The 110545-nt window shown below is 67.5% G+C and carries 121 protein-coding genes (2 of these 121 only partly in view); 71 read left to right on the top strand and 50 right to left on the bottom strand.

Annotated features, from left to right (window positions below):
* On the bottom strand, positions 1-3446 hold the 5' portion of the coding sequence (locus F3087_RS01175; RefSeq protein ID WP_150399881.1) for a hypothetical protein. Its footprint begins 553 nt before the window's first position; 3446 of the gene's 3999 nt are visible here — the first part of the coding sequence; it begins with the start codon at positions 3444-3446; its stop codon lies off the left edge, out of view.
* Positions 3447-3627: 181 nt separating this feature from the next.
* Positions 3628-4680: an NAD(P)-dependent alcohol dehydrogenase gene (locus tag F3087_RS01170; RefSeq protein WP_150399880.1), complete on the bottom strand. Its 1053-nt coding sequence runs from the start codon at positions 4678-4680 to the stop codon at positions 3628-3630.
* Between the two features lie 176 nt (positions 4681-4856).
* On the opposite strand from F3087_RS01170, the gene F3087_RS01165 reads away from it, so the two are divergent.
* On the top strand, positions 4857-5945 hold the full coding sequence (locus F3087_RS01165; RefSeq protein WP_150399879.1) for a S1C family serine protease: 1089 nt from the start codon (positions 4857-4859) through the stop codon (positions 5943-5945).
* Here F3087_RS01165 and F3087_RS01160 read toward each other — a convergent pair.
* Together F3087_RS01160 and F3087_RS01155 are read right to left on the bottom strand one after the other, a co-directional pair.
* The gene (locus F3087_RS01160; RefSeq protein WP_150399878.1) at positions 5942-6508 is read right to left on the bottom strand and encodes a vitamin K epoxide reductase family protein; all 567 of its coding nucleotides are present in this window, start codon (positions 6506-6508) and stop codon (positions 5942-5944) included. The genes F3087_RS01165 and F3087_RS01160 overlap by 4 nt on opposite strands.
* Complete coding sequence (locus tag F3087_RS01155; protein WP_150399877.1) at positions 6505-7281, bottom strand: DsbA family protein; 777 nt, start codon at positions 7279-7281, stop codon at positions 6505-6507. The genes F3087_RS01160 and F3087_RS01155 overlap by 4 nt, the downstream gene beginning before the upstream one ends.
* Positions 7282-7473: 192 nt before the next feature.
* Here F3087_RS01155 and F3087_RS01150 point away from each other — a divergent pair, with 192 nt between their 5' ends.
* On the top strand, positions 7474-8334 hold the full coding sequence (locus F3087_RS01150; protein ID WP_150399876.1) for an LLM class flavin-dependent oxidoreductase: 861 nt from the start codon (positions 7474-7476) through the stop codon (positions 8332-8334).
* A gap of 48 nt (positions 8335-8382) precedes the next feature.
* Here the strand turns inward: F3087_RS01150 and F3087_RS01145 are convergent, their stop codons facing one another.
* Genes F3087_RS01145 through F3087_RS01130 form a run of 4 tightly spaced genes read right to left on the bottom strand, consistent with a single transcriptional unit; the run spans position 8383 to position 11045 of the window.
* Positions 8383-9231, bottom strand: coding sequence for a polyphosphate kinase 2 family protein (locus F3087_RS01145; protein ID WP_150399875.1), 849 nt, complete (start codon positions 9229-9231; stop codon positions 8383-8385).
* Between the two features lie 30 nt (positions 9232-9261).
* A complete protein-coding gene (locus F3087_RS01140; protein WP_150399874.1) occupies positions 9262-9990 on the bottom strand; it encodes an ESX secretion-associated protein EspG in 729 nt (242 codons plus the stop codon).
* The gene (locus F3087_RS01135) at positions 9987-10625 is read right to left on the bottom strand and encodes a hypothetical protein (RefSeq protein ID WP_150399873.1); all 639 of its coding nucleotides are present in this window, start codon (positions 10623-10625) and stop codon (positions 9987-9989) included. The genes F3087_RS01140 and F3087_RS01135 overlap by 4 nt, the downstream gene beginning before the upstream one ends.
* A gap of 27 nt (positions 10626-10652) precedes the next feature.
* Positions 10653-11045: a hypothetical protein gene (locus F3087_RS01130; RefSeq protein ID WP_150399872.1), complete on the bottom strand. Its 393-nt coding sequence runs from the start codon at positions 11043-11045 to the stop codon at positions 10653-10655.
* A 169-nt stretch (positions 11046-11214) separates the two neighbouring features.
* Between F3087_RS01130 and F3087_RS01125 the strand changes: the two genes are divergently transcribed.
* The 4 genes from F3087_RS01125 to F3087_RS01110 all read left to right on the top strand — a co-directional run bounded on the left by F3087_RS01125 (position 11215) and on the right by F3087_RS01110 (position 14315).
* Positions 11215-11940 (top strand): GntR family transcriptional regulator, encoded by a 726-nt coding sequence (locus F3087_RS01125; protein ID WP_191093725.1) that lies wholly within the window; start codon positions 11215-11217, stop codon positions 11938-11940.
* Positions 11941-12027: 87 nt separating this feature from the next.
* The gene (locus F3087_RS01120) at positions 12028-12234 is read left to right on the top strand and encodes a hypothetical protein (protein ID WP_150399870.1); all 207 of its coding nucleotides are present in this window, start codon (positions 12028-12030) and stop codon (positions 12232-12234) included.
* Positions 12235-12342: 108 nt separating this feature from the next.
* Positions 12343-13596: a serine hydrolase gene (locus tag F3087_RS01115; RefSeq protein WP_150399869.1), complete on the top strand. Its 1254-nt coding sequence runs from the start codon at positions 12343-12345 to the stop codon at positions 13594-13596.
* A gap of 152 nt (positions 13597-13748) precedes the next feature.
* On the top strand, positions 13749-14315 hold the full coding sequence (locus F3087_RS01110) for a hypothetical protein (RefSeq protein WP_150399868.1): 567 nt from the start codon (positions 13749-13751) through the stop codon (positions 14313-14315).
* Between the two features lie 9 nt (positions 14316-14324).
* Here the strand turns inward: F3087_RS01110 and F3087_RS01105 are convergent, their stop codons facing one another.
* From F3087_RS01105 to F3087_RS01085, 5 genes are all read right to left on the bottom strand, one after another.
* The gene (locus tag F3087_RS01105) at positions 14325-15437 is read right to left on the bottom strand and encodes a serine hydrolase domain-containing protein (protein WP_150399867.1); all 1113 of its coding nucleotides are present in this window, start codon (positions 15435-15437) and stop codon (positions 14325-14327) included.
* A gap of 87 nt (positions 15438-15524) precedes the next feature.
* On the bottom strand, positions 15525-16157 hold the full coding sequence (locus F3087_RS01100; RefSeq protein ID WP_150399866.1) for a class I SAM-dependent methyltransferase: 633 nt from the start codon (positions 16155-16157) through the stop codon (positions 15525-15527).
* Positions 16158-16232: 75 nt separating this feature from the next.
* Entirely contained in the window at positions 16233-17483 is a 1251-nt protein-coding gene (locus F3087_RS01095) for a saccharopine dehydrogenase family protein (protein WP_150399865.1), read from the bottom strand.
* An 18-nt stretch (positions 17484-17501) separates the two neighbouring features.
* Positions 17502-18938, bottom strand: coding sequence for an ABC1 kinase family protein (locus F3087_RS01090; RefSeq protein WP_150399864.1), 1437 nt, complete (start codon positions 18936-18938; stop codon positions 17502-17504).
* Positions 18939-19093: 155 nt separating this feature from the next.
* A complete protein-coding gene (locus tag F3087_RS01085; RefSeq protein ID WP_150399863.1) occupies positions 19094-19777 on the bottom strand; it encodes a TetR/AcrR family transcriptional regulator in 684 nt (227 codons plus the stop codon).
* Positions 19778-19980: 203 nt separating this feature from the next.
* Between F3087_RS01085 and F3087_RS01080 the strand changes: the two genes are divergently transcribed.
* The 5 genes from F3087_RS01080 (at position 19981) to F3087_RS01060 (ending at position 24153) form a co-directional block, all read left to right on the top strand.
* Entirely contained in the window at positions 19981-21318 is a 1338-nt protein-coding gene (locus F3087_RS01080) for a DUF445 domain-containing protein (RefSeq protein ID WP_150399862.1), read from the top strand.
* A gap of 104 nt (positions 21319-21422) precedes the next feature.
* Positions 21423-21926: a helix-turn-helix domain-containing protein gene (locus F3087_RS01075; protein ID WP_223884760.1), complete on the top strand. Its 504-nt coding sequence runs from the start codon at positions 21423-21425 to the stop codon at positions 21924-21926.
* Positions 21923-22591 carry a heparin-binding hemagglutinin gene (locus F3087_RS01070; RefSeq protein ID WP_150399861.1) on the top strand — a complete coding sequence of 223 codons (669 nt, stop codon included), beginning with the start codon at positions 21923-21925 and terminating at the stop codon, positions 22589-22591. The genes F3087_RS01075 and F3087_RS01070 overlap by 4 nt, the downstream gene beginning before the upstream one ends.
* A gap of 115 nt (positions 22592-22706) precedes the next feature.
* Positions 22707-23012, top strand: coding sequence for a DUF2516 family protein (locus F3087_RS01065; protein ID WP_150399860.1), 306 nt, complete (start codon positions 22707-22709; stop codon positions 23010-23012).
* Between the two features lie 103 nt (positions 23013-23115).
* A complete protein-coding gene (locus F3087_RS01060) occupies positions 23116-24153 on the top strand; it encodes an alpha/beta fold hydrolase (protein ID WP_150399859.1) in 1038 nt (345 codons plus the stop codon).
* An 8-nt stretch (positions 24154-24161) separates the two neighbouring features.
* On the opposite strand, the gene purU is transcribed toward F3087_RS01060, so the two are convergent.
* Together purU and F3087_RS01050 are read right to left on the bottom strand one after the other, a co-directional pair.
* A complete protein-coding gene (gene purU / locus F3087_RS01055; RefSeq protein ID WP_150399858.1) occupies positions 24162-25052 on the bottom strand; it encodes a formyltetrahydrofolate deformylase in 891 nt (296 codons plus the stop codon).
* A 69-nt stretch (positions 25053-25121) separates the two neighbouring features.
* Positions 25122-25682, bottom strand: coding sequence for a GNAT family N-acetyltransferase (locus F3087_RS01050; RefSeq protein WP_150399857.1), 561 nt, complete (start codon positions 25680-25682; stop codon positions 25122-25124).
* 159 nt (positions 25683-25841) lie between these two features.
* Here F3087_RS01050 and deoC point away from each other — a divergent pair, with 159 nt between their 5' ends.
* On the top strand, positions 25842-26510 hold the full coding sequence (deoC, locus tag F3087_RS01045; RefSeq protein ID WP_150399856.1) for a deoxyribose-phosphate aldolase: 669 nt from the start codon (positions 25842-25844) through the stop codon (positions 26508-26510).
* Positions 26511-26588: 78 nt separating this feature from the next.
* Here deoC and F3087_RS01040 read toward each other — a convergent pair whose 3' ends face one another.
* Complete coding sequence (locus tag F3087_RS01040) at positions 26589-27320, bottom strand: LmeA family phospholipid-binding protein (RefSeq protein ID WP_150399855.1); 732 nt, start codon at positions 27318-27320, stop codon at positions 26589-26591.
* Positions 27321-27419: 99 nt separating this feature from the next.
* Here F3087_RS01040 and F3087_RS01035 point away from each other — a divergent pair, with 99 nt between their 5' ends.
* The 3 genes from F3087_RS01035 (at position 27420) to F3087_RS01025 (ending at position 31267) form a co-directional block, all read left to right on the top strand.
* The gene (locus F3087_RS01035; RefSeq protein ID WP_150399854.1) at positions 27420-28028 is read left to right on the top strand and encodes a hypothetical protein; all 609 of its coding nucleotides are present in this window, start codon (positions 27420-27422) and stop codon (positions 28026-28028) included.
* A gap of 126 nt (positions 28029-28154) precedes the next feature.
* Positions 28155-29138, top strand: coding sequence for a hypothetical protein (locus tag F3087_RS01030; protein WP_150399853.1), 984 nt, complete (start codon positions 28155-28157; stop codon positions 29136-29138).
* 38 nt (positions 29139-29176) lie between these two features.
* Complete coding sequence (locus F3087_RS01025) at positions 29177-31267, top strand: tetratricopeptide repeat protein (RefSeq protein WP_150399852.1); 2091 nt, start codon at positions 29177-29179, stop codon at positions 31265-31267.
* Positions 31268-31273: 6 nt separating this feature from the next.
* On the opposite strand, the gene F3087_RS01020 is transcribed toward F3087_RS01025, so the two are convergent.
* The 3 genes from F3087_RS01020 to F3087_RS01010 all read right to left on the bottom strand — a co-directional run bounded on the left by F3087_RS01020 (position 31274) and on the right by F3087_RS01010 (position 33163).
* Positions 31274-32074 (bottom strand): class I SAM-dependent methyltransferase, encoded by an 801-nt coding sequence (locus F3087_RS01020; protein ID WP_223884759.1) that lies wholly within the window; start codon positions 32072-32074, stop codon positions 31274-31276.
* On the bottom strand, positions 32044-32565 hold the full coding sequence (locus tag F3087_RS01015) for a DUF2505 domain-containing protein (protein ID WP_150399851.1): 522 nt from the start codon (positions 32563-32565) through the stop codon (positions 32044-32046). Before F3087_RS01015 ends, F3087_RS01020 begins: the two co-directional genes overlap by 31 nt.
* A gap of 112 nt (positions 32566-32677) precedes the next feature.
* Positions 32678-33163 (bottom strand): DUF2505 domain-containing protein, encoded by a 486-nt coding sequence (locus tag F3087_RS01010; RefSeq protein WP_150399850.1) that lies wholly within the window; start codon positions 33161-33163, stop codon positions 32678-32680.
* Between the two features lie 24 nt (positions 33164-33187).
* Between F3087_RS01010 and F3087_RS01005 the strand changes: the two genes are divergently transcribed.
* The 3 genes from F3087_RS01005 to F3087_RS00995 all read left to right on the top strand — a co-directional run bounded on the left by F3087_RS01005 (position 33188) and on the right by F3087_RS00995 (position 36431).
* A complete protein-coding gene (locus F3087_RS01005; protein WP_263407189.1) occupies positions 33188-34282 on the top strand; it encodes a UDP-N-acetylmuramate dehydrogenase in 1095 nt (364 codons plus the stop codon).
* 68 nt (positions 34283-34350) lie between these two features.
* The gene (locus F3087_RS01000) at positions 34351-35583 is read left to right on the top strand and encodes a L,D-transpeptidase (RefSeq protein ID WP_150399848.1); all 1233 of its coding nucleotides are present in this window, start codon (positions 34351-34353) and stop codon (positions 35581-35583) included.
* 47 nt (positions 35584-35630) lie between these two features.
* Positions 35631-36431 carry a patatin-like phospholipase family protein gene (locus F3087_RS00995; RefSeq protein ID WP_150399847.1) on the top strand — a complete coding sequence of 267 codons (801 nt, stop codon included), beginning with the start codon at positions 35631-35633 and terminating at the stop codon, positions 36429-36431.
* On the opposite strand, the gene mscL is transcribed toward F3087_RS00995, so the two are convergent.
* Positions 36432-36887: a large conductance mechanosensitive channel protein MscL gene (gene mscL, locus F3087_RS00990; RefSeq protein ID WP_150400829.1), complete on the bottom strand. Its 456-nt coding sequence runs from the start codon at positions 36885-36887 to the stop codon at positions 36432-36434. It lies immediately after the preceding gene.
* Positions 36888-37022: 135 nt separating this feature from the next.
* Positions 37023-37757 (bottom strand): SDR family NAD(P)-dependent oxidoreductase, encoded by a 735-nt coding sequence (locus F3087_RS00985; RefSeq protein WP_150399846.1) that lies wholly within the window; start codon positions 37755-37757, stop codon positions 37023-37025.
* Between the two features lie 72 nt (positions 37758-37829).
* Here F3087_RS00985 and F3087_RS00980 point away from each other — a divergent pair, with 72 nt between their 5' ends.
* From F3087_RS00980 to F3087_RS00950, 7 genes are all read left to right on the top strand, one after another.
* Positions 37830-38651 (top strand): alpha/beta fold hydrolase, encoded by an 822-nt coding sequence (locus tag F3087_RS00980; RefSeq protein ID WP_150399845.1) that lies wholly within the window; start codon positions 37830-37832, stop codon positions 38649-38651.
* Between the two features lie 139 nt (positions 38652-38790).
* Entirely contained in the window at positions 38791-40203 is a 1413-nt protein-coding gene (mshA, locus tag F3087_RS00975) for a D-inositol-3-phosphate glycosyltransferase (protein ID WP_191093723.1), read from the top strand.
* A gap of 23 nt (positions 40204-40226) precedes the next feature.
* On the top strand, positions 40227-40703 hold the full coding sequence (locus F3087_RS00970) for a type III secretion system chaperone family protein (protein WP_375912489.1): 477 nt from the start codon (positions 40227-40229) through the stop codon (positions 40701-40703).
* A 10-nt stretch (positions 40704-40713) separates the two neighbouring features.
* On the top strand, positions 40714-41619 hold the full coding sequence (locus tag F3087_RS00965; protein ID WP_150399842.1) for an ROK family protein: 906 nt from the start codon (positions 40714-40716) through the stop codon (positions 41617-41619).
* 24 nt (positions 41620-41643) lie between these two features.
* The gene (locus tag F3087_RS00960; protein WP_150399841.1) at positions 41644-42381 is read left to right on the top strand and encodes a phosphoglyceromutase; all 738 of its coding nucleotides are present in this window, start codon (positions 41644-41646) and stop codon (positions 42379-42381) included.
* Positions 42382-42777: 396 nt separating this feature from the next.
* On the top strand, positions 42778-44835 hold the full coding sequence (locus F3087_RS00955; protein WP_150399840.1) for a CocE/NonD family hydrolase: 2058 nt from the start codon (positions 42778-42780) through the stop codon (positions 44833-44835).
* A 204-nt stretch (positions 44836-45039) separates the two neighbouring features.
* Positions 45040-47070, top strand: a complete 2031-nt coding sequence (locus F3087_RS00950) for a CocE/NonD family hydrolase (protein ID WP_150399839.1) — start codon at positions 45040-45042, stop codon at positions 47068-47070.
* 94 nt (positions 47071-47164) lie between these two features.
* Here F3087_RS00950 and F3087_RS00945 read toward each other — a convergent pair whose 3' ends face one another.
* Positions 47165-47821, bottom strand: coding sequence for an NADPH-dependent F420 reductase (locus F3087_RS00945; RefSeq protein ID WP_150399838.1), 657 nt, complete (start codon positions 47819-47821; stop codon positions 47165-47167).
* A 62-nt stretch (positions 47822-47883) separates the two neighbouring features.
* On the opposite strand from F3087_RS00945, the gene F3087_RS00940 reads away from it, so the two are divergent.
* The 3 genes from F3087_RS00940 to F3087_RS00930 all read left to right on the top strand — a co-directional run bounded on the left by F3087_RS00940 (position 47884) and on the right by F3087_RS00930 (position 50393).
* Positions 47884-48318 carry a winged helix-turn-helix transcriptional regulator gene (locus F3087_RS00940; protein WP_223884758.1) on the top strand — a complete coding sequence of 145 codons (435 nt, stop codon included), beginning with the start codon at positions 47884-47886 and terminating at the stop codon, positions 48316-48318.
* A gap of 153 nt (positions 48319-48471) precedes the next feature.
* Positions 48472-49707 (top strand): sensor histidine kinase, encoded by a 1236-nt coding sequence (locus F3087_RS00935; RefSeq protein WP_150399837.1) that lies wholly within the window; start codon positions 48472-48474, stop codon positions 49705-49707.
* Complete coding sequence (locus F3087_RS00930) at positions 49704-50393, top strand: response regulator transcription factor (RefSeq protein WP_069160635.1); 690 nt, start codon at positions 49704-49706, stop codon at positions 50391-50393. The genes F3087_RS00935 and F3087_RS00930 overlap by 4 nt, the downstream gene beginning before the upstream one ends.
* Positions 50394-50528: 135 nt before the next feature.
* Here the strand turns inward: F3087_RS00930 and F3087_RS00925 are convergent, their stop codons facing one another.
* Positions 50529-50861 (bottom strand): hypothetical protein, encoded by a 333-nt coding sequence (locus F3087_RS00925; RefSeq protein WP_223884757.1) that lies wholly within the window; start codon positions 50859-50861, stop codon positions 50529-50531.
* Positions 50862-50940: 79 nt separating this feature from the next.
* Positions 50941-51738, bottom strand: coding sequence for a hypothetical protein (locus tag F3087_RS00920; protein WP_150399836.1), 798 nt, complete (start codon positions 51736-51738; stop codon positions 50941-50943).
* A 143-nt stretch (positions 51739-51881) separates the two neighbouring features.
* Here F3087_RS00920 and F3087_RS00915 point away from each other — a divergent pair, with 143 nt between their 5' ends.
* The 9 genes from F3087_RS00915 to F3087_RS00875 all read left to right on the top strand — a co-directional run bounded on the left by F3087_RS00915 (position 51882) and on the right by F3087_RS00875 (position 60615).
* Entirely contained in the window at positions 51882-52913 is a 1032-nt protein-coding gene (locus F3087_RS00915; RefSeq protein WP_150399835.1) for a Ppx/GppA phosphatase family protein, read from the top strand.
* Positions 52914-52986: 73 nt separating this feature from the next.
* A complete protein-coding gene (locus tag F3087_RS00910) occupies positions 52987-54525 on the top strand; it encodes a hypothetical protein (protein ID WP_150399834.1) in 1539 nt (512 codons plus the stop codon).
* A 14-nt stretch (positions 54526-54539) separates the two neighbouring features.
* Positions 54540-55445: a sugar phosphate isomerase/epimerase family protein gene (locus tag F3087_RS00905; protein ID WP_223884756.1), complete on the top strand. Its 906-nt coding sequence runs from the start codon at positions 54540-54542 to the stop codon at positions 55443-55445.
* A 258-nt stretch (positions 55446-55703) separates the two neighbouring features.
* Positions 55704-56585, top strand: coding sequence for a thioesterase family protein (locus F3087_RS00900; RefSeq protein ID WP_150399833.1), 882 nt, complete (start codon positions 55704-55706; stop codon positions 56583-56585).
* Positions 56586-56607: 22 nt separating this feature from the next.
* Positions 56608-57468 (top strand): pyrroline-5-carboxylate reductase, encoded by an 861-nt coding sequence (gene proC / locus F3087_RS00895; RefSeq protein ID WP_150399832.1) that lies wholly within the window; start codon positions 56608-56610, stop codon positions 57466-57468.
* 194 nt (positions 57469-57662) lie between these two features.
* A complete protein-coding gene (locus F3087_RS00890) occupies positions 57663-57947 on the top strand; it encodes a helix-turn-helix domain-containing protein (RefSeq protein ID WP_375911616.1) in 285 nt (94 codons plus the stop codon).
* 262 nt (positions 57948-58209) lie between these two features.
* A complete protein-coding gene (locus F3087_RS00885) occupies positions 58210-58311 on the top strand; it encodes a 30S ribosomal protein bS22 (protein ID WP_003402602.1) in 102 nt (33 codons plus the stop codon).
* A gap of 247 nt (positions 58312-58558) precedes the next feature.
* Positions 58559-59593 carry an NAD-dependent epimerase/dehydratase family protein gene (locus F3087_RS00880; RefSeq protein WP_150400825.1) on the top strand — a complete coding sequence of 345 codons (1035 nt, stop codon included), beginning with the start codon at positions 58559-58561 and terminating at the stop codon, positions 59591-59593.
* Entirely contained in the window at positions 59590-60615 is a 1026-nt protein-coding gene (locus F3087_RS00875; RefSeq protein ID WP_150399831.1) for a lysophospholipid acyltransferase family protein, read from the top strand. The genes F3087_RS00880 and F3087_RS00875 overlap by 4 nt, the downstream gene beginning before the upstream one ends.
* A 70-nt stretch (positions 60616-60685) precedes the next feature.
* Here F3087_RS00875 and F3087_RS00870 read toward each other — a convergent pair whose 3' ends face one another.
* On the bottom strand, positions 60686-61639 hold the full coding sequence (locus F3087_RS00870) for an HAD family hydrolase (RefSeq protein WP_223884854.1): 954 nt from the start codon (positions 61637-61639) through the stop codon (positions 60686-60688).
* A gap of 186 nt (positions 61640-61825) precedes the next feature.
* Between F3087_RS00870 and F3087_RS00865 the strand changes: the two genes are divergently transcribed.
* From F3087_RS00865 to F3087_RS00840, 6 genes are all read left to right on the top strand, one after another.
* Positions 61826-62086 (top strand): glutaredoxin family protein, encoded by a 261-nt coding sequence (locus F3087_RS00865; RefSeq protein ID WP_150399830.1) that lies wholly within the window; start codon positions 61826-61828, stop codon positions 62084-62086.
* Positions 62087-62337: 251 nt separating this feature from the next.
* Positions 62338-63192: a redox-sensing transcriptional repressor Rex gene (locus F3087_RS00860; RefSeq protein ID WP_150399829.1), complete on the top strand. Its 855-nt coding sequence runs from the start codon at positions 62338-62340 to the stop codon at positions 63190-63192.
* Positions 63189-64628 carry a glutamyl-tRNA reductase gene (locus F3087_RS00855; RefSeq protein ID WP_150399828.1) on the top strand — a complete coding sequence of 480 codons (1440 nt, stop codon included), beginning with the start codon at positions 63189-63191 and terminating at the stop codon, positions 64626-64628. Before F3087_RS00860 ends, F3087_RS00855 begins: the two co-directional genes overlap by 4 nt.
* Positions 64629-64665: 37 nt before the next feature.
* Positions 64666-65745 (top strand): hydroxymethylbilane synthase, encoded by a 1080-nt coding sequence (hemC, locus tag F3087_RS00850; RefSeq protein ID WP_150399827.1) that lies wholly within the window; start codon positions 64666-64668, stop codon positions 65743-65745.
* A complete protein-coding gene (locus F3087_RS00845) occupies positions 65742-67307 on the top strand; it encodes a bifunctional uroporphyrinogen-III C-methyltransferase/uroporphyrinogen-III synthase (RefSeq protein WP_150399826.1) in 1566 nt (521 codons plus the stop codon). Before hemC ends, F3087_RS00845 begins: the two co-directional genes overlap by 4 nt.
* Before the next feature lie 212 nt (positions 67308-67519).
* Complete coding sequence (locus tag F3087_RS00840) at positions 67520-67753, top strand: hypothetical protein (protein ID WP_150399825.1); 234 nt, start codon at positions 67520-67522, stop codon at positions 67751-67753.
* A 61-nt stretch (positions 67754-67814) separates the two neighbouring features.
* Here F3087_RS00840 and F3087_RS00835 read toward each other — a convergent pair whose 3' ends face one another.
* Positions 67815-68087: a hypothetical protein gene (locus F3087_RS00835; protein WP_150399824.1), complete on the bottom strand. Its 273-nt coding sequence runs from the start codon at positions 68085-68087 to the stop codon at positions 67815-67817.
* Positions 68088-68316: 229 nt separating this feature from the next.
* Entirely contained in the window at positions 68317-68688 is a 372-nt protein-coding gene (locus tag F3087_RS00830) for a MerR family transcriptional regulator (RefSeq protein ID WP_150399823.1), read from the bottom strand.
* 107 nt (positions 68689-68795) lie between these two features.
* Between F3087_RS00830 and F3087_RS00825 the strand changes: the two genes are divergently transcribed.
* Positions 68796-69866, top strand: a complete 1071-nt coding sequence (locus tag F3087_RS00825; protein WP_150399822.1) for an alkene reductase — start codon at positions 68796-68798, stop codon at positions 69864-69866.
* A gap of 372 nt (positions 69867-70238) precedes the next feature.
* On the opposite strand, the gene F3087_RS00820 is transcribed toward F3087_RS00825, so the two are convergent.
* On the bottom strand, positions 70239-71321 hold the full coding sequence (locus F3087_RS00820; protein ID WP_191093721.1) for a tetratricopeptide repeat protein: 1083 nt from the start codon (positions 71319-71321) through the stop codon (positions 70239-70241).
* A gap of 10 nt (positions 71322-71331) precedes the next feature.
* The gene (locus F3087_RS00815) at positions 71332-72117 is read right to left on the bottom strand and encodes a hypothetical protein (RefSeq protein WP_150399820.1); all 786 of its coding nucleotides are present in this window, start codon (positions 72115-72117) and stop codon (positions 71332-71334) included.
* 245 nt (positions 72118-72362) lie between these two features.
* Here F3087_RS00815 and hemB point away from each other — a divergent pair, with 245 nt between their 5' ends.
* The 6 genes from hemB to F3087_RS00785 all read left to right on the top strand — a co-directional run bounded on the left by hemB (position 72363) and on the right by F3087_RS00785 (position 75650).
* A complete protein-coding gene (gene hemB, locus F3087_RS00810) occupies positions 72363-73340 on the top strand; it encodes a porphobilinogen synthase (RefSeq protein WP_150399819.1) in 978 nt (325 codons plus the stop codon).
* Positions 73337-73861, top strand: a complete 525-nt coding sequence (locus F3087_RS00805) for a hypothetical protein (protein WP_150399818.1) — start codon at positions 73337-73339, stop codon at positions 73859-73861. The genes hemB and F3087_RS00805 overlap by 4 nt, the downstream gene beginning before the upstream one ends.
* Before the next feature lie 312 nt (positions 73862-74173).
* Positions 74174-74722, top strand: coding sequence for a hypothetical protein (locus F3087_RS00800; protein ID WP_150399817.1), 549 nt, complete (start codon positions 74174-74176; stop codon positions 74720-74722).
* On the top strand, positions 74719-74967 hold the full coding sequence (locus F3087_RS00795) for a hypothetical protein (RefSeq protein WP_150399816.1): 249 nt from the start codon (positions 74719-74721) through the stop codon (positions 74965-74967). Before F3087_RS00800 ends, F3087_RS00795 begins: the two co-directional genes overlap by 4 nt.
* A gap of 44 nt (positions 74968-75011) precedes the next feature.
* A complete protein-coding gene (locus F3087_RS00790; RefSeq protein WP_150399815.1) occupies positions 75012-75251 on the top strand; it encodes a hypothetical protein in 240 nt (79 codons plus the stop codon).
* Positions 75252-75407: 156 nt separating this feature from the next.
* Positions 75408-75650, top strand: coding sequence for a hypothetical protein (locus F3087_RS00785; protein WP_150399814.1), 243 nt, complete (start codon positions 75408-75410; stop codon positions 75648-75650).
* Positions 75651-75657: 7 nt separating this feature from the next.
* Here F3087_RS00785 and F3087_RS00780 read toward each other — a convergent pair whose 3' ends face one another.
* Positions 75658-76029, bottom strand: coding sequence for a hypothetical protein (locus F3087_RS00780; RefSeq protein WP_150399813.1), 372 nt, complete (start codon positions 76027-76029; stop codon positions 75658-75660).
* 176 nt (positions 76030-76205) lie between these two features.
* Here F3087_RS00780 and hemL point away from each other — a divergent pair, with 176 nt between their 5' ends.
* The 7 genes from hemL to ccsB all read left to right on the top strand — a co-directional run bounded on the left by hemL (position 76206) and on the right by ccsB (position 82795).
* Entirely contained in the window at positions 76206-77543 is a 1338-nt protein-coding gene (hemL, locus tag F3087_RS00775; RefSeq protein ID WP_150399812.1) for a glutamate-1-semialdehyde 2,1-aminomutase, read from the top strand.
* Between the two features lie 206 nt (positions 77544-77749).
* Positions 77750-78367, top strand: coding sequence for a histidine phosphatase family protein (locus F3087_RS00770; protein WP_150400823.1), 618 nt, complete (start codon positions 77750-77752; stop codon positions 78365-78367).
* Positions 78364-79005, top strand: coding sequence for a TlpA disulfide reductase family protein (locus F3087_RS00765; RefSeq protein ID WP_150399811.1), 642 nt, complete (start codon positions 78364-78366; stop codon positions 79003-79005). The genes F3087_RS00770 and F3087_RS00765 overlap by 4 nt, the downstream gene beginning before the upstream one ends.
* Entirely contained in the window at positions 79002-79253 is a 252-nt protein-coding gene (locus tag F3087_RS00760) for a hypothetical protein (protein ID WP_150399810.1), read from the top strand. Before F3087_RS00765 ends, F3087_RS00760 begins: the two co-directional genes overlap by 4 nt.
* Before the next feature lie 28 nt (positions 79254-79281).
* Positions 79282-80124 carry a cytochrome c biogenesis CcdA family protein gene (locus F3087_RS00755; RefSeq protein WP_150400822.1) on the top strand — a complete coding sequence of 281 codons (843 nt, stop codon included), beginning with the start codon at positions 79282-79284 and terminating at the stop codon, positions 80122-80124.
* Between the two features lie 62 nt (positions 80125-80186).
* Positions 80187-81827 (top strand): cytochrome c biogenesis protein ResB, encoded by a 1641-nt coding sequence (resB, locus tag F3087_RS00750; RefSeq protein WP_150399809.1) that lies wholly within the window; start codon positions 80187-80189, stop codon positions 81825-81827.
* Positions 81828-81829: 2 nt separating this feature from the next.
* Positions 81830-82795, top strand: coding sequence for a c-type cytochrome biogenesis protein CcsB (gene ccsB, locus F3087_RS00745; RefSeq protein ID WP_150399808.1), 966 nt, complete (start codon positions 81830-81832; stop codon positions 82793-82795).
* Here the strand turns inward: ccsB and F3087_RS00740 are convergent.
* The 5 genes from F3087_RS00740 to F3087_RS00720 form a co-directional block, all read right to left on the bottom strand.
* Positions 82788-84008: a tyrosine-type recombinase/integrase gene (locus F3087_RS00740; protein ID WP_150399807.1), complete on the bottom strand. Its 1221-nt coding sequence runs from the start codon at positions 84006-84008 to the stop codon at positions 82788-82790. The two genes, ccsB and F3087_RS00740, sit on opposite strands and share 8 nt — an antisense overlap.
* Before the next feature lie 2 nt (positions 84009-84010).
* Positions 84011-84211 (bottom strand): helix-turn-helix transcriptional regulator, encoded by a 201-nt coding sequence (locus F3087_RS00735; RefSeq protein WP_150399806.1) that lies wholly within the window; start codon positions 84209-84211, stop codon positions 84011-84013.
* 278 nt (positions 84212-84489) lie between these two features.
* On the bottom strand, positions 84490-85233 hold the full coding sequence (locus F3087_RS00730) for a hypothetical protein (protein WP_150399805.1): 744 nt from the start codon (positions 85231-85233) through the stop codon (positions 84490-84492).
* Positions 85230-85577 carry a hypothetical protein gene (locus tag F3087_RS00725; protein ID WP_150399804.1) on the bottom strand — a complete coding sequence of 116 codons (348 nt, stop codon included), beginning with the start codon at positions 85575-85577 and terminating at the stop codon, positions 85230-85232. Before F3087_RS00725 ends, F3087_RS00730 begins: the two co-directional genes overlap by 4 nt.
* Positions 85574-86647 carry a hypothetical protein gene (locus tag F3087_RS00720; protein WP_150399803.1) on the bottom strand — a complete coding sequence of 358 codons (1074 nt, stop codon included), beginning with the start codon at positions 86645-86647 and terminating at the stop codon, positions 85574-85576. Before F3087_RS00720 ends, F3087_RS00725 begins: the two co-directional genes overlap by 4 nt.
* Before the next feature lie 1196 nt (positions 86648-87843).
* Between F3087_RS00720 and F3087_RS00715 the strand changes: the two genes are divergently transcribed.
* From F3087_RS00715 to F3087_RS00705, 3 genes are all read left to right on the top strand, one after another.
* Complete coding sequence (locus F3087_RS00715) at positions 87844-88686, top strand: sigma-70 family RNA polymerase sigma factor (protein ID WP_223884755.1); 843 nt, start codon at positions 87844-87846, stop codon at positions 88684-88686.
* Positions 88687-88843: 157 nt separating this feature from the next.
* Complete coding sequence (locus F3087_RS00710) at positions 88844-89539, top strand: PP2C family serine/threonine-protein phosphatase (protein ID WP_150399802.1); 696 nt, start codon at positions 88844-88846, stop codon at positions 89537-89539.
* 616 nt (positions 89540-90155) lie between these two features.
* Entirely contained in the window at positions 90156-91157 is a 1002-nt protein-coding gene (locus F3087_RS00705) for a hypothetical protein (RefSeq protein WP_150399801.1), read from the top strand.
* Between the two features lie 231 nt (positions 91158-91388).
* Here F3087_RS00705 and F3087_RS00700 read toward each other — a convergent pair whose 3' ends face one another.
* Together F3087_RS00700 and F3087_RS00695 are read right to left on the bottom strand one after the other, a co-directional pair.
* Positions 91389-92018, bottom strand: a complete 630-nt coding sequence (locus F3087_RS00700; RefSeq protein ID WP_150399800.1) for a hypothetical protein — start codon at positions 92016-92018, stop codon at positions 91389-91391.
* 176 nt (positions 92019-92194) lie between these two features.
* Positions 92195-92863, bottom strand: a complete 669-nt coding sequence (locus F3087_RS00695; protein ID WP_150399799.1) for a hypothetical protein — start codon at positions 92861-92863, stop codon at positions 92195-92197.
* Positions 92864-93242: 379 nt separating this feature from the next.
* On the opposite strand from F3087_RS00695, the gene F3087_RS00690 reads away from it, so the two are divergent.
* From F3087_RS00690 to F3087_RS00680, 3 genes are all read left to right on the top strand, one after another.
* Entirely contained in the window at positions 93243-93491 is a 249-nt protein-coding gene (locus tag F3087_RS00690) for a hypothetical protein (RefSeq protein ID WP_150399798.1), read from the top strand.
* Positions 93492-93881: 390 nt separating this feature from the next.
* On the top strand, positions 93882-94172 hold the full coding sequence (locus F3087_RS00685) for a hypothetical protein (RefSeq protein ID WP_150399797.1): 291 nt from the start codon (positions 93882-93884) through the stop codon (positions 94170-94172).
* A 105-nt stretch (positions 94173-94277) separates the two neighbouring features.
* On the top strand, positions 94278-94511 hold the full coding sequence (locus tag F3087_RS00680) for a hypothetical protein (RefSeq protein WP_150399796.1): 234 nt from the start codon (positions 94278-94280) through the stop codon (positions 94509-94511).
* A 172-nt stretch (positions 94512-94683) separates the two neighbouring features.
* Here F3087_RS00680 and F3087_RS00675 read toward each other — a convergent pair whose 3' ends face one another.
* The 4 genes from F3087_RS00675 to F3087_RS00660 are packed head-to-tail and all read right to left on the bottom strand — an operon-like array spanning position 94684 to position 96695.
* Positions 94684-95055, bottom strand: a complete 372-nt coding sequence (locus F3087_RS00675; RefSeq protein ID WP_150399795.1) for a hypothetical protein — start codon at positions 95053-95055, stop codon at positions 94684-94686.
* Between the two features lie 11 nt (positions 95056-95066).
* On the bottom strand, positions 95067-95540 hold the full coding sequence (locus tag F3087_RS00670; protein ID WP_223884754.1) for a roadblock/LC7 domain-containing protein: 474 nt from the start codon (positions 95538-95540) through the stop codon (positions 95067-95069).
* Positions 95537-96313, bottom strand: coding sequence for a hypothetical protein (locus F3087_RS00665; protein ID WP_150399794.1), 777 nt, complete (start codon positions 96311-96313; stop codon positions 95537-95539). The genes F3087_RS00670 and F3087_RS00665 overlap by 4 nt, the downstream gene beginning before the upstream one ends.
* Positions 96303-96695, bottom strand: a complete 393-nt coding sequence (locus F3087_RS00660; RefSeq protein ID WP_191093720.1) for a hypothetical protein — start codon at positions 96693-96695, stop codon at positions 96303-96305. Before F3087_RS00660 ends, F3087_RS00665 begins: the two co-directional genes overlap by 11 nt.
* A gap of 74 nt (positions 96696-96769) precedes the next feature.
* On the opposite strand from F3087_RS00660, the gene F3087_RS00655 reads away from it, so the two are divergent.
* Both F3087_RS00655 and F3087_RS00650 read left to right on the top strand, forming a co-directional pair.
* Positions 96770-97015 (top strand): hypothetical protein, encoded by a 246-nt coding sequence (locus F3087_RS00655; protein WP_150399793.1) that lies wholly within the window; start codon positions 96770-96772, stop codon positions 97013-97015.
* Between the two features lie 209 nt (positions 97016-97224).
* Complete coding sequence (locus F3087_RS00650; RefSeq protein ID WP_150399792.1) at positions 97225-97437, top strand: hypothetical protein; 213 nt, start codon at positions 97225-97227, stop codon at positions 97435-97437.
* Between the two features lie 29 nt (positions 97438-97466).
* Here the strand turns inward: F3087_RS00650 and F3087_RS00645 are convergent, their stop codons facing one another.
* Both F3087_RS00645 and F3087_RS00640 read right to left on the bottom strand, forming a co-directional pair.
* Positions 97467-97676 carry a hypothetical protein gene (locus F3087_RS00645; protein WP_150399791.1) on the bottom strand — a complete coding sequence of 70 codons (210 nt, stop codon included), beginning with the start codon at positions 97674-97676 and terminating at the stop codon, positions 97467-97469.
* Between the two features lie 118 nt (positions 97677-97794).
* Positions 97795-98004, bottom strand: a complete 210-nt coding sequence (locus F3087_RS00640; RefSeq protein ID WP_040739417.1) for a BldC family transcriptional regulator — start codon at positions 98002-98004, stop codon at positions 97795-97797.
* Positions 98005-98187: 183 nt separating this feature from the next.
* Here F3087_RS00640 and F3087_RS00635 point away from each other — a divergent pair, with 183 nt between their 5' ends.
* The 5 genes from F3087_RS00635 to F3087_RS00615 all read left to right on the top strand — a co-directional run bounded on the left by F3087_RS00635 (position 98188) and on the right by F3087_RS00615 (position 101063).
* A complete protein-coding gene (locus F3087_RS00635; RefSeq protein WP_150399790.1) occupies positions 98188-98541 on the top strand; it encodes a DUF4229 domain-containing protein in 354 nt (117 codons plus the stop codon).
* Positions 98538-99623, top strand: coding sequence for an L-cysteine desulfhydrase Cds1 (locus F3087_RS00630; protein WP_150399789.1), 1086 nt, complete (start codon positions 98538-98540; stop codon positions 99621-99623). The genes F3087_RS00635 and F3087_RS00630 overlap by 4 nt, the downstream gene beginning before the upstream one ends.
* 152 nt (positions 99624-99775) lie before the next feature.
* Positions 99776-99997: a helix-turn-helix domain-containing protein gene (locus F3087_RS00625; RefSeq protein ID WP_150399788.1), complete on the top strand. Its 222-nt coding sequence runs from the start codon at positions 99776-99778 to the stop codon at positions 99995-99997.
* Positions 99997-100593 carry a Clp protease N-terminal domain-containing protein gene (locus tag F3087_RS00620; protein WP_150399787.1) on the top strand — a complete coding sequence of 199 codons (597 nt, stop codon included), beginning with the start codon at positions 99997-99999 and terminating at the stop codon, positions 100591-100593. The genes F3087_RS00625 and F3087_RS00620 overlap by 1 nt, the downstream gene beginning before the upstream one ends.
* An 83-nt stretch (positions 100594-100676) precedes the next feature.
* Positions 100677-101063 carry a phage holin family protein gene (locus F3087_RS00615; protein ID WP_150399786.1) on the top strand — a complete coding sequence of 129 codons (387 nt, stop codon included), beginning with the start codon at positions 100677-100679 and terminating at the stop codon, positions 101061-101063.
* Between the two features lie 14 nt (positions 101064-101077).
* On the opposite strand, the gene F3087_RS00610 is transcribed toward F3087_RS00615, so the two are convergent.
* Both F3087_RS00610 and F3087_RS00605 read right to left on the bottom strand, forming a co-directional pair.
* Positions 101078-101947, bottom strand: a complete 870-nt coding sequence (locus F3087_RS00610; RefSeq protein ID WP_150399785.1) for a 1,4-dihydroxy-2-naphthoate polyprenyltransferase — start codon at positions 101945-101947, stop codon at positions 101078-101080.
* Positions 101948-101983: 36 nt separating this feature from the next.
* Positions 101984-102451 (bottom strand): SRPBCC family protein, encoded by a 468-nt coding sequence (locus F3087_RS00605; protein WP_150399784.1) that lies wholly within the window; start codon positions 102449-102451, stop codon positions 101984-101986.
* Between the two features lie 87 nt (positions 102452-102538).
* On the opposite strand from F3087_RS00605, the gene F3087_RS00600 reads away from it, so the two are divergent.
* On the top strand, positions 102539-105919 hold the full coding sequence (locus tag F3087_RS00600; protein ID WP_150399783.1) for an AfsR/SARP family transcriptional regulator: 3381 nt from the start codon (positions 102539-102541) through the stop codon (positions 105917-105919).
* 71 nt (positions 105920-105990) lie between these two features.
* Here F3087_RS00600 and F3087_RS00595 read toward each other — a convergent pair whose 3' ends face one another.
* From F3087_RS00595 to F3087_RS00575, 5 genes are all read right to left on the bottom strand, one after another.
* Positions 105991-106827, bottom strand: coding sequence for an ABC transporter permease (locus tag F3087_RS00595; RefSeq protein ID WP_150399782.1), 837 nt, complete (start codon positions 106825-106827; stop codon positions 105991-105993).
* Positions 106824-107810, bottom strand: coding sequence for an ATP-binding cassette domain-containing protein (locus F3087_RS00590; RefSeq protein ID WP_150399781.1), 987 nt, complete (start codon positions 107808-107810; stop codon positions 106824-106826). The genes F3087_RS00595 and F3087_RS00590 overlap by 4 nt, the downstream gene beginning before the upstream one ends.
* 67 nt (positions 107811-107877) lie before the next feature.
* Entirely contained in the window at positions 107878-109011 is a 1134-nt protein-coding gene (gene menE / locus F3087_RS00585; protein WP_150400818.1) for an o-succinylbenzoate--CoA ligase, read from the bottom strand.
* 485 nt (positions 109012-109496) lie between these two features.
* Positions 109497-109889 (bottom strand): VOC family protein, encoded by a 393-nt coding sequence (locus F3087_RS00580; protein WP_150399780.1) that lies wholly within the window; start codon positions 109887-109889, stop codon positions 109497-109499.
* A 1-nt stretch (position 109890) separates the two neighbouring features.
* A protein-coding gene (locus F3087_RS00575; RefSeq protein WP_150399779.1) for a 1,4-dihydroxy-2-naphthoyl-CoA synthase crosses the window boundary here: on the bottom strand, positions 109891-110545 show its 3' portion. Its footprint extends 239 nt past the window's final position; the window shows 655 of its 894 coding nt (coding positions 240-894); its start codon lies off the right edge, out of view — the gene reads right to left on this strand; its stop codon occupies positions 109891-109893.

Below are 110545 nucleotides of genomic sequence, written 5' to 3'. Positions count from 1 at the left end.
CGGTCGCGCACCGCCTGCGCGGTCGGTGCGAGCGTGCCGAACGCGGCCAGATAGATCGGGTCGTGGAAGCAGGCGAACGCGGTGTGATTGCCGTTGCCGGTGTTGTAGGACGACTTGGTGAAGGCCGCCTCGCCGGGGCGCTGGATCAGGAACGAGTCGAACGCGTAGGACAGACCCGGATGACCGTATCCGCCAACGGTTTCCGCGCCGCGGAATTGCAGCTTGCCACCCGTCTCGTGCAGGAACTTGGCCATCAGCGTGGCGAACTCGGGCAGCGAGATCCCGGGCACGCCGACCCCGCGATCGGTACCGACGAGGGGCGGGAAGGCGTTCCAGGTCTCGGTGAAGCGGTTGAGCGTGTCGGCGTCCACCGACATCGACAGCGGGCCCCAGCTGCCGCGCCCGGCCAGCGTCGAGGTGAACCAGCCGGCGAAGGTCTTCCCGGTGACATCGAGGAAGTAGTTGTCGATGTCGGTCGCGTTGAAGAACTCGACGGCCGCCGCCTGGCCGAGCTGTGCGTCGGTGGCCGCGGTAATCGGCACGGCGACAGGCGGTTTCCCGGTCGAGGCGTTCACGTAGTTGGGGTCGTAGGCGCCCTGCAGGGCCCTGGCGTACGCCTCCTTCGCGGCCTCGGCGGTGATCAGGTTCTTCGCCTGCGCGTTGCCGAGGACATGTTGCAGGTCTTGCAGATCCTGGGTGGTGGTGGAGGATCGGTCGCTCGGCGAGGTCCGGCCCGACCCGAGCCCGGTGGCCGGTGGTTCCGCCGACCCGCCGCCGCCGGCGCCCGCGCCCGGGCTGCCGTACTTGGCTTGGATCTCGCGTGCCCGGTTCGCGGCCTCGGCGATCGAAATCGTGTTGTCGGACAGCTTCTTCAGCAGATCGGCGACCTCCGCGCGGCCGGACATGTCCCGGAAGATCCCCGGCGTGCCGAGCAGTTGCAGAGCCGCGGCCAAGCCCACCGGATCCGGTGCGGGGCTGGGCGATACGACGTTGACCAGCGACTGCGGGAACGGGGTCGGCGTCGGGTTGGTCGGGACCGGCGTCGGCGTGGTCGGCACGACCGGCGCGATCTCCGGTGCCTGGATGGGGATCGGGTGCTCCTCCCACTTCCAGAAGCGGGTGTTGTCGATCTCCTCCGCGACATTGCAGTGGCCCAGTTTGCCTTCGGCGAAGACGCCGCGGGTCGGCATCGTGATCAGCCGCTCCGTCTGGGCCTGCGGTGGCGGATCCATGACGACGGTCCCGGCGGCCGTCAACGGGTAGGCGACGTGATTGCCGAACACCTCGAGCGGCGTCGGCACGGCGACGTCGGCGAGGGTTTTGCCGTCGGCCCACGGCATCGTCTCGAACGCGACGCTGATGTCCGCGGTGCGGGTGGCGAGCATGACCGCGCGGTTGTAGTAGGCATTGTTGGTGTTCACGTGGTCGATGAGGCGCTGGGCGTTCTGATATTCCTCCGGCGTCAGCGATTTGGCCGGCGACCAGTTCGGCGGCAGATCGGCGGGCCGGGGTCCGGGACGCCGGATGAAGGTGACGGTGTTGGAGGACCCGTTCTGCCGGAAGAACAGATCCACGTCCACGTTGTCCAGCAGCGCGATGGCCCCGCCGGGATGGAAGGCGTTGATCGCCAGGCGATCCGCCCGCCAGTTGTTGTCCTCGTGCAGCACGAACTCGAAGCCGACCAGGTTGCGCCACGGGACCGGCTGATCCGGCTTGGAGATGAAGCTGGCCGTCGCCGTATCGTTCAGCCGCTCAGCGGTATTGACGTTGCGGGTCAGGTCGCCCTTCTCCCATTCGAGCAGCAGCGGGCGGTTGACCACGTTCTGGCCGTCCAGCAGGATCAGGTTCAGCATCACCTGCTGGTCGGTGGTGTCGCCGCCGCCGTCGGAGGGCTTGACGTAGAACTCGAACAGGCCGAATTCCAGATCACCCTCCCAGAACTGGCGAATCGGCTTGTCCAGGCTGCCGGGGTCGACGCCGTGCAGACTCTGGTTCTTGGCCACCTGATCCTGCTTGGCCAGCGCCGCGAAGCCGGGCGCGAGGGCCGGGTCGAGCAGCACCGGTTCCAGCACGGCCCGCCGGCGCAGCAATTCGGCCATATCGAAATTCGCGATCGGCGCCGGATGCTGGACGAGCACCGCCGGACGGCGGCGCACCCACTGCACCGCGAGCCGATAGTGCCGCAGCACTTCGTAATACAGGATGGTCAGCGTGTGCGCGTGGTTGTAGTTGGAGAAGGTGCGGGTCTGGATCGACTCGTGCTCCTCCTGCCTGGCCTGCACCACGACCGTCGAATTGATCTCGCGCTGTGACGAACTCGCCTGGCTGAAGCTGTCGCTGAGCCGCTGCACGTTCTCCGCGGTCAGATCGCGGCTGCCCTCGCTGGTCGCGGTGCTGCCGCCCATGCTCCACGCATCGCCGACCGCCGCGCCGAGACCGACCACCCCGACGTTCGCGCTGCCGCTGCCGCCGCCGGAATGCGCGACGCCGCCCATGAAGTTGGAGCCGTGCTGCATCTCGCGCAGGCCCGCCTGCACGGTCTCGCTGATCGTGCGGTCCCGGTGGGTCTGGTGCAGGACGTCCTCGGTGAGCTTGGTGTGCTCGTCGCGCCGGGTGAGGCTGTCCCAGGACCAGTCGAGGATGGCGAGTTTCACCGATTCGCCGGGCGCGAGCGGGAGGCTGTAGAGGATCTCGCCGAGCGAATGGCCCAGCGCGCTCCAGGTGACCTTGTACTCGTCGATGTAGGCCGCGCGATAGGGCGCCGGGATGGTGATGCCGGGCGGGTCGTCGCTGAGCCGCACGACCTGGCGGGTGGTGAATTCGTGCAGCGACAGGGTTGCCGGATAGAGGTTCTCGCAGCCGTTCTCGCCGACCAGCTGATTGGGGTTGGTGGCGAACGAGGACGGGGACAGCTCCCAGTCGGTGAGGTTCGGATTCTGCATGGTCGCCATGCCGCCCTCGTAGTGCGGCGGGGCGATGCCGGTGGGCGGCAGGACGATTCGGCCGACCACCGCGCCCGCGGTGAACCGGCTCTGGTCGAGCACGTCCACCCATTCGGCGGCGCCGTAGGCGAGGGCGCGGATGGTCATCGTCTGCTCGTCGTCGTGCTCGCCGTCCCCGTCGACGGCCGCCGCCGGGCCGTAGCGGCGCACGTTGACCGTGTTGTCCAGCCGCCGGCTGACCGGCGCGGGCAACCGGGTCAGGTCGAACGACACGTACCCGACGTGGTCGGTCCACAGCACGCCGAGCGGCGCGGCCCATTCGATGTCGGACTCCGACTCGGAGTCCGACATCGAATCGGTTTCCGCGCTTTCGAGCGTGTGCGACCCGCCGCCGCAGCGGGTGACCACCACCTCGGCATAAACCGGATGCCGGGCGATCGGTGCGCCCGATTCCTTATCGATGAGGAAGAGCCCGAGATTTGTGTGCGATCGCACCGTGTCCATGACAGATCCATTTCTTCCGAGTTCATGACTGGAAAATTGTTTGGATCCGGACGGTAGCTGCGGAAATATATCGTCGTCTTGGGTAGGGAACTACCCGAGACCGCAACGTTTTCGGTTTCGGGCGCCTGCGGGTGGTTCGGTGAACGGACCCGATCCGAGTAGTCCTGGGACTACTCGGACATCACATGGTCGATACGTCGATGACGAAGCGGTAGCGCACGTCGCTGGCGACCACGCGGTCGTAGGCGCCGTCGATCTCGTCCGCGGAGATCACCTCGATCTCCGCGCCGATGCCGTGCTGGGCGCAGAAGTTCAGCATCTCCTGGGTCTGGGCGATGCCGCCGATCATCGAGCCGGCCAGCGAGCGCCGGTAGCCGGCGATGGTGAACGGCTTGATCGCCATCGGGTTCTCCGGCAGGCCGAGGATCACCAGGGTGCCGTCGAGGTTCAGCAGCTTCAGGTAGTCGTCGATCGGCAGGTCCGCCGAGACGGTGTTGAGGATGAGGTCGAACTTGCCGCGCAGCTCGCGGAAGGTCTGCCGGTCGCTGGTGGCGTAGTAGTGGCTCGCGCCGAACAGCTTGCCGTCCTCCTGCTTGCTCAGCGAGTGGCTGAGCACGGTGACCTCGGCGCCGAGCGCGGCCGCGATCTTCACCCCGACGTGCCCGAGCCCGCCCATGCCGATGATCGCGACCTTCTTGCCCGGCCCGGCGTTCCAGTGCCGCAGCGGGGAGAACAGGGTGACGCCCGCGCACAGCAGCGGCGCGGCCTGGTCGAGCCCGATGCCCTCCGGGATGCCGACGACGAAGTGCTCGGTGACCACGATCTGGGTCGAGTAGCCGCCCATCGTGTAGCCGTCGGCCTGGACCGCCGGATCGACCTGGGTGTTGTAGGTCATGGTCGCGCCGCGGTTGCAGAACTGCTCCTCGTTGGCCAGGCACGGCCCGCACTTGCCGCAGGAATTCACCATGCAGCCGACGCCGACCCGGTCGCCGACCTGGTACTTGCTCACCTCGGACCCGACCGCGGCGACCAGGCCCGCGATCTCGTGACCGGGCACCACGGGGTATTTGGTGCCGCCCCACTCGTTGCGGGCGGTGTGAATGTCGGAATGGCAGATGCCCGCGTATTTGATATCGATCAGCACATCGCGGGGACCGAGGTCCCTGCGCTCGATCGTCACCTTCTCGAATGCGCCATCGGATGCGGATAGGGCGTACGCGGCAGCAGTTGTCATGCATACATGCCTACCGCCGCATGCGCCTACATGCCAAACGCGACACAAATCGGGCAGGCCTGAAATAGCGACACGCGGGTATATCGCGGAGACCAACGACCGACCGCGCCATTTTCTGATCTACGGTGAAGATCTCCGGCCACAATGGAATTCGCAGGTATCGAGGCGGAGAAACGATGAATGAGCAACGGTTCGGCGGCCGCGCGCTGGCGATGATCGTCGCCGCGCTGCTAGCCGTGGCCGCGTTCCTCGGTTATCGGGGCGAGCTGCCCAGCTGGTCCAGCGGCGCCACCGAGGCCGCCGCGCCGATCCTCGCGCCGCCTCCGCCGCCCCTGGATCCGCTGGCCGTCGCGGCGGTGGTGGACCCGGCACTGGTCGATATCACCGCCTCGACCAGGCCGTTCGGGCTCGGCGCGGCCGGGTCGGGCATCGTGCTCACCGCGGACGGTCAGGTGCTGACCAGCCATCACGTGGTCAAGGGCGCGGACACGGTCACCGTCACCGATGTCGGCAACGGGCGCGAGTACGACGCCGTGGTGCTCGGCTACGACTCCGACGCCGATATCGCGCTGCTCGGGCTGACCGGGGCGGCCGGACTGCCGACCGCGCGGATCGGCAACTCGGCCGACGTCCGGGTGCGCGACGAGGTACTGGCGATCGGCAACGCGGGCGGCGTCGGCGGCACCCCGACCGCGATCCAGGGCGTGCTCACCGATCTGGACAGCACCATCGTCGCGCTGAATTCCGCCGACCTGTCCCGCAAACCGCTCACCGGCATGCTCGAGGTCGCCGCCGCGGTCACCTCCGGGCAGTCCGGCGGCGCGCTCGCCGACCGGGAGGGCACGGTGATCGGGGTGATCGCCGCCGCGTCCGGCGATCCGGCGCGCGCGGTGAGCCGGCCGCCGAACGGCTACGCGGTGCCGATCGATACCGCGATGCGGGTGGTCCGGCAGATCCGCTCCGGCACGCCCACCGACACCGTGCACGTCGGGCCGACCGCGACGCTCGGCGTGCTGAGCACCGACGCGAAACCCAGCGGCGCCCGCATCGACCTGGCGCTCTACGGGCTACCCGCCTACATGGCCGGGCTGACGCACGGCGAGGTGATCGTCGCCGTGGACGGTCGCGAGATCACCTCGGCCCGCACCCTGCACGCGGCGATCAACGTGCACAAGCCCGGCGACTCGATCCAGCTCGACATCCTGGACACCGCCGGCGTCCGGCGCACGGTCGCCCTGGTACTGGCGCTCGGCACGCCGAACTAGACCAGCGACAGCCAGTAGTCCTGGAACCGCAGGAAGATCAGCACCAGCACCACCGCGTAGAACAGCGCGACGATGGTCCAGCGCCACTCCGCGAGGATGCGCAGCGGGCCGCGCGACCCGCCCCAGAGCTGATCGGTGACCACCGCGAGCAGCGGGGTGATGATCGCCCACACCACCATGCAGTACGGGCACAGCGCGTTGATCCGGTACAGGCTCTGGAAGATCAGCCAGCCGATGAACCCGACGCCGAGCAGCAGGCCGAGCCAGAGCCCGCCCCAGATCCATTTCGGCAACCCCACCCCGGCCACCGACAGCACCGCGAGGGTGACCAGCACGGAGAAGCCGACGATGCCGATGATCGGATTCGGGAATCCGAACACCGCGGCCTGCTTGGTCACCATCACCGATCCGCAGGACAGGATCGGATTGATGCTGCACGAGGGGGTGTAACCCGGGTCGGTGAACAGCTTGAACCGTTCGATGGTCAGCACCACCGCGGCCAGCCAGCCGGCCAGCCCGCCCAGCAGGAGGATCCAGGCGGCCCGGGGTGGGGCGGTGATCACTGCGCCGCGGCGGCAGCGATCGCCGGTGCGAGGCCGCCGGGGCCCATCAGCTCCTGGCTCGACTGGATCTGCTTGCCGTTGACGAAGACCGACGGGGTCGACTGGATGCCGCTCTTGAGCACCTCATCGGTGCGGGCCTGGATGTACTTGTCGTACTTCACATCCGTGATGCAGGTGGCCACCGAGTCCGGGTACCCGGCGTCCTTGGCGATCTGGACCAGCTTGTCGTTCGGCAGGCCGGCGCCGCCCTCGGCGGGCTGCTGGGCGAACATCGAGGTCAGCCAGGCCATGTACTTCGACGGATCCGCCTCGGCGACGCAGTACGAGGCGTTCGCCGCGCGGGTCGAGTAGCGGGTGCTGGACGCCTTGTCCAGGAACGCGATCACGTTGTATTCGACCGCGATGGTGCCGTTCTTCACGTTGTCGTCGAGCACCTGGGAGTTGGCCGCCTCGAAGCCCTTGCACGCGGGGCACTGCAGGTCGGCGACGACCCGGACGGTGACCTTCGCGCCGGGCTTGCCGATGCGGATCGCGCCCTTGTCGGTGATCGTGCCGGTGATGCCCGCCGGGTCCGCGTTGGCCGACGCCGCGATGGCCGGGCTCGGCCCGGGGTCGTCCTTGCGTGCCTTCTTCACCGCGACGCCGATACCGATCGCCGCGATGAGCGCGATCAGGACAGCGGCCACGCCCACTTGGATGAAGATCTTGCGGTTGCGGTCGCTGCGATCCGCCGCCAGCAACGGGTTCTTCTTCCCACCCGGGTTCTTGCTCACCGTGCGTTCACCACGCCTTTCGCTCGAGACTGCCGGTACCTGCCGCCATGATGGTAGAGCCGGAAACTCATCCCCGTGTGGTCGGCCACGGCCACATCATCATCGGTGAACCTGAGAGATTCCGAAATATCGGGCGCCGACGCGGCGATGGGTATCCCGCGGTTGTCATACCCGCCGGGTAGGAATTGTCAGATGACAGTCCTCGGTGCGGTATTTCGTCCACAGAATCCACCGGAGCGATTGCGGGCGGTGGCCCGAGTCGCCGAGGAGTCGGGGCTCGAGCAGCTGTGGCTCTGGGAAGACTGCTTCCTGGAGAGCGGAATAGCCAGTGCCGCAGCGGTATTGGGCTGGACCGAGCGGCTGCGCGTCGGCATCGGGCTGCTGCCGGTGCCGCTGCGCAACGTGGCGCTCACCGCGATGGAGGCCGCCACGCTCGACCGGCTGTTCCCCGATCGGGTGCTGCTCGGGGTCGGTCACGGCGTGCAGGACTGGATGGGGCAGGTCGGGGCGCGGGTCGAATCCCCAGTTACGTTGCTCGGTGAGTACCTGGACGCGTTGCGCGCGTTGCTGGCCGGCGAGCGGGTCACCACCTCCGGTCGCTACGTGCACCTCGACGACGTGGCGCTCGACTGGCCGCCGAACGCGGCGCCGAAGATCTACGCCGGTGCGCGGGGGCCGCGTTCGATCCGGCTGTGCGGCTCGCATGCCGATGGGACGCTGCTGGATTCGATCACCGACGCCGAGGGAGTCCGGGCCGCGCGGACGTTGATCGATGAGGGGCGTGCGGCGGCGGGGCGCACCGACCCGCATCCGGTCGTCGCGAGCCTGCTCGCGGTCACCGGTCCGGATGCCGAGGCCCGGCTGGCCGCCGAACGGACGCCGAAGCATGCGCCGGGCGCGGGCGTCGCGGGTGGCGCGCAGGTCGTGGCCGACGCGGTGCATCGGTTGGTCGAAGCCGGCGCGGACACCGTGATCATCCAGCCGACCGCGGACGAGCCGGATCCCGAAGCCTTCATTCGCTTCGTCGCGGAGGAAGTCCGCCCGCTGGTCTGAACGCTTGCGCCGAATCGGTGGCGGCACGCACCGCCACCGATTCGAACCTCAGGCGTCGGCGAGTCGGCGCTTCTGTTCCTCGACATCGAACTTCGCCGGGGGCCATTGGAGGTCGAGGCGTTCGAGCGCGTCGATGAGCAGCTCGGTGATCGCCAGGCGGGAGAACCACTTTCGGTCGGCCGGAATCACGTGCCATGGGGCGTAGTCGGTATCGGTGCGGTCCAGCATGGCCTGATAGGCCTCCTGGTAGGCGGGCCAGTAGGCGCGCTCATCGATGTCGGACGGGTTGAACTTCCAGTACTTGTCCGGTCGTTCGAGGCGCTCCATCAGCCGCTTCTTCTGCTCGTCGAGCGAGACGAACATGGCCACCTTCACCACCGTGGTGCCCTCGTCCACGAGTTCGCGCTCGAACGCGTTGATCTCGTCGTAGCGCGGTTCCCACTCCTTCTTCGGGACCAGGTCGTGCACCCGCACGACCAGCACGTCCTCGTAGTGTGAGCGGTCGAAGACGCCGAGCTGACCGCCGCGCGGCAGCGCCTTGCGGATGCGCCACAGGTAGTGGTGGCGCTTCTCCTCCTCGGTGGGCACGCCGAACGCGTGATGGTCGACGCCCTGCGGATCGACGGAACCGATCACGTGCCGGACGATGCCGCCCTTGCCCGCGGTGTCCATGCCCTGCAACACCAGCAGCACGCTGCGCGAATCACCGGACCGGCCGTTGGCATAGAGCCGCTCCTGCAACGCCGAGAGCACCTCGGTGCGCTCGGCCTGGAGCTCCTGGCCTGCCGCCTTGTCACCCTTGAATCCGGGCGTGCCGTTGGTGTCGAGGTCAGCGATCCGCAATCCATCGGCTTTCAGGGCCTCGGTGGCCGGAACGGACCACTGCTTCTTCGCCATCTCCCACAACTACCACAGCGGAGGCCCGGCTCAGCGGATGTGCGCGAGACCGATCAGCTGGGCCGCGAAGTCCTCGTCGGAGACCGGGGTGAGGATGAGGTCCTGCGACGTGGTCAGCAGATAGCGTCCGTCGCCGGTGAAATCGAGCCAGGTGCGGTGCCGGGTGGGCGGCGACATCGGGTTGTCCGGCTCCACGGTGACGGTGAGGAAGCCGCGTCCGTCGACCGGTTTGCGCAGCGTCTGGCGGAACCGGGCGGCGGCGCGATGCCCGTTGGTGAGGAACTGCTCGTCCCGGTCCGGGCCGAGCACCGCGTCCTGCGGTTCGCGCATGGTGCCGAGCTTGCCCGGCTGGGCCGGGCCGATGATCTGTACCAGGCGCTCGCCGACCTGACGCGCGTGGCACATCAGCACGGTCACCTTGTCCGGGGTGGCGACCAGGATGCCCGCGTGGTTGTGCACCACCGCGGCGAAGGCGAGGATGCGCTCGGTGTCCGCGCCGCTGCCGTTGCGCGGGGGCGTGCTGCGCTCGCCGGAGACGGTGATGGTGGTCGCGTCGGTGCGTCCGCAGAGCATGAGCGCCGCGGCCAGATCCGGGTCGGCCTGGCGGGCGAAGCGCTGCGGCAAACGCAGTGCGGCGTACTCGGATTCGGTGCGCACGGTGGCCGCGGGCACCATGTTGACCGGGTACGGCCTGCGGTCGAGGCTGGTTTCGTTTTCCCAGACGTGTGAGAACTCGTCCGGGGTGAGCACCCATTTCACCGCGCGGCGCCCCCGTCGCCCGCCGGTCGTGGTCCGTCGGGAGGTGGGATGAAGCGGGGCACGTGGTTGCCGGAGGCGGGCATGGTCGGCGCGTAGACGTAGGTCATCGTGTCCCGCACATCGGCCTCGACATCGGCGGCCGCGCTGTCGTGCGCCATCCGCCGCTGGCCGCCGTAGACCGCCTCGGCCGCCGGGTCGTCCAGCGGCCGATACGGCAGCGGCGCCGGGATCGCGCCCCGGATGGTTTGCGCGGCATCGCAATTCAACTCCATCAGGCGCGCGACGGCGCGGCACACGTCGTGCGCCGCGGCGCCGGCCAGGATGAACTCCCTGGTGGCCCGCGAGGCGGCGTCGGCGGCGCGGCCCGACCAGCGGGCGAACTCCCGGTTGGCGGTATCGGAGAAGATCTGGAACGCCTCGGCGAGCGCGTCCGCGTTCGCCTGCCACGCGGCCGAGGCCTGGCCGAGCGCGGCCGGGTCGAGCGCCTCGTGCACGAGGTCCCAGATCTCCTGGTGGCTATAGGAACCGAAGCGCTCGCGGTCCGGGGCGTAGGCGGGATCGGTTGCACCGGTAGATAATCCGGCCAGTTCCCGGCGGATGGTCTCGGCGGCGGCGCGGGCGGCGGAATCTGCCATGGCCGCCTCAGCCTGCTCGGTGCGTGGTCATCGGGCCTCTAGGTGCTCGGCGACCAGATCGATGGCCGCCTTGTTCGCGGCTTCGGCATCGGCGAACATCTTGCCCGCCGCCAGATACGCGGCCTTGAACAGCAGCGCGGTCTCCTGGAAAGCGGCGAGGGTGTCCAGGTATTGCCTGCCCTTGTCGCCGAAGCCGCGGGTAAGTCCTTGTCCGCTCGGCAGATTCGGAAAGCCGGTCACATCGGTGACGAGATGTCCGTTCGCCATGGCGTGGTGTAGGTCCTCGACCAGCTTGTCGCAAGCGGCAGCGAGGTTTTCGGCGACGTCGGGCGCCAACTCGAACGGCTGACCGGTGCCTGCCCCGGTGGCCGCCGCGTAGAGTTGTCTTGCCGTCCCCTGCCCGGTGTCCGGTACCGCCATCTGGGAAACCCCCTCTGTTGGTCCACTCCGTAGCGCCGTACTTGATCGGGCACTCTACCGGGCGGTAACGCCCGCCGGGACCTGCTTGGCCGCGCGGTCCCGCTGTGATGTGGGGCACGATTGTTAGACTCGCCAGTGGCCTGAGGCGGTGTGCGCAGAAAGGCGACCGGTGCCCGAATTCGACGAAGTACTGCCGAAGTACCTACGGATTTCGGGGTACCTGCGCGATCGAATCGAGCGCGGTGAACTCGCGCCCGGCGCCGAGGTTCCGTCCGAGCGCGAACTCGCCGCGCACTGGAAAGTTGCTCGGCCGACCGCGGCAAAAGCGCTGAATACGTTGCGGCAGCAGGGAATTGTGGAATCGCGGCGTGGGTCCGGAACCTATGTGTCCGACGGTCCGGTCGTGCGTGAGCGGGCGCCGCACTATGGCTCGGCCTACGCGGAGGGCGCGACCGAGACGGTGCTCGAGGCCGCGGTCGTCACCGCGCCCGATCATGTCGCCGAAACGCTCGGGGTGCCACGGGGGAGCGCGGTACTCATGCGGAAACGGTTGACCGGCAACGAAACTCGCGCGGGCGAGCTGGCCACGTCCTGGTTCGGCAGCGAACTCGCCGAGCTCGCGCCGCGGCTGCTGCGCGCCGAGCGGCTGGCCGGCGGCACGCTGCGCTACCTCGAATCGGTTACCGCCCTTCGGGTTTCCTACCTCCGCGACCGGGTCGCCGCCCGGCTCGCCACCGCCGACGAGCGCAGGCACCTCGGGCTGGCCCGGCCGGCCGCCGTGCTGGTGTACCAGCTGACGCTGCACGCCGCCGGCGGCGCCGTGATCCAGCTCGACGAGATGGTCCATCCGCCCGCGAAATGGATGTTCCAAAAGGAATATTCCAGCAGGTCATAGGCACTTTTTCCGGATTGACACCCGAGTGTGACGGATGGCATAGTCGCGGATATCGGAAGTGGCATAGGCCAAAGGGTGGGAGGTGCGATGTTCGATCAGTTGACCGTCGGTAGCTGGGTGATCGTCAGTGAGGGCTGCTCGGTCCGGCGTACGCCGATGCAGATGGACCCGCTCCTGACCTACGTCTTCGACAGCGGCGGAAACGAATTCGAACTCGCGCTGGCGCCGGGGATACTACGACGCATGGTGGAACTCAGCGCCGAGCCCCCGCCCGAGGACGACGATCCGGACTGAGTCGCGGAAATCCCGGCCGCCGCGCGCCTTCTCGCTGTCCGCCGGAATGCACGGCGAGAAGGCCTTTCTCTCACCGGGATCTCAGCTGCACGTCGATATGCTGGGCAAATGAGCACACTCCCGGACACGTTGGTGACGGTGGTCGAGGATCTGGACTCGGTGACCACGATCGGCGCCGAGGACGATCCGGCGGCGGCCGGGTTGGCGGCGGGCGCGGTCGACGCGCTGTGGGAGTCGGTGCTGGCGTGGTATCGGCTCGGGACGACCCCGGCCATCCAGGTGTGTGTGCGGCGCAACCGGAAGATCGTGCTGAACCGGGCCATCGGACACGGCTGGGGCAACGCGCCCGGCGACGCCGCGGACGCGACGAAGGTGCCGGCCACGCCGGAGACTCCGTTCTGCGGATTCTCCACGGCGAAAGGGGTTTCCGCGGCGCTCATGTGCATGCTGATCGAACAGGGCGCGTTCGCGTTCGACGATCCGGTGTGCCGCTACATTCCGGAATTCGCGGCCAATGGCAAGGAACGGATCACCATCGGTCACGTGCTCACCCATTCTGCGGGCGTGCCATTCGTGACACCGCCGTACAAAGGGTTCGAATTGGTGGTCGACGAGGAATTGGCGGTGCGCGGTCTGGCCGATTTGGTACCCAGTTGGCCGCCGGGCCGGTTCCGTATTTATCACGCGATGACCAGCGGACTGATTCAACGGCTGCTGGTGCAGCGGGCGACCGGGAAACGGATGCGCGAACACCTCGCCGAACAGGTACTCACGCCACTGGGGTTCCGCTGGAACAACTTCGGGGTCCGGGCCCAGGACGTCGACCGGGTCGTGGCCGGGGTGAAGACCGGGCCCGGACCGTCGCGCATCTCGAAATACCTGGCGCGCAAGGCGCTCGGCGGCGGGCTGGGCGGCGCGGTCTCCGACGCCGCGACCCGGGCCTTCCTCACCGCGGAACTCCCGTCGGGCAATCTCGTCACCACCGCGGCCGAACTGTCCCGCTTCTACGAAATCCTCACCCACGGTGGGGAACTGGACGGCGTGCGGATCATGCGACCCGACACGCTGCGCACCGCGATACAACCGGCGCCGTGGCTGCCGGGCCTGGCCGGGCGGGTCAGCCGCGCCGGCTTCGAATTGGGCGGGCGCCGATCGAAGTTCGGGCGCGACACCCGGTCCCACTTCGGCCGCAGCGGGCTGACCACCCAGTACGGCTGGGCCGACCCGGCCCGCGGCCTGTCCGGTGCGATCCTGACCAGCGGCAAGGCGACCACCGACACGCAGCGGCCGACCCAGCTCGTCGCGCAGATCTCCGCGACCGTCGATCAACTAGGCGACGGCAACAAGCCGTCTTGGCTATGAATATTCGGCGTCGGTAAATTCAAGCCCCGTAAATGAGGGGCACGCACGAACAATATGTACGCAAAATCACTGCGGTGTATCGGATTCGGACATTCTGCCGATACGCCGGTCGGAGCGTGGTGCACGCGCTCCGGTCGAGATGGAGATCGAACATGTCGCAGTCGAACACCCGTGGACACAGAGCGCGGAAGGCAATCCTGCTATCCGCCGCGGCCGGCGCATTGGTACTCGCACCCGCGGCGCTCATCGTGCCCGCCTTTGCCTTCCCCGATACCTCCGCCGCACCCACCGATACCCCCACCGCCGCCCCGGTGACCACCGCACCGCCCGTGACCGTCCCGCCGGCCACCACGGCGCCCCCGGTGACCACGGCACCGCCGGTGACGACGACCCCGCCGGTGACGACCACACCCCCGGTCACCACCACCCCGCCGGTGACCACCCCGCCGATCATCACGCCGCCGGAAACAACCGTGTTCCCGCAACCCAGTGCGCCGGACGACCCCTACAACCACGACGGCTTCGATGACTGGGGCTACGACCGATTCGGTTATGACCGAGCCGGATACGACAAATGGGGCTACGACCGCCAAGGCTATGACCGTCAGGGCTACACCGCCCAAGGCTGCGCCCGCACCGGCGACGACCGCCCCGACGCCGACCACGCAGCCTGCGAACTCCGCCGAGCCCGCCCCGCCACCGGCAGTGCAGGCCGCTGATCCAGCTGTTCAGCCGAGGCAGAGCGCCGCATCGGCGACGGCGCTCATGTCGGCCTGATGCATCACCGTCGTGATCGGGTCCGGGAGTTGGTTCATGCTGATGGTGACCGCGCGGCCGGGGGTGGCGGCGTTGATGACGACGAAGCCGTTCATGGCGCCGCCGTGGCTCCAGATGTCGAGGCCGCAGGCGTTGGTGCGGTGGAAGAGGCCGAGGCCGAAATCGTCGCCGCGTAAGGGGTCACCGGAGGGGACGACGTGTTGCATGTCGGCTAGTTGGGCCGGTGGGAGCAGTTCGCCGGACAGCAGGGCCATGAAGAATCGATTCAGGTCGGCGCCGGTGGACACCATGGCACCGTCGGACAGGCCCCAGCCCGGATCGATGTCGGTGATGTCGATCAGCGTGCCGTCGAATTCGTGGTAGCCGCGCGGGTGCGGTAGCCGAATGATGTTCTCCAGCGGGAACAACGGCCAATAGGTGTCGCGCAGGCCGAGCGGGAGGATGATCCGGCGGGTGACCTCCAGGCCGACCGGCTGACCCGTGACCCGCTGGACCAACTCTCCGGCCAGCAGGAAGTCGGTATTGGAATAGCCGGTACTGGTTCCGGGGGCGAATTCGGCGGGTTGATCGAGACCGAGGCGGATCAATTCCGTTGCCGGACGCGGGCTCCGCAGATCGGCGACGGAGGCGAGATTCAGCCGCGCCAGGTAGTCGGGTATTCCGCTGGTGTGCTGCAACAGATTTCGCACGGTTATCCGGTTCCCGTCGCCGCCCGGGCCGTTGACCACGCCGGGAAGGTAGTGCTCGACCGGGGCATCCAGGTCGATGCGCTGCTCCGCGGCCAGCTGCAAGACGACCGTTGCCACGAAAGTCTTGGTGTTGCTGGCGATCCGGACCTGGGCGTTGTCCGGGAACGCGCCGCCGGTGCCGAGATCACCGACACCGCTGTCGAGTTGGGCGTTCAGCCCGTCCCCGGCGACCACCAGCTGCGCGCCGGGCACGCCGACGCGCTGCACCAACTGATCGAGATAGGTTTGCAGCTGCGCTGTGGGGGACTCGGGTTCGGCGACCGCAGCGCCGGGCGGGACAGAAAACGCCGCTGCGCCGACAAGAACCGCACTCATCAGGAATCGCCGCACCGGTTCTCCATGGTCGTCTGACTGGGCCAGTGGGGTTATCCCTGGCCAGACGAAGATCGTTTCCGATTCCGGTTATTCGGGCCGGGTCGCGCTCACGTACTGCAACAGCCGGTGCACGTCCTGCTCGATATCGACCAGGCCCGCCGCGGCGAACAGATCGGGGAACGTCCGGGTATCGAAGACCCGCAGCCCGCTCCACCCGCCGACCACCCGGCTGACATCGCCGAACGGATTGTCCGCCCGGTAGCTGGTGGTGATGGCGATCCGCCCGCCGGGCGCGAGCACGCGCAGCATTTCGCGGGTCGCGCCGATCGGGTCGGGGATCAGATAGAGCGCGCCGAAACAGCACACCGCGTCGAAGGTGCCGTCCGCGAACGGCAGCACGCGGGCATCGCCGCGCAGATATCCGACGCGCGGGCCCGCGTTGTCCGCGACCGCGCGGGCGAGCATCGGTTCGGAGTAATCGAGGCCGATGGCAAAGCCGTCACCGGTCAACGCGGTACTCAGGTGACGAGTGAAATTGCCCGGCCCGCAAGCGATATCGAGTACCTTCTGCGCGCCGCCGAGTCGCAGCGTGCTGATCGCGTCGCGGCGATCCGACTCCGTCGTGCGCCCGCTGGCCAGATAGAACAGCGCGGGCCGCCACGCCCGCTCGTACACCGCGGCCAGCGCCGGATGGTTCATCGTGCGTCGCGCCAGGTTCATCGGGTACTCCTCGTTCCTCTTGCGCGCGGGCGGTATTCGGTCGTAACCACCGAATACCGCCCGCCGCAACGTCTTTCAGACTCGCGCGACTTCGATGGTCATGCCCGCCGCGCGCAGCCGCTCGGTGAGCGCGTCACCCATCGCCGCGCCGGGGGTGAGGATGCCGGCCAGCTCGGGCTGCTTGCCGGTGTCGAAGGCCAGCGACAGGCCGCTCTCGCCGAGCAGCACCGCGGTCGCCTTGTAGCCGGGATCGCCCTTGCCGGAGAAGGTGGCCACGTACTTGGCGCCCGAGGAGGTGCGGGTGAACGTCTTCATCGCGAACCACCCACTGTCGCGCGCCTTTTCGCTCGGCCCGGTGCCCGGCTTGGGCAGCACCCGATCGAGCAGCTTGCGCCCGGCCGACACCCGCGACAGCAGCGCACCGGCCGCCAGGCCCGCGACGATGCCGCCCGCCATGCCCGCGGCCACCAGCGGTGCGGCCGGCGACTTGCCGGCGCTCATCACCTCGCGGTAGCGGAAGTTCTTGCCGTACACCCAGCCGAGCAGGCCGTTGGTCCGGCGCACGATCTTGGTGTTGTGCGCGGCCATCACGAACGTGCTCACCCAGCCGTCCAGGCTCGGGTCGATGGTGCTGGCCCGGGACAACGCCTGATCCGACTGACGCCCGACGGCCGGGTCCATCGACTTGTCCGGGCTCAGCGAATACGGGTGCGACAGCACCGATCCCTTGCTCGGATCGGCGGCGATCGCCTCCATTATCGCCCGGCCGGAGTCGATGGTGCCGCCGCTGATGCCACCCTTCAGCGACGCGACCAGCGTGGTCTCCTCCAACTCGCCGGTGTTGTCCTCCAGCGAACGCTTGTACAGCTGATACACGCTCAGATCCGACGGAATCGAGTCGTAGCCGGCCGAATTCACGATCTTGGCGCCGGACGCGACCGCCTGCTCGTGGTACCGGTCGATCGCGTCGCGGATGAACAGCGGCTCACCGGTGAGGTCGGCGTAGTGCGTCCCCGCCTGCGCACAGGCGGCGACCAGCGGCAGGCCGTAGCGCAGGTACGGGCCGACCGTGGTGACCACGACCTTGGTCCGCGCGGCGAGCGACGCGAGCGCGGCCTCGTCGGTGGAGTCGGCCACCACGAGCCCCCAGTCGGCGGCGGCCGGGCCGAGCTCGGCGCGGACCTTGGTGAGCTTGTCCAGCGAGCGCCCGGCCAGCGCGATCCGCGCGGACTCCGGCGCGGCGGTGAGCAGGTACTCGGCGGTCAGCTTGCCGACGAAACCCGTTGCACCGAAAAGGACTAGGTCGAACTCGCGATTGTCTGCCATGGTCTTCCGTTTCTGCGGTTACGCTTCGGTGCTCGGTTTGGGGACCTTCTTGGCCCGCACGCGCGGCTTCTTCGGCGCGACGGGCGGATGCTCGGCCAGCCACGCGTGGTGGACCTTGCCGAGCTCGGTGACGGGCGGCTCGCTGTAGAGCCATTCGCGGGAGATCTGATGCCAGTTCGCGGTGCAGCCGAGCTGACCGAGCATGCCGAAGGTGAGGAAGTCGGCGCGGCGGGAGAACAGGTGCTCCGGCGGCAGGTTCTGCTGCTTCATGCCGGTGAATTCGCTGGCCCGCGGGTCGACCGCGAGCAGGAACGCGCCGCTGGCCAGTTCGGGAGTGATGGTCAGATCCTCGTCGATCAGACACCATTCGGACGCGGCCAGCACGTACTCCAGGCACTCCTCGGCGCCGATCTCCTCCGGCGAATCGATCACGCCGCGCTGGATCATCAACTCGCGCAGGTCTTCCGCGCGGTCCTCGGCGGCCGCGCGCAGGCAGGTCAGCTCGAACTGCACGTGGTCCGGATCCATCCGGTTGAACAGCCCGAAGTCGAGGAAGGCGACCTTGCCGTCGTCGGCGAGCAGCACGTTGCCCGGATGCGGGTCGCCGCAGAACTCGTTGAAGGTGAACAGCGAACCGACGTAGAAGCGATAGATGATCTCGCCGATCCGGTCGCGCTCGGCGTCGGGCAGCTGGCGGATCTCCTCGAAACCCTTGCCCGGCACGTACTCACTGACCAGCACCCGGGTGGTGCTCAGCTCGGGCATCGACCGGGGCACCACGATGAACGGATGCCCGGCGTAGAGCTCGGCGATCTGTAGCTGGGTGTTGGCCTCGGCCTGGTAGTCGAGTTCGCTTTCCATGTTGAGCCGCAGCTCGTCCAGCACGGCGGGGGTCACCCAGGGCATCGCCGATTGCAGCACCCGGCGAAACATGGCCAGGTTCTTCAGATCCGCGCGCACCGCGGCGTCGATGCCCGGGTACTGCACCTTGACCGCGACCCGCCGACCGTCGTGCAGCGTGCCCCGGTAGACCTGCCCGATGGAGGCGGCCGCGATCGGCTCGGCCTCGAATTCGGCGAAGATCGCGCCGAGCGGCTGGCCGAAATCGTCCTCGATCACCTGGCGCATCGACTCGAACGACACCGACGGCGCGGCATTGCGCAACACCGCCAGCCGCTTCTGGAATCGCTCCCGGTGCGCCTCCGGCACCAGATCCATGTCCAGCACGGACATCATCTGCCCGAGCTTCATGGCCACGCCCTTCATGGTGCCGAGCACCATCACCACCTGCTCGGTGGTGCGAATCATGGACTCCTCGGCCATCTTCGCGCGGACCGCCTCGGACCGGCCCCGCATCGACAGGCGCGCGCGTTGCGTGCGGATAACCGAGCTGGCCGCCACGGCACCGAGCTTGGTGCCACGAGCAAGCCGGGAGGTCGGTACTTGCTTCGCCATCGAGGTACCTCCATTGGTGCCAGTGCGCGGGGCGGTGACGCAGCCCACTCGGGCGCACCGCTCGGGTTCAGAGTAGCCAACCGCGCGGCAAAGTCGAGCCCCTCGTCACACTTTTGCTAGCACCCCAGCTAGCACCCGGGGAGTCGGGCGATTGATCAGTTAGCCGAGTTCGCGCCGGGTGCGGGCAGCACATGCGGCTGCGCGTTGAACACCTCGGCCGAGCCGTTAGCACGCGCCATCCCGTCGATCGCGCTCCAGGCCATCATGGTCAGGTAGTCGATCACTTCTTCACGGGACATGGTCTTGTTCGTGGTCCACCAGTGCGTGGCCAACTGGATTCCGCCGACCAGGACGTAGGACCACAGCATGGCGCCGTCGGTCTGGATGCCCTTCTCGGTCGCGCGGTCGATGATGACCGCGGCCACCACCTCGGCGAACAGCTTCTCGAATTCGGCCAGCGAGGACTGGTCGGCCGAGCCGTTGCCCATGATGAAGCGATAGACCTCGGGGTCCTCGTCGACCGTGCCGACATATTCGGCCAGCGCCGAGCGGACCAGCTGATATTCGTCCGCGTCCAGGCTGATCGCGCCGTAGACCCGGGGCATCAGGGTGGTCTCGATGAACCGCTGCATGGTCGCGTGGACCAGGTCGTTCTTATCGGAGAAGTACCGGTAGAGGACGGTTTTGGAGACGCCGATCTCGGCGGCGATCTCGTCCATCCCGGCGTTGGAGCCACGGGCTCGGACAGCGGCGAGCGTGCCGTCGACGAGTTCCTCACGGCGGTCGATCTTGTGCTGGCGCCAACGGCGTTTGCGGCCATCCGTTCGGCCGGTGCGCACCGCCGCCGGTCGGTCGGCGAGCTCGCCGACGTCGACAAGGTCATCGGTGGACAGCGTGGGCTCCTTAGTTGGTCGGTTTCTCCTCGGACCACCAGCTTAGGTCCCTGTCGCTGGTGATATGCGCGTTTGGGCAGGGATGCGACGGGTTGCACATCTTCCGCGCCTCAGGCGGGCAGACCCTCCGGCACAGCAGAATGGAGGGCATGGAGAAAGCTCCCGGCAACATCGCGGTCCTGGAAACGCCCCCGGCGCCCGCGGCCGCCGCGCCCCTCGGCTTCGCCGCCGTGCTCGACGAGGAAAGCAAGCGCCGCGACCTCTGGCGAATGAAGGCGCTGGCCACCGGGCTACTCGCGGTGGCAACGGCGATCTATCTGTTCTGTCGCTGGCTGGAATCGCGCGGCAGCGGCGGTGGCTGGGTGGACTACGTGCGCGCGGCGTCGGAGGCCGGCATGGTCGGCGCGCTGGCCGACTGGTTCGCCGTCACCGCGCTGTTCCGGCATCCGCTCGGCCTGCCGATTCCGCACACCGCGATCATCCGGAAGAAGAAGGATCAGCTCGGCGAGAGTCTCGGCACCTTCGTCGGCACCAACTTCCTTTCCCCCGAGGTGGTTTCGGCGAAGGTGACCTCGGCGCAGATCTCCTGGCGGGTCGGCAAGTGGATGGCCGACCCCGGTCATGCCGCGCGGGTGGCCGAGGAGAGTTCGACGCTGCTGCGCGCGGTGGTGGATGTGCTGCGCGACGAGGACGTCGAGCAGATCATCGACCAGACGATCGTCAAACGGATCGCCGAACCGCTCTGGGGCCCGCCGATCGGGCGGGTGCTCTCGGAGTTGCTCGCCGACAACCGGCAGCTGGTGCTGCTGGACCTGCTCGCCGAGCGGGCGCACCAGTGGGCGCTCGGTTCGCAGGAGACGATCGACCGGATCGTCCTGCGCGACGCACCGCAATGGGCGCCGAAATTCGTCAACATTCTGCTTTCCGAGCGGATCTATCGCGAACTCGTCGAGTTCACCTGGAAGGTGCGGTCGAACCCCGAGCACGAGGTGCGGCTGGCCGCGAATCGCTTTCTCGAGGAATTCGCCGACGATCTGCAACACGACGACGCCATGATCAAGAAGGCGGAGCGGATCAAGGCGCAGATCATGGGCCGCGACGAAATCACCGGCATGGCCTCGGCGACCTGGCGCGCGGCCAAACGATTGATCTTGGAATCGGCCGACGATCCGAACAGCACATTGCGGCGTAAGGTCGGCGAGAACGTGCAGCAACTCGGCGAGCGGTTACGCGACGACGCGGATATGCGCGCGAAGGTGGACGGCTGGATCGACCGGGGGGCAAGGTATCTCGTCGGGAACTACGCCGGGGAGATCAGCACGCTGGTCACCGATACGGTTGCCAGGTGGGATGCGGACGAGGCAAGCAAGAAGATCGAATTGCAGGTCGGGCGTGACCTGCAATTCATCCGCATCAACGGAACGGTCGTCGGTTCGCTTGCGGGCCTGGTGATTTACACAATTTCGCAACTGATGTTCGGTGGCTGAGCAGTAGCGCGCCGGATGTTTGCCGAGAGGGTGCTAGCAGACTGCTTGCAATAGTTAGCACCCTGCCCTAGAATTGAACTCGTACAACCGCCAGAAGGTGAGTGATGGCAGACCAGCCCGAGGTTTCCGCCGAGTACACCGATAGTTCGGCCGAGCAATCGACCGGCGTCGGAGAAAAAGCGGCCCGCGTGTTAGATGCGGCGCACGACATCGGAGGCTTCATCAGGGCACAGCGAGAGGCCGCGCAAGTCTCGCTGCGCCAGCTCGCCACCCTTGCGGGAGTGAGCAATCCGTACCTCAGCCAGATCGAGCGCGGATTGCGCAATCCGTCCGCCGAGGTACTCGCGCAGATCGCCAAGGCACTGCGGGTGTCGTCGGAGGTGTTGTACGTCCGGGCCGGCTATCTCGAACAACGGCCACACAGCCCGGTGCGGGATGCCCTGCTCGCCGATACGTCTGTCAGCGAACGGCAGAAGCAGGTGCTGCTCGAAATCTATGAATCGTTTCGCCGGGAAAACGGAGGGAACGAGCCCGGGGGGGATGGGGACAGCGTCGTTCCGCGCACCACAACCGAAACTCCGCCACGCCAGGAGAACGAAATACCATGACCGAGAAGACCAACCCGACCGTGACCAAGCCGCTGCTCGCGACCGTCGGCGCCGGCGATGCCATCTACGCCGCCGTGACCGATGTCGTCACCCAGGTGCGTGAGCGCGCCGCTGCCACCGACGTTTCCGCCCGGGTCGAAGAGGCCCGTGAGCGCTTCGCCAACGTGCCCGCCGATGTGCAGGCCCAGTTCGAGACGCTGCGCGAGCGGCTGGCCGGACTGCCCTCGGAACTGCCGGAGGACCTCGCCGAGCTGCGCGAGAAGTTCACCCCCGAGGAACTGCGCACGCTGGCCGACAAGTACTACCACCAGGTGCTCGACATCTACGCCGATCTCGCCGTGCGCGGCGAGGAGACGGTGGAGCGGCTGCGCGCCAACCACCTCGTCGAGGGCCAGATCGAGCGCGTCGAGGGCCTGTACAAGGACGCCGCGACCCGCGCCGAAGACGTGCTGGGCCGGGTCAACGGCCTGCTCGGCCGCCCGGCCAAGGTCGAGGACGAGACCGTCGTCGCGCCGGTCGTCGATGCCGAGGTCGTCACGGTGACCACCGAGACCACGCCCGCCCCCGAGGCCAACGGCGCCCCGGTCGAGGATGTCGCGCCGGCCCCGAAGAAGGCCCCGGCCAAGAAGGCTCCGGCCAAGAAGGCCGCGCCGAAGAAGGCTTGATCCGCCCGATTCGCCGGCCGGCCCGAGCGCTGATTTCGCAAGGGCCGCACCGATATCGGAGTTCTACCCGGCAACGCCCCTGCGCACCCTGGTGTGCAGGGGCGTTGCTCGTATGATGGGACAGGTGAATATGGTGCACGGATTGACCGGGATGATCCTGCTCGTGCTGTGGCTGGCGGCGCTCGGCGCGACGATCTTCGCGCTGATCCACGCCGTGCGGCAGCGTCCGGACGCGTTCACCGCGGTGGACAAGCTGACCAAGCAGATCTGGCTGGCCATCCTCGGGGTCGCGGTCGTGCTGTTGCTGCTCTCGCCGGCCGGTCTCGGGCTGCTCTCGTTCATCGCCATCATCGCCACCGGCATCTATCTGGCCGACGTGCGGCCGAAGGTGGACGAGATTCAGCGGGGTCCGCGCTGGTAGGGAGCAGCGGACGACGAATACTCGATAACTTTTCGAGTGCTGGCACTAGCTAGCAGCGCGCATCGGAGTTACTGTATCTAGCAGTAACACAAAGGAGTGTCCGATGCGTGCCCTGCTGCCGACTGCGTTGGTGAACTTCCCGGAACAGCTTCGCGGGAAGCTCGACGCCCACCGCGCGAACCTGCGCTCGCGTACCTACGCGACCACCGCGTTCAACCCGCCCGCGATCGCGCCCGAGGTGATCCCGGTGGTCACCAAGGACGGCACCCGGCTGCGCGTGCACGCCTACGGCCCCGCCGACCGGCCGGTGATCGTGCTGGTGCACGGCTGGAGCTGCTGCATCGAATACTGGAACGCGCAGATCAACGCCTTCGCCGGCGAGTATCGCGTGGTCGCCTACGACCAGCGCGGCCACGGCGAGAGCGAGCGCGGCGAGAGCCCGCTGAGCATGGATCTGCTCGCCGACGACCTGGCCGCCGTGCTCGACGCGACGCTGCGCCCCGGCAAGCGGGCCGTCCTGGTCGGCCACAGCCTCGGCGGCATGACCTTGCAGGCGTGGGCCGGACGCTATCCCGACCGCGTCGCCAAGCAGGCGCTCGCGGTCCTGCTGACCAACACCGCGCCCGATCGCCTGGTCTTCGAGACCACCGTGATCCCGCTGCTGAACCGGCCGATGCGGCTGCTCGAGCTGAAGGTTCCGCTGCCGTTCCTGTTCGGCCGCTTCGGACTCGGCGCGCCGCTGGTCTTCCCGCCCATCGCGCCGATGCGCTGGCTGTTCGCCCGCTCGATCATGACCACGAAGGCCAAGGGCGACCTGCTCGACTACAGCATGGCCATCGTGCGCTCGTGTCCAGCGGTGGTGCGGGCCAGGTTCGGCCGGCTGCTCGCCGACATGAACGTGGGCGAGTCCGCGCGCAACCTGGTGGTGCCGACCACGGTGATCGCCGGCGAGTTCGACGACATGACGCCCGTGGTGCATTCCGAGCGAATCGCCCAAATGCTCAGGGAGACCGGCAGTCTGGCGCGGTTCACCACGCTCCCGACCGGACACCTCGGCAATACCGAGGCGTTCGAGCAGTTCAACGAGGAGCTGGGCCACGTGCTCGAATCGGTGCGACTACGCACCGAGATCGCGGGCTGACATTCGGCTCAGGTGAACACGACCGTCCGGCGGCCGTGCACGAGCACCCGCCCTTCCAGGTGCCAGCGCAGGCCGCGGGCCAGGACGACGCGTTCGATATCGCGGCCCTGGCGGACCATGTCGCGCACGTCGTCGGCGTGGTCGATGCGGCTCACGTCCTGCTCGATGATCGGGCCGGCATCCAATTCCGCCGTGACGTAGTGGCAGGTCGCGCCGATCAGCTTCACGCCGCGGGCGAAGGCCTGGTGATACGGGCGGGCGCCGACGAACGACGGCAGGAAGCTGTGGTGGATGTTGATCGCCCGGCCGGTCCAGTGCGCGCACAGTTCCGGCGGCAGCACCTGCATGAATCGGGCGAGCACCACCGCATCCGGGTTGTGCGCGTCGACCAGCGAACGGACCTCGTCGAACGCGGGACCGCGCTCGGCCGGGTCCTTCGGGAACCGCACGTGATGGAACTTCACCCCGTGCGCCTCGGTCATCTCGGCCAGATCGGGATGATTGCCGATCACCGCCTCGATGGTCGCGGGCAACTCTCCGCTGGCCGCGCGCCCGAGCAGATCGTGCAGGCAGTGCCCGTCCTTGCTGACCAGCAGCACCGCCCGGCGGCGTGCGCCGGAATCGAGCAGCTGCCATTCGGTCTCCGGCCCCAGCTCGGCGGCCACGCCGGCGAATCGGTCGCGTAGTTCGGTGAGCCCGAACGGCACGGTCGAGGCCTTGATCGCCTGCCGGGTGAAGAACCAGCCGCTGTCCGCGTCGGAGTGATAACCCGCCTCCACGATCGAGCCGCCGAATTCGGCGATGAACGAGGTGATCCGGGCGATGATGCCCGGCCGGTCGGGACAGCCGAGGGTCAGCACGAAACGGCGGTCGTCCAGGGCGGGTAGAGCGGCACTCATGAAGCTCATCCTTCCAGGTCACCCTGGACGATTGAGCTCCGCCTGAAGTCTCGAAGCGGCGGCGGGACCTCAGAGTTCGTAAAACGGTTCGGGGTAGCGGAATTCGCCGGTGATGCGCGGGTCGTAGGCGCTGAGCGAGCGGACCTGGAAGTGCGACACCCAGGCCGGGTCGTCCGGGGTGATGCCGAGGCGCGCGGCCGGGACGAAGCCGAACTGGGGGTAGTAGTCGAGGTGGCCGAGCAGGCAGACCAGCGGCTCGTCGAGCGCGTCGGCCGCGCCGAGGACGGCGTGCATGAGCGCCGAGCCGACGCCGGTGCCCTGGTGTTCGGCGAGCACGCCGATCGGGCCGAGCGCCAGCACCGGGAACGGGCCGATGCTTCCCCTGGTCAGGCACACGTGGCCGATCACCGTCTGATACTCCACCGCGACCATCGACAGGGTCGGGATCCAGCCCGGATCGCTGCGCAACCGGGCGACCAGATCGACCTCCGGCGGATCGGCGCCGTCGTCGGCCGGCGGTTCACCGGTGAGCTCGGTCAGGTCGCCGTCGGCGTGGTGCGGACCGAACGCGCTGCGATGCACCGCCGCGATCCCGGCGATGTCGTCGGCGCGTTCGCGACGGATCAGCACGGTGTCGTCTCCTCCCGAACCAAGTAGGGGTCCATCCGGCACACGTTAATCAGTCGACCGCTTCGTCACTACCGGCGATCCGGCATCAGGTACGAGTGTGCGGGAAGGGTCACCAGGCGCGCAACGGAATTCGCCACCGGTGTGCCAGACTCTCGGCTCATGGCAAGTTTCGCGTCACCGACCAGGGCCGAAGTGGCCGCCATGATCGATCACACACTGCTGGCGCCGGGGGCGACCCCCGACGACGTCGCCGCGCTGATCTACGAAGCCCGCGAACTGGGGGTGCTGGCCGTCTGCGTCTCGCCGTCGATGCTGCCGGTGCAGGCGCCGGGGCTGGTGGTGGCGACGGTCGCCGGATTCCCGTCCGGCAAACATCATTCGCTCGTCAAGGGCGCCGAGGCGCGGCTCGCGGTGGACCAGGGCGCGGCCGAGGTGGACATGGTCATCGACGTCGGCGCGGCGCTCGCGGGCGACTACAACGCGGTGCTCGCCGACATCGTGACGGTGCGCGAGGCGATGGGGGATCGCGCCGTGCTCAAGGTGATCATCGAGGCGGCCGCGCTGCCGGACGCGGCGATCGTCGAGGTCTGCCGGGTCGCCGAGCGCGCGGGCGCGAATTTCGTGAAGACCTCCACCGGTTTTCACCCCGCGGGCGGGGCGAGCGTGCACGCGGTCGAGCTGATGGCCGCGACGGTCGGCGGGCGGCTCGGGGTCAAGGCCAGCGGCGGCATCCGTACCGCCGAGGCCGCGGCGGCGCTGATCGCGGCGGGCGCGACGCGGCTCGGATTGTCGAAGTCGCGAGAGGTGCTCGACGGGTTCTCCGCCTGACCTTCCGGAAAGGATTGAACCCCGGCTGGTTTCGCGCAGCAATGAGCGAAACCAGCCGGGGTTCAGTGTGTTTCGGGGTTATGAGCAGGTAGCGCTTGCGTTCTGCTCGGCGGCAGGCAGTTCGGAGCGGCTGCCCGCCAGTTTGACCGCGATCCCGTCATCGGTGACCTTCACGTCGGTCGGCTGCATGTTGTACGGGTAGCCCTGCAGGCTCTTGGTGAACACCTCGACGATGCCCTGCACCAGGTCGGTGGGCAGGCCCACGCCGAGCAGCTGCGCCGACATGGTCTCCACCTCGATGACGCCGCCCTTGATCACCGGCTTCACCTGCAACTGTGCCAGGCCGCCGAGCACGTCCAGGCTCAGCATGTTCGAGCTCGCGGACGATTTCACGCCGCTGACCAGGCCGCCGAGCGTCTGCCGGATGCCGTCGTTGTTCCAGGCGACGTCGGCCGAGGAACTGCCGATCACGCCGCCGCCACGCCCGTTGTCGGTGACCTCGACGTCGTGGAACTCGGCGTGCACCACCATGCCGACCGCGGGACCGAACTTGGTGTCGTCGCTGTCCACCTTCACCGTCGGCACCTTGCCGTCGAACCAGGTGATCAGCATCGGCTTGGCGCCGAAACTCACGTCGATCTTCGAACCCATTTCCTTCTCGAATTGCGTACTGATGCAGCGCGACACGGTGTGCCGGGCGTACGCCTCGCCGCCGACCAAGGCCGTGGCGAGCAATATCGCTACCACGATCAGGGCGATCAGCAGGGCCCGCCGGTTGATCGTCATGGTGGACGGAGGCTTCGTACTCATACGGCTGATTCTTCCCCACGTTTCTGTGCCGTCTCTGAGGGGCCATTGAGGGGTTCGAATGTGACGTCTGACACAAGAATCGAGCGTAGCCTGATCATCATGGCTGGCGATGCGGCGGGCCGCGCCCTCGGTTCCGCGGACCACGGATGGCGCGTGCTGCGCCGATTGGCCGGTCGCCACGCCGGTTTCTTCACCACCCGGCAGGTCTTGCGCACCCACTGCGAGGCGCGGGTGCGGATCGCGCTCGGCGACGGCTCGGTGACCAGGGCCGGGGTCGGCCTGCTGCGACTATCGGAGTGGCCGGCCGGTCCGCTCGACGAATATGCCATGTGGGCCGCCTGGTTCGACGGCGCCGCCGCGGTCTCGCACCACAGCGCGGCCGAGTTACACGGCATCGGCCGGCTACGCCCCCGATTCCTGCACCTATCCGTGGGTTCCGGCCGTCCGCCCGTGACCCCGCGACTAGTGGTCCTGCGCCGCTCACTGATCGGCACCGAGATCGAATCGGCCGGCCCGTTCCTGGTGACGACACCGCTACGCACCGTGCTCGACCTGGCCGAGGGCGACATCGGCCAGTCCGCGCTGGACGAGGTGGTCGCCGACGCGCTCGCCATCAACCGCTGCACCAGCGACGAAATCCGCACCGCCGCAGGCACTCTCACCCCCCGCGCGGCCTCCCGGATCTACCGCGCACTGACCGGCGCATAAGCCGTCGAACTCGGAAGCGGCGGCGCATCAATGGATGCGCGGCCGCAAGAGTAACGATCATAGATCTCATGCGTCATGTGGGACGAGTCTCGCTCCTGCACAGTCATCTTCGTCTAGTCTGCCGAGGTGACTGCCGAGCGCGAGGCTCCGAACGGGCCTGGATCGAAGATCCGGTTGCACATGTCGGTCGACGCCCGCATCGAAGACGTGGATCAGTTGATCGGTGCTGCCATCGAATCTATAAAGTCCACTGACTTCAGTGATCACGCTGAGCAGCAGACCTACCTTGAGTTGGTAAAATCTGATCCCGGCGCAGCGCTTGTCTGGCTGGCTGTTCCGGATACGATATTTGGTGTACCTGGAGTGTCAATCGATTCTGCTTCGTGGTGGCAAGATCGAGAACTTGAAGTTATGCCCAGTCCGGATTTCGAGCATCTATTTCCGCCGTGTGACTGTGAAAGCGACTGGGATCCCGCTTCTGCCGTTGACTACAACGATGACGACGACACGCCGCCATGCGAGGAGTGTGGTGGGTGGAGCCTTACTCCGAACACGGTTGCGTGTATACACGCTGGTCTCGACCTAATTCTTGATATGCTGCGAGATGATCTGGAACAACTCGGCGATGAGCCGATAACTAACGAAACTCGCTGGAAGGTGCTCGGTTTCGATCGACTGCCGCGAACTAGTTGGGGAATGGACCGCCACTGGCGAGAGCGGTTCATCCAGGCTTGCCTCGATCTCCAGACGGACCTCGCTGCAGGTCGGCGGCCGGAGCCACGGTGTAACGCAGAGGAGATCGCCCTTCATCTGGCTATCGAAGATGCGCAAGTCGTGGAAGAGTCCGGTTTTGCATCTTCATATAAGGTCCGTCGTGACGATTACGAATGGTACATGTGTTCCAGCTCATTGTTTCAGGACCACGACGTTCTCATGATTGATAGTATTTATACTCCAGGAATCGATGATCCTGACGACCTGGCTAACAAGTTCGGTGGCGTCGGTGACCTGTCGCCGGGAAACTGGTTCACATGGTTCAATAATGTCGAGCCACGCAGCCCAAAGCGTCTGTTGTCGTCTCGAATCGGCGAGCCGAGTGGCCTGGAATAGTGCTGACTCAATCCCGCTTGGCGGGCATCCTCGGAGTAGTGACAGTTATTCTTCTCGGTTCACTCCTGGGTGCCCTCACTAAAGTCGGCATCGCATGGCTGGCGGCGATTTCCATGGCTATCGCAGTGCCGGTCTCGGCGCTCATATCGGTACGATTGGCACCCTGGGCGGAACGAGCCAAGCGTCGCGCAGAACGGCGGCGTCTTATGCGGGAAAGTTTTCGGCTATCTCTGGATGGGCGACTGCCCATCGTCTCCGCTGTACTGGATAGTTCGGGGCTGGGCGTACATAAATCCTTGCCTTCTCGACGTCATGCGGCTCCTGAAATGCCGCCGTACGTTGGCAGGGATATTGATACGGAGCTTAAAGAAGCAATGAATGAAACCAATGCGGTGCTCATTCTAGGCGATTCTGCCGCCGGCAAAACGCGATGTGCATTCGAGTTCATTCATAAGCTTTATCCGAGCCGTAAACTGCTCTGCCCTCTTAATATCAAAGCGCTCAGATGGGCGTACTCGGAGGGCGTCGAACTCGAAGGTCTCGTAATATTTCTGGATGATCTAGAACAGTTCATTGGTTCCGATGGGCTCGATCAGCCAATGCTGGATGGAATCGTCGACTTACAGAAGCGTGGAGTCTCCTTAGTTGCCACCATGCGAACTGCAGAACACTCCCGATTGACTCAGGGTGTCAAGGTATCGAATCAATCCAGTGATCCTGATGCCCGGATCGTACGTCAAGGCCGCGAGGTGCTCGACCATCCTGCGCTGCGGACAGTGAGGTTGCCGCGTCGGCTGAGCGCAACAGAGATATCGCGGGCAAAATGCTTATCCGATGATCGAATCGAGACAGCGATAGAGAAATTCCCAACAATGGGCTTGGGTGAGTATCTTGCAGGTGGTCCGCAACTGATCAGCCGCTGGTTGGCAGCACAGTCTGTCGACGGCACGCCGTGGGGACACGCGATTGTTGCCGCTGCGGTTGATCTGGCACGAGTGGGTTGGACTCGACCTGCAAGCGCGCTCGAGCTCTGGGCGCTTGCAAAAGCGTATGTCGACGTAGAATTGCTGATTTATGCCAGATCGTCCGATATGGAAAAGGCAATCGAATGGGCGACTGTCACGATAAATGCTACGACCTCCCTGCTTTTGCCTCTCGATGATGGGTTCAAAGTTCCAGACTATCTTATCGACTATGCGCATCGAGAGAAACTTCCGCCTCCCCCATCGGAATTGTTTTCATATCTGCTCGAGCGGGCGGATAGGGCGGAATCGCTTGTAATCGGAGTTTCTGCCTATGAGCTTTCAAATCATCTAACTACGATGCGTTTTCTTATGCGGGCCGCAACCAGTGAAAACACAGATACAGCTGGCACTGCGGCGGCGAACATCGGTACCCTTTATGAGGATAAGGGAAACCTGACCGCTGCCGCGCGGTGGTGGGAACGAGCCGCCCGAGCGGGAGACACACTCGGTGCGGCTCGTTTGGGAATCCTTCGGCAGAAGTCGGACCCGGCTTTTGCGCGGCAAATGCTGGCGTTTGCCGCTCTGAAAGGGCATGTGCTATCCGGTCGACTGCTCGGAGCGCACTACCTTTCAGCGGGGCGATTGGTTACCGCTGCGCGCTTTCTTCGGAGTTCCGCCAGCTATGGGGATATTCCGGCAACCCGCATGCTCGGAAATGCATTTGCGAGGTCGGGGCAGTTTGTCCGTGCTCGCACTTACTGGCAGATCGCCTCAGAACGCGGTGAAAGCCACTTGGCCGAGCTCAATATCGCAGTGCTCGACGCGATGACCGGTGACGTAGAGAAGGCTGAGGTTGCTTGGCACGACCTGATGACACGTAGTAGTACACCTTCTATACAGCGATGCATCGGGGCGTTGGCTCTTCGTTCAGGAGACGTTACAAGAGCTCGAGTCTTCCTCGAGGCGGCGACATCGGACACCGACTGGAGGTCAGCGGTACTTCTCGCACATACGTACGCCCTCGAAAATAACTTCCGTGAAGCTGCCGATTGGGTGCGCATAGCGCGGCGTATGGGTATGCGGAGCTTTCCTGTAGGTAGGCAGTACCTGCGTGACGCCTTAAATGGCGACTGGCTCGCGATTGCCGGTGGCTGGCATGGATAGCGGCCGTCATAGTTGCGGGGTGACGGTGTCCCATGGAACCGACAGCACGCAGTCGCGCATGCGGCGGCGGTAGGGGCGGAGCGGGAAGCCTTCCTGGCGTAGGGATTCGGCGGCGGCGCGCCAGCGGACGCGCGGGCCGAAAGGGGCGAGGGGGGCGGCGCGGGCCCAGGCCCGGTCGGCGGCGGTGAGCAGGGCGTGGATGGGTTCGCCCGGAATGTTGCGGTGGATCAGGGCTTTCGGTAGTCGTTCGGCGATGTCGGAGGGCTGCTCGACGGTGAACGGGTCCCAGGCGAGGGTGAGTGAGCGCGGGCCGGAGCGGTCGAGCAGGACCCAGGCGCAGCGGCGGCCGAGTTCGTCGCAGGTGCCGTCGATCAGCAGGCCGTCCGGTGCCAGGCCGGACAGGATGGTCGACCAGGCTTCGGGGACCGCGGATTCCGGGTACTGGCGCAGGACGTTGAACGCGCGCACCAAAACCGGTCGCAGGCCGGCCAATTCGAATCCGCCGCGGGCGAAGGTTACGCCGTCCCGGCCGGGCACCACGCGTTCCGGATCGATCTCCAACCCGACGACGCGTACGTCCGGGCGCACGGTGCGCAGCCGTCCCGCCAATTCCAGGGTCGTCCACGGGCTCGCGCCGTAACCGAGATCGACGACCAGCGGGTCGGTGGCCGCCCGCAGCCGCCCGGCCACCAGTTCGTCGTGGATCAGCCAGCGATCACTGCGCCGTAGCCGATTGACCCCGGTGGTACCGCGGGTGATGGTGCCGACCGGTTTGGTCAGCTGGTCGGGTGGTGGTCGTCGAGCCACTGCACCGTGAATTCCGCTTCGGCCCGGAACAGATCGACCAGGTTCACCAGCATCAGCTGCTCCAGCCGGGGACCGACCATCGGGATGAACACCTTGGCCTCGGAGGAGAAGCGCATGGTGCAGCCGGTGTCGGTGGGGAACAGGCGGATGGTGCCGCCGAGGCTGCCCGGCCCGGCCGGGATCGCGGCCGAGTACTTGCCGGTGATCTCCTCCGCGCCGAACGGCCCGTAGGTCTCCTTGCGGGTGATGATCATGTCCTTGCGCATCACGGCCTGCGCGATCTCGGGCAGCATCTCCCGCGGCAGCACGTGGTGCAGCTCGACCTCGATGCCGCCGTCGCCGGCCTCCAGGTGCGCGACCTCGTTACCCGGCGAGTACTTCCGCATCTCGGCCATCCGCGCGTCCCAGTAGTCGCGGCTCGACAGCGCCGAGTACAGCTCTTTGGTGGTGTGCAGCGGGTAGCGCGCGGAGTAATCGAGTCGACGGGCCATGAGTCGAGAGATTACTGGGTGGGATCGCCCCGGCCGCGCTCGGCGGTGTGGTCCACAAAAAGAAAGAGCGGGAAGTGTGCTGCCGCAACAACTTCCCGCCCGGTTCCGCGTGTCAGTGCGAGTCGAGCCAGGTATTGGTGAACTCTTCCTCGTTCTTCAGCACCTCGGTCAGGTGTTCGGCGATCGCCGACTCGATCTTGCCGCCGAACAGCGGGATCTTCACCTCGATGGTGCCGTTGGCCGCGGCGGAGGAGCCCGCGCCCTCGTCGGTTAGCGTGATCGTGCCGCGCACCTCGGCGGGCGCGCCGTCGACGGTCGCCTGGAAGGTGGCCGAGTCGCCGTCCCAGGTCTCCACCCGGGGGATGATCAGGTCGCCGGGGCGCACCGCGGTGATCGCGGCGGGCAGCAGCTCGGCGGCGATGGCCTGCACGAGCTGGACCCGGATCTGGTTGCCGTCGACCCGGACCGACTCGAGCCGGGCGTTCGGGCCACCGACCTCGGCGACGCGGTCTTTCCAGTACTGATCATTCGCGAACGCCGCGCGCACGGCGGCAGCGGGATGCGAGTAGCGGGCCGTGTACGCCAGCGGTGTAGCCATGGTCGGACACGCTACCGTCTGCCTGTGCGAACTTCACGTGTGGTGCCGTCGGATGTGCTGGCCGCCACCGGCGCCCGGATCCGCGAATCGGTGCCGCTGGCCGAGCTGACCACGCTGCGGGTCGGCGGACCCGCCACGGTCGCCGAGTGCACCACCACCGAATCGCTGGTGGCGACGGTGCGCGCGCTGGACGCGGCGGGCCTTCCGGTGCTGCTCATCGCGGGCGGTTCCAACCTGCTGATCAGCGACGACGGCTTCGACGGCGTGGTGGTCCGGGTGGCGACCGGCGGCGTCGAGCTCGGCGCGGACGGCGTGCTGGCCGAGGCCGGCGCGAACTGGGACGCGGTCGTCGCGGCGACGGTCTCGGCGGGCCTCGGCGGGCTCGAATGCCTGTCCGGAATCCCGGGTTCGGCCGGGGCGACGCCGGTGCAGAACGTCGGCGCGTACGGCGCGGAGGTGGCGAACCTGCTGCGGCGGGTGCGACTGCTCGATCGGCACACCGGGGAGATCCGCTGGGCCGAGCCCGGCGAGCTCGGTTTCGGCTACCGCACCAGCGTGCTCAAGCATCGCGACGACGCCCTGGTGCTCGCCGTCGAGTTCGCCCTCGACCCGACCGGCGCGAGCGCGCCGCTGCGCTACGGCGAACTCGCCACCACGCTCGGCGCCGCGGACGGCGAATCCCGGCCGGCCGCCGAGGTCCGCGACGCGGTGCTGCGGCTGCGCGCGGGCAAGGGCATGGTGCTCGATCCGGCCGACCACGACACCTGGAGCGCGGGCTCCTTCTTCACCAACCCGGTGGTGCCCGAGGATCGAGTGCCCGAGGTGCGCGCCGCGATCGCCGCATATGTGGGCGATGTCACGGTGCCGACCTATCCGGCGCCGGACGGGGTCAAATTCTCCGCGGGCTGGCTGATCGAACGGGCCGGCTTCGCCAAAGGTTTTCCGGGCCCGGACGCCCCGGCGCGATTGTCCACGAAACACACCCTTGCGCTCACGAATCGTGGTGCCGCGACCGCCGCGGATCTGGCGGATCTGGCCAGGACGGTGCGCGATGGGGTGGCCGCGCGATTCGGCATCCGGCTCGAGCCCGAACCCGTCACGGTTGATGTGCCGGTGTAACCGGATGAAATGGACACCACACCTTTCGCTAGCCAACCGAACGAGTTTGCCCGCGTAAATTCGATGACGTGAGCAACCGTCCAGGGATCCGCAGACCGGTCGCCGCTGTATCGGCCGTGCTACTCGTCGTGGTCGCCGTGGTGGCCGGCTGTAGTTCCGGCAGCGGTGGCAACAACAGCACTCCGCGCGATCCCGGCCCGGTCGCCAAGGTGACCTTGGCACCGGAGAACAATGCCACGAAGGTCAACCCGGCCGCGCCGGTCTCGGTCACCGTCGCGGACGGCACCATCGATCAGGTCGCGCTGACCAACGCCGCGGGCAAGCAGGTGGCCGGCGAATTCAGCCCGGACAAGCGCAGTTACAGGATCAGCGAGGCGCTCGGCTACGACGCCACCTACACCTGGTCGGGCACCGCGATCGGCACCGATCACAAGCCGGTCCCGATCGACGGCAAGTTCAGCACGCTCGCGCCGAAGAACACCGTCCCGGCGACCATCAACATCGCGGACAACCAGGAGGTCGGCATCGCCGCGCCGATCATCCTGCAGTTCAAGGCTGCCGTGCAGAACAAGGCCGCGGTGGAGAAGGCGCTCACCATCACCACCGACCCGCCCACCGAGGGCGCGTGGGCCTGGTTCCCGGACGACAACGGCTCCCGATTGCATTGGCGCCCCAAGGATTACTGGGTTCCGGGCACCACCGTGCACGTCTCGGCCAAGCTCTACGGACTCGACCTCGGCGGCGCCAACTACGGATACACCGACCTCACCACGGATTTCCGGATCGGCCGCAGCCAGATCGTGAAGGCCAACGCGCCGAGCCACCGGATGCAGGTGGTCCGGGACGGCAAGACCGTCTTCGATTTCGCGGTCAGCTACGGCGAGGGCAACGAGCCGCGCAACGTGACCCGCTCCGGGCTGCACGTGGTCACCGAGAAGTACGAAGACTTCCTGATGTCGAATCCGCCGTTCTACACCAACGTTCGCGAGCGCTGGGCCGTACGCATCTCCAACAACGGCGAATTCATCCACGCGAACCCGGAATCCGTGGGCGCCCAAGGGTCTTCGAACGTCACCAACGGCTGCATCAACCTCTCGCCCAGCGACGCCCAGGCGTACTTCCCGACCGCGCTCTACGGCGATCCGGTGGAAGTCACCGGCACCTCCATCCCGCTGTCCGCCGCCGACGGCGACCTCTACGACTGGACCATCGACTGGGCCACCTGGAAGACCATGTCCGCCGAGGACGGCTCCACCTCGGTCGTTTCCGCGACCCCGGTCGCACCCGGCCCGCCCCGCTAGGCTCGAGCTCGATCGAGATCGCGGTGTGAGGTTCGGAGGGTGACAGGGTGAGTGGGCGTGCAGTGGTGCTCGGTCCCGGTGGGGTGGTCGGCACCGCCTGGTTGCTCGGCGCCGCGGAAGGGTTGCGCCGCAACCGCATCGAACTCGCGGACGCCGATCTGCTCATCGGCACCTCGGCCGGCGCCATCGCCGCGGCGGGGCTGGCCGACGGCCGGGATCTGAACGCCTACGCCGAACTTCCCCCGGATACCGGCGCCCCGCTGATCGTGGATCCCGCGGTGACGGCGGAGGTGCTCGAGGTGCTGCGCGGCACGGGCAGTGCGCCGCGAAAACTGCTTCGCATCGGCAAGCTCGCGTTGCGCGCGCACACCAGTCCGGAGCAGGCGCGCGTCGAGCGCATGAAAGTTCTGGTGGGCGAAGGCGATTGGCCGCATCCCAACCTGCTCATCCCGACCGTCGACATAGATTCCGGTGAACCGAAGGTCTGGCGAGCATCCGACGGCGTACCGGTGCACCAGGTGGTCACGGCGAGTACCGCGATGCCGGGCCTGGCCGCGCCGGTCACCATCGGCGCGCACCGGCACATCGACGGCGCGCTCCGCAACGGCTCGAATGCCGATCTGGCCGAAGGCAATTCGACACTGATCCTGATCGAACCACTGGCGCACATGTTCTCCACGACGGTGCCGTCGAGCGCGCAGCGGGTCGCCAGGATCGTCCCGGACCCCGCCGCACTGCGCGCCTTCGGCCCGGACCTCGACGACCGGTCGAGCTGGCCCGCGGTGTTCGCTGCCGGGCTGCGCCAGGGCAAGGCCGCGGCCGACGAGGTGCGCGCGGTCTGGCGCTGACTAGCGCCGCAGCGAGGTGTCGAGGTCGGGGTCGTTCTCGACCTCGCGGTCGGCCGCGCGCTGGGCGCGCACCGCGTCGTGCCGCTCGGCCAGCAGGTCGCGGATCTCGATGAGCAGCTCGGTCTCGGTCGGCTCGGCCGCCTTGGTGGTGCCGAACCGATTCTTGATCGTCTTCATCGGCAGCATCAGCACGAAATACAGCACGGCGGCGACCACGAAGAAGTTGATGAACGCGGTGAGGATCGGGCCGATCTGGATGAAGGTCGCGGGTTTGTCCGCGATCAGCTGAACGCCGAGGCCCAGTTCGTTCTGGCTGCCGAACACCGCCAGCAGGGGATTGACCACGCCCTTGGTCACCGAGGTGACCACCGCGGTGAACGCGGTGCCCATCACGACGGCGACGGCCAGGTCGATCACATTCCCGCGCATCAGGAACTCTTTGAAGCCCTTGAACATGAGCAGAAAACCCCAATCTGATGTAGACGACGTCAAAGCATCAGATGCTAACGGCCGGAGGTAGCCGGGGAAGATTCGGCAAATCCTCCGCTAACCCTCGGTCGGCGGTGAGTAATTCGGTTCGGCTATCAGTGTTCAGCTACGCCGGGCGAAGCGTCCGGCGTCGGCCTGATCGCGCGGCTTGACGATGATCTGGTCCAGGTTCACGTGCGCCGGCCGGGACGCGACGAAGCCGATGATCTCCGCGATGTCCTGCGCCACCAGCGGGTCGATGCCCTCGTACACCTTGGCCGCGCGCTCCTCGTCGCCGTCGAAGCGGACCAGCGAGAACTCGGTTTCCACTGCGCCGGGCGCGATTTCGGTGAGCCGCACCGGCTGGCCGAGCAGCTCGCCGCGCAGCGTGCGGTGCAGCACGGCCTGGGCGTGCTTGGCCGTGGTGTAGCCCGCGCCGTTGTCGTAGGCGACGAAGGCGGCGACCGAGGTGATGGTGACGATGAGGCCGTCGCCGGAGGCAATCAGCTTGGGCAGCAACGCCTTCGTGAGCCGCAGCGTGCCGAGCACGTTGGTCTCCCACATCCAGCGCCAGTCGTCCAGGTCGGCGTCGGCGACAGTGGCCAGGCCCTTGGCCCCGCCCGCGTTGTTGACCAGCACGTCGGCCCGCGCGATCGCGGCGGTGAAGGCGGCCACCGACTCGTCCGAGGTGACATCGAGTTCCAGTGCGGTGCCGCCGATCTCGTCGGCGACGCGCTGCAAGCGGTCGAGCCTGCGGGCGCCGACATAGACGTGATAGCCCTGTTTGGCCAGTTCGCGGGCGGTGGCCTCGCCGATGCCGGAGCTGGCTCCGGTGACGACAGCGGTGCGAGTGCTCATAACGGTGATCCTAGGTGTCCTGCGTTTACCGGCAGGAGCGCTGTTGCGGGGATCACCGTTAGCCTGATCGGTATGGCTATTCGGGACGCGGTGAGCGCGGACGGCACCAACATCGTCTACCGAGTGAGCGGCCCGGCCGGCGCGCGTCCACTGGTGCTGTTGCACGGCTGGGCGGGGAACCTGCGCTGCTGGGGACGGGCCGCCGACGACCTCGCCGCCCGGTTCCGGGTGCTCGCCGTCGACCTGCGCGGCCACGGCTATTCCGACGCACCCGCCGCGGGCTACGACGACGCGAAGAACTGGGCCGCCGACGTAGCGGCGGTGCTGGCGGGGGAGGGCATCGAGTCCGGCGCGATTCTGCTGGGCTGGTCCTACGGCGGCATCGTGCTCAGTGACTACCTGACCGCGTACGGCACCGACGCGATCGCGGGCGTCGTCTTCAGCGGTTCGCAGGCCAATATCGGCCGCGGCGTGCCCGGCGCGGCGACGGGTTCGGCCATGCAGGCCGCGATGCCCGGCGTCTTCGAGGAGAGTGCGGGCCGCGCGGTGCGGGCGTTCGGCGCCTTCGGCAACGCCAACACCGGCCCCGGCGCGGACAAGGGCGCCGATGCGCAGCGCCTGTTCGGCACGAGCCTCGCCACCTTGCCGTCGGTGCGCAAGGCGCTGTTCTATCGCACCACCGATAACACCGAAACCCTTCGCACACTGGATATTCCGGCGCTGGTGCTGCACGGCACCGACGACCCGGTGGTGCCGATCGAGAACGGCCGCTACGTCTACGAGGCGGTCCCGGATGCGCGCGCGTCGTTCTGGGAGGGCAGCCAGCACGGGCTGTTCATCGAAGACCCGGCGCGCTTCGCCGGCGAGATCGCCATGTTTGCCGACAGCCTCTGATTTCCGGTCGCGCGCGCTCTTTCTCCTGGGCATTCCGGAAAATAGGGCGTTTGCCGCCTGTGAGGGAGTTCACTCGACGCCTGTGATAGCTCTCACTCGAGCGCGTGACGGTGTGGAGGCCGGGAATCCAACGTGCACTATGGATAGTGTGAGTCAACGCCCGGACCTACGGCCGAACCGTGTCGCCGTGCTATCGGTGCACACCTCACCACTGGCTCAACCGGGCACCGGCGACGCGGGCGGCATGAACGTCTATGTGCTGCAAACCGCGCTCCAGCTGGCCCGGCGCGGCACCGAGGTGGAGATCTTCACCCGGGCCACCGCCTCCAATCTGCCGCCCGTGCAAGAAGCGGGCCCCGGCGTGCTGGTGCGCAACGTGGTCGCCGGCCCGTTCGAGGGGCTCGACAAGCACGATCTGCCCACCCAGCTCTGCCCGTTCACCGCGGAAGTGCTGCGCCAGGAGGCGCGCCATCTGCCCGGGTACTACGACCTCGTGCACTCGCACTACTGGCTGTCCGGCCAGGTCGGCTGGCTGGCCCGGGATCGCTGGCGGGTGCCGTTGGTGCACACCGCGCACACGCTGGCCGCGGTGAAGAACGCCGCGCTCGCCGACGGTGACTGTCCGGAGCCGCTGACTCGCGAGATCGGCGAGAAGCAGGTGATCGGCGAGGCGGATCGGCTGGTCGCCAATACCGCGGACGAGGCCCGTCAGCTGGTCGAGCTGTACAGCGCCGAGCCCGAACGCATCGACGTGGTGCCGCCCGGCGCGGACCTGACCCGGTATCAGCCGGGCGACAAGGCCGCGGCCCGCGCCGCGCTCGGCCTGGCCGCCGACGAACAGGTCGTCGCGTTCGTCGGCCGGATCCAGCCGTTGAAGGCGCCGGACGTGCTGGTGCGCGCCGCGGCCGAGGTGCTGCGCGCCGACCCGGCCCACAAACTTCGCGTGCTGATCGTCGGCGGTCCGTCCGGCACCGGCCTGGAACGCCCGGACGCGCTGATCGAGCTGGCCGCCGCCCTCGGCATCGCCGACCGCGTCACCTTTATGCCGCCGCAACCGCCGGACCGGCTCGTATTGGTCTATCGCGCAGCCGATCTGGTCGCGGTGCCCAGCTACAACGAATCCTTCGGCCTGGTCGCGATCGAGGCCCAGGCCAGCGGCACCCCGGTGCTCGCCGCCGACGTCGGCGGCCTCGGCACGGCGGTCCGGCACGGCGAAACCGGCCTGCTGGTGCCTGGTCACCGGACGCCGGATTGGGCCGGCGCCCTCGGCTATCTGCTCGACGATCCCGACCGGCTGCGCCGGATGAGCGGGCGCGCGGTCGAGCACGCCGCCAACTTCTCCTGGGAGCACACCGCCGACGGATTGCTCGCCAGCTATTCCGCCGCACTCACCGATTTCCGCGCCGAACGCTCCGCCCTCGGCGCCGGTCGGATGAGCGGCACGCTGCGTGACGACGTGCGCGAACGGGTACCCGGTGAACGCATTAGCCTGGAATCCAGTCAGGCCAGGTCGCGGGCGCTGTGGCGGCGTCGGATGGGAGCACGCCGGTGAACGAGGTACAGGCAAGCGCTCAGCTGATCGATGAGACCCTGCGGGACCGGGAGATCGAGTACGACCGCTCCGGCGCGGAGACGTTCGTCGTCATCCTGCCCGGCGAGCGCAAGCTGAAGACCAGCGTGATGCTCACCGTCGGCAAGCACGGGGTGCGCATCGAATCGTTCGTCTGCCGCAAGCCGGACGAGAACTTCGAGGGCGTCTACAAATTCCTGCTCCGCCGCAACCGCAGGCTCTACGGCGTGGCCTACACGCTGGACCGGGTCGGCGACATCTACCTGGTCGGCCAGATCGCCACGCATGCCCTCACCGCCGACGAACTCGACCGGGTCTTCGGGCAGATTCTCGAGGCCGTCGACGCGGACTTCAACGTGCTGCTCGAGCTCGGCTTCGCCGAATCCATTCGCAAGGAATGGAAATGGCGGGTGTCGCGCGGGGAATCGCTGAAGAACCTGCGTGCCTTCGAACACCTGGTAGACGCGGCCGACAAGCCGTAAATTCACTTCGATGACGGTTCTTGCGCTGGACATCGGCGCGTCGAAGTTCGCGGCCGGCCTGGTGCACGACGGCACGAACGTGCACGCCGTGCGGCAGATCGTGGTGCCGCCCGAGGCGGTCTGGGAAGCCTGCCGCGACCTGTTGCTCGAGGTCGCCGGGGACGAGCCGATCACCGCGATCGGCATCGGCTCGGCCGGACCGGTCGACGTGCGCACCGGGGTCACCGCCCCGCTGAACATCCCCGAGTGGAAGTCCGGCTTCGAGATCGTCGCCGCCGTGCAGAAGCTGTTCCCCACGGCGACCATCAGTTTCGCGATCGACGGCGCCTGCCTGGCGCTGGCCGAGCATCACGTCGGCGCGCTGCGCGGAATCCCGAACGGGTTGGCGATGACCGTCTCGTCCGGGATCGGCGGCGGGATCATCGCGGACGGCCGGGTCGTCGTCGGACGCACCGGTAATGCCGGGCACATCGGTCATATCGTGGTGCCCGGCTGGGACACGCCCTGCCTGTGTGGCGGCGTCGGCTGCGTCGAGGCGGTGGCCAGCGGCATGTCCTCGGTGCGCTGGGCGACCCAGCAGGGCTGGCAGGGCACCACCGGCAAGGAGCTGTCCGAGGCCGCGCACGCCGGCGACGAGATCGCCCTCGCCGCGCTGCACCGGGCCGGCACCGCGCTGGGTCAGGCGATCGCCTCGGCCGCCGCGCTGCTCGACGTGGACATCTGCGTCATCGGCGGCGGTTTCGCGCAATCCGGTGAGCCACTGTGGAAACCGATGCGCGCCGCGCTGGACAAGCACGCCCGCCTCGACTTCACCCGCGACCTGCGGGTCGAACTGTCCCGGATCAGCAACGGCGCCACCCTGGTCGGCGCGGGTGTGCTCGCCACGGGCCAGGCCACCGCCGACGCGATCGGCTGAGACCTGAATGGAACAATGGCCCGCATGACCTACACCCTCGTGCTGCTGCGCCACGGCGAGAGCGAATGGAATGCCCTGAATCTGTTCACCGGCTGGGTGGACGTGCATCTGACCGACAAGGGCATCGCCGAGGGCAAGCGCGCGGGGGAGCTGCTCGCCGAGCACGGCATCCTGCCCGACGTCGTCTATACCTCGCTGCTGCGCCGCGCGATCAGCACCGCCAACCTCGCGCTGGACGCGGCCGACCGGCACTGGATCCCGGTGATCCGGGACTGGCGGCTCAACGAGCGCCACTACGGCGCGTTGCAGGGCAAGAACAAGGCGCAGGTGCGGGACAAGTACGGCGACGACCAGTTCATGCTGTGGCGGCGCAGCTACGACACCCCGCCGCCGGCCATCGATCCGGGCGACGAGTACAGCCAGGAGGGCGACCCGCGCTACGCCGGCATCGAGGTGCCGAAGTCCGAGTGCCTGCTCGACGTGGTCAAGCGGATGGTCCCGTATTGGGAGGACACCATCTCCAAGGATCTGCTGACCGGCAAGACCGTGCTGGTCGCCGCGCACGGCAACTCGCTGCGCGCGCTGGTCAAGCACCTCGACCAGATCTCCGACGAGGACATCGCGAGCCTGAACATCCCGACCGGCATCCCGCTGCGCTACGAGCTGGACGAGAACCTGCGTCCGGTTCGGCCGCGCGAGTACCTCGATCCGGAAGCGGCCGCGGCCGGTGCCGCCGCTGTCGCGAATCAGGGTGGCAAGTAACCTTTTTCGACTGAATCAACGCGCCGTGCTCTGAATTGGGCACGGCGCGTTGGTGTTTCGTGCAGGTCGAGCGGGTGTAGCCGCAGGTCTGCTACCGGGTTGCCCGTGTTCCCTCGGTATGGCGGGATCCGTGCTGGTCAGACGTGTTCTCCGACACATCGGCGGCTGAGTGCCAGTGGTGAATGGCGAGTTCGGGCGAGTGCACAGTGAGCGCTGGTTCTCCTGGTGGCATACCGGCTGAATCCCGGTTACCAGGGCTTTAGGCGTGGCATGATCTCCCCGGTTGCTGTATGTGAACCTCTATTCGAAATAAGTACGTGTTACCCCTTGTCATTACCGACAAGTAGGTATGTACACTTTGGGCGTTCGACCAGTCCGAGAGGAAGATCACGCCTGATGAAGCACGTGTTGCGCGCAACGGTCGCGGCAGTTGCCGCCGCGATGCTCGTCCCGTTCCTCACCAGCGGCGCCTCCGCCGCGCCTGCCCCGACCGGTCCCGATGGCGGAGCCGCCGGCGCGGCCTGGCAGGCGACCCAGGATGGTCCGCAGCAGTACCCGAACATCAACATCCAGTGGGATGTCCCGATCACGATGAGCGACGGAACTGTCCTGAAGGGCAACGTCTATCGCCCCGCGGACGCGTCCGGCCGCCCGATCGATACGCCGACGCCGACCGTCGTGAACCTCACGCCGTATACCAAGCTGGTGTCCAACCTGGCCGACCACGCGCAGTCCATCCCCGGCCTGTCCGACGCGTTGCTCGGGTTGCTCCGGGAGATCGATCTGAGCGGCACCCCGCTGTCCGGGCTCACCGACATGACCAAGGCGTTCGGCGGCGGCGAGCTGCGCAACTTCACCGTGGACCGCCAGCTGATCAAGAGCGGCTACTCACAGGTGGTCGTCGACGTGCGCGGAACCGGCTTCTCCCAGGGTGTCTGGGACATGCTGCGCCAGCGCGAGCAGCAGGACACCGTCGAGGTGATCGACTGGGCGTCGCGTCAGCCGTGGTCCAACGGACGAATCGGCATGAACGGCATCTCCTACTCCGGCATCAATCAGGTGCAGGCCGCGCAGCAGAACCCGCCCGCACTGAAGGCGATCTTCCCCGTGGTGCCCGGCAGCGACCTGATGAACGACGTGCTGGCGCCCGGCGGCGGCTTCGGTCTCACCTTCATTCCGCTGTGGCTGACCGCGGTCAACGGGCTCAAGCTGGTGCCCGACCTGGCCTCGGTGATCAACGGGCAGTTCGACACCCAATGGCTCGCCGATCGGGTGAAAGATCCGCTGACGTTCATGGACGTTCTGCTGAACGTCTACACCACCGCCCGCATCGATGACCTGGACCCACGGGCGAAGGAACTGCTGACCGGCAATTCCACGCCGCGTCAGGGCTGGCTGAGCGATCCGTCCAAGATCCAGGTGCCGACCTTCGTCACCGGCGGCTGGCACGACCTGTTCACCTACTCGGAATCGAAGATCTACAACGAGATTCCGCTGCCCGCCGGGCAGAAGCAGCTGCTGATGGGCAACACCTACCACGTCAACTCCGGCAACGAGTACGCCAAGCCCGGCCTGCCGCCGCGCCTGGACGTGTTGCAGCGGGCGTGGTTCGACAAGTGGCTCAAGGGAATCGACAACGGCATCGATCGATACGGCCCGATCACGTTGCGGCAGCAGGGCGGTGGCTGGATCACCACCGACTCCTTCGCCGAGCCGACCGAGAACACGGGTTCGCAGGATCCGGAGTATCGCCGGATGTATCTGTCCGCCAACCGAAGTGGCACCGCGAACAGTGCCTACGACGGATCGCTCACCGCGGCCGCCAACGGCGACACCGCGCGCCTGACCATCGCGCCCGGCCTGACCACGATGTGCTCCAACGACGCCGCGCAGGGCAGTGCCGGTGTGCTGTCGATCATCGACGGTTGCGGGAAGGACTCCCGGATCGCGGAAACGAACGGCCTGACCTTCACCAGCAACCCGGTCGCCGAGCCGACCACCGTCTCCGGCCGGATCGCGGTGCGGCTCAACACTGTCCAGGACGCGCCGGACGGCTACTGGGTGGCCACGGTGAACGATGTCGCGCCCGACGGGCAATCCACGGTGCTGTCCTCCGGGCAGCTGATGGCGTCGCTGCGCGAGGTCGACGAGGCCAACAGCAGCAAGTCCGCCAACGGCGACTACACCGACCCGCGGCCGTTCACCTCGCTGGACACCCGGCAGCCGACGGTGCCGGGCGAGGCGACGACCCTGGATATCGCGCTGCCCGCCACCGAGGCGATCCTGCAACCGGGGCATCGGCTGCGCGTGGATGTCTACGCGGGCAACTTCCCGAAGGGCCTGCCGATCCTGCCGATGCTGATCGACACCGGCCTCAAACCGCAACACGTGCAACTGGATCCGAACCGGCCGAGCTTCGTGAATGTGCCGGTGCGCGGAAATCCCGGTTGGTGATTCCGGGCTGAATATCCGAAAGGGCACCTTCATCTCGAGAGATTCGAGCGAAGGCGCCCTTTCGCAGTTGTGGCGTTGAATCGGTTCCGCGCTGGGAACTTTGTGAACCTGCACGATTTTTCGCTGTTCTGCCACGAATCTGAGACAGTTCCTGGTTCCCTCCCTACGGTTAGAGAGCATCTGTTCCCGAAGAGAGTGGATCCAATGAGGTATGCGCTCCGGAGCGCGGCGCTGTGCGTCGCGGCGGTCGCTTTGTCCCCCTTCCTTTCACCCTCCGCCGGCGCGACCCCGGTCGGCCCGGACGGCGCCGCCAGCGGCGCGGCCTGGGCCGCCACCGAGGACGGCCCGCAGCAGTACCCGAACGTCTTCATCGAATGGGACGTGCCGATCACCATGAGCGACGGCACCGTGCTCAAGGGGAACGTCTATCACCCGGCCGACGCCGCGGGACAACCGATTTCGGCGCCGACGCCGACCATCGTGAACATGACGCCCTACACCAAGCTCGGCTCGATGATCGCGGACAGCCTGATCTCGGTCCCGTGGCTGTCCGACGCGGTCATGCAGGTGGCGCGCGACGTCGACCTGTCCGGCACCCCGTTCTCCGGCATCACCGATCTCACCAAGGCGCTCGGCGGCGGCCTGCTGCGCAACTTCACCGTGGACCGGCAGCTGATCAAGAGCGGCTACACCCAGGTCGTCGTCGATGTCCGGGGAACCGGTTTCTCCCAGGGGGATTGGGATCTGCTGCGCTATCGGGAACAGCAGGACACCGTCGAGGTGATCGACTGGACCGCGCACCAGCCGTGGTCGACCGGGAACATCGGGATGAACGGCGTCTCCTATTCGGGCCTGAACCAATTGCAGGTCGCCGCGAAGAATCCGCCCGCGTTGAAGGCGATCTTCCCGGTGGTGCCGAGCCGGAATCCGTTCCGCGACTTGGTCGCACCGGGCGGCGCCATCGGCGTCACCTTCATGCCCGCCTGGCTGCTCGCGGTGAACGGCGCGAAACTGATGCCCGATCTCACGGCGCTGGCCCGGGGGCAGTTCGACATGCAGTGGCTGAAGGATCGGCTCGCCGACCCGTTCACTTTTGTCGACGCGCTGCTGAACGTGCTCGTCACGCCGGAGATCGATCAGCTCGATCCCAAGGTGCAGGCGTTGCTGCAAGCCGACAGCCCGTTCCGGCAGTCGTGGGAGACCGATCCGAGCCGAATCACCGTGCCCACCTTCGTGACCGGCGGCTGGCACGACGTGTTCGTCAACTCGCAGGCCGACGTCTACCGGCAGATTCCGTTGCCGCCGGGGCAGAAACAGCTCTTCGTCGGCGACGGCTACCACATCAGCAACGGCAACGAGTCCGGCCGTCCCGGCCTGCCGCCGCGGATGGACGTGTTGCAGCGCGCCTGGTTCGACAAGTGGCTCAAGGGAATCGACAACGGCATCGACGAGTACGGCCCGGTGACCTTGCGCCAGCAGGGCGGCGGCTGGATCAGTTCGCCGTCCTTCCCGCAGCCTGGCGTCGACTATCGGCGGATGTACCTGTCCGCCGCGCCGAGCGGGACCGCGACCAGCGTGCACGACGGTTCGCTGTTCGGCGCGCCGAGCCCGGCCCTGGACCAGCTCACCGTCGCGCCGGGTCTGACCGGGCTGTGCTCCCGGGACATGGCGCAGGAGTCGGCGGGCGCCACCTCGATCATCGACGGGTGCAGCAAGGACGCGCGCATCCAGGAACTCGGCGGGCTGACCTTCACCAGCGCGCCGGTGCCCGAGCCGACCACCATCTCCGGCCCGATCGCGGTGCGGCTCAACACCGTCCACGACGCCACCGACGGCTACTGGACGGTCACGGTGAACGACGTCGCGCCGGACGGGCGATCGTCGGTGCTGTCCTCGGGCCAGCTGGTCTCCTCGCTGCGCGCCATCGACGAGAGCCGCAGCACCCGCCTGCCGAACGGCGACTACACCGAGCCCGTGCCGGATCTGTCGCTGGACAGCAGGCAGCCCATGGTGCCGGGACAGCCGACGGCGCTGGACATTTCGGTGCCCGGGATCGAGGCGGTGCTGCAACCAGGACACCGGTTGCGGGTCGATGTCTACGCCGGCAACTTCCCCCGGGGTCTGCCGCCGATGCCGCTGCTCGTGGACAGTGGGCTGCGTCCGCAGCACCTGTTGCTCGACCAGAACCAGCCAAGTTTCGTGAATATCCCGGTGCGCGGGAACTCGGGCTGGTAAACCGTAACCCGGTCTGAGCGTGCACTTATCGCGCATCAAAGCTCGAACTCGCGGGGTATGAGCGAATAGTGCATGCTCAGGCCGGATTCCAGGGTCAGTCGGCGACGGCGAACGCCGCGTCCAGCGGCGGGAAGATCGCGCGGGCGTCCTGCCCGGCGAACCACAGCCCGACGGTGAATACCGACACCGCCTCCAGATACTTGGCTCGGTGCAGTCCACCGGCCGAAAGCGGTTGCAGCTTCAGGTCTTCCACCAGGGTGGCGACTCGCTGCACGGCCGCCGGGTCATCGCCGCACAACGGCACCGCCAGCCTGCGTCCCTCGAACACGCGCGTCTCCGACTCCCACACCTCGGCCGCGCACACGTTGAACGCCTTCACCACGTGAGCTCCCGATGCCGCCGCAATACGTTCGGCGACAGCGTCTTCCGAAAGCACGAACGCCGTCACGCCTTCGGGTGCTGCGGCATCCGGTGCGAAGGCGTTGGTGCAATCGATGACCGTCCGCCCGGCGAGTAACCCGTCTGCCGTCCGCAAGACCTCGTCCAGGGCATCCACCGGCAGCGCGAGCAACACCACGTCACCGAAACCGGCAGCGTCCCGGATGCTTCCGGCCCGCCCGCCGATCGCCGCCGCCAATTCCCCTGCCGCGGTGGCGGATCTGGCCCCGACGAGGACCTCGTGCCCCGCCGCGGCCCACCCGTCACCCAGCGCCCGCGCCATCGCGCCCGCCCCGATGATTCCGATTCGCATGTCGACTCCTAGCTCGAAAGGTCTCCGGCACAAACGCTAGGCAGACCGATAGGCACCTGCGGGTGCGCAACGGCGCTGGCATGCTGGAACGCATGACCGCCGGGCACGAGCCGATCACCGCCGACCCGGTCGAGTTCGCGCCCTACGGCGAATTCGAATCCGACTGCCCGGCCCGGATGGGGGTGGACATCTTCGGCAACTCCTGGCTACCGGTCGTCGTCTATATGCTGCGCGACGGCCCGATGCGCCCGAGCGACCTGCGCGCCACCATCGGCGGGATCAGCCAGAAGATGCTGACCCAGACCCTGCGCCGGATGGAACAGATGACCCTGATCGAACGGCGTCGCTACGCCGAAGCCCCGCCGCGCGTCGAATACGAGCTGACCGAAGCCGGCCGCGACTTGCTCATCCCCATCTACGCGCTCGGCGACTGGGTGGACAGGCACGGTCGCGCCGTCGGCGCGGGCCTGACGGGCCCGGATCCCGAAGACGACTGAAATTCGGCCTCCACCAGCACACACAACAATGCGGCTGAGACATACCGAACGGCACGTAAACGGTCGGCTAACAGCGTCAGAAGTGGCCATGACCTGCGCGAAACATCGTGTACCCGGAGTTGGATACGTCCTACGCGACCGTACGATTCAAGTGTGAGTGTTCCGCAAGCCGTCCTACTGGCAGTCCTTGCGGCTGTCGTAGGTCTGGCAGTCGGCGGGCTACTTATCCCCTATATGAATGCCAGGCAGCAGGCCCGCAGGCAAGCGGATTCCGGCCTGACCATGTCGCAGGTGCTCGACCTGATCGTGCTCGCCTCCGAGAGCGGCATCGCGGTGGTCGACGAATACCGCGACGTGGTGCTGGTCAATCCACGCGCCGAGGAACTCGGCCTGGTCCGCAACCGGCTGCTGGACGAGCGCGCCTGGGCCGCGGTGGAGAAGGTGCTGGCCACCGGCGAATCCGCCGAATTCGACCTGACCGCGAAGAACCCGGTGCCCGGCCGCGGCCGGATCGCGGTGCGCGGCGTGGCCCGCCAGCTATCCCGCGAGGACACCAACTTCACCGTCCTGTTCGCCGACGACGACTCCGAGCAGGCCCGGATGGAGGCCACCCGGCGCGACTTCGTCGCCAACGTCAGCCACGAGCTCAAGACGCCGGTCGGCGCGATGAGCCTGCTGGCCGAGGCAATGCTCGAATCCGCGGAAGATCCCGAAGCGGTGCGACATTTCGGACAGCGCGTGCTGGGCGAATCGCGGCGGCTCGGCAAAATGGTGACTGAACTCATTGCGCTGTCCCGGCTGCAGGGCGCGGAGAAGCTACCCGAGCTCGAGGTGGTCGACGTGGACACCGTCGTGATGCAGGCGGTCGACCGGTCGCGCACCGCCGCCGAGGCCGCCGGAATCACCGTCAGCACCGACCGCCCCAGCGGCCTTGAAGTGCTCGGCGATGAAACCTTGCTGGTCACAGCCCTATCAAATCTGGTGGAGAACGCGATAGCGTACTCACCGGCCGGCTCCCATGTGTCGGTCAGCCGGTCATTACGTGGCGACCATGTCGCGATGGCCGTGACCGATCGCGGAATCGGCATCGCCAAAGAAGACCAAGAGCGGGTGTTCGAACGCTTCTTCCGATCGGACAAGGCCCGCTCGCGCGCCACCGGCGGTACCGGGCTCGGCCTGGCTATCGTCAAGCACGTGGCCGCCAACCACAACGGTGAGATCACCCTGTGGAGCAAGTTGGGCACCGGTTCGACGTTCACCCTGCGAATACCTGCCCACCACGAGGCCGACGGAGAAGAGGATTCCGCCGGCCCGACGGTGAGCTCGAGAGAAACAAGCCCGCGCCCCTCAGGGGCGGGCCGACCAAATGGTGTGGAGGCACGCAGATGACGAGTGTGTTGATCGTCGAGGATGAGGAGTCGCTGGCCGATCCGCTCGCGTTCCTGCTGCGCAAGGAGGGTTTCGAGGTCACCGTTGTCGGTGACGGGCCATCCGCGCTCGCCGAGTTCGATCGGTCCGGTGCGGACATCGTGCTGCTCGATCTCATGCTTCCGGGCATGAGCGGCACGGACGTGTGCAAGCAGTTGCGCACCCGCAGCGGCGTGCCGGTGATCATGGTGACGGCAAGGGACAGCGAGATCGACAAGGTGGTCGGGCTGGAGCTCGGCGCCGACGACTACGTGACGAAGCCGTACTCCGCGCGCGAGCTGATCGCGCGCATCCGGGCCGTGCTGCGCCGCGGCGCGGGCGACGAGCTGGACGGCACCAACGAGAGCGGCGTGCTGGAAGCCGGCCCCGTCCGGATGGACGTGGACCGGCACACCGTGCTGGTGAACGGCAAGCCGGTGACGTTGCCGCTCAAGGAATTCGACCTGCTCGAGTACCTGCTGCGCAATTCCGGCCGGGTGCTCACCCGTGGCCAGCTGATCGATCGCGTCTGGGGCGCCGACTACGTCGGTGACACCAAAACCCTTGACGTGCACGTGAAGCGGCTGCGCTCGAAGATCGAGGCGGACCCGGCCAAGCCGGAGCATCTGGTCACGGTCCGCGGGCTGGGCTACAAACTGGAGGCGTAAACCTCAGCGGGCCAACGGCTGCCGGCCACGGGTCGGCAGCCGAGTGCTGCCTGGGTACGCCAATTCCATTGTCGGGCAAAAAGAAACGGCCGAGGGCGCTGCGATGCCCTCGGCCGTGACTCAGTTGTCTGCTACTCAGGGCAGGTAGGTCCACGTCGGGCCGACGCCCGGAACGTCGATCTTGCGCAACGAGATCCAGCCCAGGTCGTCTTCCTGCATGCAGTCGTACACGTCCGCCGCGCTGGTGCCGCGGCACGCGATGGTGCGCGAGGTGCCGTACGGGCTCATGATCAGGTTCTTGCCTGCCGCCGCGGCGCCGGGCGCCTCGGGGGTGTTGGCGGGCAGGAAGTCCGCGGTGAAGTCGGCGTACTTGGCGGGGTCACCGTTCGGTTCGGCGTTGGCGACTGCGGGCAGGCAGAGTGCGGCGCCGAGCGCGACGGCGGCCAGGGTCAAAACTTTTTTGGACATGACCGCACATCAAACCGCAAACGGGTGAAGATCGCATGCCTTCGAGGTGAACGGGGTGCAAGCTCGCATTCCGAGGGCCTCACGCGGACGCGGTGCCGGCATCGTCGCGCATCCGGTCCGCGTGCACCGTGGCCGGGTGGATCGCGATCAGCCCGAGCCCCTGCCTGCGCTTGCAGTGCCTGGACAGTTCCTCGTAGGCCGGCCCGCCGAGCAGCTCCTTCAGCTCGGGACCGTAGGACTGCCAGACCGGGCGGGTGCCGACATGCGCGTCCGGCGAGCCGGAGCAGTACCAGTCCAGGTCCTCGCCGCCGGGACCCCAGCCGCGCCGGTCGTATTCGGTGACCGTGGTGCGCAGGATCTGCACGCCGTCGGGCCGGTCCACCCACTCCTGGGTGCGCCGGATCGGCAGCTGCCAGCACACGTCCGGCTTCACCTCCAGCGGCTCGATGCCGCGGCGCAACGCCATGCTGTGCAGCGAACAGCCCACGCCGCCTTCGAAACCGGGCCGGTTCAGGAAGATGCAGGCTCCGTCGAAGCGCCGGGTGCGCAGGGCGGGCTCGTCCTCGAGTTCGTCGAGCTCCAGGTAGCCCTTCTTGGTCACCTTGCCCGCCGCGTCCGTCGCCTCACCCATGAGCTGCCAGTCCTCGGGTGTGAGCATTTTCACAGCGTTCTGCAGCCGCTTGCGATCGTCCTTGTCGGACAGGAACGCGCCGTGCGAACAGCAGCCGTCATCGGGTCGTTCGGCGATGATGCCCTGGCAGGCCGGCGTGCCGAACACGCAGGTCCAGCTGGACAGTAGCCAGGTCAGATCGGCGACGATCAGATGCTCGTCGTTTGCTGGATCGACGAACTCGATCCATTCGCGGGGGAAATCCATGTCGACCTCGGGACTCGGATCGATCTTCCCCGCTGGTCGGGGCCGGGTCTGGCCGCTGGTTGATGCGCCTACCGTCACACCTCGGAACGCTAACAGTTCAGTCGCTTAACCTATAGGACCGGATCACCCAGTACCGTGTTCATGTGCGGCTTGGGGTACTCGATGTCGGAAGCAATACCGTTCACCTGCTGGTGGTGGACGCGCATCGGGGTGGTCACCCCATGCCGATGAGCTCGACCAAGGCCACTTTACGGCTGTCGGAAAACATCGATGACGAGGGCAGAATCACCGAGGCGGGCGCGCAGCGGCTGATCGCCACGGTCGCCGAATTCGCCAGCATCGCCGAGACTTCCAAGTGCGTCGAGCTGATGCCGTTCGCCACCTCCGCGCTGCGCGAGGCGACCAATTCCGAGGACGTGCTCGCGCGTGTCCGCGCCCAGACCGGCGTGGCGCTGCAGGTGCTGTCCGGGGTCGACGAGGCCCGGCTGACCTTCCTCGCGGTGCGCCGCTGGTTCGGCTGGAGCGCGGGCCGCATCCTCAATCTGGACATCGGCGGCGGTTCGCTGGAAATGACCAGCGGTGGCGACGAGGAACCCGATCTCGCGCTGTCGTTGCAACTCGGCGCCGGACGGTTGACCAGGGAGTGGCTGAAGGAGGACCCGCCGGGCAAGCGCCGGGTCAACGTGCTGCGCGACTGGCTCGACGCGGAGCTCGCGTTGCCCGCGAAACAGCTGCTGGACACGGGTAAACCAGATCTGGCCGTTGGCACCTCGAAGACCTTCCGCTCGCTGGCCCGGCTGACCGGAGCGGCACCCTCGGCGGCGGGCCCGCGGGTGCGTCGTACACTCACCAGCTCAGGTCTGCGCCAACTGATTGCGTTCATCTCGCGGATGACGGCGGCCGACCGTGCAGAATTAGAAGGCGTAAGTTCCGATCGGTCACAGCAATTGGTGGCTGGCGCATTGGTCGCGGAGGCGAGTATGCGGGCACTATCGCTGGAATCCTTGGAGATTTGTCCCTGGGCGCTGCGGGAAGGTCTGATCCTGCGCAAACTGGATACCGATATGAATGGCGGACCCCGAGCGACACCCTTACCGGGCCCCGCGGCCACTAGCGGCCGCGCGGTGCCAGGTGATGCCGCGCTACCGGGGCCGATAGGAACGGTGTCGTCATGAGAGAGCGCAGCGAACGAATCGTGTCACAGCGTGCTTCGCGCGTGACGGAGCCGAGCGCTAGCGAGGTGGAGTCATGAGCGAGGACTCTAAACAGCTATCGGTCGCCGAGCTGCTGGCCCGGAACGGGCAGCAGAGTGGCTCGTCCGGTGGTGGCCGGCGCCGCCGCGGCGGCCGCGGGATCTCGGTGGCCGAGCTGACCGGAGACATGCCCGCCATCGGCAGCGGGCAGTCCTCGCATGCCGCGCCGGACGCCGAGCCCGAGCCGGTATACGAACCGCCGGCCTACGAACCGCCCGCGCCGGAACCTGTCGCATACACGCCACCCGCGCCGGACCCGTCGGCGTATTCGCCGATGTCCGGCCCGATCTCGATGTACGACCCGCTGGCCGCGTACGCCCAGCCCGAGCAGGCCGACCCGCTGCCCGGCCGATCGAACCGGGTGATGCCGGGCCGGGAGATGCCCGGCCGGGAGATGCCGCGGCACGACCCGCTCGTGGATCCGCTGCCGTCGCACCCGCCGGCCGCCGACCTGTACGCCCCGTCGCCGAACCCGTACGCGCCTTCGCCGAATCCCTACGCTCCGTCGCCGAACCCGTACGCGAGCGACCCGCTGCCGGACGAGACCCCGCGCTCCGGCCGGCGGCGCAGACACGACGACCACGACGACGCCACCACCGAGGTGCGGCCACTGCGCGGGGGAGCGAGCGCCGCGCCACCGGAGCGCAACGGCCGCAACGGAGTGACCGGCGGCCGGGCCGCCCGGCGCCGCGCCGCGGAGGCCGAAGCCGAGGACCTCGCCCCGTCGACCGCGGCCTGGTCGCCGACGGCCGCCGACTACGACCCCGAACCCGCGCCGCCGCTGCCGGAGTCCAGAGCCACCGCGCCCTGGGCCCCGACGCCCGAACCGCCGCCGCGCGCCCCGCACCGCAACGGTTCGCCCGAGGGCGCCCTGCCCGCCTGGTCGGCCCGAAGACGCAAACCCGATGCGCCGCAACGCAACGACCCACCGCCGGACGAGGGCATCTCGACCGCCGCCTGGTCGCTGGCCAGTCAGGACCAGCAACTCGTGTCCGGCCAGACCGTGGCCGGCGACCTGCTCCGGGACGGGGTCGAGCGCGCCGAACGCGCGGACGCCGAACGGGCGGCAGGCCGGGGCAAGCGTGGCCGTTCGAAAGACCGCGCCCCGGTCGACGAGCTCGACCTGTACGACGGCAAGACCGATTTCTTCGAGCCCGTCGACCTGGACGACGAGCACGACGAGCTCGATGATTTCGACGAGGACGAGCAGACCGGCCGCGCGGCATCGCCGCGCCGCTCCGCGCGCAAGGCCAGAAAGGCCGAAGACGACGCCAACCGTCGCCAGTGGATGATCCTGGGCGGTCAGAGCACCGGCGCGGCCGTCGCGGGCATGTTGCTGTTCAAGGGTTTCGAGCGGATGTGGGAGATGCTCCCCTGGGTGGCGCTGGCCCTGGCGATGATCGTGATCCTCGGCCTGGTGGCGCTCGTGCGGATCCTGCGCCGGACCGACGACGTGCTCAGCACGGTGATCGCGGTGGTCGTGGGCGTCTTCGTCACGCTGGGACCGCTAGCCTTTCTGCTCAGTACGAACTGAGGCAGGGAGCGGCAGTGGGGAAAATCGGACAGACGGACGAGACCCGGCGACAGATCCTGGTCGGACTCTCCACCGCGTCGGTGTATCCGCAGAACACCGAGGCGGCGTTCCGGTACGCGGCCGAACTCGGTTACGACGGCATCGAATTGATGGTCTGGGCCGAACCGGCCAGCCAGAGCATCGCCACGGTGCAGTCCTATTCGCGCAAGTACGACGTGCCGGTGATCGCGATCCACGCGCCGTGCCTGCTGATCTCGCAGCGGGTCTGGGGCGCGGACCCGGCGGCGAAGCTGGAGCGCAGCGTGCGCACCGCCGAGGCGCTCGGCGCGACCACCGTCGTCGTGCATCCGCCGTTCCGCTGGCAGCGCCGCTATGCCGAGAACTTCGCCGAGCAGGTCGGCGAGCTGGAGGAGCACAGCCCGGTCATCGTCGCGGTGGAGAACATGTTCCCGATGCGGGCGGACACGTTGTTCGGGCGCGGCGAGCGTTCGGTGAAGCGGCTCGAGCGCCGCGGCGGGCCGGGGATCGGGCTCACCGCGTTCAGCCCGTCCTACGACCCGACCGACACCGGGTTCGAGCACTACACCCTCGATCTGTCGCACACCGCGACCGCGGGCGCGGATCCGTTGGCGCTGGCCGCGCGAATGGGTCAGGGCCTGGCGCACCTGCATCTGGCCGACGGCCGCGGTGCCGCGCACGACGAGCACCTCGTTCCCGGGGAAGGCACCCAGCCGTGCGTCGAGGTGTGTGACACGTTGGTCCGCAATGGTTTCGCCGGTCAGGCGGTGGCCGAGATCAACACCCAGAACGCCCGTACCACCCAGGATCGCGCGGCCATGCTGCATCGAACGCTGGCGTTCGCCCGGCTGCACCTGAACGGGCAGACCGCTCCCGCGCCAACTCCGGCACATCAGTCTTGACGTGAAAGTTCCTGTGCCGCAATCGCATTGGTAACTGAAGTTCGAAAAGCTCTCCATCGCAATCGCTTTGCAGTCGTACATCCGCATTCATCGAGACGAGGCAGCGCGACGGACTCGTCGCGCCCCGATGTGATGCGTATCGCGTTCATCCGACCGACGGGAATGTGCCCACCGAGCCGCCTCGTTCTACGCTGTACGAACGCCGCGTACCAGCAACCCTGATCGCCGACGCGCGGCCGGTGGACGACAGGAGCGACTATGACGACGGAGCTGGACCTAGCGGCGGTCACCGAGACCGATGCGCCCTTCAGCCGGGTGCTCGCCTTGACCGAGCTGCCCGCGACCACCCCCGACACCGGTCGCTACCTGGGCACTATCGGCAAGACCTGGACCATCGGCAAGAAGGTGCACGGCGGCACCATGGTCGCGGCCAGCGCGGCCGCGGGCCTGAAGTGGCTGCGCGCCGCCGATCCGGCCCTGGCCGGCATGGCGCCGATCGCCGCGAGCTCCGACTTCCTCGGCGCACCCGACCCCGGCGAGGTCGAATACGAGGTGCACATCCGCAAGGTCGGCCGCCAGATCTGCCTGGCCGACGCGAACCTGATCCAGAACGGCCGCACCCTGGTCCGCACCGCGCTCACCTTCGGCCACCTCGACGATACCGAGCCGCGGTTCGCCCGCGAGCACGGCGACATGCCCGTCGAACCGCCCGCCGACGCGGTCGGCTACGACGCCGGCTCGCCGATGGGCCGGGTGGTGCACGTCGGGCAGGCCGCCGAGGTCTACATCGATCGCGAATGGGCCCGCTTCCTCGACGGCCAGACCGCCGAGCCGCGGCTGCGCCTGTGGATGCGCCCGCGCGCCGCCGATCAGCAGGACCCCGAGGTCGCCATGTTCTTCGCCATGATGAGCGCGGACATGAGCCCGCCGGTCCCGTACAACCTGGGCCATTTCGGCTGGTCACCCACCGTCCAGATGACCACCTTCCTGCGCCGCAAGCCTGCCCCCGGCTGGTTGCGCATCATCGCGACCACGCACGAGGTCGGCGCCCGGCTCTTCGACGAGGACCAGCTCATCCTCGATTCCACCGGCGCGGTCGTCGCGCAGAGCCGCCAGCTGGCGCTGATTCCGCAGGGATGAGCGCCGTCTAGGCTTTTCCCCCATGACGAGAATTGCGGTAATCGGTGGCGGGCGCATCGGGGAGGCGCTGATCGCGGGCTTACTCGAGTCCGGGCGGCTGGCGAAGGACCTGGTTGTCGTCGAGACGTTCGCGGAGCGGGCGGCGCAGATCGCCGAGCGATTCGGTGTGCGGGTGACCGACTCGGTGGCCGATGCCGCGGTCGGCGCGGACCTGCTGGTGGTCGCGGTCAAGCCCGCCGATGTCGACGCGGTGATGACCGCGCTGGGCAAGGCCGCGCTGAGCGACAACGCGAGTGTCGACGCCGATCGCGACCAGATCCTGGTGTCGCTGGCGGCGGGCGTGCCCACCGCGCGGCTGGAGGCGAAGCTGCCCGCCGGTTTCCCGGTGGTGCGGGTGATGCCGAACACGCCGATGCTGGTCGGCCAGGGCATGAGCGTGATCGCGCCGGGCAGGCACGCGCGCCCGCCGCAGCTGGAACTGGTGACCGAGGTGCTCGGCGCCGTCGGCAAGGTGGTCACCGTCGCGGAGGCGCAGATGGACGCGGCCACCGCGGTCTCCGGCTCCGGGCCCGCCTACTTCTTCCTGATCGTGGAGGCCATGGTGGACGGCGGCGTCGGTCTCGGCCTGACCCGCGAGGTGGCCACCCAGCTGGTGGTGCAGACCATGGTCGGCGCGGCCGCCCTGCTCGACGAGTCCGATCAGGGCGCGGCCGAGCTGCGCGCCGCGGTCACCTCGCCGGCCGGCACCACCGCCGCCGCGGTGCGCGAGCTCGAGCGCGGCGGGGTCCGTTCCGCCTTCCTGGAGGCGCTGCACGCGGCCAAGCAACGCTCCGCCGAGGTAGGCGGCACAAGCGACGGACCGGGCGTCGGCAGCGCGATGTGAGTCTGCCGGTCACCGTCTGTTCGCAAGCAAGCAACCGGTCGGTTCCCAATGGGAAAAGCTGATTTCTCACTCCCGTCGCAGTAACACCACTGGTCCCGCTAAGCTTCAAGCAGCACGTGCGTGTCTGTTCCGCCGGTGGGGAAGCCGGCGGCGCGGGCGTGCCGGAGGTCAATGGTGCAATGATGTCTAACAAGATGTCTGCAAGTAGCTCAGGAAGTTCGAGTGGCCCAGGTCCCTCAGGCGCCCGGGCTGGTTCCCGGACGCAAGGTGGTTCCGGGTCGCAGGGTCAACCCATGCTCGGCGGCACTCAGTTCCTCACGGTCGCCGAGGTGGCGAGCCTGATGCGAGTGTCCAAGATGACGGTGTACCGGCTGGTGCATTCCGGTGAGCTGCCCGCGGTGCGGGTGGGTCGTTCGTTCCGGGTGCACGCCAAAGCGGTGCACGACTATCTGGAGACGTCCTACTTCGACGCCGGATGAGCGCCTGATCCATCCGTGGCCCACGGGCCGCGGGACGCCGACGGACCTGGTCCGGCGGCGTTGGATCAGGCGGTTTCGAAGCTAGCCGGACGTGCCGGTACGATGGACCCTCGGTTCGTGTTCGCCCGCCGGTGGCATCACTTGTGGTGTCCGGTGGTACCCGGCGGCGCGGACACTGGACGTGAGGCTTGCCGAACGACCGGTCAGTTGGCGTACGTGTGTAGCGTGCGCGCCGAGTAGAGAGAACGCGAGGAACAACCCTATGGGTTCTGTGATCAAGAAGCGCCGCAAGCGCATGTCGAAGAAGAAGCACCGCAAGCTGCTTCGCCGCACACGTGTGCAGCGGCGCAAACTCGGCAAGTAAGCGCTGCGCGTCAGCTCGAAGACCCGTCACCGTGAGGTGGCGGGTCTTTTTGTTTGAAATACCGAATTTTAAAACCACGGCGTGTTTCAGGTGACTGAAGTCATCGTTAGAACCTGGTAAATACCAACAGAACCCGTGAACGCAGCGGCTACCCTAGGAACCGGGGAATAAGTGAAATGGGGGCTTGCCAAGGTGGGATGCGGTGCCGGTGGCTTCTGACACTCGAGACGGACACACGCCGAAAGTCGTGTTGGTGACCGGCGCGAGTCGCTTCTTCGGCGGCAACGTGGTCGCTCGTCTCGCCCAGGATCCCGACATCGAGCGCATCATCGCGGTCGACACCATGACCCCGAGCCGGGAGTTGCAGCGGCGCATGGGCCGCGCCGAGTTCGTCCGCGCGGATATCCGAAATCCGTTGATCCGTAAGGTGATCGATGGTTGCGCGGTGGACACCGTGGTGCACGCCGCGATGCTGGCCAAGCCGCCGGCCGGGGCCGATCGCGCGGTGATGAAGGACCTCAACGTGCTCGGCGCGATGCAGTTGTTCGCGGTGTGCCAGAAGGCGCCGACGGTGCGCCGGGTGGTCGTGCGCTCCACCTCCGCGGTCTACGGATGCAGCGCGAAGGACCCGGCGAAATTCACCGAAGAAATGAGTGCGCGCACTCCGCCCCGCGGTGAGTTCGCGCGCGACATGATCGACATCGAAGGTTTCGTGCGCGGGCTCGCACGGCGGCGACCAGATATTGCAACCGCCATTCTGCGTTTGGCACCAATTGTCGGACCGCGGTTGGCCGGCCGGGGTGTGCAGTATCTCCGTTCGCCGATCACGCCGACCGTCTTCGGCCGCGACGCGCGCATCCAGCTGCTGCATCAGGAGGACGCGGTCGCCGCGCTCGCGCACGCCGCGCTGACCGCCCGAGGCGGCACCTACAACATCGCCGGCGACGGTGCGCTCGCGCTGTCCCAAGCGGTGCGGCGGGCGGGCCGGATCGAACTGCCGGTGCCGTTCGCGCTGTTCCGGACGGCGGGCCGGGTGCTGATGGGCCCGGTCATGCGTGAATTCTCCGGCGAACAGCTCGACTACTTCCATTTCGGCTGCGGCCTGGACACCACCCGGATGCGGGCCGAACTCGGATTCGTCCCGCGCTGGACCACGGTGCAGGCCTTCGACGACTTCATCGGGGGCGCAGCGTTGCGGCCCGTAATCGATCCCGCGTGGATCGATGCCGCAGAAAACAAACTGCTCGGCCTGCTCGGGGCCGGTACGGGAGCACAGCAATGAACGACGTAGCGAAAGTCATCCAACTCCACGACCTGCAGGACGACGCGCGCCCGCGCCCGAGCGCCCGGCGCTGGCCGGAGCATGCGCGGGGCGAGGCGCCCAGCCCGGTGACCTCGCTGACCGATCGGCTGGCCGCCACCGAACCCGCTGCGCCGCAATCGTTGTCGGACCTGGTGCGCGGCGCGCTGGGTAAGCAGATCGGCAAGACCGCCGATTTCGCCCGCCGCCGGATCACCGGCGACTACCAGGTGGACGAGTTCGGTTTCGACGAGCACCTGCTCGAGTCGGTCATCCTGCCCGCGCTGCGCCCGATGTCGGACCTGTGGTTCCGGGTCCAGGTCAGCGGGATGGCGAACATCCCGGAGGTCGGCGGCGCGCTGATCGTGGCCAACCATGCCGGCACCATTCCGCTGGACGGGCTGATGCTGCAACTGGCCATCCACGACCGGCACCCGAAGCAACGCGCGCTGCGCCTGCTGGCCGCCGACCTGATCTTCGAGACGCCGGTGCTCGGCGCGCTGGCCCGCAAGGCCGGGCACACCCTGGCCTGCCGCGAGGACGCCGAACGCCTGCTGCGCTCCGGCGAACTCACCGGCGTCTTCCCGGAGGGTTTCAAGGGCGTCGGCAAGCAGTACTCCGACCGCTACAAGCTGCAACGCTTCGGCCGCGGCGGATTCGTGGCCGCGGCGGTGCGCACCGGTGTGCCGATCATCCCGTGCTCCATCGTGGGTTCGGAGGAGATCTATCCGAAGCTGGCCGACCTGCAACCGCTCGCCCGGCTGCTCGGCCTGCCGTACTTCCCGGTGACGCCGCTGTTCCCGCTGCTCGGCCCGCTCGGCGCGCTGCCGCTGCCGTCGAAGTGGTACATCGAATTCGGCGCCCCGATCCCCACCACCGGCTACGAGCCGGAGGCCGCCGACGACCCGATGACCATGTTCGAGGTCACCGACCAGGTGCGCGAGACCATCCAGTCGACGCTCTACAAACTGCTCACCAAGCGCCGCAACCCGTTCACCGGGTAGTGGCCCGATCGCCGGGCACCAGTCGGTAAACCCCTCGGCCGCACTGGTTTCCGGCGCTCGTGCGCAGTGCTCAGTGATCCCGCTTGCGGGTCACCGCGGCGGCCACCGCGCCGCCCGCGGCGCCGAGCGCCAGCGCGGTCGGCACGCCGATCTTCGCCGCCTTGCGCCCGGTGCGGAAGTCACGGATCTCCCAGCCTCGGTTCTTCGCCACCTCGCGCAGATCCGAATCCGGGTTGATCGCGACCGCGGTGCCGACCAGCGAGAGCATCGGCACGTCGTTGTGACTGTCCGAGTACGCGGTACAACGCTTGAGGTTCAACCCTTCCCGGATCGCCAGCGTGCGCACCGCGTGCGCCTTGCCGAGGCCGTGCAGGATGTCGCCGACCAGCCGTCCGGTGAACTTGCCGTCCACGCTCTCGGCCACCGTGCCGAGCGCGCCGGTGAGCCCGAGCCGCTTGGCGATCACCTGGGCCAGCTCGACCGGCGTCGCGGTGACCAGCCAGACCTGCTGGCCCGCGTCCAGGTGCATCTGCGCGAGAGCCCTTGTGCCCGGCCAGATCTTGTCCGCGATGATCTCGTCGTAGATCTCCTCGCCGAGCTCGGCCAGCTCGGCGGTGGGGCGTCCGGCGATGAACGCCAGCGCCTTCTCCTTGCCGCTGACCATGTCGGAGCTGTTCTCCCGCCCGGTAACCCGGAACTTGACCTGCTTCCAGGCCACGTCGACCAGGTCGGAGGTCTTGAAGTACTTGCGCGCGGCCAGACCTCGGGCGAAGTGCACGATCGACGCGCCCTGCACCATGGTGTTGTCCACGTCGAAGAACGCCGCCGCGGTCAGATCGCGCGGCACCTCCGGGGAGGTGTCATCGGGCTCGGCGAGCGCCAATTCCGCGTCGTGCAAGGACAATGCGGCGTTCGCGCTGGCCTCGCCGGCCAGGTTGGCCCGCAGCTCTTCCTCGCTGGGGCCGAAGGGGCTGCGCGGGATGCGGGCCAGCTGATCCTGCAGACCCTCGCCGATCGCGCCCAGATTCCACCGCGCCGGAAACTCGCCGAATCGTCCCGCGATGAATCCGGCCCTTGCCACCTTCGATCGTTCCGGCACCGATACCTCCGCCCGTCGCGCGAACCACGTCCACAGTAACCGGGCGGGCCGACAGTCATCGCAGTACCTGGCAGACCGATTCGGGCGTGGCGAGGGGATTTAATATCCGCCATGACCAATCCCACACATTCGGTGACCCTGTTGACCAGATCCGGCTGTGGTCTGTGCGTAACCGCGCTGGACCAGCTGCGCACGATCTGCGCCGAGTTCGGCATCGAGCCCGCGACGCTGGATGTGGACGAGGCCGCGGCCACCGATCCCGGCCTGCGCGCGGAGTTCGGCGATCGTTTGCCAGTCGTGCTGCTCAACGGTCGTGAGCACAGCTATTTCGACGTCGACGAGGCCCGATTGCGGGCGGACTTGAGCCGCTGACCGGTAGCGATGACTGTCCGTTTCGGCCGCAGCGCTGGTCGCGACGGAAAATGAGGCCAATTTCACCGACTTTGTGAAGGGCTGCACAAGCAGTTACGGTGGTGGCACGCGGACCCGCTTGCCGAGGCTGCGGGCCCACCGCGTAAAGACACCCAGCATTCCGACACTTCGACCATGGCACCGGACCGTCCCGGGCCAGAGGTCCAGCGACGAACCGGAACCCGATCGGGCCGGAACGAGGAGCCGACGACGTGACAGAGCAGCATGAGGCGCCGGGCGGCGTCTCCGGCAGGGCTCTGCAGAAGGACATCCCGCAGGCCACCGTCGCGCGTCTGGCGACCTATCTCCGGGTCCTCGCCACGTTGGCCGACGAGGGTGTTGCCATCGTATCGAGTGAGGAACTCGCTGTCGCGGCGGGTGTCAATTCGGCGAAGTTGCGCAAGGACCTTTCCTTCCTCGGACCCAATGGCGTACGGGGTGTCGGCTATGACGTAGCCAGGCTGAGGACAAGGATCGAGGATGTGCTCGGCCTGTCGCAGGGACACCGCGTGGTGCTCGTCGGCGCCGGGAATCTCGGCCGGGCCCTGGTCGGTTACGGCGGATTCCAGCGGCGTGGCTTCACCGTGGTCGGCATCTTCGACAACCATCCCGAGGTGATCGGCCTTTCGGTCGCCGGTTTGGTGGTGCGCGACGTCGCCGGGCTGGCCGAGGCGGTCGCCGCGCTCGACCCGACCATCGCGGTGATCACCGTGCCCGACGATGCCGCGCAGCAAGCCTGCGACGGGTTGGTCGCGGCCGGGCTGCAATCCATCCTGAGCTTCGCGCCCGTCGAACTGATCGCGCCGGCCACGGTCGAACTGCGCCGGGTCGACCTCGCGGTCGAGCTGCAGATGCTGTCGTTCGAGCGAGTGCGCAACGCGGACAACGCATCCGAGCCCGCGGCCAAGGCGCCCGAGGTGGCGCGGCCGAGCCGGATCAGCCACCGCGCGCCCACCGCGCACACCTCGGCCGTGCATCAGGCCCTCAAGCATTCGGCAGCCGCGCATACGGCGTCCTCGCACACGGCAACGGAGCCAAGCAGCAAGGGATCGGTGGTTACTCCATGAGCGTTCTTCTGGTCGGGATTTCGCACAGGAGTGCGCCCGTCTCGGTGCTGGAGAAGGTGGCCATCGCCGACGCCGACCGCCCCAAGCTGATCGACCGCATGCTCACCTCGAGCCACGTCTCCGAGGCGATGATCGTCTCGACCTGCAACCGGGTCGAGGTGTACGCCGTAGTCGACGCGTTCCACGGCGGTCTCGCCGAGGTCGGCGACCTGCTCACCAAGCATTCCGGGCTGCCGCTGCCGGACCTGACCAAACACGCCTACGTGCGCTACAGCGAGGCCGCCGCCGAGCACCTGTTCGCGGTGGCCAGCGGGCTGGACTCGATGGTGATCGGCGAGCAGCAGGTGCTCAGCCAGATCCGCGGCGCCTACGCCTCCGCCGATGCGCAGCAGGCGGTCGGGCGGACCCTGCACGAGCTGGCCCAGCACGCGCTGCGGGTCGGCAAGCGGGTGCACTCGGAGACCGGAATCGACCGGGCCGGAGCGTCGGTCGTGTCCGTCGCGCTCGATCGCGCGCAGCACGTGCTCGGCCCGCTGGCCGGGCGGACCGCCGTCGTGGTCGGCGCCGGCGCGATGGGCAGCCTTGCGGTGGCGCATCTTTCGCGGGCCGGCATCGGCCGGATCATCGTGGTGAACCGCACCATCGGCCGGGCCGCGCGGCTGGCCGAGACCGCGGGCAGCTACGGCGTGGCCGCCGAGGCACTGGAACTGTCCCGGCTGCCCGAGGCGATGGCCGCGGCCGACGTGGTCATCACCTGTACCGGCGCGGTCGGCAACGTGGTGACGCTGGCCGACACGCACCGGGCGCTGACCGAGCGCGAGCGCGGCACCGAATTCGCCACCACCGAACGGCCGTTGGTGTTCTGCGACCTCGGCCTGCCCCGCGACGTAGAGCACGCCGTCGCCGGCCTGCCCGGCGTGACGGTCATCGACATCGAGACCTTGCAGCGCGACCCCGCGGCGGGCGCGGCCGCCGACGACACCGCCGCCGCCCGCGCGATCGTCGCCGACGAGCTGGCCAAATACCTGACCGGCCAGCGGATGGCCGAGGTCACCCCGACCGTGGCCGCGCTGCGCCAGCGCGCCGCCGAGGTGGTGGAAGCCGAACTGCTGCGGCTGGATTCGCGGCTGCCCAGCCTGGCCGATCCGGAGCGGGACGAGGTGGCCCGCACGGTGCGCCGGGTGGTGGACAAGCTGCTGCACGCGCCGACGGTGCGGGTCAAGCAGCTGGCCTCCACGCCGGGCGGCGACAGCTACGCCGAGGCGCTGCGCGAGCTGTTCGAACTGAAACCGGGTGCGGCGCAGGCGGTTGCCACTCCGATGGAGATCAGCGCGATCGGCGAGCACGCCGGCCTGGTGCTCACCGACGCCGACATCGCCCTGGCCGACGACTTCACCGCCGGTCAACCCGGCGACGAACAGGGGCAGCCCGCATGACGGCGCCCGGGAACGGCACGGCCCGCGAGGTGCGGGCATGACACTCGTGCAGGAAGAGGACAACGTGACGGCAGGCAGCACGCCCACGCCGTGGCGGATCGGCACGCGCGGCAGCTTGCTCGCGCTCACCCAGTCGGGCACCATCCGCGACGCGCTGGTCGCCGCGGGGCACGAGGCCGAGCTGGTGGTGGTCAAGACCCTCGGCGATCTGTCCTCTGAGCCGGTGCAGCAGATCGGTGTCGGCGTGTTCACCTCCGCACTGCGCGACGAACTGGCCGCGGGCAATATCGACATCGCGGTGCACTCCTACAAGGACCTGCCGACCGCACAGGACCCGCGCTTCACCATCGCCGCCATCCCGCCCCGGCAGGATCCGCGCGACGCGCTCGTCGCCCGCGACGGACTGGTGCTCGGCGAGCTACCCGCGGGCGCCAAGGTCGGCACCTCGGCGCCGCGCCGCGCCTCCCAGCTGCGCGCGCTCGGCCTCGGCCTGGACATCGTCCCACTGCGCGGCAACCTGGACACCCGCCTGCGCAAGGTCAGTGACGGCGATCTCGACGCGGTCGTGGTCGCCCGGGCCGGCCTGGCCAGAATCGACCGGCTCGACGCGGTGACCGAGGCCTTGGAGCCGGTGCAGATGCTCCCGGCTCCTGGTCAGGGTGCGCTGGCCGTCGAATGCCGCAGCGAGGACGCCGAACTCATCGAGGTGCTCGCCGCGCTGGACGACGCCGCGACGCGCGCGTCGATCATCGCGGAGCGGGCGCTGCTCGCCGAACTCGAGGCGGGCTGTACCGCGCCGATCGGCGCGCTCGCCGAGGTGGTCGAGTCGATCGACGAGGACGGCCGGATCTTCGACGAGCTCTCGCTGCGTGGTTGCGCGGCGGCCGTCGACGGCTCCGACGTGGTCCGGGCCTCGATCGTCGGTGCGCCGGCGAACGCGGACGAGCTCGGCCGGGCACTGGCCCGCGAACTCCTCGACATGGGCGCGCGCGAACTACTCAGCGTCGTCGAACCAGGGCCCAGCGGCCCCGAACCGGATTCCGGTTCGAATACCCAGGCGGTGAATGCGCCCGCCACAGACTTCACCCAACCCAGCCCAATGGAGAACAACCAATGAGCGGACGAGCTATCAAGAAGCAGCCAGGTCGGATCCTTTTTGTCGGGTCAGGGCCCGGCGACCCGGCTTTGCTCACCGTGCGCGCTCGTGAGGTGATCGGTCGCGCGACGCTGGCGTTCACCGATCCCGATGTCGACAAGGGTGTGCTCGCCCTGATCGGGACCGCGGTCGAGCCCGGCGAGGACGGTGAGCGTCCGGTGGACGTGCGGCCCGCGCTCGGCGAGCCCGCCGAGGTGGCCAAGACGCTGATCGCCGAGGCCCGCAACGGCCACGACGTGGTCCGCGTCGTCGCCGGCGACCCGTTGACCACCGACTCGGTGATCGCCGAGGTCAACGCGGTCACCCGCTCGCACATGGTGTTCGAGGTGCTGCCGGGCCTGCCCAACGGGTCGGCCGTGCCGAGCTACGCGGGCATCGCGCTCGGCTCCGGGCACACCGAGGCCGACGTGCGCGGCGAGGTCGACTGGGCCGCGCTGGCCGCCGCCCCGGGACCGCTGGTACTGCACGCCACCTCCGGCCACCTGGCCGAAACCGCAAGCGCCCTGGTCGAACACGGCATGGCGCCGCAGACCCCGGTCGCGGTGACCGTGCGCGGCACCACCCGGCAGCAGCGCACCATCGAGGCCACCCTGGCCACGCTGAACAGCGCCGCCTCCGAGCTGGTCGGGCCGCTGGTGGTGACCATCGGCAAGGTGGTCGCGTCGCGCTCGAAGATGTCCTGGTGGGAGTCGCGCGCGCTGTACGGCTGGACCGTGCTGGTGCCGCGCACCAAGGACCAGGCCGGCGAGATGAGCGAGCGGCTGGTCACGCACGGCGCCATCCCGATGGAGGTGCCGACGATCGCGGTCGAGCCGCCGCGCAGCCCTGCGCAGATGGAGCGCGCGGTCAAGGGTCTGGTCGACGGCCGCTACCAGTGGGTGGTGTTCACCTCCACCAACGCGGTGCGCGCGGTGTGGGAGAAGTTCGCCGAATTCGGTTTGGACGCACGGGCTTTCTCCGGCGTGAAGATCGCCTGCGTCGGCGAGGCCACCGCGGACCGGGTCCGCTCGTTCGGCATCAATCCCGAGCTGGTGCCCAGCGGTGAACAGTCCTCCGAGGGCCTGCTCGCCGACTTCCCGCCCTACGACGACGTTTTCGACCCGGTCAACCGGGTGCTGTTGCCGCGCGCCGACATCGCCACCGAGACGCTGGCCGAGGGCCTGCGCGACCGCGGCTGGGAAATCGACGACGTCACCGCCTACCGCACGGTGCGCGCCTCGCCGCCGCCGGCCGAGACCCGCGAGATGATCAAGACCGGCGGTTTCGACGCGGTCCTGTTCACCTCGTCCTCCACGGTGCGCAACCTGGTCGGCATCGCGGGTAAGCCGCACGCACGCACCATCGTCGCGTGCATCGGCCCGAAGACCGCCGAGACGGCGATCGAATTCGGTCTGCGCGTCGATGTGCAGCCCGAGGTGGCGCAGGTCGGTCCGTTGGTCGAGGCGCTGGCCGAGCATGCGGCCCGGCTGCGGGCCGAGGGACTGCTGCCGCCGCCGCGGAAGAAGAGTCGCCGCAGCCGCTGATTTTCGTTCCATCACACTGCCCGTACCGAGTTCGGTACGGGCAGTGTGCATTTCGTTCACGGTTTGGTGATTGCATCGATATCTGTTGTGCAGCAACGGATTCCGTACCGTGTTGCCGACTGTGCCCATAGAACTATGGGCATCTCACCTCTTTTGGTCGGGGCTAGTTTGGCCTGGCGTGTTAGCGCGATCACAAGAGAGAGTTGGTTTTGATGAAACGATCGATAGTGCACGTCGGCGCGGCAACGTTCGCCACCCTGGTCATCGTATTGTCCGGCGGCGCTTCGGCTTTCGCGGCGCCCGCGCCGGCTGCCGCACCTGCCTACATCGATGGGTCGACGGGCAGTTCGACCGGTTCGGTGCAGGGTTTGCCCGCGATCGGTCGCGGGTTCGTCTGCCTGCTCAAGACGATGTCCGGCGGAGTCGGCAGCATCTGCACCGTTTAGCGCACATTACGACCAGGGGCCGACGGCGTCCGCCGCCGGCCCCTGCCTTTATCTCGTTGCCTCAGTACCGCTTTCGCATCAGCGTGCGCACCATCGTGCAGGTGAGATCGGACGGCGGACGAATGCCGATCACCTCTGCGGTGTGCCGGATGCACTTGTTGTTCGCCGCACTCGGGTTGTACACCCCCGAATCCAGCAGCGCGATGGTCAGCCGCATCGCCTTGAGTTTCCGATTGTGGCGGACATACCACGACCGCGGCCGCCCCGCAGGCAGCCGCTGCTTCTCCAGCGGTGTGTAGGGACGATCGATGAGGACGGTCTTCGTCGCGGGCACAGGCTTCCCTCCCGTTGCGATCGGGGATTCGGCGAACCCCCTCGAACACTGTTTCGATTATACCGCCGCCCACCGACAAAAACCCAGGCCGGAAGGGGTTGTGACGACAGCTCATATCTGTCACCGATCACAGCTCGGTTCTGTCAGCGAGACCGGCCGCAGTGCGCCCGGTCCGCTATGGCCGAGTAGTGGATGGTGCGGGTGTCGAAATGTGGTGCGGAGAACCGGGTTACTGCGGCTGACAGTGATTGCCGGTGACGATCATTTCGGTCGTGCAGGTGATCATGGCGTCCAGTTCGCTGCGAGTGCGGATCAGATCGCTGATCTGGCGATCGATTCGATCACGTTCGGCGACAAACCTTTCCGCGAGCTCCGGGGTTGCCGCACCGGTAGCCATGCACGGCAGGATTTCGAGGATCGACTTGCTGGACAGGCCGGCCGAGTACATGCGCTGGATCATTTCGACGCGGACGATCGCATGGTTGGGATAGTGACGTTGACCGCTGGGGCTGCGGGTGGCGCGGAGTAGGTGGTGCTCCTCGTAGTAGCGCAGAGCGCGGACGCTGACTCCGGTTTTGGCGGCCAACTCGCCGATTCGCATGCTGTCTCCTGGTGATCCGGCTCACTGTCGCTTGCCTCTGACGTCAGCGTCAGGTTTTAGCGTAGCGGTGTCCGATCCAAGCTTCCACCGACACCGAGGATATGACCGTGACCAGCTTGTTCGCCAGTTACCGACGCGGCTCCCTTCGACTGCCCAATCGTGTGGTGATGGCGCCGATGTCGCGTGTGCGGGCCACTGTGGACGGATTGCCGACCGCATCGATGGCGACCTATTACGCGCAGCGGGCCACCGCCGGGTTGATCGTCAGCGAGGGGGTTTATCCGAGCCTGCAAGGGAAATCGAATCCGGGCGGGCCCGGGCTGCACACCGATGCCCAAGTGGTCGCGTGGCGGCCGGTGACCGACGCTGTGCATGCCAATGGCGGCCGTATCTTCGCCCAGCTCATGCACGCCGGGCGGGTCGGGCACCCAGACGTTGCCGGTTATCAGCCGGTCGGCCCGTCCGCGGTCGCGATGCGGGCCGAAGTGTTCACCGGCGCAGAAGGTTTGCAACCCGCGCCCGTCCCCCGGGCACTCGAGTTGGCCGAAATCCCGGGTGAAGCAAAGGTTTACGCCGATGCCGCGCGCCGCGCGATCGATGCGGGATTCGACGGCGTCGAGCTACACGGCGCAAACGGGTATCTGATCTCGCAGTTCCTGTCCACCGGGGCGAATCAGCGCACGGACGCCTACGGTGGATCCATCACCGGCCGAATCCGTTTCGCCGTCGAGGCGGCCGCGGCCACCGCCGACGCGATCGGTGCCGACCGAGTCGGTATCCGGCTCTCACCCGGCGGCACCGTGTGGGACACGGTCGAAGAGGAGGTGCCGGAACTATACGGCGCCCTGTTCACCGAACTCGCCCGACTCGACCTCGCCTACGTCCATGTGCTGGCCGGAGCCGCGGAGGACCTGCTCGTCGCCTTGCGCAAGACCTGGCCGAACACCTTCATCCTCAACCCCGGCGGGCAGATCGCCCCCACTCCGACCGACCGAGCCGACGGCGAGCACTGGCTGGCCCAGGGCGCGGACCTGATCGGCTACGGCCGCGCCTATCTCGCCAATCCCGATCTGGTCGAACGACTTCGGACCGGTCTGCCACTGCGCGAAAGCGATAAGGACACCTGGTACCAGGGCGGCGACACCGGTTACCTCGACTACCCGAGTCACCAATACTGAGGCTTGGCCGGAAAGGGCCACCTTTCAGGAAAACTCGCGGAGGGTGGCGCTGGACCTACCGCATGAGTGGGCGATCATCTGTGCGCTACTGCTGAGACAATTCCAGTTCGCCTGCGACAAGCAGATGCCTGCCAAGCGTGGATCGTGGCGAATCCTGCTGATCGAGAAAGTACAAGCTTTCGTCCTGCGGATGAAAGCGGACTTCTACGGATACAGGGCCGGGGTAATGGCCGGTCCGGCCCGCGCAGAGGCGTCCGGCAACGCATCCCACTGGTACGGGAACTCTGGCGAGACGGTGCCGCAGGGGTCGAGTCGCAGGGCTGAGCCGCGCCCGATCGATAGCTATTGGGCCGCTGCCGATCTCACCAGAACTCAGATGTCGTGCAGCAGTTTCAGTGACTGTGGATGGCCGAGGGCGGCAGCGCGTTCGAGCAGGTGCCTGGCTTCTTGCTGGGCGGGTGTGCGGCCGGTGGCGATCGCTGCTGCGGCGCGCAGGATGCCGGGTTCGGATACGTCGCCGATGAACGGATAGGCGTCTTGTTCGCGCAGGAACAGGGCCAGGTGGAACATCGAGTCGGGGTCGCCTGCTTCGGCGCCGCGGCGGAGCCAGTGTTCGCCTGCTTCGGTGTCGCCGTGGTCGAGGTGCAGGGAGCCGAGGATTGCCATGGCGTCGGTGCGGCCGCGGCGGACGGCCTCGGTGAGCAGCTGGACGGCTCGGTCGATATCGCCGCGGCGGGCGACGTAGAGGCCCAGAGTTCGCATGGCGGTGGGGTTTCCGGCGGTGGCCGCGCGTTCGTACCATTCTTCGGCCTCGTCGTTGCTGCCGCGCCGATTGGCGACAACGCCCATGTTGCACAACGCTTCCGGGGATCCGGCCTCGGCCGCGGGGCGCAGCCAGCGTTCGGCTTCATCGATGTTGCCGCGCTCGAGATGCAGCAATCCGAGTTGCAGGTCCGCGCCGGCGCAGCCCGCGGCGATCGCGGACTCCAGCCAGTGGACCGCGTCGGCGATCCGCCCGTGCGTGCCGAGCAGCAGGCCGAGATCGGCCATCGCGGTCGCGCTGCCGCGTTCGGCGGCCCGGCGGAACCAGTGCTCGGCCTCGGTCAGCTCGTGCGCGTCGCGCAGCAGGTGGGCGAGCTGCTCCATCGCGCCGAGGTCGCCGCGCTCGGCGATCGCGCGCAGGGTGGCTCGTCTGCGCTCCTGTGCGGTCGGCGTGGGGTCCGGTCGCGGGTCGCGGAACAATTGCAGGCCGGACGGGTCCACCGGATGATCGTCGTCGGGCAGCTCGCCGCGCTCCCGGCTGGCGATCGACGCGCTCCACTCGGCGAACCGGTCGTCCTCGGGCCCGATCTCGACCATCCCGTTGGCGATGGTCCCGTCCGGCTGCTTGCCCTGCCACGGAATCAACAGCCGCCCGTCGGACAGCCGACGGGCACCCGAGGCGGGATCTGTCATCGCGGACCTTTCAGGCCGGGTCAGGTGTGCCGTGCCGATAGCCGTGGGTGTCGGCGTATTCGGCCAGTTGTGATTCATAGCTGCTCAAGCTGTCGAGCAACCAGGTATCTCCAGTGTCCTTCACGACCACGATCGGCCCCTTGGTACCCGGCGAAAGGGCCGGCGCGGTGCCGTCGGTGTACCAAGACGTGGTCGACCACGGAAAAACGAACGCCCACCCGACATCGGAGACGTGCCCCTGCGGGCCGAGCTGGAACGGATCGACCGGAACGGCGAACCGCGCGCTGTGCTGATCGAGCAGATGCCGGGCGCTGTTGCGCGCGACCCGGATATCCAACGGCCCGGTCGCGGTGTTCGGGAACGGCAGCGTCGCGTCCGGCAGCGCGCTCAGTTGCCGCCCCGCGGCCACCGAGACCTGGCACGGCCTGCTCTGTAACCGCAGGAAGATGGTGTGCGCGGTATCGGAGAAACGCAGCTGCACGGTGGCGTCCTCGGTGTGCCCGACGAGATGCCGGCCCAGGCTCTGGGTCATCTCGCGTTCGTCCGGCGTCATGCCCAGGTCGTCGAACGCGCGCCGGGCCACCGTCATCAGCTCCGGCTCGGCCAGCTGCCGCGCGATGAACTCGACGCGGAAGATCTGCCCGCTGCCGTCGGCGGCCCGCCACGCGCGCAGCGTCGTCGCCGGCGCGGTGAGCCCGCCGGTGAGCACCGGCCACCAGTCCGAAAGTAGTACCGCGACCCACGACTCGAAGTCGGCGGCTCGAGCCAGCGAAATTTCGGTGTGCGGTTCGGTCATGCTGTCCCCCAGGGGGTCTCGCCCTCCTGTCGGAGTATGCGCCATCGGCCTGCACGACAGGTGTGATTTCGCACACCGTTACTCGCGATCCAGGGTCGATCGGTCCATTTTGTGCATGCTGTCCCCGCGCGCCGGACTAGTGTCGTGGCGAAACGTCCAGCTCCGGCGCGGCGGTGCCGAAGCACCCCGCCGGCCGGGCGGCGGGTGCTCGCGACAGCTCCCGGCGCCGGGCGTATCGTGCGGTTATGACCGGATTGGACCGCCCGCGGCGGTTGCGCCGTACCCCCGCGCTGCGTCGTCTCGTAGCCGAAACCACGCTCGAGCCACGGCAATTGGTGTTGCCGATGTTCGTGGCCGACGGCCTGGACGAGGCGCGGGAGATCAGCTCGATGCCCGGCGTCTACCAGCATTCGATGGACTCGCTACGCAAGGCGGCCGTCGAAGCGGTGACCGCGGGTGTCGGCGGCCTGATGCTCTTCGGCGTGCCGCGGCACGAGGACAAGGACGCCACCGGCAGCCAGGCCAGCGACCCGGACGGCATCCTGAACCGCGGCCTGCGCGCGCTGGCCGACGAGGTCGGCGAGTCGACCGTGATCATGGCCGACACCTGTCTCGACGAATTCACCGATCACGGCCACTGCGGCGTGCTCGCCGCCGACGGCTCGGTGGACAACGACGCCACCCTGCACCGCTACGTCGAGATGGCGCTGGCCCAGGCCGCCTCCGGCGCGGATCTGCTCGGCACCAGCGGCATGATGGACGGCCAGGTCGGCGCGATCCGGCGCGGCCTGGACGCGGTCGGCCGCACCGACACCGGCATCCTGGCCTACGCGGCCAAGTACGCCTCGGCGTTCTACGGCCCGTTCCGCGAGGCCGTCGCCTCCTCGCTGGAGGGCGACCGGCGCACCTATCAGCAGGACCCGGCGAACCGCCGCGAGGCGATCCGCGAACTCGAGCTGGACCTGGCCGAGGGCGCGGACATCGTGATGGTGAAGCCGGCCATGTCCTACCTGGACATCCTGCGCGACGTCGCGGACCGCTCGCCGGTCCCGGTCGCGGCCTACCAGATCTCCGGTGAGTACTCGATGATCACCGCGGCCGCCGAGCGCGGCTGGATCGATCGCCGCGGCGCCATCCTCGAATCGCTTATGGGCATCCGGCGGGCGGGCGCGGATTTCGTGCTCACCTACTGGGCGACCGAAGCCGCACACTGGTTGTCGTGACGAACCTGCCGGGACCGATCGGCGCCGCGCCCGCCCCCGCGCCGATGCCGGTGGACGTCGGCACCGCGCGGCAATTGTGGTGGGGTGTGGTCGGATTCGGCGTGGTGCAGCTGATCGCGTCGGTGGTGGCGGCGCTGTCGCAGCGGCACACCTTCGCCAAGGAGGTCTTCGACCAGGCCAGGGAAAAGGATCCGCAGGTCACCCTGGCCAGCGCCGAATTGATGGTCGCGCTGGTCTACGTCGTCGTGGTGTTCATCGGGCTCGGCGTCGCCGCGCTCGCGCTGCTGATCGTGCATCAGTTCGCCCGCGGCAAGCTGTGGGCGCGCACCATGCTGACCATCGCCGGGGTGTGGCTCGTGGTGATCGGTGTCGGCGCGCTGTTCGCGTTCGGCGCGGTGACCGGCGCCGCCTCGCTGGTGGCCGGCGGCGCCGCGATCGTGCAGGCGGTGCTCGCGGGCGGCGCGATCTATCTGTCGCACCGGCCGGAATCGACTGCTTATTTCCAGGTGAGCCGGCGGTGAACGGTTGGTGCCCGAATTTGTCGGGGCAACGCCGGCATGTATCGTGAGGGTTGTCACAGTGGACATGGGAACCGGTAGTTGTTTGTCAGACGTTGTCACACATCGCGTGCGGGAATTCGTCAAATGGCTCCGGGGAATCGGAGGCATCAATGCGAGTGGTGATCCAACAGCCGCAGAGCATTCGGCGGGAATTGGCCGTGTTGAGCCTGCTGATCCTGTTCGGCGTCGTCACCGTCGCCGTGTTGCTGTTGCCCGGTCTCACTCGCTGATTCCGCACTCCGCCTTGCCGATTCGCGACGCCGTGGGCGTCGCATGAGCGAGCGGCCGGAGGATTCCGGCATCTTGTTCGCCGAGCCGGGTGCGCGCTGGCGCACCGTCGCCTACGGGCCCATTCTGTGCCTGATCATCTTCGTCGTGGAACTGACCACCGGTAGTTCCGTGCACTGGTTCGCGCTGCTGTTCTGCGGCTCGCTGATCGCCATGTTCGTTGTGCTGCAGGTGATCGCGGGCCAACGCCACGTCAGCGTCGAACTCACCGCCGACACGCTGCGCGACGGCACCGAGACGCTCCCGCTCAGCTCGATCGACGCCGTGCTGCCCGAACGCGACGAAGACGCCTGGGACGACGAGGACTGGGAAGAAGCCCGCGCGCTCGGCGAACTGAGCGGCGTGCCCCGCCGGCGCACCGGCATCGGCCTGCGCCTGACCGACGGCAGCCTGGTGCAGGCCTGGGCGAAAGACCATCGCGGCCTGCGCGCCGCATTGACCACGGCGATCGGCCGGCCGCCGGAACCGGCGGCCGCGGACGATCCGGCGACCGAGACCGACGACAAGCACAGCGAGAACGGAGTCGACCGATGAGGGGATCGATCACGGTGGCCGCCACCGAACTCGGCGTGGTGGTGCTCGGGCTCGTCGCCGCGGTGCTGAGCTGGCAGCAGGGCATCCAGAAGACCACCTTCGCCGCCATCGGCCAGGCGCCGGAATTCGTCGCGACCCGCTACGTCACGCCGTGGCTGCTGCTCGCCGCGGTCCTGGTCGCGATCGCGGGTCTGTGCGCCATCGACGCGGTCGGCCGCGTCGTGCGGGTGCGCCAACACCGCTGACGCCGCACCTGTTTCGCCCCGCGGATCGCGGGAATATCGGATCCATGAAACCGACAGTCACGCTCCAGCGCACGCTTCTCGGTGCCGCAGCCGTCGGCCTGATCGGCGCGGCAACGGTGGCCCCGGCGGTCGCCGCGCCCGCCGAGGTTTCCCCGGCGCCACCGGCCGCGGTGGTGCCCGTCCTGGTTCAGGCGCCACCGTCGCCGCTGCTACACGCGCTACCCGCTCCGCTGGCCTGCCTGGTGACCACCGGGTTCGCCCTCTGGTGTATCGGCATCACTTAAGAAATCGGTTGTTGCGGAGCAGGTTCGGGCCGGCGTCGACTAGCGTGCAGGGGCGCCGGGCGGCCTGCTCGCGGCCACCCGTGCGTTGTCAGCAGTATCTCTGTGGCCGTTAGTATTTCGGCCGTATTCGTGCCTCGACCCAAGGAATAGGGATTGATGAACCGGCTTGCTGTGAAAGTCTGTGCCGCACTGGCGATATCCGCCGCGATCGGGATCGGTGCCGCGCCAGCGGGTGCGAGCCCCGGACTTCCGCTCGAGCCCGCGGGCGCGGTCGACGTATCGACCGGCCAGGTCGACGCGCCGGTGCTGGTGCCCGACTCCGGTTCCGCGGGCCCGTACAACGCGTTCATGTGCTACCTGCACACCATTTCGGCCCAGGCGCCGTGCATGTACAGCTGAGCCCGGCTCAGCTCCAGTTCTGATACATGTCGAGCACGCGGCCGTTGCGGGTGCCAGGGGCGTTGACGAAGAGGGTGATCGTTCCGTCGGAATGATTGGCCGCTTCCATGATCGCCTGCCGCAGCGACGCGTGCACGCCGCCGTTCTCGTCCTTGTAGATCCCGGTGTCGGCCTCGAGGCCGACACCGATCCGGTTGAGCGGCACGAACATGGTGACGATGGCCGGAATCGGCCCGTCGGCGATCGTCTTGGTCTCCTCATGACTCAGTTGCAGGCCGATCCGGTCGGGCTGCGCGACCGGTTCCACCGCGGCGGCCGGACCCGCGCCGAACGCGACGGCCGCACCGACGAGCGCGGTGGAAACAGCAGCACTGAACATGGCAAACCGCATAAAAATCCTCCGGGGCAGATGAATGGTGACGCCCGAGATTACGCATCAGCAATCTCACGGCGATCGAATACGGCGTAAATAGTGCCCCGGCGTGTTGCGGTCTGCGTCACGCCCACTACACCCTGTCGTCGACCTGGTTCAGCGGGGCTGAGACACTGGAGGTCGTGAGTTCTTCTCCGCGCGTGACCAGCGCATCGGTGCCGGTTTCCGCTCAGCTCTTCGACCGGGCTTGTTCGGCGATTCCGGGGGGTGTCAACTCTCCGGTCCGGGCCTTCAACTCCGTCGGCGGCACACCGCGATTCATCGCGTCCGCCCACGGCTACACCCTCGTCGACGCCGACGGCAACGAGTACGTCGACCTGGTGTGTTCGTGGGGCCCGATGATTCTCGGGCACGCGCATCCCGCGGTGGTCGACGCGGTGCAGCGCGCCGCGGTCGGCGGCCTGTCCTTCGGCGCCCCGACCGAGGCGGAGATCGAACTCGCCGAGGCCATCATCGAACGGGTCGCTCCGGTCGAGCGGGTGCGGCTGGTGAACTCGGGCACCGAGGCCACCATGAGCGCGGTGCGGCTGGCCCGCGGCTACACCGGCCGGGCCAAGATCATCAAGTTTTCCGGCTGCTATCACGGCCATGTCGACGCGCTGCTGGCCGACGCGGGCTCGGGCGTGGCAACCCTCGGGCTGCCGACCTCGCCCGGCGTCACCGGCGCGCAGGCGGCCGACACCATCGTGCTGCCCTACAACGACCTCGAGGCCGTCGCGGCCGCGTTCGCCGCGCATCCGGACTCGATCGCCTGCGTGATCACCGAGGCCGCCGCGGGCAACATGGGCACGGTCGCGCCGTTGCCCGGCTTCAACGAGGGACTGCGCACGCTGACCGCCGACCACGGCGCGCTGCTCATCATGGACGAGGTGATGACCGGCTTCCGGGTGAGCCACGCGGGCTGGTTCGGCCACGCGGGCGTCACCGCGGATCTGTACACGTTCGGCAAGGTGATGAGCGGCGGGCTGCCCGCCGCCGCGTTCGGCGGCCGCACCGAGATCATGAATCACCTGGCTCCGCTCGGCCCGGTCTACCAGGCCGGGACGCTCTCCGGTAACCCCGTGGCGGTCGCCGCCGGCCTGGCCACGCTGCGCGCCGCCGACGACGCGGTGTACGCCGCGCTGGACCGCAACGCGCAGCGCCTGGGCGCACTGTTCGGCGAATCGCTCAGTGCCGCAGGCGTCGAGCACCAGGTTCAGTTCGCAGGCAATATGGTGAGCGTGTTCTTCGCCGAACGCCCGGTCACCGACTACGCCACCGCCAAGGCCAGCCAGACCTGGCGCTACCCCGCGTTCTTCCATGCCCTGCTCGACGGTGGCGTGTACGCGCCGCCGAGCGCGTTCGAGACCTGGTTCGTCTCCGCGGCACTCGACGAGGACGCGTTCGACCGCATCGCCGCCGCCCTGCCCGCCGCCGCACACGCGGCCGCGGCCGCCACTCCCGAAGGATCCCGCGCGTGAGCTCCGATCACGATCAGCCCGAGGCCGACCCGCGCGAGCTAGCGCAGCCCGCCACCGATTCCGCCGTCATCGACGCGGGCGCGCAGTTCGCCGCCGCCGCGCCGGGTCCGGCCGAGCAGATCCCCGCGGTCGACGAGAACGCCGGTGCGGCAACGGTTTCGGAGCCGAAGCCGAGGCCGGCGCAGGACGGCGACCCGGTCGAGACGATCGTGCACGTGCTGCGTCACGGCGAGGTGCACAACCCGAACGGGATCCTCTACGGCAGGCTCCCCGGCTTCAGCCTGTCGGTGACCGGCCGCTCGCAGGCCGGCGCGGTCGCGCGGGCGCTGGCCGATCACGACATCGCCGTGGTCATCGCCTCGCCGCTGCAGCGGGCGCAGGAGACCGCGGAACCGATTGCGGCCCAGCATCAGCTGATCGTGCGCACGGACGAGAACCTGATCGAGGCCGGCAACACCTTCGAGGGCCTGCGGGTTTCCGTCGGCGACGGCGCGCTGCGCAAGCCGCGGCACTGGTGGAAGCTGCGCGACCCGTTCACCCCGTCCTGGGGCGAGCCGTACCTGCAGATCGCGCACCGGATGCTGGCCGCGGTGAACAAGGCCAGGGTCGAGGCGGCCGGGCGCGAGGCCGTGCTGGTCTCGCATCAACTGCCGGTCTGGACGTTGCGCCGGTTCCTGCAGGGCCAGCGGCTCTGGCACGACCCGCGCCATCGGCAGTGCTCGCTCGCGTCGCTGACCTCGCTGGTCTACCACGGCGACACGCTCGTCGACATCGTGTACTCCGAGCCCGCGGGCGGTTCGGACCCCTCGGTACACGGCGCATGATCCATCGCACCGCGTCCGATGTCCCGCCTGCCGCCTCGGCCAGGCGGGCCGCCGCCGTTCTGCTCGCCTGTGCCGGCCTGGTCGCCGCGCTGGCCGGCTGCTCGGGCGGTACCGACGCGGTGGCTTCCGGCGGCACCTTCGAATTCGTCTCGCCCGGCGGCAAAACCGAGATCTTCTACGACCCGCCGAGCGCGCGCGGCACCATCGGCAAGCTGTCCGGGCCGGATCTGATGACCAAGGGCAAAACCACCTCGGTGGAGGATTACCCGGGCAAGGTCGTGGTAATCAACCTGTGGGGGCAGTGGTGCGGACCCTGCCGCGCGGAGTCGCCCGCGCTCGAAAAGGTTTATGCGGCAACGAAAGACAACGGCGTCGCCTTTCTCGGCATCAACGTCCGTGACCCGCAGCAGGACAAGGCGCAGGACTTCGTCGTAGACAACAAGGTCGAATATCCGTCCATCTACGACCCGTCCATGCGCACCCTGCTCGCCCTCGGTGGAAATTTCCCGACCAGTGTCATTCCCACCACCCTGATCTTGGATCGTCAGCACCGCGTCGCCGCGGTGTACCTGCGCCCCCTGCTGGCCGACGATCTGCAACCGATTGTTCAAAAAATCGCCTCGGAGGAAGCACAGTGAATCGCGATCGTCGTACCCGTAGCCTGCGTGCCTGTCGCCACCGGCAGGGCGCCCGCCGAATCGGTGGGGCCTGGGCCGTGGACGACCGATGGAAGGGCATAGCCACCGTGCCGCGCAGCGTCGCGGCGGACTCGCTGCTCGACTTCGGCGTGCTGTTCGACCCGGCGGAGGAGACCACCGAACAGCGCGTCGTGCTGCGCGGCGACACCGACCCGGCCGAGGAGACGCCGGAGGGGGAGGGCGTGTGAATCCCCGCGTGATCGCGGTGGCCGCGTGATGGTGCTGGCCGCCGTAGGGGATTCGTTCCAGCAGACCGCCGCCACCGGACCGTTACTGCTCGCGCTGGGCGCCTGCCTGCTCGCCGGGCTGGTGTCCTTCGCCTCGCCGTGCGTGGTGCCGTTGGTGCCGGGCTATCTGTCCTACCTGGCCGGGCTCGTCGGCGCGGAGGCGCCGCCCGCCACGGTCGCGCAAGCCCAAGGCGCGCAGCCAAGTTCGGTCGCCGTTGTGTCGGCCGAGCAGGCCGCGCGGGCCGGGCGGATGCGGGTGGCCGGGGCGGCGGGATTGTTCGTCGCCGGGTTCACCGTCGTGTTCGTGCTCGCCACCGCGACGGTGTTCGGCGTCATCCAGACCTTGAACGTGAATCGTGAACTGCTGCAGCGCATCGGCGGCGTGGTCACCATCCTGATGGGCCTGGTCTTCATCGGCCTGATCCCCGCGTTGCAACGCGACACCAGGATGGAACCGCGCAGGCTGACCAGCATCGCGGGCGCGCCGCTGCTCGGCGGGGTGTTCGCGCTCGGCTGGACGCCGTGCCTCGGGCCCACGCTGTCCGGCGTGATGGCGGTGGCCGCGGGCACCGACGGGACCACCGCGGCGCGCGGCGTCGCGCTCATCGTCGCCTACTGCCTTGGCCTCGGCCTGCCGTTCGTCATCCTCGCGTTCGGCTCGGCCAGCGCGCTGCGCGGCGTCGGCTGGCTGCGCCGCAACTCGCGCACCATCCAGATCATCGGCGGCCTGCTGCTCGTCGCGGTCGGCATCGCGCTGGTCACCGGGGTGTGGGATCAGTTCGTCGGCTGGGTGCGCGACGGTTTCGTGTCCGAGGTGACGCTGCCGATATGAGTATGAACAGCATTGATTCGATGAGGGGTGGCGGTCGGGCGACGGGTGGGCCCGAAAAACCGATGACCGCACCTGCCCCACCGCCCCGGCAATCGCCGATCGGTAAGGCGTGGGCCTTCGTGCGCAACACCTGGCGCGGGCTGACCAGCATGCGCACCGCGCTGGTGCTGCTGTTCCTGCTCGCGCTGGGCGCGATTCCCGGCGCGCTGCTGCCGCAGCGCAGCTTGAACGCGCAGAAGGTCGATCAGTACATCCAGAACCGGCCGACGCTCGGCCCGTGGATGGACCGGTTCGAGCTGTTCGACGTGTTCGGCAGTTTCTGGTTCACCGCCATCTATGTGCTGCTGTTCATTTCGCTGGTCGGCTGCATCCTGCCGCGCTGCCTCGACCACTATCGCGCGCTGCGCACCCCGCCGGTGAAGGCGCCGCGCAACCTCACCCGGCTGTCGCACCACTACACCGGCAGCGCGGAGCAGACGCCCGACGAGGTCATCGCCGGCGTCCGTAAAGAGTTGCGCGGCTGGCGAACCGAGGTCCGGCCGGGCGCCCGCGACGGCGAGATCACCCTCGCCGCAGAGAAGGGTTACACCCGCGAGCTCGGCAACCTCGTCTTCCACCTCGCCCTGGTCTGCCTGCTGGTCGCGATCGCGGTCGGCAAGCTGTTCGGCTACGAGGGCAACGTCATCGTCATCGCGAACGACGGCCCCGGCTTCTGCACCACCTCGCCCGCGGTCTTCGACTCGTTCAAGGCGGGCAACGTCAACGACGGCACCGGCATGGCGCCGATCTGCGTGCGGGTCAAGGACTTCAAGGGCGATTATCTGGAGAACGGTCAGGCGGAGATGTTCACCTCGAACATCGAATACCAGTCCGGCGCCGATCTGCAGAGCAATACCTGGCGCTCGACCCGGATCCAGGTGAACCATCCGTTGCGGGTGGCCGGCGACCGCATCTATCTGCAGGGCCACGGCTACGCGCCGACCTTCACCGTCACCTTCCCGAACGGGCAGACCCGCACCGAGTCGCTGCAGTGGCGGCCCGAGGACGCGCGGACCTTCCTGTCCAGCGGCGTGCTGCGGATCGACCCGCCGGGCGGCATGTACGCCACCGACGAGGAGCGGCGGAAGAACCAGATCGCCATCGAGGGCCTGTTCGCGCCGACCGCGCTGTTCCACGGCAGCCTGCTGACCTCGTCGTTCCCCACGATGAAGGATCCGGCCGTCGCGGTCGACATCTATCGCGGCGACACCGGGCTCGACACCGGCAAGCCGCAGTCGCTGTTCGCGCTGGATCCCGAGCAGGTCAAGCAGGGTCGGCTGAGCAAGGAGGCCAGGGTGAACCTGCGTCCAGGCGAGTCGACCAGCCTGCCCAACGGCACCAAGGTGACCTTCGACGGCGCACAGGAATTCGCCAATCTGCAGGTGTCGCACGATCCGGCGCAGCAGTGGGTGCTGGTGAGCGCGGTGACCATGATGCTCGGCCTGCTGGTGTCGCTGCTGATCAAGCGGCGCCGGATCTGGGTCCGGGTCTACCCCGCCGAGGACGCAGCCGGTACCTTGGATCAACGACGCACCGTAGTAGAAATGGGCGGGCTGGCTCGGACAGATCAGGCGGGCTGGGGCAGTGAGTTCGATCGGCTACGCGCGCGCCTGCTCGACGTGCGGCCCGACTCGGCGGCCGACACGAAGACCACGGGAGAGTAGAGATGCCGATCAACGAGACCATCGCGCGCTACAGCGATTTCTCGTTCAAGACCGCGATCGTGGTCTACGCGCTGGTGCTCGTGCTGCTGATCTGGCAGTACGCCACCGCGCGCAGCCGTCAGGTCGCGGAGCGCGAACTCGTCTCGGTCGGCGGTCCCAGCGATCCCGCGCTGCCGGGGCGGGTGGTCGGGCCGCCGGAGAAGCCGCTGTCCGAACGGCTCGGCAACATGGCGTTCTCGGTGCTGGTCGTGGCGATCGTGCTGCACATCGGCTCGATCGTGCTGCGCGGCTTCGCCACCCATCGCTTCCCGCTCGGCAACATGTACGAGTTCGTCACCATGGCCACCGCGGCCGCGGTGCTGATGGGCGCGCTGTTCCTGCGCGAGCAGAAGTACCGCGCGATGTGGGTCTTCCTGCTCGTGCCGGTGCTCATCCTGCTGTTCCTCGCGGGCACCATCCTCTACGCCGACGCCGCCCCCGTGGTGCCCGCGCTGAAGTCGTTCTGGCTGCCCATCCACGTCACCATCGTCAGCATCGGCAGCGGCGTGTTCCTCTTCGCCGGCGTCTCCAGCCTGCTGTTCCTCTACCGCCTGCGCCAGCCCGAAGGCGAGGAGTCGAGCAACATCCTCGGCATCATCGCCCGCCGCCTGCCCGACGCCCGCACCCTCGACCGCCTCGCCTACAAGGCCACCATCATCGGCTTCCCGCTCTTCGGCGCCGGCGTCATCCTCGGCGCCATCTGGGCCGAGGCCGCCTGGGGCCGCTTCTGGGGCTGGGACCCCAAGGAAACCTGCTCCTTCATCGCCTGGGTCCTCTACGCCGCCTACCTGCACGCCCGCGCCACCTCCGGCTGGCGCGACACCAAGGCCGCCTGGATCAACGTAGCCGGTTTCGTAGCAATGCTTTTCAACCTCTTCATCATCAACATGGTGATCAGCGGCCTGCACTCCTACGCGGGACTCAACTAGGCCCGTCTACCTGCGGATTGCGGGAATTATCTGGGACGCTGGTACCTGAATCTTCCGACTCGGTACGCAGCGGGTACGCAGTGGTCGCAAGTCGTTCCTTGAGGACGGCTCCGACTGCGGCCCGCGTGGTCTCGTCCGCGTCAGGCCACAGATGGGCGTAGTACCGCAGGGTGGTGACCGCGCTGCCGTGACGGACGCGAGTCTGCACGGTCTTGATGTCGGCTCCTCGCCTGATCAGCAATGAGGCGTAGTAGTGGCGTAGATCTTGGAAGCTGAATTTTGATGGCAGACTGGGAATTCCGGCTTTGGCCGCACGGAAATGGCGGGCGAGCGTCCATGGTGAGACAGGCTTGCACAGCTCGTCACAGACCATGTTCCTGCCAGGCCGTGCGTCTACTGACGCCTTCAGCATGTCGGTCAACTCCTGTGGCATCGGCACCGGAATGTCGCTGGCTTTGGTTTTCAATGGGCGGTTCGGCCATTGGCGTTGCGGAAATACCACTCCATCGGTCAGGTCGACGTCTTCCGTCCAGAGGCCGGCAGCCTCCGAGATGCGCAAGCCGACGAAGGCGCCCAGCAAGACGGCGACCTGAAGGTGCTCGGGCATCTTGTCGTGCAGCGCCCAGACCTGCTCGGTGGTCGCGACGTAGAGCTTGGGCTTGCCCGCGTCCGGAGAAGTCTTCCGTGAACAGGGATTCCGTGCCAACAGTTTGTCATGCACAGCGTCACCGAGAATCTGCGACAGCCGACTATGGAGCGAGTAGACGTAGCTGTCGGCCAGTCCTTCGGCCTTCAGTTTCACCATCCACGTCTTGACCGAGGAAGGACGGACCGCGGTCAGTCTCAGCTTGCCGAACTCCGCCTTGATCCTTCGAATGTGCCACTTGGCCAAGGTGACCGTGTTCTCGCGTTTGGCGTAGCCCCCCAACCATTCGTCGCACCACTGCGCGACTGTCAGTTGTGCATCGCGCGGTGCGATATGCGTGCCGTGCACCAGTGAAGCCAGCTGATCGTCAAGCCACTTCTGCGCATCGGTCTTTCGCGCGAACCGCCTGGAGTGTTCGCCGTCGGCGTCGTCGACGTAGCGGGCGCGCCAGCGCTTGCCCTTGCCGTGCAGTTTCGACGGAACCCGCCGGACGGTGCCGTCGGCGTCGCGTTCTTCCTTGGTCCAGAGGTCTTCGACTCCGGCTCGGCGGTTCCGTCGTGTCGCCATGGTTACGCCGCTCCTCCGGTCTTGGCTTCCTGTTCGGCGATCCAGGCTTCGATGACGCTGAGTCGCCAGACGCGTCGGCGGCCGAGTTTGAAGCTGCGGGTGCCGATGTCGGAGCCGATGTGTGCCCAGTAGCGCCAGGTGGCGGCGGGGATGCCGGTGAGGGCTTCGCAGTCGGTTGCTTGCAGGTAACGGTCAGTGCTCATGGTCGTGTCCTTCGTGGTGTGTGGTGCGCATGCTGGTGCGCTGGGGTTCGGGGTGGTGCACGTCGGTACACCGGCTGTCTCGTGGTGGGACAGGGCTGTCACAGGTGGTGCACTGGCTGTCTCACGTGGTGCACACCCTGAGACGGGTGGTGCATACTCCGGTGCGCCGCTGTCCCACGGTGAGACAGTCCTGTCGGATGTCGCGTCAACGACCGTGCGGTTGGTGCGCATGCTGGTGCACGGGTTCGGGTGTTCGGGTGTGGTGTCCATGGCGGGGCTTATCCGACGAGCCGGAGCCGTTGACCGGCTGGTATGGGTCGGGTGGAGGTGTGCTCGTTGCCGATCAGATCGGCCAGAGTCGCGATGGTGACGGTCAGTGAGACAGGTAGTGGTGCACGTGTCACGGCGGTGTGCACCGCTGTCTCGTCGGCTGGTGCGTGGTGCGTAAGCCGGTGCACGACAAGTAGTCCGCTGCATCCGTCGTCGGCGGCGGTGCGGCCCGCGCGGGTGATCACGTCGGCCAGGTCGGCGACGGCGGTATCGCGTGCACCGAGGACTAGCACCGCTCGTGAGACACCGCCGGTGGTGGTGGTGCGTCCGTCGTAGGGGTAGCGGTGCGGATACTGGGCGCGGTAGGCGAGTTCGCGTTCGGATTCCCACGCGTCGAATGCGGTCGCCCCGAGAGCGAGGCGGGCGCGGGTGATCGCGCGACCGCGAACTGACCACAAAGGTGAGGGTCGCCAGTCCGGACGTGAGGTGCCGAAGAACTGGGTCACCGCGGTTCGGGTGGGGACGATCCATTTCGGGCCGGGGCCGACCCGCATGAGCGTGTGGACGAGGCCGGCGGATTCGAGATCGGCGCGGAGTTCGTAGACGTGGTTGGCGCCGGTGTTCAGGAGTTGGGCGAGCAGGTCGACCTGGATGGCGCGGTGCTGCACGAGCGCGTACATGGCGCGTGCTTCGCGGTCGGTGCGCGCCGACCGGTGTCCAGTTTTCTGGACAGGATCGCGGCGGCGGGTCATGACAGATCCTCGGCGTCGGTACCGGTGAAGTCGGCCCACATCGCAGGCAGGGCGGTGATCGGGAACCGGAATCCGGCGCAGCGCCCGATCTCCAGGCCGGCGAACTCGTCGTCGGGGAGCACGTGAGGGTGGTCCACGACCCAGGCGTGGCGGTGGTGGCTGTCGCGCAGGAAGGGATAGACGTCGAACCATTGCCCGCCGTCGAGGACGGCCACGCCGTCGCCGCCGCGGTACAGGTGCGGGATGCCGCGCACGTGCAGTTCGGCGCGCAGCAACCACAGCCGCAGGCGCATCAGGTGCGTCAGCGTGTAGCGGATTCGGGGGAAGAAGGTGAAGGTGGTCATCGGGGATCGTCCTTGGGGGATTGGCCGCGTCGGGGGCGGCGGTGGTTCGGGTTCGGTGTGCGGGTCGCGGCGCGCATCTGCTTGCGGGTGCTGAGGAATTCGGCCCATTCCTCGTCGATGTCGCCGTCGACGAACTCAAGCCCGGTACGGAACCCGGCTGGTAGCCGTTCGAGTGCGGCGTCGAGGGTGCGGCGCACGTCGCGGCCGCGGTAGAGGTAGACCAGCCCGATCATCGGTTCGGGTTCGGCATCGCGGGCTGCGGACAAGGCTCCGCGCAGGGCTTTGTCCATGTTCTTGGCGGATTTGGCGGTGAGTTCGACTTCCAGTGCCCACCAGCCGTAGGTGCCGCTCACCTTGCCCAGGAACCGGCCGTCATGGATATGACCGATCTCGCGTGAGCTCCGCTTGCGGGCTCGTGCCGCGACCGCGGCGTCGTGGCGGAGCTGGCGCTCGGAGATCCATGCTCCGGGTTCGGCGCCGACAAGCATCACCCGCGCCATCGCGACCGCCCGGTAATGCTCGGCGTCCTTGATCGGTGGCTTCCACAAAGTGGTCGGCATCCACCCCAGGTAGCTGCCTGCCGTCTCCTTCGTGGGGACCAGCCATTTCTCGCCGGGCTGGACCTGGATCAGTTTCGGCAGCATCACCGCATCAGTGCGCAGCTGCCGCGCCAAGGACCGGGCGTGGGTGATGTCGATGCCGAGAAGTGCTGCGAGCACGTCGATTTGAAGCCCGTACATCTCCACCACCAACCCCGCCGCCGTGTGCGACCGCGCGTTCACCCGCGACTCACGCTTGTCGCTGAGCAGACGGCGCACCGTCGTGCGAGGCAGCCCGACCAGCTCGACGATCTCACCGTGCGTGCGGCCCTGTTCGTGCAGGGTGGCGACTTCACCGAGGACGGATTCGACTGTGCGCGCGGTGATTTCGAGCGTCTCGCGGATCTGGTCGTAGGTCGCGCCCTCGGCGCGCAGAGCGGTGACCCTCCGCTCCAGGCCAGCCGCGCGGGTCCTCTTCTTGTGGTCCTTGCGTGGACCGGCCGAGGTGTCGTGTTCTCGTGTTGTGGTCATTGGCTGTACCTGCTTCCTGCGTGTAGCGGCGAACTGTGTTGCCGGTCAATGGAACTGGAACCTCCCGGACGGTGGTAGGGCACAGGCGACCAACTCGGGACGTCTGCGCGACGCGGGAGAGGTACCGTGAGATCCCTCATCGGCCGCGCCGCCGATCGGCCCGCACGGGCCGAAGATTGCGGTCGGCGGTCGGCTCCTCTGCCGCGACGAGGGTGTAGGAACTAGGCTTCCTGTCCCAGCTCACGTGGTAGTCGTGCCAGCCGCTCGACCAGTGCCCCTCGTCCATGACGGCTAAGCCGGGCACAACCTCTCGCCTCCGCTGGATCTTCGGCGCGACCAACGCCAGGCCGTAGGCACAGTCACAGCCGCGATGCTGCCCGCCCTTGCACAGTTCGCCGGTTCCGTCGCAACCACGGCAGACATCCCACTGCGACTGCTCATGCAAACTGGCGCAATCGCTGGACTGGCAACCACGTTCACCACACCACAAGCACGAACCCGCGAACGTCAGCCGCGGCGGCCGCAACGGGTCAGCCCCTCGGCCGGGAAACTCGACAACCTCCCCCGTATGCGATTCCGGCGCCGGCCACCGGTCTGCCGCTGCGGCGGTCACCGCGACCGCCGCCTATCGACCGGCAGGCCCCGATCATCAATCTCTACCGCATTACGAAACTCCGCCCGGCGCCGTGCCTTTCGGGCGGCGTCGTCCTCGCTGACGACGTACTCGGTCTCGCGGTCTGCGTGCTGACGTAGGTCACGCTCTTTGAGCGGCGCAGTAGCGTCGACGCGAGCCAGAATCTCGGATAAATCGCGAGAATCATTGCTAGACAACCACTTTGCGACGGATACACGCTTGGCGAAGCCCGGCTCTCCCCGACGAGGCGCATTACGATGCGCGGTAGGCCACTGATCCGGGTTCGTATAGGCGTCGCCGCCGAGGCCGGTACCGGCCCATGGATTTACACTGGACATGCTTCGGGACTCCGTTCCTGAAGTGCGGAAATTGCTGAAGCAGCTACGAACTGCTTTGGTGCTGGCTCCCCGGTGGCTCCAACCGCCGGGGAGCTTTCGTTGTCCGATTCGGTATAGCCCCCCTAAACGTGGCGGGCCACGTTGGCGAGCGCTGTTTAGTGGGTATAAACGCCGAGGGTACGGCGGTGGCGCTGGTGGAGTCAATACCCCCTAAACTCACTGCCATGACCGAACGAGACGAGTTCGATGCTGTGCGATCCGACCCGGACCCCCTCCGGCGTGGTCGTCGTGCCGCTGAACTGATCACGGTCTACCAGCAGCGAGCCGCGGAATTGGCCCGGCTACGGCGCGCGGCTATTGACGAAGCTCATCAGACGCTTGGGCTCAACTACACGGACATTGCCGCACAGCTGGGGATCACTAAGGGCCGCGTCACTCAGATCAGGACCAGTGCACCCCCTCAAGAGCGAGCATTCTTTGGTGTTGGTCCCGTGTCTGTTGGCATACCGCGCAGATACGGCATGGAGGAGGGGCGTAATCGACCCTTCTTCGACGCAGTCGACATGACCTCGCAGGCGACCGTCGAGGATGTTCTGGGTCGGTTGGCGATCGCAGCAGTACCGCTCGCGATCGAACCCACGACTGACGCAGTCCCGGAAGGTGACGCGGTCCTAATCTGCGGTCCGAAGTCCGCGCCGGTTGCACGCGTCTTGCTGGCTAGTGATCCGTACCTCGACTTTGAGCAAGTTGGCGGCGGGCAGTGGTGGATTCGTGGGAAAGCCCCCGGCACACGCGAGTGGTTCGACTCACCCTACCGACGCGTTGATCAGGAGCGATCTGACGTCGGCTACTTCGCTAGACATGTGTCACCGCGGGGTGTAACCGTTCACATCGCCGGGATCACGAGCGTCGGCTCCCTGGGCGTGATCCACTGGTTGGCGAAAAACTTGCGGATGCTGTTCCTCGACAACGAAGACAGCTCGATGTGCGGGGTGGTGCGATGCGATTTCGACGAGAAGTTCGCTGTCGAGTCGAGCAGCCTCCTCGCAGGTCCGTACACTTGGTAACCCCCCGCCGATGATCCCCGCAAGGCGTATACGTGCGGCACAAAACGCAGCGCGATCCGATGAGGACTGCTTTTTCATCGCGAAGCATGGGGTAGCAGTCCTCGACGGCGCGACATCACATCGCGCTTCGACCGGGCCGAGCGGTGGAGACTACGCGATGGTGCTTGGCGGCATCCTCGCAGAAGCCTTGGACAAAACGGCCGATCAACTCTCGTTGGTCGAGATCCTAGAGCAGGCGATTGCTCAGGCTGTCGAAGTGCTTTCACTTGGGAGGGGCGCCCGGGATTCAGCGTCGTGCACGGTTGCCCTTGCTCGGTTTGGAGAAACCGACACCGCCGACCTCTTAGTCCTCGGTGATTCCACTATCGCTGTCGGCGGGGCCGGCGGTTCAGTGGAACTCATAACCGACACGCGACTAGACCAGCTCGATCTGCCGGAGGCCGACGCGTATAAGGCGCGGCTCCGCGAAGGTTTCGGATATGACGAGACGCATCGGCGTACCTTGTCGGACCTTCAGAAGAGGCAGCAGTACTGGCGCAATCGACCTGGTGGGTACTGGATCGCGTCGACCGAGCCCGCGGCTGCGCGTCACGCGCTGACCATGAGGCGGTCGGCGGCGGAATGGTTTGTGTTGGCTACCGATGGTGCGTCCGATTGTCTCGAAGCAGCGGGCATATCGTGGCAAGCCCTTGCTCAGGCCGATGATGCAGAGTTGGCGAATCTTCTTCGTCGGTGCCAGGCGTGGGAAGCTGCCGTCGACCCCCACGGAATACAGCTCTCGCGCGCCAAACGTCACGACGACAAGACCGTCGTGACCGTTCGCCGAACGCAGCCAAGGAAACAGCTCTCGTGACGTTTTCATGAACTTCGTTGTCAGGCAACCGCACTTCGGTGGACGTAGCCGAAGGGTCGCTACCGACGTTCTGCCGCACTCGATCAGTGCCCGGTAAAGCCGTGTCGGCATGCTCGAAATCGGTGTGGGTGGCCGCCCAAGTGGCCGAACAGTGGCCGAACAGTGGCCGAACAAGTTTAGTCCCGTGTTTTCGCAAAATGGCCACACGAAAATAGGGTCTGAGCTGCGCCTTCGGCGCAGGGCTCTCGCTCTCACTGTTCCCGATTCTCTATGGCTTCGCTGTTCATAGAGAATCGGGAACAGTGAGAGCGAGAGCCAGGAGTGGTTGGGTCTGTGGATGTAATGGTGAGTTGAGATGTGGTGGAGAGGACCAAAAGTAGTAGTAGGTGGGTGGTTGCGTCAGGTGCGGATGCTGCGGTTTAGGGCGTCGTTGGGTTGGTTGTGTGCGTAATCGGCGGTTTAGGGCACGTGAGTCAGAGGGTTGGACTAGACGTAGTGGCGCGCGTGGCCGCCAGGCATGAGACGATGGATGTGAGGGGTTCGACGCTGAGCAGAGTTAGCTCCAGGGGGCGAGTTTCCTCTTACGCGGTGAAGTCTCTCCGAGTAACTTTGTCGCATGCCGAGGCGAACGAATCCGTTCCAGGAACTGGTGGCGATCCTCACGGCTCACATGAGCGCGGGCGCCGTCGTCACCGAGTCCAAGATGCTGCTTGACCTGGATACCGGCCAGGAACGCGAAGTGGACATCTGCGTTGAACAGACCGTTGCAGGGCATCTTGTTCGCGTCTGCATCGAGTGCTCTAGTCACGGGCGGCCTCGTGATGTGACCTGGGTTGAGAACATGCACGGGAAGCATCTGCGGTTGCCGACGAATCTCCTCGTTCTGGCATCAGAGTCTGGGTTTACTGGGCCGGCACTTCGAAAGGCGGAGTCGTTTCGGATTGAGACAGTCGTTCCAGGTCGCCTTCCCGAGTCCTTCGGGGCAGATGTAGTGGGCAAGCTTGAGCAACTGGTCATAAAGACGTTGGATCTGGTTCCCGAAAAAATACGTTTCACGATGGAGGCAACTGAAGAGTCTCCGGAGGAGATCGTTATAGCGCTCGATGATCAGGCGATTTTCTGGTCGGATGGTTCGTTCTTTATGGATGCGCTGTCCTTCGCTCGTGGACTCGTGAACCATAAAGTCGTTGCGGAGGAAGCCTTGCCCGATGCGGCGGGGGATGAGCGGTCCTTCATGGTCGGAATGGACCCTGTTGAGCTTCCTGACCCTGAAACCGGCCAGATGCATGCGTTGTTCCTGCGCAAGGAAGATCCCACCGGCGATTATTTGCGCCGTATCGCCCGAGTCGTGGTGACTGGTCCGGCGGCAGTGGGCGTTACGCCAGTCCCTCTGACTCACGGCGAGCTGCGAGGAGCTGGCTACTCGACCGGTTCAGCGGTGATCAGGGACCACCGTGCAATGTTCGTTGTCACTGAAACCAACGACGGCCAACACATGGTCACAACGCGGTTCACGCCCGAGGGGAACCCCCGGGCGGGTACGCAGCGGGTACGCAGCGGCTCCGACCATACCCAACCGCCGTCCACAACGACCAACGTTGAATCTGCAGGTCGGTGAGTCGAATGCGCGTTGTCAACGTTGGCAAACGTCCAGGTAGGAGTCCGAGCTGTACTACGACGTGTAAGCCTGGCCTGCGCCTTTACCTCTGATTCGTCCGTATCTGGCCCAAGATGGCTGTGGGTGCGGAGCAAAGTAAACGAGTGTCGATGGTGGGTTCGCCTCCTTGGGCGTCGCTCAGAAAGTCTCGCCCCTTATGAGGTCAAGACCGCTGGTGCGTAGGCCTCATCGTTAGAGTGGCTGCCAGTTATCCCACCAGTCGGTCCAATCCATCTCTACCTTCACGCGCTCAACGGTTGCCGTGGCCGCTCGAAAGTCATCAGCTCGCCCCCACCAGTCCGCGATCGTGAACTCCTGGTCGAACACCGAGAGATAGTATTCCGGCGCAATCTGCTGTCCGGCGTTCTCCGGCGCGAAGACCGCGACACCCAGCAGCCCGATAATCGTGAGATTTGAGAGGGCGATCTTTCCTTCTTCGAACACGATCTTCGACAACGAGGCTGTGCCAAGAGGTTCGGCTTCGATTAGTTCGAAGCCGGCGGGCAGCTCGTCCCCGTGGCCATGGGTACACCGGTGGATCCCGTAGATGACATCAGCGATATCTGGCCGCTTGCCGGGGAGATTCGATTTGGCGGGTACGGGAAACCGGGTCTTCTCAAGGTCAATCCCCGGTACACCTAAAAGGTGAAGGATGTCGAGGTCGTCGCGCAGTACCTGCTTGAACCGGTGGGTCACGCTCTGTGCCGGATAGCGCTTCTTGCCGGTGCCGTCAACCGCGTTGCAGGCGTGGAGCATGGCAGCATCCCAGTCAGCTAGAGCCCATTGATCGAGGGAATGCTGCACAGATTTGCCAACGTTCATACTTCGATATCTTGTCAATGATCAGGGCTGTTGTCCGCCATATTGCGGGCGAGTATTGGGCATTGAGGTGTTTGTTCCGGTGACTGTTGTCACCAAGGAACCGTCACCGGCACGAAGTGGCCGGGACAAGGTCGCCGCGGACCCCCAATCGAAGGCGCGGCGGCCCTCACTCGGCCCTACGGTAGATCCTTGCGAGGAGCTGATAGATCATCGGCGATGGTGCCGGAGCGACCCAATAACGCGCTTTCGATCGCTGCGCGAAGGGAATCGAGCGATTCACGGCCGAGGAAGTCGAGCACCTCGGCGGCGGTCTTGGTGTCGGGGTAGTAGCGGGGGTCGGTGCTGATGGTCTGCGCAAGCGTCTCCACGAACATGCCCGCAACCGCATGGGGAGGAAGGCTACTTATCGCCGATACCCGCTGGAGTGCGTCAAGAACTTCATCGAACCGCTGCGGCTTCCGATCGGGGCACTGCGCGGCCGGCGCCGCGGGGACCAGGTTGAGCTTCATGTTCCATCCGCGCATCCTCTCGGCAAGTTCGCCAGCGTACTTGGCCGCCTCCTCGTGTAAAAACGCCGATCCGGGTTCGCCGAGCCATGCGGCGATGCCAGCGCTGAGGAAATCGCAGGTCACGACGCTAGTGAGTCGATCGCATGAGTAGTCGTCCCCGCGATAGCGCTCAAGTTCGCTGAAGTATGCAACCAGATTCGGAGCGCGACCGGCTGTGCTGACCTGGGAGTCGGAACCGAGGTCGAGGTTGGGGACCGTGGGATCCTCGAATACGTCGAAGTCGTGCCCCGGTATGTCCTGGGGCTGATGCTCCGGCTCCTTCTCGCTCGCACTCATGGGGGTCTGCCCCTCCTAGCCGAATCGTTTCGAGTCCCGCTCCGGGTGGAGCCGGTCGACTGAACACGATACGTGCCTCGGTTCACACTGAACCAACTGGACTCGCACGGAACCGCTCGGATGCGGCCACTAGGCGACACGTTCCCGCGACTCGCCGATGAACCTCCAAAAATCTGTTCTTCCCAGGCGGTGCCATCCAACTACACTAGGTTCGTGTGAAGTCGCTATGATGCGCGAGTTCGCACACGCTACTCAAAAAGTGAACACGTCTGAGTGTGTATTCGGAAGGGCCAAAGGGCCGCGCCAGGCGGGTTGACGAGCCGTTTCCTTGGCCGGAGAGTGCTCGCAGTCCGCTTGAGCAGAGATAAGAGGGGTATATATGGCAAACATGACCTTCACCGTGCGGATCAGTCCGCGCGACCATGAGCTACTGACGAGCCTAGCGGCCATACGCAACCAGAGCGTTGCGGAGCTCTCCCGTGAACTGCTTGCCGATGGAATCAGACGACTTCTCGATCCTGAAGAGATCGAGCGGCGCCTTGACCGCGAGCGGAGCAGGTTGCTGGCGGCGGCGGCCGAGCTCGGCCGGGCCGACAGTGACCAGGCCGCTACGCAGCAAACGCCCTAATGGCGGACCTGATGATCGCCACTGTGACGTGCCTGGCGATCGCTATAACGGTCACACTATTGATTAAGTTCGACAGGCACCTGCTCGACTCGGAAGCGGTCCGTGGCCTACTTGGGTTGCTGAGACTGCGCCGCTCTGCACCACTACGAAGGTCCCGGCGATTCGCCCCGCTGTAGTAACCCGCCCCTAGCTAGGAAGCCACCGGTTACCTGCCGGTGGCTTTCTTCATCTCGGCGGACGTGTGCACACGTTCGAACACGTTCGCACTCATCGAGATGGAAGCAGACGTCTCAAAGAACGCCCCCGCCGTGCTGTGCGCCTTCTTGAGGTACAGTGGCCATCGATCATCCGTCGGTGATCAACCGGTAATACCGAAAGGACTTGCCAGGCATGACCGATACAACCGGTACGTCGGATCCCACCCTCGCCGCGTCGCCGGAGCCCGCCGTGATGACCGAGCCGGAGCCCGCCGCGGTGACCGAGCCGGAGCCCGCCGCGGTGACCGAGCCGGAGCCCGCCGCAGTGACCGAGCCGGAGCCCGCCGCGATGACCGAGTCAAAGGCTGATCGCGCCGCCGCCGAAGGGCGGAAGACCTTTCTCGGTGCTATGGGCGGTAACGTCGTCGGGAAGGTTCTCGGCGAGGCGATCGTCGAGTGGCTTGAACGCATCGGCGTACTCTGACGCGGCGCCCACCCGGCGGCGGCGGAGTGCCCCTAGCTCGTGAACTCATGCCGAAAGGGTCTGCACCATCAGGTGCAGACCCTTTCGGCGTATTACGGTCGATGTGTGCCGGACGCCGACGCAGGCGTACAGCTACGGCTAGCCACCACGAGGCGCACGCACGGTACGCAGAAAGTACGCAGCAGCGTTGATGCTGCCCAACAGGATCAACGTTCGCAACGGGTACATGCGCTGGTCGGCGCCGTCTCCGTCCGCAGCCGTCGACAGCAAACGCCGAGAACCATTTTCATCATCAACATGGTGATCAGCGGCCTGCACAGCTACGCCGGCCTGAACTGATTCAGCCTGCCCATCCCGAAAGCTTTTCCCGGGCAATGGAAAGCATGGCCGGGGCAGGGGCGCGCCATTCGCAACCGAAGACGGCAGCCGCGCGTCGCGATCGAGAGCGGTTGCGGGGCTGCCGAATTCGGGCGCTGGTGCCACCCAGGCGATGGCACGCGGCGCCGACGGGTCAGACCTCTAGGTCTTCTTCGATGCCCTTGAGGCGGTGCCGGGCGAGGGCGAGGTTGGCGCGGTTGCGGTCCAAGGCGAGGTAGAGGAACAGGCCCTTGGCTTTTCGGCCGGTCATCGGGCGGATGATGTGGTACTGGCCGGACAGGGTGATGAGGATGTCCTCGATGGTGTCGGTGAGCCCGAGCTGTTCGATGGTGCGCATTTTGGCGCGCACGACCTCGGTGTTGCCCGCGCCGGCGACCTGGAGGTCCAGCGCCTTGGAACTGCCGAGGGTGCCGAGCGCCATGCCGCTGTTGTAGTCGACGACGGCGGCGCCGAGTGCGCCGTCGATCACCATCATGTCCTTCAGTGACAGATCCAGGTTGGACATGTCTGTTCCTTTCATTCGGATTTCGTTGCCTGGTCGTTGCCGCGGTGGGCGATGCTCGCCATCTGATCGGCGATCGTGCGGGCCACCGGCCGGGATTCCAGATGCAGGCGGCCGACGTTCACCTCGGGGCCGGCCAGGACGGTCAGCGAGGTCCAGCCCGCGGCGTAGACGACCACGTGCCCCTCGGTGCCGTGCACCACGACCTCGTGGAATCCGCCGCCGTTCGCGGTGCTCACCAGCCGGTAGGACAGCGAGAGCTGCGCGGCGGCCAGCGCGGCCATGCCTGCGGGTTCGATATGCGCGGGCAGGTCGTGCGCGACGAGCAGTCCGTCGCCGGAGGCCACCAGCGTGCCGGTCAGCCGGGGGACGCGCTCGCGTAGCGCCTTGAGCTCCGCGAGCACCGCCGCGTTCGGTTCAGGTGCGGATATCGACACCTTGGTCAACCTTCCCATCAGTTCGCCGAGCAGTTTCTTCCGCGCGGTCACGCATCCTCCAAAGCCGCCCGTAGGCGAACGAGTAAGTCGGCGTCGGGTTTCCAGCGGTCCGCGTCCGGCGCCGGGGCGGGCGGTCGCGGCCGGCGTCGACGGGGCGGACCGGCCGTCACCGGGGCGGGTGGCGGCTCGGCGGGCACGGCCGGGGCAGGCGGTTCGATGAGCCCGGCCGCGGTCAGTTCGCGCACCGCGACCAGGCACCCATAGGTGGTCCGGCCGAGATGGTCGCCGATTCCGGTGACGCTGCGCCGGGTGTCGGCGGCGGCGAGCACCTCGGCTTGGCCGCCGGTGAGGACGACGCGCCGCCGCCTGCCCCGGCGCACCGGCACGACGGGTGCGCGATCGACCAATTGCGCTGGCCAGGGCGTGGACTCGGGATCGCCGCGCCGCGCGCACTCCTGCACGAGTACATGCGGGGTGACCCGGCAGATCGCGGCGAGCCAATGCGGTGGCGCGGGCCGGAATTCGGGGACCGCCGGGGACGCGAGCAGGAAGTAGGCGGCATCGAAAACCGAAAGCAGCGCAAGGGTTTCCAGCTGGGGTGAAGCCAGCAGGCGGTCGGCCTCGCCGGCCTCGGCGCGCCGCCAGTCCGCCTCGGTGGCCACGCCGGCCTCCAGGACGAGCCGGGCCAGGCCGCTGGTGCGCAGGCAGTCCGCCGAGGTGATCGTTCCCTCGGTGAGCTGGAACGCGCCGTCGCCGAGAAACAGTACGCCGGTACGCTTCTCGATTTCGAGTCGTGAAAGTTCTTCCGTCAGTTCACCGCTCATGACCTGGCCCGACGAATTCGGCGAGAATTCCACGGAGCTGGAATCGCGCCATCGCCAAATTCCCGGCGGCGTCGTCGAATAGGACATGAATGAAAAGCCGGCCGTCGAAGTCGCCGGGCAACGGATTCAGTAGATGAAATCCGTTGGTACCGCAGACGATCAGCTCGGTGAGGTCCTCGTCGTCGCGGCCGGTGGTCAGCGCGGGGCAGTCGAGCACCGCGCGCATCACGTCGGTGGTGGCGGCCGCGCCCTCGTGCTGGTCGACCACGTCGTGCCGGCCCGCCGCGGCGATCGCCAGCCCGCTCGCGCCATCCACCAGGATCGCGCTGCGCGCGCCGGGGATGTTCATGATGCGTTCCAGACAGCCGTCAACACCGATCACCGCGTCACCACTTGTCATATCCGGGGCTCAAGAATTCCCGAGGCTACACAGTGCCGGTGCGTGACGCGCGGTAAATGCCGCAAAACTTTGCTCTAAAATACCTTCTGGTTTCGATTATTCGGGGCGGACCGGTCGGAATTATCCAGGGCGTCAACGGGTTCGGCTCGGATCCGGCGGGTGGTCGTTCGCGATCGATCGGCCTGGGCTTTGCCGGTGACGACGAAGCAACCATGGCCGGCCGCAAACTGATAGTTAGCTCGGCTAACGCCTTGTCGGCGGCAGCGGAGCGTACCGCCGGGTGGAACCCGCTGCCCGCGTGAGATGTTCAGCGTGGCTGCACCGGAATAAGTTCGGCTCAATAGCCCTTTCGGGAAAAAGTAACCGGCGTCACTTTGCCTCTCGGGCGATAGCGAGATTCACAAAAGTGGTGCAGATCACGCACCATGCGGCGTGCCGTTCGGCGAAACGCCGTGTCCTGTCTATATGCGATGCGTCTATCCGGCGCACAAACGGTTGAGGAGACGGGCTCTTGGATTCCGATTACTTCACCTATCTCCCGGCTGCGGTGGTCGACGCGGACGGGAGTTTGGTCGAGCAGTTGAACGACAGCGGATTGCGCAAGCTGGTGCAGGCGGCCGCCGGGCTCTCCGTGGAGGCGCAGCACTATCTGGCGATGCTCGCGAATCGACTGCGCGCGAGCGAGGGTCTGCACGCGCGCAACTACGCCGATGGTGAGATGTGAGCCGCAGGAGCGGGATCCGGGCCGGGCGCTCAGCGCTCGGTGGAGTCGGAGTCTCCGTTGCGGTGCTGGCGGGATAGCCGCCAGAGGAACTCGGGGTCGTCGTCGGGTCCGACGACGCGCTTGCGTTGCGGTGATCGCGTGCGGGTAGCGGTCGGTCCGGCAGTTCTCTCGGGGCCGAACGCCTTCCAGCACAGCACCGCGACTGCCACGACCGCGATGAGTGCCAACAAGTACGTCACGTCGCTCACCTCCTGGTTACGAGGGTAGTCCCGTGCGTAGCTCGCGCACACCGCTGACGTGAAATCGGTACGCCGGGTGGGCGCGGGCCCCGGCACGATGGGCCCGCGCGGCCCGCAGTCAGCGTGCGGTCGCCTCGGTGGTGAGCGACTTGAGCAGCTGCATTACCTCTGATTCGCGGAACCGGCGGTGTCCGCCCGGTGTGCGCAACGACCCGAGACGTCCGGCATGGGCCCAGCGGGTGACCGTCTTGGGATCGACGTGGAACATGGCAGCAACCTGCCCTGGTGTCAGCAGGGTGTCCTGGCCGCCGACGGTGATCGCACTCATAGCAAACCTCTCCGTTCTCGACAGTTCCCTCATCAGATGGCGACATCGTTGCACTGAAACCCCTAGGTACTCGAACCACCTACTGTTGGTAAAGGGGAAGTAATAGACAAATCGGATATGCTCCCGACCTCGGCAACGGGCGCGCGCCGAGGGCGGGCAACAGCTTCGCATAGGCTGAGCGGCGTGAGTGACGCAACTCCACCAGATGGTGTTCCTGGACAGCAAACCGCTGGCGCGGGCCGCCGGCTCGCCCGCAACCTCGGTCTGTACACCGTGGCCAGGTTGGTCCTGGTCGTGCTGATCACCGTGCTGATCGTGCTGGTCGCGCGGCTGGTGAAAGTGGACATTCCGCTGGTGGTGGCCGCTTTGTTCGCACTGATCATCGCCATGCCGCTCTCGCTGACGCTGTTCAAGCGCCTGCGCGTGCGGGTCAACGAGGACATCGCGGTGGTGGACGAACGCCGCAGGCACGACAAGGCCCAATTGCGGGCCCGGCTGCGCGGCGAGACGCCTGGGGACAATCAGGGGGCATCGTGAAGTCCTGTGATCGCAGCACCCCGCGCGACTGGGTCGATAACGCGGTGCGCTTGATCGACGCCGACGCCCAGCGCAGCGCCGACACCCACCTGATCCGGTACCCGCTGCCCGTCGCGTGGAACGTCCAGCTCTATCTGAAGGACGAATCCACCCACATCACCGGCAGCCTCAAGCACCGGCTGGCCCGGTCGCTGTTCCTGTACGCGATCTGCAACGGCTGGGTCACCGAGGGCACCACGGTGGTGGAGGCGTCGTCCGGCTCGACCGCGGTCAGCGAGGCGTATTTCGCCAAGCTGCTCGGCCTGGATTTCGTCGCGGTGATGCCGGCCAGCACCTCGCCGCAGAAGATCGCGCTGATCGAAGCGCAGGGCGGCCGTTGTCATTTCGTGCGGCGCCCACCCGAGATGTACACCGAGGCGGCCCGGCTGGCCGCCGAGTGCGGCGGGCACTACATGGATCAGTTCACCCATGCCGAGCGCGCCACCGACTGGCGCGGCAACAACAACATCGCCGAATCCATCTTCGAGCAAATGACTTTGGAGACGCACCCGGTGCCGGAGTGGGTGGTGGTCGGCGCGGGCACCGGCGGCACCAGTGCGACCATCGGGCGCTACATCCGATACCGCAGGCACGCAACGAAATTGGCCGTGGTGGACCCGGAGAACTCGGCGTTCTACGGCGGCTACGAGACCGCCGACTCCGGCTACGAGACCGGAATGTCTTCGCGCATCGAAGGAATCGGCCGCCCGCGGGTGGAGCCGTCGTTCGTCGGCCAGGTGGTCGATCGGATGATCGGCGTGCCGGACGCGGGATCCATTGCGGCAGCACGGTATGCGAGCAAGGTCCTCGGCCGCCGGGTGGGCGGTTCCACCGGCACCAATCTGTGGGGCGTGTTCGCGATCATCGCCGAGATGCTCGCCGCGGGTCGCGGCGGCAGCGTGGTGACGCTGCTGTGTGACGGCGGAGATCGTTATGCCGGAACGTATTTCGACGATGCCTGGGTCGAATTGCAGGGGATGAGCCTGGTCGAGCCGACCGCGATCCTGGACAAGTTCGTCGCCACCGGCGAGTGGACGGGCTGACCGCACCCCGCCGCCTGACCGATCGAAGGCCACCTTCATCCGGGACCTAGCACCCGGGCGAAGGTGGCCTTCGTGCTTCTTCGCCGAGCGCGAACAACGCCGTCGTCAATTTCTGTTGACAACTACCCGTCGCGTCAATCAAAATTGACGGCATGACAGAAGCAACCACTCTGGCGGCCGCCGCGGGCAGCCCCGACCCCAAGGTCGGGTTGCGCGCGGTACTCGCCCTGCGGCGGCTGCTCGAACGGCTGGAAGCGATCCAGGTGGCCAATGCCCGCGAACAGGGCTGGTCATGGCAGCAGATCGCCGAAGCACTCGAGGTCAGCAAGCAGGCAGCCCACCAGAAGCACAATCAGAGAGGCAGGAACCGCTGATGTTCGAACGGTTCACCAAGACGGCGCGCAAGGCCATCGTGCTGGCCCAGGAGGACGCGCGGGAACTGCGGTCGTCGACCATCGAGGTCGAGCACGTGCTGCTCGGCCTGCTGTCGCAGAGCGAGGACGAGCTGAAGGCGCTGCTGGCCGACGCGGGCGTCACTCACGCGGGCGTGATGAGCACGCTGGCGGCACAGCGGAAAGGCGATGCCCTGGGCAGCGAACCGCTGGGGGAGGAGGACGCCGAGGCGTTGCGCTCGATCGGCATCGATCTCGACGCCGTGCGCGAGTCGCTGGAGGCGAGCTTCGGCGAGGACGCGCTCGATCGCGCGATTCCGGAGGGCAGGCGCAGCCCGTTCGGCTGGGGGCGGGGCGGCAATTACGGCCACATCCCGTTCACCAATGACTCGAAGAAGGTGCTCGAGCTGTCCCTGCGGGAAGCCCTGGCCCGCAAGGACAAGACCATCGAATCCGGGCACGTGCTGCTCGGCATCCTGCGCGCGCCCAATCAGACCACCGTGCGCCTGCTCGGCGGCTCGCAGTCGGTCCACGACCTGCGGCCCAAGGTGCACGCGCTGCTCGATCGCGCGGCTTGAGCCGGTGGACATGGGTCGGCGGGGCGGTCGCGAATCGCGTTTCGAGTCGACACATGTCCGCCTCACCGCCTTAGCATGGGCGCATGCAGCTTCTGATTCGGTTGATCATCAACGGGGTGGCCATCTGGCTGGCCGCCGCCTGGGTCGACAAGATCGACATCATCAGTCCGGCGGACAACGGCAATGTCGGCAAGGTGCTCGTCGTGCTTGCCGTCGCCGCGGTGTTCACCGTGGTGAACGCGCTGGTCAAGCCGATCGTCAAGCTGCTCTCGCTGCCGCTGGTGATCGTCACCCTCGGCCTGTTCCTGCTGGTGATCAACGCGCTCATGCTGTGGCTGACCGCGAAGATCACCGAGACCACCGACTACGGCCTGCGGGTCGACGGCTTCTGGGCCGCGGTGATCGGCGGCCTGATCGTCTCGATCGTCAACTGGGTCCTCGGCATCCTGGTCCCGGACGGCGACGACTAGCTCGCGCGGCCGGCTCAGACGAAGCTGATGGCCAACGCGGTGAGCGCCGACCAGGCGAGCATCGCGAGGCCGGAGTCGCGCAGCGCCGGAATGAGTTCCAGGCCGCCCTTACCGGCGCGGACCGGCGCGTTGGCCCGCACCGCGAGCGGAATGGCCAGCAGGCCGACCAGCGCGAACGGGGTGCGGGCCACCAGCAGCAGGGTGCCGATGAACGGGACCGCGAGCAGCGCGAGTTGCAGCGTCCTGGTCCGCGGGTCGCCCAGTTTGACGGCCAGGGTGACCTTTCCGGACTGCGAGTCGGTCGGGATGTCGCGCAGGTTGTTCGCCACCAGCACCGCGCTGGAGAACGCGCCGACCGAGACGGCCAGCACCACACCGGCCCAGTCGATCTGCTCCGCCTGCACGAACTCGGTGCCGAGCACGCCGACCAGGCCGAAGAACACGAACACCGCGATCTCGCCGAAGCCGCTGTAGCCGTAGGGCTTACTGCCGCCGGTGTAGAACCAGGCGCCGGCCAGGCAGGCCACGCCGACCAGCAGCAACCACCAGGCCGTCGTCGCGGCCAGCACCAGGCCGACCACCGCGGCGATGCCCAGGCTCGCGATCGCGGCATTGCGCACCGCGGCGGCCGAGGCCAGCTTCTGCCCGACCAACCGCACCGGGCCGACCCGTACGTCGTCGGTGCCGCGAATGCCGTCGGAGTAGTCGTTGGCGAAGTTGACGCCGATGATCAGGGCCAGCGAAACCAGCAGCGCGAGAACGGCTTTCCACCACACGGCGCCGTCGAGCGAGGCGGCGGCGCCGGTGCCCGCGAGGACAGGGGCGATTGCGTTCGGCAGGGTGCGTGGACGTGCGCCCTCGATCCATTGCGCTGCTGTAGCCATCCCCGCAGCATAGTGTCGCGGCCGGACATCGGCCGCTCAGCGCCCGTCGGCCTCCGCGACCGCCTTCAACCGAGCCAGGCCCTTCTCGAAGTCCTTGCCGACCAGCTTGTCGGTCGGCAGGATCTTGGACAGCACCTTCATCAGGCCCTGCTGTTCCCCGGTCATCCGCCAGACCACCTCGGTGGCGCCGGACTCGGTCGGATTCAGCTCGAACAGCACCTGATTGGTGGCCTTCCACGGCTTCTCGAAGACCAGCTCGATGCCGATCTCGCGATCGGCGCTGGCGACGACCTCCATGCTGCCCGCACCGGCCTTACGGTTGCCGACCCAGGCGTATTTGGCGCCGATGCCGGCGTCCGGGCCCGTGTAGGTGCGCTGCAACTGCGGGTCGAGGTCCTCCCAGGGGGACCATTTCGTCCACTCGTGCAGGTTGTCGATCAACCCGTGGATACGCGACGGCTCGGCCGAGATCACGGCCTGCCGGACCACTTCGAACTCAGCCATGCGGACAGCGTAGGCGACCGACCACCGGAAATGGGGTAAAAAACCATGTCGGCTCGACCAGCCCTGCTCGCATACGATTACCGCGGGATGTTGTCGGAACAAGGCGGCCCGAACGGTCGCGGTCAAGTGGTGCGGGCGCCCGCAGGTGAACCGGTCGTGGTCGCCCTGCTGGGCGAGATCGCGCTGCGCCGAGACGGCGCGCTGACCGCGCTGCCCGGCGCCCGGTCCAGGCTACTGCTCGCCGCCTTGGCCCTGCATCCCGGCCGCAGCCGCAGCGCGCAGTCGCTGATCGATGACGTGTGGGGCGAGCAGCCGCCGCGTGCGCCGATGAACGCGCTGCACACCCAGGTGTCCCGGCTACGGTCCGCGCTGCCGGACGGCGCGCTGGAGATCGGCCCGGCCGGTTACCGCCTGACCCTGCCCGCCGAGCGGGTGGATCTGATGCTCGTCGCCGGCCTGGTCCGCCAAGCCCGCGAGTGCCAGACCGCCGGCGATAACGCGCACTGCCTGGACACGATCGCGCGGGCGCGGGCGCTGTGGCGCGGCGAGCCCGGCGCGGATCTGCCGCCGGGCGAAGTGGCCGACGCGCTGAACACGACGGCCACCGGCCTGCTCGCCGAACTGGACGCACTCGAACTCGCGGCCCGCGAGGCGACCGGCGACCTCGACGGCGCACTGCGGATCGCCCGATTCCAGGCCGGTTCGAACCCGCTGGACGAGCCCGCTCAGCACACCCTGATGCGGTTGCTCGCCCTGGCCGGGCGGCCCAACGAGGCGCTGGAGTCGTTCGCCGCCTTCCGATCTCGGCTGGCCGATCAGCTCGGCGCGGATCCCGGTCCGGCGCTGGTCGAGTTGAATACCGCGATCCTGCGCGGAGAACCGCTCGACCGGATGGCGGCTGCCGCGGCTGCGCAGGCCAGCGGTGCGGCCATCCCGGCCGGTCACGGCGACGCCGAAAGGCTCAGCGCGAAAACGGATTTCGCCCTGCCTGCGGCGATCGGGCTGCGCGCCGCGCCCAACGCGCTACTGGGCCGCGAGGGCGACCTGACCGCGCTCGACGAGCTGCTGCGCACCTCGCGGGTGGTCACGGTGCTCGGCCCCGGCGGGTCCGGCAAGACGCGGATCGCCAACGAGGTCGGTGCGCGGCTGGCCCGCACCCGCTCGGTGGTGCTGGTGGAGCTGGCATCGATCCGCGCGGAGGACAACGACATCGTCGTCGAGATCGAGGCCGCGATCAGCGCGGTGCTCGGCCTGAGCGACACGTCGTCGCTAGGGGCGGCGTCCGCTCTGCGCAATCGCGAGGTCGTGGCGGCCGGCCGGCAGCGCCTGCGCAACGCCGTCGCCTCGCGTCCGATGACGCTCGTCCTGGACAACTGTGAGCACCTGATCGACGCCGTCGCGGTCGTGGTCGCCGATCTGATCGGCGTTGCCGATCTGCTGACCGTGCTGACCACCAGCCGAGCGCCGCTGATGATCACCGCCGAGGCGGTATATCCGTTGCCGCCGTTGACCATCGACGCCGCGGGGTCGCCCGCGACTGAACTGTTCGCAACGCGGGCCAGATCGGTACGCCCCGGTGTCCGGCTCGATCCCGAGACCGTCGCTCAGCTGTGTCACACCCTCGACGGCTTGCCCTTGGCCATCGAACTCGCCGCCGCGCGGGTCCGGGTGATGAGCGTCGAGGAGATCAATCTGCGGTTGACGGATCGGTTCGCGCTGCTGCGCCACGGTGATCGTAGTTCGCCGGAACGGCACCGCACCCTGCACGCGGTGATCGACTGGAGCTGGAATCTGCTGGACGCCCCGCAGCAGGTGGCCTTGCGCCGATTGTGCCGATTCCCAGCGGGTTTCACGCTGTCCGCCGCCGAGGCGGTGGTCAGCGGGCCGGAGGTCACCGACGTCGCGGCGGCGGTCGACGGTCTGGTGAACCAGTCGCTGCTCACCCTGCTCGACGACGAGGTCCTCGGCACCCGCTACCGCATGCTGGAGACGGTGCGCGAATACGGCGACGAACAGCTGGCCGCCTGCCCGGCCGAGTCCGACCTGATGGCCGAGCGATTGATGTTGTGGGCCAAGAACTATTGCGGCGCCGCGGCGGCCCGCTACCTCACCGGTGATCAGGTGGAGCTGGCCCTGTCGGTGGCCACCGAGCTGGACAATCTGCTCGCGGCACTGCGCCATGCGCTCGAACGCCGCGACGCCGATACCGCGTACACGGTGTTCCCGGTGATCAGCATGCTGTGGGTGCTGCGCGGTTCACACCTGGAGGTGATCGCCTGGGCGCCCCGGATCGCCGAACTCCACCCGGCCGACACCGGACCGGACGCGCCACCCGGCGACCTGGTGTTGATGAGCTATCAGACAATGTTCATGCACCTGGTCTTCAGCCGGGCGGACCCGCGTGACCTCGCGCGGCTGCGCACCAGGGTTCGCCGATTGCTGCGCAGCAGAACCGATCTCAGCGAAGCCAACCGCTTCGTCGGCCATATCGTGCTGACCCGCTCCGACGGCCGGGGGCTCGCGCGCTACATCGCGCATTCGGTCCGGGCGAAGGATCCCGAAACCCGTTCCACCGCATTGCTGTTGCGGGCGAATATCAAGGAGAACCTCGGCGACGTGCGGGGTTCGACGGTGGACGCGGTGCACGCGCTGGACATTCTCGGCGGGGACAATGTCTGGAGTGTGGCCATGGTGTGCAGGCATCTCGGCCAGGTGTACGGCCAGATCGCCGAATACGAGCGAGCCGTCGTCCACTACCGCCGCGCACTCGGCATGCTGCAACGGCTGGGCGCCTACGAGGACACCGTCGAGACCCGGGCCATGCTGGTCGCGTCGCTGCTCGGTGCCGGGCGCCTGAGCGAGGCCCGCCGCGAATTGGCGCTCGCGTTCGAATCGTCGCACCTCGACGGCGTGGTGGGCGGGAAGAATCATCTGCTGGCCACGATCATGCAGAGTTCCGCCGAGGCCTCGCTCGCCGAGGGGGATATCGAGGGCGGGCTCGACCGCTACCAACGAGCCCTGGAGCTGTCCGGCTGGCCGGACGACGACGCGAACCCCGGGCCGAGCGGGCTGATGCTCGGTGCCGCCGTATTGTCCGCGCGCGTGCTGCACGATGCGTTGGATACCACCGACGACCTGGCCAAGAACCTGGTCGAGCTCGTGCTGCCGACGATGGCGCAGTTCCAGGATCTGCCGCAGGTCGGCGCCGTCGCCGCCACGGTCGGGCTGTATCTGATCGCTACCGGACAGCAGCTGGGCCGCGGCCTGGAGCTGTTCGCATTGGCGCCGAATGCCTTCTGCCGTCAGGACTTTCCGTCGATGCGCTGGTCTACCCAGGCCGAGGTGGTCGACCGGCGGCTCGGCGCAGGCCCGTTGGCCGAGGTCAGGGCGAAGGTGGGGCGGACGCGCCGGAGGGATTCGGTCGATCGGATCATGCAGATCCTGGGCGAGTTGCGCGACGAACTCTGACAGGCACACAGCAACGCCGGTCGACCCATCGGCCGACCGGCGTCGCGTTGTCCCTCATCGGTATTCGGTGCTCACGCCCGGCGCATGTACGCCTTCACCCCGAGCGGGGCGAAGACCGCGATCACCACGGCCGAACCGATCAACGACCAGGCCAGGTTGCTGCCGTAGATGTTGCTGTTCATCAGGTCCTGGGCCGCGTTCACCATGTAGTAGACCGGGTTCACGTGGTTCAGGCCCTGCAGCCAGCCCGGCATCTTGCTGACCGGGGCCAGCGCGCCGGACATGAAGGTCAGCGGGAACATGATCATCATCGAAATGCCCTGCACGCCAGAGGCACTCTTGCCGGTGACGCCGACCAGCGCCCAGATCCAGCTGACCGCGAACGAGCACACGATGATCACCAGTCCGGCGACCACGACGCCGGCGAAGCCGCCGCCGGGCCGGTAGCCGAGGCACAGGCCGACCACCACGGTGAGCACCGTGGCGATGGTGTAGCGCACCATGTCGGCGATCAGCGCGCCGGCCAGCGCCGAAATGCGGGCGATCGGCAGGGATTTGAACCGGTCGAAGACGCCCTTGTCCATGTCCTCGCGCAACTGGGTGCCGGTGACGACCGAGGTCAGGATCACCGTCTGCACCAGGATGCCGGGAATCAGGGTCGGCAGGTAGTCGTGCACGGACCCGCCGATCGATCCGCCGAAGATGAAGGCGAACAACGCGGTGAACAGGATCGGCTGCACGGTGACGTCGAACAGCTGCTCCGGGTTGTGCTTGATCTTCAGCAGGCCGCGGTAGGCCATGGTGAACGAGGTCTCGATCGACCTGCGCAGGCTGATGTGGTTGCTGACCTCGGGAATGTTGACGGGCGCGGCCCTGCGGGCGGGGGCGGGGGCGGTGATCGTGGTCATGCCGCGCTCCTTTCGGTGTCGGTGTCGTCGGCCGGGCGACCGGTGATGGTGAGGAAGACCTCGTCGAGACTCGGCTTGCTGACGGTGATCTCGTCGAGGCCGATCCGCCGCTCGCGCAGGCGAATCAGCAGGTCGGCGGTCAGGTCGGCATCCTGCAGCGGTGCGGTGAGCCGGCCGGCCTCGGGCGTGATCACGGCCTCGGCATCGAGGAACTCGCTGACGATGCGGCGGGCCTCGTCGAGCTGATCCCGGTCGACCAGGGTCAGGTGCAGCGAGGAGCCGCCGACCGAGGCCTTGAGTTCGTCGGCGGTGCCGTCGGCGATCACCTTGCCGTGGTCGATCACCGCGATCCGGTCGGCGAGCTGGTCGGCCTCGTCCAGGTACTGCGTGGTGAGCAGCACCGTGGCGCCCTCGCGGACCAGCCTGCGGATGGTCTCCCACATCTGGGCGCGGGTGCGCGGGTCCAGGCCGGTGGTCGGCTCGTCGAGGAACAGCAGCGGCGGGGTCGCGATCAGGCTGGCGGCCAGATCGAGCCGGCGCCGCATGCCGCCGGAGAAGTTCTTGAGCGGCTTGGTCGCCGCCTCGGTCAGGTCGAATTCCTCGAGCAGTTCGACCGACTTGCGCCGGGCGTCGGTGCGGCTGAGGCCGAGCAGGCGGGAGAACAGGATCAGGTTCTCGGTGGCGGACAGGTCCTCGTCGACCGAGGCGTACTGCCCGGTGACGCCGACCAGCGACCGCACGGCCGTCGGTTCGGCGACCACGTCGTGGCCGAAGATGCGGGCACTGCCGCCGTCCAGGCGAAGCAGGGTGGCGAGCATCTTGATGGTCGTGGTCTTGCCCGCGCCGTTCGGTCCGAGCACGCCGTACACCGAGCCTTGCGGCACCGCCAGGCTCACACCATCGACGGCGCGCTGTTCCCCGAACACCTTGACCAGCCCGTCCGCCTCTACGGCGAGTGCTGAAGTGGGTGTGAAAGAAGTCATGGGGATGACTGTGCGGCACGCTTCTTGCACGGTCCTTGCACGACGATGACGCCGTCGCCGACCGGCGTCAGTGCGTCGAATCGGCGAGCAGGTTCTCCCGGAGCTTGGTGCGGTCGGGCTTGCCCGGGCCGCGCATGGGGATCTCGTCGACCAGGGTGAGTTCGCGCGGGGCGGCGATCGAATCCAGTTCGGCGACTACGTGTTCGCGCAGTTCGTCGAGGGTGGGGGTGGCGCCGGGGGCGGGGACCACCACGACCGCGACGCGCTGGCCGAGGCGTTCGTCCGGCAGGCCGAGCACCACGCATTCGCGGATGGCCGGGTGGTTCATCAGCACGGCCTCGACGACCTGCGGGATCACCAGCAGACCGCCGGTCATGATGGCCTCGTCGAGCCGGCCGGTGATGCTGAGCCTGCCGTCGGTGAAGGTGCCGGCGTCCTCGGTGCGGAACCAGCCGGGCTCGGCGAAGGCGGGGTTGTCCGGTTGGCCGCGGTAGCCGGAGGCGATCATCGCGCCGCCGAGCAGCACCCGGCCGTCCTCGATGCGGATCTGCGTGCCGTCCAGCGGGATGCCGTCGTAGACGCAGCCGCCGCAGGTCTCGCTCATGCCGTAGGTGCGAACGACGTTGATACCGGCCGCTTTCGCGCGTTCGTAGACCGGCAGCGGGGTGGCCGCACCGCCGACCAGGACGCCGTCCAGCTGGGCCAGCGCCGCCGCGGCGACGGGCGCGTCGAGCGCCTTGATCAGCTGGGTCGGCACCAGCGCGGTGTAGCGCCGCTCGCCGCGCATGCCGGAGACCGCGCCGGCCAGCGCCTCGGGCAGGAAGCCGCCGGAGACGTCGAGGATGGTGGGCTGGGTGCCGGCCAGGATGCTGCGCAGCAGCACCTGAATGCCCGCGATGTGGTGCGTCGGCAGGGCGAGCAGCCAGCTGCCCGGTCCGCCGAGCCGGTCGTGGGTGGCGGTGCCGCTGGCCCGCAGCGCGGCGGCGCTCAGCATCGCGCCCTTGGGCACGCCGGTGGTGCCGGAGGTGGTCACCACGAGGGCGACGTCGTCATCGATGGTCTCGCCGGGGGCGAGGGCGTCGCTGAGGCGCCGGGCCTCGCGCCGGTCGCTGGTCGGGATCGGCAGCCACGCGGGGCCGTTGCCCTCCAGCGCTTCGCGCAGGTGCGGAAGTACCTCGCCGGCACCGGAACCGGTCGGCATAGGCAACGTACGAAGAGTGCGACTCACGACTCCACCTCGCTGGCGCTCGGTTCCGTCGTTCCTCGGGACGCTGTGCCCTTGGTTCGCTCGCTGCGCTCCCTCACGATCTCACCCCGGTGCCGACCCCCGCCACTCGCGGAACAGTCACGACTCCACCTCGCCGTTCGGCCCCATCGTTCCCAGAGGCGCTGTGCCTACGGCTCGCCCACTGCGCTTGCTCACGGTAGCGATCGTGTCATGGCCGCGTCGCCGAACGCGGAACGGGTGGTCGGTTTGCTGGGGTGGCGCGAGACAGGTACGGCCACCCCCGGGAAATGGGGCTCAGGTACGCCAGGCATCGAGACTGCGATTCACTCGTCGGACGGGTTACGCACGGTGGCCGGGCCGGACATCGGCGGTCGGGGGCCATCCGAGCGCTATCGTCCTCGCCGTGGCCGCCCTTGGCAACTCGGCTCCGCCGCCCGGTTGCCGGGGCGAAGCCGATGTCAGTCTTTCGACCTGCGGGTATCGCGCCGGATCGGGTGATCCGACGGCACCTCGACGACCACGATCGGCACCCCGTCCGGGTCGCGAACCCACATTTCGATCAGTCCCCACGGCTCCTGCACCGGCGTCCGATCGATGCGGATGCCCTGCAAGGCGAGCTCCGCCGCCGCGTCCGCGACGTCGCGGACCTGGAGCCAGATGGCGCCGTCGAACGTGGACGGCGTGCCCGATCCGCCGTGCGCGGCGACCTCGATCAGCGACTGTCCAGCGAAGAAAACGGTGCCGCCCGGATACTCCCGCGCGATGGCCAAGCCGAGCCCGTCGCGATAGAAACCGAGCGTCCGCTCGTAGTCGGCCGGGCGCAGAATGATCCGGCTGCTGAGAATGTCCATGTCAGAAATACCAGGGGTAGGGGGTCCAGTCGGGCTTGCGCTTCTCCAGGAACGAATCCCGGCCCTCGACGGCCTCGTCGGTCATGTAGGCCATCCGGGTCGCCTCGCCGGCGAAGAGCTGCTGGCCGACCAGTCCGTCGTCGAGCAGGTTGAACGCGTACTTCAACATGCGTTGGGCCTGTGGGGATTTGCCGTTGATGTCGGCGGTCCATTCCAGCGCGACGTTTTCCAGTTCGGCGTGATCGACGACTTTGTTCACCGCGCCCATCTGGTGCATCTCCTCGGCGGTGTACGGGCGGCCGAGGAAGAAGATCTCGCGGGCGAACTTCTGGCCCACCATCTTCGCCAGGTAGGCGCTGCCGTAGCCGCCGTCGAAGCTGCCCACGTCGGCGTCGGTCTGCTTGAACCGGGCGTGCTCGCGGCTGGCCAGGGTGAGGTCGCAGACCACGTGCAGGCTGTGCCCGCCGCCCGCGGCCCAGCCGTTCACCAGCGCGATGACCACCTTGGGCATGAACCGGATCAGCCGCTGCACCTCGAGGATGTGCAGCCGGCCCGCGCGGGCCTGGTCGACGGTGTCCGCGGTGTCACCGCTGGCGTACTGGTAGCCGTTGCGGCCGCGGATGCGCTGGTCGCCGCCGGAGCAGAAGGCCCAGCCG

Source organism: Nocardia colli (assembly GCF_008704205.1).
In the GTDB taxonomy this organism is placed as follows: domain Bacteria; phylum Actinomycetota; class Actinomycetes; order Mycobacteriales; family Mycobacteriaceae; genus Nocardia; species Nocardia colli.
This window is presented reverse-complemented; position numbering and strand designations above follow the sequence as displayed.

Bases quoted from the DNA above. Each gene is read 5' to 3' on its own strand.
- F3087_RS00785 (WP_150399814.1), top strand. From the start codon at position 75,408: ATGAACCGGCTTGCTGTGAAAGTCTGTGCCGCACTGGCGATATCCGCC.
- menE (WP_150400818.1), bottom strand. From the start codon at position 109,011: ATGCCGACCGGTTCCGGTGCCGGCGAGGTACTTCCGCACCTGCGCGAA.
- F3087_RS00715 (WP_223884755.1), top strand. From the start codon at position 87,844: ATGACCGAACGAGACGAGTTCGATGCTGTGCGATCCGACCCGGACCCC.
- F3087_RS01100 (WP_150399866.1), bottom strand. From the start codon at position 16,157: ATGAACCTGGCGCGACGCACGATGAACCATCCGGCGCTGGCCGCGGTG.
- F3087_RS01015 (WP_150399851.1), bottom strand. From the start codon at position 32,565: ATGGCCCGTCGACTCGATTACTCCGCGCGCTACCCGCTGCACACCACC.
- F3087_RS00965 (WP_150399842.1), top strand. From the start codon at position 40,714: ATGACGGTTCTTGCGCTGGACATCGGCGCGTCGAAGTTCGCGGCCGGC.
- F3087_RS01080 (WP_150399862.1), top strand. From the start codon at position 19,981: ATGGAGAAAGCTCCCGGCAACATCGCGGTCCTGGAAACGCCCCCGGCG.
- F3087_RS00875 (WP_150399831.1), top strand. From the start codon at position 59,590: ATGAACGACGTAGCGAAAGTCATCCAACTCCACGACCTGCAGGACGAC.
- F3087_RS01165 (WP_150399879.1), top strand. From the start codon at position 4,857: ATGAATGAGCAACGGTTCGGCGGCCGCGCGCTGGCGATGATCGTCGCC.
- F3087_RS00855 (WP_150399828.1), top strand. From the start codon at position 63,189: ATGAGCGTTCTTCTGGTCGGGATTTCGCACAGGAGTGCGCCCGTCTCG.
- F3087_RS00980 (WP_150399845.1), top strand. From the start codon at position 37,830: ATGGCTATTCGGGACGCGGTGAGCGCGGACGGCACCAACATCGTCTAC.
- F3087_RS00890 (WP_375911616.1), top strand. From the start codon at position 57,663: ATGTCTGCAAGTAGCTCAGGAAGTTCGAGTGGCCCAGGTCCCTCAGGC.
- F3087_RS00610 (WP_150399785.1), bottom strand. From the start codon at position 101,947: ATGGCTACAGCAGCGCAATGGATCGAGGGCGCACGTCCACGCACCCTG.
- F3087_RS01150 (WP_150399876.1), top strand. From the start codon at position 7,474: ATGACAGTCCTCGGTGCGGTATTTCGTCCACAGAATCCACCGGAGCGA.
- F3087_RS01040 (WP_150399855.1), bottom strand. From the start codon at position 27,320: ATGAGTACGAAGCCTCCGTCCACCATGACGATCAACCGGCGGGCCCTG.
- F3087_RS00740 (WP_150399807.1), bottom strand. From the start codon at position 84,008: ATGGCGACACGACGGAACCGCCGAGCCGGAGTCGAAGACCTCTGGACC.
- F3087_RS00795 (WP_150399816.1), top strand. From the start codon at position 74,719: ATGAGGGGATCGATCACGGTGGCCGCCACCGAACTCGGCGTGGTGGTG.
- F3087_RS00695 (WP_150399799.1), bottom strand. From the start codon at position 92,863: ATGAGTGCGAGCGAGAAGGAGCCGGAGCATCAGCCCCAGGACATACCG.
- F3087_RS00600 (WP_150399783.1), top strand. From the start codon at position 102,539: ATGTTGTCGGAACAAGGCGGCCCGAACGGTCGCGGTCAAGTGGTGCGG.
- F3087_RS00840 (WP_150399825.1), top strand. From the start codon at position 67,520: ATGAAACGATCGATAGTGCACGTCGGCGCGGCAACGTTCGCCACCCTG.
- F3087_RS00865 (WP_150399830.1), top strand. From the start codon at position 61,826: ATGACCAATCCCACACATTCGGTGACCCTGTTGACCAGATCCGGCTGT.
- F3087_RS00920 (WP_150399836.1), bottom strand. From the start codon at position 51,738: ATGGATTTCCCCCGCGAATGGATCGAGTTCGTCGATCCAGCAAACGAC.
- hemB (WP_150399819.1), top strand. From the start codon at position 72,363: ATGACCGGATTGGACCGCCCGCGGCGGTTGCGCCGTACCCCCGCGCTG.
- F3087_RS00945 (WP_150399838.1), bottom strand. From the start codon at position 47,821: ATGCGAATCGGAATCATCGGGGCGGGCGCGATGGCGCGGGCGCTGGGT.
- F3087_RS00820 (WP_191093721.1), bottom strand. From the start codon at position 71,321: ATGACAGATCCCGCCTCGGGTGCCCGTCGGCTGTCCGACGGGCGGCTG.
- F3087_RS01135 (WP_150399873.1), bottom strand. From the start codon at position 10,625: ATGGCAGATTCCGCCGCCCGCGCCGCCGCCGAGACCATCCGCCGGGAA.
- F3087_RS00960 (WP_150399841.1), top strand. From the start codon at position 41,644: ATGACCTACACCCTCGTGCTGCTGCGCCACGGCGAGAGCGAATGGAAT.
- mscL (WP_150400829.1), bottom strand. From the start codon at position 36,887: ATGTTCAAGGGCTTCAAAGAGTTCCTGATGCGCGGGAATGTGATCGAC.
- F3087_RS00620 (WP_150399787.1), top strand. From the start codon at position 99,997: ATGTTCGAACGGTTCACCAAGACGGCGCGCAAGGCCATCGTGCTGGCC.
- F3087_RS01130 (WP_150399872.1), bottom strand. From the start codon at position 11,045: ATGGCGGTACCGGACACCGGGCAGGGGACGGCAAGACAACTCTACGCG.
- F3087_RS00605 (WP_150399784.1), bottom strand. From the start codon at position 102,451: ATGGCTGAGTTCGAAGTGGTCCGGCAGGCCGTGATCTCGGCCGAGCCG.
- F3087_RS00780 (WP_150399813.1), bottom strand. From the start codon at position 76,029: ATGTTCAGTGCTGCTGTTTCCACCGCGCTCGTCGGTGCGGCCGTCGCG.
- F3087_RS00950 (WP_150399839.1), top strand. From the start codon at position 45,040: ATGAGGTATGCGCTCCGGAGCGCGGCGCTGTGCGTCGCGGCGGTCGCT.
- F3087_RS00900 (WP_150399833.1), top strand. From the start codon at position 55,704: ATGACGACGGAGCTGGACCTAGCGGCGGTCACCGAGACCGATGCGCCC.
- F3087_RS00625 (WP_150399788.1), top strand. From the start codon at position 99,776: ATGACAGAAGCAACCACTCTGGCGGCCGCCGCGGGCAGCCCCGACCCC.
- F3087_RS00685 (WP_150399797.1), top strand. From the start codon at position 93,882: ATGACCGATACAACCGGTACGTCGGATCCCACCCTCGCCGCGTCGCCG.
- F3087_RS00910 (WP_150399834.1), top strand. From the start codon at position 52,987: ATGAGCGAGGACTCTAAACAGCTATCGGTCGCCGAGCTGCTGGCCCGG.
- F3087_RS00655 (WP_150399793.1), top strand. From the start codon at position 96,770: ATGCCGCAAAACTTTGCTCTAAAATACCTTCTGGTTTCGATTATTCGG.
- F3087_RS00710 (WP_150399802.1), top strand. From the start codon at position 88,844: ATGGTGCTTGGCGGCATCCTCGCAGAAGCCTTGGACAAAACGGCCGAT.
- F3087_RS00700 (WP_150399800.1), bottom strand. From the start codon at position 92,018: ATGAACGTTGGCAAATCTGTGCAGCATTCCCTCGATCAATGGGCTCTA.
- F3087_RS00580 (WP_150399780.1), bottom strand. From the start codon at position 109,889: ATGGACATTCTCAGCAGCCGGATCATTCTGCGCCCGGCCGACTACGAG.
- F3087_RS00615 (WP_150399786.1), top strand. From the start codon at position 100,677: ATGCAGCTTCTGATTCGGTTGATCATCAACGGGGTGGCCATCTGGCTG.
- F3087_RS01115 (WP_150399869.1), top strand. From the start codon at position 12,343: ATGAGCACACTCCCGGACACGTTGGTGACGGTGGTCGAGGATCTGGAC.
- F3087_RS00755 (WP_150400822.1), top strand. From the start codon at position 79,282: ATGGTGCTGGCCGCCGTAGGGGATTCGTTCCAGCAGACCGCCGCCACC.
- F3087_RS00595 (WP_150399782.1), bottom strand. From the start codon at position 106,827: ATGACCACGATCACCGCCCCCGCCCCCGCCCGCAGGGCCGCGCCCGTC.
- F3087_RS00790 (WP_150399815.1), top strand. From the start codon at position 75,012: ATGAAACCGACAGTCACGCTCCAGCGCACGCTTCTCGGTGCCGCAGCC.
- F3087_RS01095 (WP_150399865.1), bottom strand. From the start codon at position 17,483: ATGGCAGACAATCGCGAGTTCGACCTAGTCCTTTTCGGTGCAACGGGT.
- F3087_RS00665 (WP_150399794.1), bottom strand. From the start codon at position 96,313: ATGAGCGGTGAACTGACGGAAGAACTTTCACGACTCGAAATCGAGAAG.
- F3087_RS00800 (WP_150399817.1), top strand. From the start codon at position 74,174: ATGAGCGAGCGGCCGGAGGATTCCGGCATCTTGTTCGCCGAGCCGGGT.
- F3087_RS00590 (WP_150399781.1), bottom strand. From the start codon at position 107,810: ATGACTTCTTTCACACCCACTTCAGCACTCGCCGTAGAGGCGGACGGG.
- F3087_RS01070 (WP_150399861.1), top strand. From the start codon at position 21,923: ATGACCGAGAAGACCAACCCGACCGTGACCAAGCCGCTGCTCGCGACC.
- mshA (WP_191093723.1), top strand. From the start codon at position 38,791: ATGGATAGTGTGAGTCAACGCCCGGACCTACGGCCGAACCGTGTCGCC.
- F3087_RS01075 (WP_223884760.1), top strand. From the start codon at position 21,423: ATGGCAGACCAGCCCGAGGTTTCCGCCGAGTACACCGATAGTTCGGCC.
- F3087_RS01060 (WP_150399859.1), top strand. From the start codon at position 23,116: ATGCGTGCCCTGCTGCCGACTGCGTTGGTGAACTTCCCGGAACAGCTT.
- F3087_RS01120 (WP_150399870.1), top strand. From the start codon at position 12,028: ATGTTCGATCAGTTGACCGTCGGTAGCTGGGTGATCGTCAGTGAGGGC.
- F3087_RS00955 (WP_150399840.1), top strand. From the start codon at position 42,778: ATGAAGCACGTGTTGCGCGCAACGGTCGCGGCAGTTGCCGCCGCGATG.
- F3087_RS01065 (WP_150399860.1), top strand. From the start codon at position 22,707: ATGGGACAGGTGAATATGGTGCACGGATTGACCGGGATGATCCTGCTC.
- F3087_RS01170 (WP_150399880.1), bottom strand. From the start codon at position 4,680: ATGACAACTGCTGCCGCGTACGCCCTATCCGCATCCGATGGCGCATTC.
- F3087_RS00730 (WP_150399805.1), bottom strand. From the start codon at position 85,233: ATGACCCGCCGCCGCGATCCTGTCCAGAAAACTGGACACCGGTCGGCG.
- ccsB (WP_150399808.1), top strand. From the start codon at position 81,830: ATGCCGATCAACGAGACCATCGCGCGCTACAGCGATTTCTCGTTCAAG.
- proC (WP_150399832.1), top strand. From the start codon at position 56,608: ATGACGAGAATTGCGGTAATCGGTGGCGGGCGCATCGGGGAGGCGCTG.
- F3087_RS00925 (WP_223884757.1), bottom strand. From the start codon at position 50,861: ATGTCCAAAAAAGTTTTGACCCTGGCCGCCGTCGCGCTCGGCGCCGCA.
- F3087_RS01090 (WP_150399864.1), bottom strand. From the start codon at position 18,938: ATGGCGAAGCAAGTACCGACCTCCCGGCTTGCTCGTGGCACCAAGCTC.
- F3087_RS01110 (WP_150399868.1), top strand. From the start codon at position 13,749: ATGTCGCAGTCGAACACCCGTGGACACAGAGCGCGGAAGGCAATCCTG.
- resB (WP_150399809.1), top strand. From the start codon at position 80,187: ATGACCGCACCTGCCCCACCGCCCCGGCAATCGCCGATCGGTAAGGCG.
- F3087_RS01010 (WP_150399850.1), bottom strand. From the start codon at position 33,163: ATGGCTACACCGCTGGCGTACACGGCCCGCTACTCGCATCCCGCTGCC.
- purU (WP_150399858.1), bottom strand. From the start codon at position 25,052: ATGAGTGCCGCTCTACCCGCCCTGGACGACCGCCGTTTCGTGCTGACC.
- F3087_RS00735 (WP_150399806.1), bottom strand. From the start codon at position 84,211: ATGAGCACTGACCGTTACCTGCAAGCAACCGACTGCGAAGCCCTCACC.
- F3087_RS00830 (WP_150399823.1), bottom strand. From the start codon at position 68,688: ATGCGAATCGGCGAGTTGGCCGCCAAAACCGGAGTCAGCGTCCGCGCT.
- F3087_RS00885 (WP_003402602.1), top strand. From the start codon at position 58,210: ATGGGTTCTGTGATCAAGAAGCGCCGCAAGCGCATGTCGAAGAAGAAG.
- F3087_RS00675 (WP_150399795.1), bottom strand. From the start codon at position 95,055: ATGTCCAACCTGGATCTGTCACTGAAGGACATGATGGTGATCGACGGC.
- F3087_RS01145 (WP_150399875.1), bottom strand. From the start codon at position 9,231: ATGGCGAAGAAGCAGTGGTCCGTTCCGGCCACCGAGGCCCTGAAAGCC.
- F3087_RS00690 (WP_150399798.1), top strand. From the start codon at position 93,243: ATGGCAAACATGACCTTCACCGTGCGGATCAGTCCGCGCGACCATGAG.
- F3087_RS01105 (WP_150399867.1), bottom strand. From the start codon at position 15,437: ATGAGTGCGGTTCTTGTCGGCGCAGCGGCGTTTTCTGTCCCGCCCGGC.
- F3087_RS00725 (WP_150399804.1), bottom strand. From the start codon at position 85,577: ATGACCACCTTCACCTTCTTCCCCCGAATCCGCTACACGCTGACGCAC.
- F3087_RS01035 (WP_150399854.1), top strand. From the start codon at position 27,420: ATGGCTGGCGATGCGGCGGGCCGCGCCCTCGGTTCCGCGGACCACGGA.
- F3087_RS00720 (WP_150399803.1), bottom strand. From the start codon at position 86,647: ATGACCACAACACGAGAACACGACACCTCGGCCGGTCCACGCAAGGAC.
- deoC (WP_150399856.1), top strand. From the start codon at position 25,842: ATGGCAAGTTTCGCGTCACCGACCAGGGCCGAAGTGGCCGCCATGATC.
- F3087_RS00640 (WP_040739417.1), bottom strand. From the start codon at position 98,004: ATGAGTGCGATCACCGTCGGCGGCCAGGACACCCTGCTGACACCAGGG.
- F3087_RS00930 (WP_069160635.1), top strand. From the start codon at position 49,704: ATGACGAGTGTGTTGATCGTCGAGGATGAGGAGTCGCTGGCCGATCCG.
- F3087_RS00765 (WP_150399811.1), top strand. From the start codon at position 78,364: ATGATCCATCGCACCGCGTCCGATGTCCCGCCTGCCGCCTCGGCCAGG.
- hemC (WP_150399827.1), top strand. From the start codon at position 64,666: ATGACACTCGTGCAGGAAGAGGACAACGTGACGGCAGGCAGCACGCCC.
- F3087_RS00985 (WP_150399846.1), bottom strand. From the start codon at position 37,757: ATGAGCACTCGCACCGCTGTCGTCACCGGAGCCAGCTCCGGCATCGGC.
- F3087_RS00845 (WP_150399826.1), top strand. From the start codon at position 65,742: ATGAGCGGACGAGCTATCAAGAAGCAGCCAGGTCGGATCCTTTTTGTC.
- F3087_RS00815 (WP_150399820.1), bottom strand. From the start codon at position 72,117: ATGACCGAACCGCACACCGAAATTTCGCTGGCTCGAGCCGCCGACTTC.
- F3087_RS00705 (WP_150399801.1), top strand. From the start codon at position 90,156: ATGCCGAGGCGAACGAATCCGTTCCAGGAACTGGTGGCGATCCTCACG.